Source organism: Quadrisphaera granulorum, from assembly GCF_003149145.1.
Lineage (GTDB): Bacteria > Actinomycetota > Actinomycetes > Actinomycetales > Quadrisphaeraceae > Quadrisphaera > Quadrisphaera granulorum.
The window spans coordinates 1-115,343 of record NZ_QGDQ01000010.1 but is presented as its reverse complement, the minus strand read 5'-3'; the positions used below and the strand labels follow the sequence as shown (position 1 = coordinate 115,343).

The following is a 115,343-nucleotide window of genomic DNA, read 5'->3' as shown; positions in this document are numbered from 1 at the left end:
GTGCTTGCCGACGCCCGCCCGGAGGACGTCACCGTCGTCGATGCTTCCGGGCGCGTGATCGCGGGCACGCTGGTCCCGAGTTCGGAGCTGCAGCTGCACCTCGGTGCCTACGACGACGAGGCGGTCGGCGCCGTCGTCCACACCCACGCCAGCGCGTCGGTGGCGCTCTCGCTCGTGACCGACCGCCTGCCCTGCCTGCACTACCAGCAGCTGTCGCTGGGCGGGGAGGTGCCGGTGGTGCCGTTCGCCGTCTTCGGCTCCGCCGAGCTCGCGGCCTCCGTGACCGAAGCCCTGGCCGACAAGAACGCCGTGATCCTCGCCCACCACGGGGCAGTGACCACCGGCGCCGACCTCGCCTCCGCGGTGCTCAACACCGAGCTGCTCGAGTGGGCTGCCGACATCTTCCTCCGCGCCCGCGCGGTGGCGCCGCCGCGCGAGCTGTCCGAGGAGGAGCAGCTCGCCGTCGTCGTCGCCGCAGCCAGCACCGGCTACGGCACCACGCGCACCGTCGACGGTTCCTGACCTCCCGACCGGTACGCACGAGCGCGGCCCCACCTTCGCGACGTCGCTCCTACCCCTTCGCGACGATCAAGGAAGTCGTGCACGCTGACACGTCACGCTCCCTGGTCCGGCGTGCAGAACTTCCTTGATCGTCACGGGGGAGGGGGTGGGGTCAGGGGACGGACCTGACGCGGTAGACCGCGAACCCGCCGAGCAGGCCCAGTAGGCCGCTGGCGATGAACAGCCCTGCGAAACCCCCGAAGAGGACGACGGCGCCGGCTCCCACGAGCGGGCCCAGCGCCTGCGGCACGGCGAAGGCGATGTTCATGATGCCGACGTCCTTGCCGCGCGAGAGCGCCGACGGCAGCACGTCGGTGACCAGCGCCTGGTCGACCGCGAAGAAGCAGCCCTGCCCCAGGCCCAGCAGCACCGCACCCACCCACGCCGTGGTGGTCGACGGCCAGAACACGAGGATCACCGCCGACAGGCCCTGCGCCACCCCGGCCCAGCACACGAACAGGCGCCGGCGGCCGATGACGTCGCTGAGCTTGCCGAAGGCGATGGACGCGGTGAACGTCAGCACCATGTAGAGCAGCGTGGTGGCTACGAGGAAGCCGGCCGGGTCAGCCAGGTGCAGCTGGTAGGTGAAGAAGTAGATGAGCATCGTCGTGGCGCAGGCGTTGCCGAGGTTGACGAGCACCCGGCTGGTGATGGTCCACGCGAAGTCGGGATGGCGGCGCGGATTGACCCACAGCGACTCCAGCAGCACCCGCCCGCGCAGCCGCGGCAGCTGCGCGGCCTCGGCCGCGCTCAGTGGCCGTTCGCGCATCATGAGCAGGAACGGCACCGTCAGCACCACCGCGGCCACGCCCATGGCGGTGTAGCCCGAGGGGATGGTCGTGAACACGGTGGTGGCCAGCACCAGCCCGAGCAGCAGGCCGACGGCGTTGGGTGCGGAGATCCACCCCGAGACGAGGCCGCGCTGGTGCTCGGGCACCCGGTCTCCGAGGACGGCGGACAGCGCTGCCGACGCCGTGCAGAACCCGACCACGGCGAGCGTCCAGAAGACCGTGGTGCCGACCACGTGGTGGGCCTGCCCGAGGCCGACGAGGCCCACCCCTGACAGCACCGCACCGGCGAGCACCCACGGCCGCCGCCGCCCGAACCGTGACGTCGTGCGGTCGCTGAGAGCCCCGACCACGGGATAGGCGACGACGGCGAACGCGCCGGCCACCGCGGTCACCGCGCCGAACGCCACCAGCGAGCGGATCCAGTCGTCCTGGCGGTTCTGCGTGGCGATCTGCAGCGGAAGCAGCAGCTGCAGCGGAACCATCTGGCCCATCCAGGCGCCCAGCCACGCGGTGGCGAACGCCGCGATCCACCCCGCACGGACGCGGGGGAGCGCAGCAGCCGTTGCGGCCGCCGCCGTCGTCGTCGTCCCGATCTCCACCCCTGCTGCCGCGCTCATCGGGAGGCCAGCGGGGCGGTGGGCGAGGTCAGCGCGGCGAGCAGGTGGTCTGCGGCGTCGTGGACGGCGGCCAGTCCCTCGCGGGTGACGCCGCACGCATTGACGAAGCCGTGGATCTGGTGGCGGTGCTCGACCAGCGCCACCGGCACTCCGGCCTCCCGCAGGCGTGAGGCGTAGGCGACGCCCTCGTCGCGCAGCGGGTCGAACCCGGCGACAGCCACGTACGCCGGCGCCGCGTCGGAGAGGTCGTCGGTGAGCAGCGGGGAGATGCGCGGGTCGGCCAGGGAGTCGCCGCCGCTGGTGTAGTGCTCGGCGTACCAGTCCATCTGCGCCTCGGTGAGGAAGAAACCGTCGGAGAACAGCTCGTAGGAACGGGACTTGCGCGAAAGGTCGGTCACCGGGAAGAACAGCAGCTGGAAGGCGGGGCCGCTGCCGCTGCCGCCGTCGTCGCGGGTGTCGAGGGCGACGACGGCAGCGGTGTTCCCGCCGGCGCTCTCCCCGCCCACGGCCACCCGGTCGGGCGTGGAGCCGAAGGTGGCGGCGTGGTCGCGGACCCACCGGAACGCGTCGAGGCAGTCGTTGACACCCGCGGGGAAGGGATGCTCGGGGGCGAGGCGGTAGTCGACCGAGACGACGGTGACGCGCGCCCGTGCGGCGAGGGTGCGGCAGACGGAGTCACCGCTGGCCAGGGAGCCCAGCACCCAGCCGCCGCCGTGGAAGTAGACGAGCACGCCGTTCGGGCGGTCCTGCCCGGCGCCGGGGTAGACCCTGGCCCGCACGCTGCCCCCGCGGGTCGGGATGTCGATCTCTTCGATGCCCGGAAGCTGTAGTGAGCTCGCGAACGTCCAGGCCTCCTCCTCGATGACCGCGCGGGCCTCGGCCACGGGCATCGTCTCGAAGTGCGCTCCCGGGGAGGAGTTCATGACCTTGAGGGACACCTGGACCGTGGGGTCCAGCGGCACGCCCTCCACGGACACGGCCGGGCCGGCGAGGCGTCGCACCGCGGGTTCAGGGAGCCGCCCGAGGAGGCGCGCGGCGGTGCGCAGGGCGTGGTCTGTCAGGGACGGGCGCTCCAGCACAGGGGCCTCCGAACGTGGTCGTGCTCGACTGGTCCGGCATTTATGGCACAGATGTGCAGATTCTGGAAGGCAGTCGGGGGGATTCCCTCGGCGGATTCAACTTTGTGGGACAAGCGTGCAAGTATCTGCCTGTGGGGACCTCACGATCGATCAGTGCGCGCCTGCCCGTCGGCGGCGTTCAACGCCACGTAGCCGACCAGCAGGGCGCGCAGCCCGCGCGCCAGCGCCGCGAAGTCTTGCTGGCCCGCCCCGGCAATGCCGTGCAGGGCCATCCCGTCGATCATCGCCACGGCCGCGGTCGAGGCCGACGGGTCCTGCACCCCGCCCAGCTCCCACATCTCCCGGGCCAGCGACCGGGTCGCCTCCAGGATCCGCGTCACGTGCTTCTGCAGTGCCGGGTGGCGCGAGGCGAACAGGTACATCTCGAACTGCGCCACCGTGTGCTGCTCCTCGGCGACGCGCACCAGCTCCACGAACTGGTCGATGGCGGAGGCCCCCGACTGGTGCTCCTCGTGCAGCCGCCGTCGCAGGTCTTCCAGCCGTCCCAACTCACCCTCCATGGCGTGGGCCACGGCCTCGCCGATGAGGTCGTCGAGAGACTCGAAGAAGTACGTCGTCGACGACGCCGGCACGCCCGCCTCGGCCGCGACCGCCCGGTGGGTCACCCCGCCGACGCCCTTCGCGCTCACCACGCGCACGGCCGCCTCGAGCAGCAGCGTGCGCCGCGCCAGGCCGCGGGCGCGGAGGTTCCTCTGCGCAGGCTCCACGCCGCACCCCTCTCCCCGGTCTTTCCGAACCGCATCTGCACCGCTGACCACCACGTCATCGTCAGTTCCGGCATCGTCCCTGAGGAGCACACCGCATGAGCACACCGCCCCTTGTTGACGTCGTCGTCGTCGGTGCCGGCCTGTCAGGTCTGACGGCCGCCCGCCGCGCCACTCAACTGGGCCTGACCACCCGGGTCTACGAGGCCGCCGACCGCGTCGGCGGACGCGTCTGGTCCACCACCGTGGCCGGTGTCCACGTCGACCTCGGTGGCACCTTCGTCGGACCGGGCCAGGACCGCATCGTGGCCCTCGCCGCCGAGGTGGGCGTGAGCCTCTACGACACCTACGACACCGGCGCCAACGTCGTGCGCTGGCGCAGCCAGGTGAAGCGGTACCGGGGCACCGTCCCGCCGCTGGGCGCGGCCCTGCTGGACGTCGCCAGGATCCAAGCGACGATCGAGCGGGCCGCCCGGCAGGTGCCGTGCGGCAGGCCGCAGGACGCCCCCGGCGCCGCGGCCCTCGACGCCCAGACCCTCGGCGGCTGGCTGCGCCAACAGCACGCCTCCCGCACCGCACGCGACCTGTTCGACCTGGTCAGCCGCACCACGTGGGGCTGCGACGCCGACCATGTCTCGCTGCTCCACGTGCTCCACTACATCCACCTGTGCGGTGGCCTCTCCTCCATGCTCGACACCGCCGGGGGCGCGCAGGAGTCGCACTTCGTGCAGGGTTCCCACGAGGTGGCGGTGCGCGTCGCCGAGCAGCTCGGTGACGCGGTGCGCACCGACGAGCCGGTGACCCGCATCGATTGGGACGACGACGGCGCGCTCGTCCACACCGACCGGGGCAGCTGCCGCGCACGCCGCGTCGTGCTGGCCGTCGCCCCGACGATGCGCCGCAAGATCCGTTTCAACCCCGAGCTGCCCGCCGCGCACGAGCAGATGGCGCAGCGCTGGCCCGGTGGCGTGCTGTCCAAGGCGTACGCCGTGTACGAGACGCCGTTCTGGCGCGAGCAGGGTCTGTCCGGCCAGGGGCTGTCCGACCGCGGCCCCGTGTTCATCACCTTCGACGCCAGCCCTCACCAGAGTCGCGAGGGCGTGCTGCTCGGCTTTGTCGGCGGCCCCCAGGGCCGCGCCTGGGACGAGCTGCCTGAGGCCGAGCGGCGCGTGCGAGCCCTCGCCTCCTTCGCCGACCTCTACGGACCGAAGGCCCTGGAGCCCATCGGCTACATCGACCAGAAGTGGGGCGCCGACCCGTGGACCGGCGGTGGCCCTTGCGCGGCGCCGTCCGCGGGCGCCGTCGTCCCCTACTACTCCCACCTCGCCACGCCCGTGGGGCCCCTCCACTGGGCCGGCACCGAGACCGCTGACCGCTGGAGCGGCTTCATGGACGGCGCCGTGCGTGCCGGGGAGCGCGCCGCCGTCGAGGTGCTGCGCTCGATCTCCACCCAGGCCGACTCCACCCAGGCCGACCCCACCACCGAAGGAGCCCCCGCATGACCTGGCGCCGCGAGCACACCGAACTGACCACCGCCTCCCGCGACGCCGTGTGGCGACGCTGGACCACGGCCTCGGCGTGGGTGGAGGACGACCCGTCCCTCGCCGCAGCTGAGCTCCCGAGCGACCTGCGCGTCGGCTCCCGCGGCACGGTGAAGAACCACGGCACGCCCCGGCAGACGATCACCTTCACGCGCCTCGTGCCCGGGAGGGCGATGGAGTTCGTCATCAACCTCCCGCTGGCGCGGCTGTCGTTCCCGCACTCCATGACCGAGACCGAGCACGGGCTGCAGGTCACGCACGCCGTGGAGCTGCGCGGTCTGCTGGCGCCGCTGTTCGGCGTGCTCGTGGGCAACGGCATCGCCCGTGGGCTGCCCGAGGTGGTGCGTCTGGTCGTCACGAACGCGCTCGCGGAGCGGGCCGGCTCCGCTCCCGCCACCGCCGAGCAGGGCGACCGTGCCGGCTCCTGACGTCACCGACGTCACCGGGGTCACCGGGGTGGCGTCAGGCAGCGCGGCGGCCACGGTCGCCGCGCTGCGCGGCACCTTCGCCTCCGGAATCACGCGTCCCGTTGGGTGGCGCCTGGCACAGCTCGACGCCCTCTCGAGGATGCTCGTGGAGCACCGGGACGTCCTCGAGGAGGCCGTCCGCCGCGACCTCGGCAAGGCACCCCTCGAGACGCGGACCACCGAGGTGGCGCTCCTCCAGATGGAGGTCAAGCACACGAGGCGGCACCTGCGGCGCTGGCTGCGTCCCGTGCGCTCCGGCGTGCCGCTGGCCCTCCAGCCGGCCTCGGCGAGCACGGTGCTGGAACCGCTGGGGGTAGCGCTGATCATCGGCGCGTGGAACTACCCGCTGCTCCTGACGCTCTCGCCCCTGGTGGGGGCGCTTGCAGCCGGCGATTGCGCCGTGCTCAAGCCCAGCGAGCTGGCTCCGGCGACCTCCCGCCTGCTCGCCGAGCTGCTGCCGGAGGCGCTCGACCGGCGTGCCGTCGTCGTCGTCGAAGGTGGGGTGCCGGAGACGACGGACGTGCTGCGGGAGCGGTTCGACGTCATCTTCTACACCGGCAGTGGCCGGGTGGGTCGCGTGGTCATGGCCGCGGCCGCTGAGCACCTCACGCCCGTGGTCCTGGAGCTGGGCGGCAAGTGCCCGGTGTACGTGGACGCCTCGGCGGACCTCGACGTCGCCGCGGACCGCATCGCGTGGGGCAAGTTCACCAACGCCGGGCAGACGTGCGTCGCGCCGGACTACCTGCTCGCCACGCCCGCCGTCCTCGAGCAGCTTCTGCCCAAGATCGAGGCGGCAGCACGCAGGATGTACGGACCCGCGCCGATCCGGTCGCAGGACTACTGCCGCATCGTCAGCGAGCGGCACTTCGACAGGCTCACGTCCCTGCTCGCGGGGCACGCCCCCGCCTTCGGGGGCACCGCCGACCGCGGCGAGCGGCGGATCGCCCCGACAGCGGTGGTCGTGCGTGACGACACCGACCCGCTGCTGCAGGAGGAGGTCTTCGGGCCCGTCCTGCCGGTCGTCGAGGTCAGTGGCGAGGAGGAGGCCATTGCCCGGGTGGCCGCGGGTGACAAGCCGCTGGCGCTCTACGTCTTCACCGCGTCCGCCGCGTCGCGGCGCACGTGGTCGGAGCAGACGAGCTCGGGAGCGATCTGCTTCGACGGGCCGCTGCTGCACCTCGCCGTGCCGGGCATCCCCTTCGGGGGTGTCGGCGCGTCGGGGATGGGCAGCTACCACGGCCGTCGGTCGGTGGTCGCGTTCAGCCACGAGAAGGCCGTCTTCTCCAAGCCGACCCGCCCCGACACGACGCGACTGCTCAGTCCGCCGTTCGGGCCCCTCGGGCGGGCCGTGGTCGAGATGCTGGCTCGATGAGCGTCAGCAGATCCACCTGGAGCCGTCCCTCACTGCTGCGGTGGGTCGCGCACGTGGTGCTGCGGCGGCGCGGGGTCAAGCGGACCCTGATGAGCGTCGAGGCCACTCAGGCGGACCGACTCGTCAACGTGGCGGCCGGTGAGGCGCCGCCGCCGAGGCGCGTGCTGAGGTCCGTGGTGACCACGCGGTCGTCGCACGAGGAGCGCGACGTCGTCGCCGTTGTCCCGAGGAAGGGACCGAGGACGACGACGATCGTCTACTTCCACGGCGGGGCCTACATCAACCCCATGGTGACCGAGCAGTGGGACCTCGTGGCTGCCCTCGCCCTCCAGAACCACGCCCGGGTGCTCGTGCCCGCCTACCGACTGGCCCCGCAGACCACCGCGGAGACCGAGGTGGACTGGGCGGTCCGGTTCGTCCGCGACGCCGCGCAGGAGGCGGGCGGTGCGGTGGTGGTGGCCGGAGACTCCGCCGGTGGTGGGCTCGCCGCGGCGGTGGCGCTCCAGCTGGCCGGGCAGGGGATCGTCGCGCACGCGGTGCTCTTCTCGCCGTGGCTCGACGTGAGCACGGACAACCCGGGGATCCCCGCGGTGGACAGGGTCGACCCGAGCCTGGCGGTCCCCGGTCTGCAGTGGGCGGGCCGGGCCTGGGCGGGGAACCTGCCGCTCGACGACCCCCGGGTCAGCCCACTGCACGGTGACCTCGCAGCCCTGCCGCCCACCACCGTGCTCATCGGCACGCACGACCTGTTCCTCGCCGACTGCCGCGACTTCGCCGACCGGGCCGAGGCCGCGGGAGCGGACCTGCGGCACGCGGAGTTCACCGGCGCGTTCCACGTCTTCGCCGCCGTGCCCTTCCTGCCGGAGTCGAAGGCCGCGCTGCGGATCGTCCGGGAACGCCTCGCCTAGCAGCACCGCGCTGGCTGTCCGGCGCTGGCTGTCCGGCACTGGCTGTCCGGCACTGGGCTGTCTCGCACCGGCTGGATGAGGTGGAGTGGTGTCCGTGCTGCCGATCTCGGAGGTCCTGCCCGACTCCCTGCCCGAGTGGGCGGTGTGGCTCGTCGTGGCCGTCGGCGTGCTCGTCGGGCTGGTGGTCGCGGCCGTCATCGCCAACGACCGTCGGCCCTCGGCCGCGCTCGGCTGGGTGCTCGCCGTCGTCCTCATCCCCTACCTGGGGCTGCTGGCGTTCCTGCTCATCGGCAGCCCCAAGCTGCCGCGCGCTCGGCGCGAGAAGCAGCGCCGCTTCGACGAGCTGGTGCTGGAACGCACCACCGCCCAGCGGCCCGTGCACCTCACGCCGGAGCACGAGCAGCTGCCGGTACTGCGCACCATCCACGCCATGAACCGGCGTCTCGGCGCCATGCCGGTGCTGTCCGGGAACACCGCCGACCTGCTGGAGGACTACGTCGGCTCGCTGTGGGCGATGACCGCCGAGGTGGAGGCCGCGCAGCACTCCGTGCACGCCGAGTTCTACATCCTGGCCCTCGACGAGACCACCGAGCCGTTCTTCGCGGCGCTGGAGCGGGCGGCGGCCCGCGGCGTCGTGGTGAGGGTGCTGTTCGACCACCTGGCGAGCCTGCGGGTCAAGGGGTATCGGGCGATGGTGCGCCGGTTGCAGAGCTCCGGGGTGCTGTGGCGGCGGATGCTGCCGGTGTTCCCCACCACACCCGAGCCCCTGCGCATCGACCTGCGCAACCACCGCAAGCTGCTCGTGGTGGACGGTGCCGTCGCGTTCACCGGTAGTCAGAACGTCGTCGACGCCGCCTACGGCAAGCGCAGCAACCGCCGCAAGGGGCGCCGCTGGGTGGACGTCATGGCCCGGTTCGAGGGGCCTGTCGTCACCGCGCTCGACGCCGTCTTCGTCGCGGACTGGTTCTCCGAGACGGGGGAGCTGCTCGACGACAGGCTGCGCACCGACGTGCCGCCCGCCCCGGACGCGCGCCGTGCGCTGCAGGCGCAGGTGGTGCCCAGCGGCCCCGGGTACGAGCAGGAGAACAACCTGCGCCTGTTCGTGTCGCTGCTGCACGCGGCGCAGGAGCGGGCGGTGGTGGTCAGCCCGTACTTCGTGCCCGACGAGTCTCTGCTGCTGGCCATGCGCAGCGCCGCCGAGCGCGGCCTGGACGTGCAGCTGTTCGTCTCCGAGCGCGGCGACCAAGCCCTCGTGCACCACGCCCAGCGCAGCTACTACGACGCGCTGCTGCGCTCCGGCGTGCGGATCTTCATGTACCCGCCGCCGTTCGTGCTGCACGCCAAGACCCTGTCCGTGGACGACGAGATCGGCGTCATCGGCTCCTCCAACCTCGACATGCGCTCCTTCGAGCTCAACCTCGAGGTGACCGTGCTCGTGCGGGGCGCCGACTTCTCCCGGCAGCTTCGGTCCGTGGAGGACCTCTACCGCTCCCGCAGTCGCGAACTCACCTCCGCCGAGTGGGGACGGCGCGACCTCGTCGCCCGCACCGCCGACGGGCTCGCCCGCCTGGCCAGCGCGCTGGTCTGAATCAGCGCTGGTCGGATCGGGCGCTGGTCTGATCGAGCGGGGCAGGGTCAGGAGACCGTCAAGACCGTGCGCGAGGGGCCCGAGGAGGAGTTGACTGGCAGATCGTGACCACCTCCGCGTCGGCCGCTGCGGTCCCCGCCCCCTCGGGCACGGACCGCGCCGCCACCCACGGCCTGTCCGGGGAGCGCCTGCACGGCCCCGGCCGCAGCGCTCTCGTGCTCGGCGCCCTGGGGGTGGTGTTCGGCGACATCGGCACCAGCCCCATCTACACGATCCAGACGCTCTTCAGCCCCGACGACCCCCATCCGGTGCCGCTGAGCGCCGACAACGTGCTCGGGCTCGTCTCGATGGTGTTCTGGTCGGTGACCCTGGTGGTGACCGTGCTCTACGTGGGCGTGGTGCTGCGCGCCGACAACCACGGCGAGGGCGGCCTCATGTCGCTGATCACGCTGCTCGGCCGGCGCGGCCGCGACGGCAGCAGGCTCTCCCCGCGCCTCGTGGCGGGCCTCACGGCGGCCGGCATCGCCGGGGCGTCGCTGTTCCTCGCCGACAGCATGATCACTCCTGCGGTGTCCGTGCTCTCGGCCGTCGAGGGCATGGAGGTGGTCAACCCGGGCCTCAAGGCCTTCGTCGTCCCGGTCACCATGGTGATCATCGTGGTGCTGTTCGCGGTGCAGCGGTTCGGTACCGCCAAGGTCGGCGCGGCGTTCGGACCCGTCATGGCCCTGTGGTTCACGGTGATCGGCGTCGCCGGTCTGGCCCAGGTGGTCGGCAACCCCGGCGTGCTGCGGGCCCTCTCGCCCACGTACGCGGTCGGGTTCTTCCTGGCCGAGCCGGGCATCGCGTTCTTCGCGCTCGCGACCGTCGTGCTGTCGGTGACCGGCGCCGAAGCCCTCTACGCCGACCTCGGCCACTTCGGCCGCCCCGCCATCTCGCGGGCGTGGCTGTTCCTCGTCTACCCGGCCCTGCTGCTCTCCTACGCCGGCCAGGGTGCGCTGCTCCTGGGCGACCTGTCTGCCGACGGTCCGGTGACAGCCCCGTTCTTCAGGTCGATGCCCTCCTGGGCGCTGCTGCCCGTCGTCGTGCTCGCCACGGCGGCCACCGTCATCGCCTCCCAGGCCGTCATCACCGGCGCGTTCTCGGCCGTGCGGCAGGCGGTGCGGCTGGGCTACCTGCCGCGGCTGCGGATCACCCACACGTCCGCGCACACCATCGGCCAGATCTACGTGCCGTGGGTGAACTGGGCGCTCATGGTGGCCGTGGTGCTGCTCGTCGCGGCCTTCGAGTCGTCGGCGGCGCTGGCCTTCGCGTACGGGATGTCGGTGACCGGCACCATCCTCATCACCACCTCGATCATCACGGTGGTGGCGGCGCACCAGTGGTCCTGGCCGCGGCCGGTGGTCTACCTCGGCGGCGGTGCGATGGCGCTGCTCATGCTCCTGTTCCTCGCCGCGGGCCTGAGCAAGCTCGCCCACGGTGCCTGGGTGCCGCTGGTCATCGGCGCGGCGCTGTTCACCGTCATGAGCACGTGGGCGCGTGGCCGCGTGGTGGTCACCCGCCTGCGCACCCACCACGAGGGGCCGCTCTCGGCTCTGCTCACCCAGGTGCACGAGGCGGGCGTGGCCCGGGTGCCCGGCACTGCCATCTACCTCAACCGCGCCTCCGACGACGGCACCAGCACCGCCCCGCTGGCCATGCGCGCCACCGTGGAGCACCTCCACGTGCTGCACGAGCAGGTGGTGCTCGTGGCGGTGGAGACCGCGCAGTCTCCCTACGTGCCCCTGGACGAGGTCGCCCGAGTGCTCCCTCCGCCTCACGACGACGCCGGCCACGAAGAGGCCCCCGGCCGACCCGGCCGCCCCGGCGACCCCCTGCAGGTGGTGCTCCGCTTCGGCTACATGCAGCGCACCGACGTGCCCGACGCGCTCGCGGTGCTGCGGGAGCGTGAGGGCCTCGACCTCGACCTCGAGGGCGCCTCGTGGTTCCTGTCCACCATCGAACTGCGCAGGGCCTCCGGGGACGACGACGGCGACGGCCACGGAGTGCCCCAGGTGCACCTGCCGCGCTGGCAGCGGGGCCTGTTCACCGCTACCGCGCGGCTCACCACCGACGCGGCCCGCTCCTTCGACCTGCCCGCGGCCCGCACCGTGGTGATGGGCTCGCGCATCGAGGTCTGACACCGCCTCGGCGGGGTTCTCGCTGGGCCGGGGCTCACGGTTCACTCGTCGGGTCCGTGCCGGCCGGGTCTGCGTCGGTCTCGTCGGTGCCGGCGTCGTCGGTGCTGATGTCGACGACCTCACGCCGGCGGGGCGTCGTGACGGTGGCGGTGCCCGGCACGGACCTCACCCCGACGCGGACCCGCTCGTACGGGACCACCTCCAGGTGCACCACCGGCCGCTCCTCGGACAGCACGAGCTCCACCGACGGGGCCGGCGGCGCCCCACCGACCCCGACGGTGGAGTCCTCTACCGGCTCCCGCTCGACGCGGAGCACCTCCCGGCGCACCTCCACCCGCAGGAGCACCTCCTCGGTGACGACCTCCCGCCGCACCCGCACGCGCTCACGGGGCACGCGCCGCACCGCGAGGTGGATGCCCTCGGCCGACAGCACGACCTCGGCTGAGTCATCGAAGTCACCGGAGTCGCCTGGATCGTGGGGGGCTGTCACGGGGAGCCGCCGGCGAGACGCGTTCTCGGTCTCGTGGTCAGCGGGGCTCAGCGGCGGTCGCGACGGGTGTCCGCGCGGCCGGCTTCGGCGCGGGGAGCGTCGGCGTCGAGGTCGATCTCCTCCTTGCGGACGTCAGCGGAGACAGGGCGCTCCTCGCGCACCTCCTCGGTGCCCACGCGGACCCTCTCGACGGGCTCCACGGTGGTGGAGACCACCGGCACCTCCTCGTGGAGCACCACCTCGTGCTCCTCCTCGCTGAGCTCCGGCCCGGACGTCGCCGACTCGCGGTTGCCAGCGGTGATCGGCTCGCGCTCGAGCGTGACCTCCTCGTGGCTGGTGGGCACCTGCCGGGTCTGCGTCTCGGTGACGACGTGCTTGCGCAGACGGGCGCGGCCGGATTCCCGGCGCTCGGTGGCGACGTGCATCCGCTCCTCGGAGCGGGTCATCGCGTCGTCGGTGCTCGGGCCGGAGGTGTCGTGACCCCGCGCTGACCTGGGGCCGGTCGTGCCTATGCCCGCGCCTGTGTCTCTGGCCGTCCCCGTGCCGGTGCCCGCGGTGCCCTGGGCGGCCCCGAGCTCGTCGAGGCCCTCGTACTCGCCGCGGTGCTGGCCCGACCCGTCCGCGTAGCCAGCGCCCTCACCTCGCAGGTGCTCGGCGCCCGTGGTCCCCGCCGTGGTCTCAGCCGTGGTCTCAGCCGTCGTCCTCGCCGTCGTGTCGTCGGCCATCCCGTAGTGGCGGTACAGCCGCTGCTCCTCCTCGGGGGTCAGCTCGCCGTCGGCGTCCGTGCGCGGGGCGTCCTTGACGACGTCCTTGGTGTGCGGCACCCGCAGGTCGTCACCCTCCGACGTCGCGCCGGCGAGCGGCACGAACGTCTCGGAGGTGCCGAACAGACCGGTGCGTACGGTGACCCACTCGGGCTTGTCGGTGGCGTCGTCGAGGTAGACCTCGCCGACCCTGCCGATCTTGGAGCTGTCTGAGGCGACGACGGTGGCCCGTCGCAGGGTGTCGACGTCGAAGCTGCTTCCGCTGGCCATGGATCCTCCTCGGAGCCACCGGCCGGCGAATGGCGCCACAGGGCGTCGGGGCGAACGCCGACCGGGTGGAGACGGCGACATTCACCGTTCCCGCGTCGGGACCACCAGGGTTCTGCGGCGCCACCCGACGTGGCTCCACGGTTGCAGCGCGTGCCCCTCACCGCGAACCGATCACGCATGAGCCGCGCGGGGACGCACTGGACCCGGCCCGGACGTGCTGAGGGCGCCCACCCCGTTCGGAGTGGGCGCCCTCAGCGGCCTGAGATGTCAGCGCGTGAACGCGTCCTTGACGTGCTCGCCGCGCTGCTTCAGGTCACCGGCGACCTGGTCGCGCTGGCCCTCGGCCTGCAGGTCTCGGTTGCCGGACTTCTCACCGACCGCCTCCTTGACCTTGCCGGCGGCCTCCTGAGCGGCATTCTTGACCTTGTCGATGGCGGACATGCGCCCTCCTTCCGTGGGGTGCTCCGATCCTCAGCTCACGAGGCGTCCTTCGCACGTCGATCGGTGTCTGCCAGAAGGGTGCCGGCGATGCCGGCGAGGAAGACGTCCTTCGCGATGGCCTGGCCCTGCTCGGTCCAGCGCAGGCTGCCCGGCTCGCGCATGCCCGGCACCCGCAGGTAGAGCCCCAGCAGGCCACCGCTGAACGCCGCCAGACCGGCGGCGGCCAGACGCGTGGGCACGAACGGCACCAGCAGCGCCGCGCCGAGTGCGATCTCCGCGGTGGAGAGCGCCTTGACGAACTTCTGGGCCTCCACCTGCTGCAGGAACGGGTAGGCAGTGGTCGCGAAGCCGTGCAGACCAGCCGCCGTCTCCGGTGAGGCGTTCCGCTTGGACAGGCCCGAGTTGAGAATGTAAGCGCCGCTGGCGATGCGGGCCGGCAGGTGGGACATGCGCACGTGTGACTCCTCCGGGAGGGGCGGGCTCGGTGGGCCGCGCGGGCGCTCGCACCCGCTGCAGAGCGCCACGCTAGTCAGGGCGACACTCCGCCGCGACCGGCGCCGATCCGGTGAACTTCCGCTGGGGTGCGCATCTGCTGACTACCGTGGGTGCGCAGCGCGGCGACCGCCCGCGCGGTGGCGACGCGGAGGAGCACGGTGGGTCGACGGGCGAAACGAGGCTCCGGCCTCCGCCTTGCGCACCCCGCCGAGGGCATCGCCCTGGGGGTGGCGGGCTTGCTCGTCGCGGCCACGCTGACCATCTCGCTGGGCGGAGTGCCCGACGCTCTCGTCCCGGGCGGTGGCTCGAACTCCGGCGGCGGATCGGTCGCCGCAGGGTCCGCCGTGCAGGGCTCCGACGGCGCGCAGGCCGCCGGCGCGGGAGCTCAGCCGGGCGCCGCGGAAGCGTCCCGCGCGGTGCGGAATCGTTTCAGCTCCATCCAGGCGGCGCGCCTGGCGACCGTCGTGGAGGTCCAGGCTCCCCTGACCGCCGTCGACCCCGAGGGGCCGATCCTGCCCGGCGCCGGCGTCGTGCTCGACCCGAAGGGGCTGCGCGTCGAGGCCACCGACCCTGCCGCCGTCCTCGATGACGGCAGCTACGACGACGGCGCGCTGGACGTCAGCTCCGGCCGCACCCTGGGCGGCTCGTCCGGTGACGGCTCCGGGAGCGCTGGCACTTCCGGGAGTACTGGCCCCTCCGGCAGTGCCGGTGCCTCCGACGGCTCGCTGGTGGGTCCGGGTGAGGGCCAGAGCAGCAGTGCCACCGCCACGCCGTCTCCCGACGGCCAGCCCTCCACCGGCTCTGGCGGGCCGGACGGCAGCTCCACCGGGCCGGGTGCGGGGGCCTCGGACCCTGCGTCCTCGACGGCCCCGTCGAGTGCAGCGCCGAGCGAGTCCTCGACGGGGCCGTCCGCAGCGACTGGCTCGACGAGCGGTGCGGTGAACGGCTCGTCGTCGCGGTCGGGGACCTCGACGCTCTCGGCGCCGGCCCCCACCGACACCTCGTCCGTCGGAGACGGCGCGGCGGCGCCGTCGTCCCCGTCGTCGTCCTCAGTACCGCAGGCACTGACCGGCTCGGCGCCGCAGGCGAGCGCGGACGCCAGCGCCTCTCGCTAGATCGGTCACTCCGGGATCGCCGACGCGGGGCCTCAGCGGCCGTCGCAGTGTTGGGAGAGCGCCTGATGGGAGCTGCGTTCTGTTGGCCCCTTCAGCGTGAGCGACTGCTCACGCTGAAGGGGCCAACGCTGCACAGCTCCCGGCACGGAGCCGCCCCGCCGGCGAGGGTGTCGGGCTAGCTGCCCGACGAGCGCTGCTGCTCGCTGGCCAGCGCCGCGGCGCCGACGATGCCCGCGGAGTTCAGCAGCTGCGCCGGCACGATCGGCGTGCGCAGGCTCAGCTCGGGCAGGAACTTCTCCGACTTCTTGGAGACCCCACCACCGACGACGATGAGATCGGGCCACAGCAGCGCCTCGAGGCTGGAGAAGTACCTGTTGAGGCGCTTGGCCCAGTGCGACCAGGAAAGGTCGTCGCGCTCGCGGGCGGCGTCGGAGGCGCGGGTCTCGGCGTCGTGCCCGTCCACCTCGAGGTGACCCAGCTCGGTGTTGGGCAGCAACACGCCGTCGACCATCACCGCGGTGCCGATGCCCGTGCCCAGGGTGGCGAGGACGACGACGCCCTTGACGCCCTTCGCGGCGCCGTAGCGGGCCTCGGCGATGCCGGCGGCGTCGGCGTCGTTGACGACATGCACCGGGTGGCCGGTGACCGCCGTCATGAGGGTGGCGACGTCGAAGTCGATCCAGCTCTTGTCGACGTTGGCGGCGGTGCGGGCCACGCCGTGCTGGATGACGGCGGGGAACGTGATGCCCACGGGGATCCCGGCGCCGCCCTCGGGCAGCTGCGCGCTGATCTGGTCGACGATGTCCTTGACCACCCGGGAGACGGCGTCCGGCGTGGACGGCTGCGGGGTGGGGATGCGGATCCGCTCACCGGAGAACTCACCGGTCGCGAGGTCCACGGGAGCGCCCTTGATGCCGGACCCTCCGATGTCGATGCCGATCCCGGTGCCGGTCAGCGCGCCTGCGGCGCTGCCGGGCGCGGAGCCCGCGTCGGTGGTGGGCTGCGTCGTCGGCTCGGTGGAGGTCTCGGGTGCCACGGTGCCGCAGGCTAGCCGGACCTCCGACTCACGGCAGCGTCAGGACCTCAGCTCCGGTCTCGGTGACCAGCACCGTGTGCTCGAACTGGGCCACGCGGCCGCGGTCGCGGGTGACCACGGTCCAGCCGTCGTCCCAGACCTCCACCGCGGCGCTGCCCTCGGTGATCATGGGTTCGACGGTGAAGGTCATGCCGGTCTCGATGACGTCTGCGTGGGCGGGAGCGGCGTCGTGATGGGGGATGACCAAGCCGGAGTGGAACGCCGTGCCGATGCCGTGACCGGTGTACTCCTTCACCGAGCCGTAGCCGTGCCGGCGTGCGAACGTCTCGACCACCCTGCCGATGACGTTGACCTCCCGGCCTGGGCGCACCGCCGCTATGCCGCGGTCGGTGGCGGCGCGGGCGCGTTCCATGAGCAGCGCGCTGGCGTCGTCGAGCTCGCCGGCGCCGAACGTCACGCACGTGTCGCCGTGCACCCCGATGCCATCGAGGACGACGTACGCGGTGACGTCGATGCTGCACACATCGCCCTCGGCGAGCGGCCTGTCGTCGGGGATGCCGTGGCAGACCACCTCGTTGACGCTCGTGCAGCACGACTTGGGGAAGCCGCGATAGCCGAGCGTGGACGGGTAGGCGCCGTGGTCGAGGAGGAACTCGTGGACGACGGCGTCGATCGCGTCCGTCGTGGTGCCGGGCTGCACGTGCCGGCCGCCCGCCTGTGCCGCCTGGGCCGCGATCCGGCAGGCCGTTCGCATGCGCTCGACCACCTCCGCGGGCTGCACGTGGGAACCGCGATACGGCGCTGGACGCGGCTTGTCGACGTACTCGGGGCGATCGATGCCCGCGGGCACCGGCCGGCGGGGACTGACACGACCGGCCGTGAGGAAGGGGGCGCGCTGCGGCACGGCGGGGGAGTCTAGGTCGCGCGCTGCAGGCACCCGGAGGACGATCACGCGCATGAGCGACGGGCAGCAGTACTGGTTCAACACCAAGACCGGGCAGGTCGACGTCGGCCACCTCAAGCCCGGCGCCACCCTCATGGGCCCCTACGCCACCCGCGAGCAGGCGGAGCGGGCGCTGCAGACGGCCCGCGAGAAGTCCGAGGCGTGGGACCGCGCCGAGGAGGACTGACCCGGGGAGGCTTGTGCGGCGGCGCGTGTCGGGGGCGGCGTCTAGCGTCGTCGTCATGAGCGACGAGGAAGGCGCTTCCACGGCGCCGAGGGCCGTGCCGGGCGTGCAGGTGGTCATCGACTGCGCTGATCCCCACGCGCAGGCGGAGTTCTGGGCCGCGGCCCTGGGCTACGAGGTGGAAGACGTCGAGCCGCTGGCCCGGCGCATGCTGGAGGCCGGCTACGCCACCGACGCTGACGTCCTGGAGCGCGGGGGCGTGCTGGTCTGGCGCGACGCCGCGGCGGCCCGTGACCCCGGCGGGATGCGGCCGCGGCTGTATCTGCAGCGGGTTCCCGAGCCGAAGTCGGTGAAGAACCGGGTGCATCTCGACCTGCACGTGGGGCCGGAGCGCGTGGACGCCGAGGTGTCCCGCCTGGAGGCACTGGGGGCTGCCCGCGCGGGCGAGGGCCGGCAGGGCCCGCAGCGCTGGGTGGTCATGACCGACCCCGAGGGCAACGAGCTCTGCGTCAGCTGACACCGCCCGCCGCCCCCGGGGGGCGTGCACAGCTTCCTTGATCGTCGCGGGAGGGGACCTACTCGGGGAAGGTGTGCTCCGGGCCGGGGAAGGCGCGCGAGCGGACCTCCGCCGCGTACTCCTGCGCCGCCTCGCGCAGCGCCGTGCGCAGGTCCGCGTAGGCCTTGGCCAGCTTCGGTGAGCGCGCCGACAGGCCCGCCATGTCCAGCCACACGAGCACCTGCCCGTCGCAGCCCGCACCGGCCCCGATCCCGATGGTGGGGATGTCCAGCGCCGCGGTGACCCGCTCGGCCACCGGTCCCGGCACCACCTCCAGGACGACGGCGAACGCGCCGGCCTCCTGGAGCGCGAGCGCGTCGGCGAGCAGCGCGTCGGCGGCGGCTCCGCGGCCCTGCACGCGCGGGCCGCCCATGGCATTGACCGACTGCGGCGTGAAGCCGAGGTGCCCCATGACGGGGATGCCCGCCTCGACCAGCGCCTTGACGGATGCCGCCACCCGTCGGCCGCCCTCCAGCTTCACGCCGTGGGCGAGGCCCTCCTTGAGCATCCGCACGCCCGTCCGCAGCGCCTGTGCCGGCCCTTCCTCGTACGAGCCGAACGGCAGGTCGGCGACGACGAACGGCCGCCCACCCCGCGACGCGACTGCCCGCACGTGGGGGAGCAGGTCCTCCACGGTGACCGGGAGCGTGGTGGCGTGGCCGTGGAGGTTGTCACCGACGGAGTCGCCCACGAGCAGCACGTCGACGCCGGCCTCGGCGAAGATGTCGGCCGTTACCGCGTCGTAGGCGGTGAGCATCGTGATGGGCTGCCCGGCCGCCTTCATCTCTCGCAGGTGGTGGACCCGCACGCGCTTCGGTGCGATCAGCTCGCTCATCGGGACTGCTGCTCGCGCCAATGGGTGGTGATGGGCAGGCGCCGGTCGCGCCCGAACGCCACCGAGCTGATCTTCACGCCGGGGGCGAACTGCCGCCGCTTCCACTCCGCGCGGTCGACGAGCCCGACGACCTCGTCGACGACCTCGGCCTCGAAGCCCGCCGCGAGCAGCTCGCTGCGGCCCTGCGCGCCCACCACGTAGTGCTCCAGCATGTCGTCGAGCACCTCGTAGGGGGGCAGGGAGTCCTGGTCGGTCTGACCGGGCCGCAGCTCCGCCGAGGGCACCTTCGAGATGGAGTTCTCCGGGATCGGCGGCACCTCACCGCGGGCCTCGGCCTGCGCGTTGCGCCACCGGGCCAGCTCCCAGACGAGCATCTTCGGCACGTCCTTGAGCGGCGCGTAGCCGCCCACGGAGTCTCCGTAGAGCGTGGAGTAGCCCACGCTCAGCTCGGACTTGTTCGACGTCGCCAGCACGAGGTGGCCCTCGGAGTTGCTCAGCGCCATGAGCGTGGTGCCGCGCACGCGCGCCTGCAGGTTCTCCTCGGCCACCGGCGAGAGCTTCATCGCGTCGCTCAGGCCAGCGGTGAACGCGTCGACCATCGGTGCGATGGGGATCGTCCGGTAGTCCAGCCCGGTGCGCTCGGCGAGGTCGTCGGCGTCGGTGCGGGAGTGCTCGGAGGAGTACGACGACGGCAGCGAGATGCCCGTGACGGCCTCCGGCCCCAGCGCGTCGACGGCGATGGCCGCCACGAGCGCGGAGTCGATGCCGCCGGACAGCCCCAGCGCGACCTTCCGGAAGCCGTTCTTACGGACGTAGTCGCCCAGGCCCAGCTGGAGTGCCGCCCACACCTCGCCCACCGGGTCGAGGCGCTCGCGCTCCACCACGGCGACGGCGGGACGCTTGCTGCCCGGCGACGCCGGCCGGTCCCTGACGACGACGTGCTGCACGCCCGCGGGGAGCGCCTGCGGGTCGAGCCCGTTCTGCGGGAGGTCGAGGTCCAGCACCAGCAGGTCCTCCGCGAACTGCGCCCCGCGGGCCAGCAGCTCGCCGTCGGCGGCCACCACGAGGGAGTCGCCGTCGAAGACCAGGTCGTCCTGGCCACCGACGAGGTTGAGGAACGCCAGCGGGCACCCGGCCTCGGCGGCGCGGCGCTGCGCGAGGGCCAGGCGCGTGTCGTCCTTGTCGCGCTCCCACGGCGAGCCGTTGAGCACCAGCAGCAGCTCCGCGCCGGCCTCCCGGGCACGCTCGACGGGGCCGCCGTCCTGCCAGAGGTCCTCGCAGATGACCACCGCCACGTCCACGCCGCCGATGCGCGCGACCAGCAGGTCACGCCCCGGCACGAAGAAGCGGAACTCGTCGAAGACGCCGTAGTTCGGCAGGTGGTGCTTGGCGTACCGCGCCACGACCTGACCGCGGTGCAGCACCGCCGCGCAGTTCTGCGGCAGCCCCTTCGGCATGCCCACCACGCCCCGCTCGTCACGGCCGGACCCGGCGCGGGCCGCCGCTTCGGCGTCGAGCTGGGTTTCGGGGTCGGTGACCCGGTCGAGGTAGCCGACGACGACGGGCAGCTCACCCAGCCCGTCCGCCGCGAGATCGCGCGCAAGCTGCTGCACCGCGGTGCGCGACGCCTCGACGAACGACGTCCTCAGCGACAGGTCTTCCACCGGGTAGCCGGTCAGCACCATCTCGGGGAAGGCCACCAGGTCGGCGCCGGCGGCCGCGGCGCTCGCGGCGTGCTCCCGGACCAGGGCCGCGTTGGCGGTGAGGTCTCCGACCGTGGCGTTGACCTGGGCCAGCGCGAGGCGCAGCTGCGTCATGCGGCGAGCCTAACCAGCGTGTCTCCTCCCCTCGCGGCGCATTCGCCCGGGCGGCGGGTGTGGGTGCCGTCGCGCGGAGCTGTGCAGCGTTGGCCCCTTGGGAGTGACGGATCCGTCACTCCCAAGGGGCCAACGCTGCACAGCTCTCCGACGACGACCCCGGCCGCCCGACCGCTGAGCACCTCAGTCGGTGGACCCGCCGCCCGCGCCGCTGCGGCGCCCGACCGCTGAGCACCTCAGTCGGTGGACCCGCCGCCCGCGCCGCTGCGGCGCACGTCCACGAGGGCCACCACGAGCGCGGCCAGCATCAGCAGCACGCTCATGCCCAGGGCAGCGGAGAGGCCGTCGCGCGGGTCGCCGGCGTCGCTCACCGCGAGGAACACCGCGCTCACCACTGCCAGCCCGATCCCCGAGCCCACCCGCTGGAAGGTCTGGAACACGCCCGAGGCGCTGCCGGCGTCGCGGCCGTCGATGTTGGCCAGCGAGAGGTTGACGTTGGGCCCGATGACGATGCCGCTGCCGAACCCGGCCACGAGGAACGGCACCAGGAGCAGCAGCCCGGTCCATTCGACGCCCACGGCGGGCGCCACCAGTTCCACGACCGCGATCACCGCGAGCAGGCCGACGACGACGGCGACCAGCCCGCGCACCACCAGGTGCCGCCCCTGCGCCGCCACCCGGCGGCCGGCCCAGGGCGCGGCCACCGCGGAGGCCAGAGCGAAGGGCGTCTGCGTGAGGCCCGCCTCGAGGGCGGAGTAGCGCAGCGCGTCCTGCAGGTACAGCGTGACCGTGAAGAAGATCGCGATGAACCCGCCGAAGTACAGCGAGCCCAGCAGCACGCCGGGCCCGAAGCCCGGCGCCTTGAGCAGCCCCGGGCGCGCCAATGGCAGGTGACCGGCGGCGGCGTACCGGCGCTCCCACTGCACGAACGCCCAGCCGCTGGCCGCGGCCACGCCGAGCGCCACCACCACGAGTAGCGGGCCGAGCACCTCCCGCTCCTGCACCGCGCCCAGCACCAGGCCGACGGCGACGGCAAGCAGCACCGTGCCCACCCAGTCGAGCCGGGCGCGCTCGGCGCTGGCCCGGTCGGAGATGAGCTTCAGGCCCAGCACGAAGGCCACCGCCGCCACCGGCAGGTTGACGAGGAAGACCAGCCGCCAGGACTCCTCCCACGGCACCAGCGTGATGATCACGCCACCGAGCAGCGGGCCGACCGCCGTCGACAGTCCCACCGTCGCCCCGAACCTGCCGAAGGCGCGACCGCGTTCGGCGCCGCGGAACTCCGAGTTGATGATCGCCGTGATCTGGGGGTTGAGCACGCCCGCGCCGAGGCCCTGCGCGATGCGAGCGGCGATGAGCGCCTCGGGGTTCGGCGCGAGGCCGCAGGCGAGGGAGCCGAGGGCGAACAGCACCAGGCCCACGAGGAAGATCTTCTTGCGGCCGAAGGAGTCACCCAGGCGCCCGGCGGGCACCAGCGCCAGTCCGAAGACGACGGCGTAGCCGGTGACCACCCACTGCAGCTGGCTGCCGGAGGCGCCGAGACCGGAGCTGATCGACGGCAGCGCGACGTTGACGATGCTGACGTCGAGCAAGGTCATGAAGCCGGTGACCAGGCACACCCAGAGCACGCGCCAGCGGTTCGGGTCGACCCCGGCGTCGCCGCTGTGGTGCGAAGGTGAGACGGCGTGGGAGTCGGTAGCCACGACGCACCATCCTGAGCGCGCGGAGCGTTGCGCGCGCGTTCGGCATGATGCGTCCATGGACAGGCAACAGGAGTTCGTGCTCCGCTCGGTGGAGGAGCGCGACATCCGGTTCATCCGGCTCTGGTTCACCGACGTCAACGGCGCGCTCAAGTCGGTGGCCGTGGCGCCCGCGGAGCTGGAGGGTGCCTTCGCGGAGGGCATCGGCTTCGACGGGAGCGCCATCGAGGGCCTCACCCGGGTGTCCGAGGCAGACATGCTCATGCGGCCCGACCCGGCCACGTACCAGGTGCTGCCGTGGCGCACCGACTCCGTCTCGGGCCAGGGCACCGCGAGGATGTTCTGCGACATCCTCACCCCGGAGGGCACGCCCGCTGCCTCCGACTCCCGTCAGGTGCTCAAGCGGGTGCTGGCGAAGGCCGCCGACGCCGGATTCACCTTCTACACGCACCCCGAGATCGAGTTCTACCTGCTGCAGGACGATGCCCGCCACACCGGCGTCCCGGTGCCGATCGACTCCGGCGGCTTCTTCGACCACGTGGCCCGCGGCGAGGGGCAGGACTTCCGCCGCCAGGCGATCTCCATGCTGGAGGCGATGGGCATCTCCGTGGAGTTCAGCCACCACGAGGCCGGCCCCGGGCAGAACGAGATCGACCTGCGCTACGCCGACGCCCTCTCGACGGCCGACAACATCATGACCTTCCGCACGGTGATCAAGGAGGTCGCGATCCAGCAGGGCGTCTACGCGACCTTCATGCCCAAGCCCATCGCCGGTCAGCCCGGCTCGGGCATGCACACGCACATGTCGCTGTTCGAGGGTGACCGCAACGCCTTCCACGACCCGGGCGGCCAGTACGGGCTCTCCAAGACCGGGCGCGCGTTCATCGCGGGTCTGCTGCGCCACGCGCACGAGGTCACCGCCGTCACCAACCAGTACGTCAACTCCTACAAGCGCCTGTGGGGCGGTGACGAGGCGCCGTCGTACGTCTGCTGGGGCCACAACAACCGCTCCGCCCTGGTGCGCGTGCCGATGTACAAGCCGCGCAAGGCGGGTGCCGCGCGCGTGGAGTACCGGGCGCTGGACTCGGCCGCCAACCCCTACCTGTCGTTCGCGCTGCTGCTGGCGGCCGGCCTCAAGGGCGTCGAGGAGGGCTACGAGCTGCCCGAGCCCACCGACGAGGACGTGACGAAGATGACCGACGCCGAGCGCCGCGTCATGGGCATCACGCCCCTGCCCTCCAGCCTCGACCGGGCGCTGACGGTGCTGGAGAACTCCGAGCTCGTGGCGGACACCCTCGGCGAGCACGTCGTCGACTACCTCCTGCGCGACAAGCGTGACGAGTGGAGCCAGTACCGCGCGCAGGTCACGCCGTACGAGCTGCGACGGCACCTGCCCGTCCTGTGAGCAACGCCGTGGGGGTCGGCGCTCGTGAGGAGACCGCGGTGGAGATCGAACGGGAGACGGTCGTGCTCGTCGTCGAGCACGAGGTGGGGTGCCCGCTGGGGCGGCTGGAGCCACTTCTGGCGGAGGCCAGGCTCGACATCCGCCGTCCCTGGGCGGGCGATCCGCTGCCCAGCGGGCGCGACGCGCTGGACGGCGTCGACGCGCTCGTCGTCCTCGGCGGTGAGATGGCCGCCTGGGACGACGACGTCGCGCCGTGGCTGCCGGCCACCCGTGCGCTGCTCGCGCGCGCGGCGTCCGGCGGGGTGCCGGCGCTGGGGCTGTGCCTGGGGGCCCAGCTGCTCGCGCTGGCCACCGGCGGGCGCGTCGAGCGTGGCGCGGTCGGGCCCGAAGCGGGGCTGCTGCCGGTGCGCGCCAGCGCCGCAGGCCGCTCCGACGCGCTGGTGGGCGCCGTCGTCGCCTCCCTCGGGCAGGAGTGGACGGCGGCGCAGTCGCACGGTGACGCCATCACCGCGCTGCCCGCCGACGCCGAGCTGCTGGCCTCCAGCGACCTCTACCCGGTGCAGGCCCTGCGCGTGGGGGAGCGGGCCTGGGGCGTGCAGTACCACCCGGAGGTGGTCCCGGCCGACCTGCTGCGGTGGCTGCGGGACGGGCACACCGAGCAGCTCGCCGCCCGCGGCAGCACCCTGGAGGCCGAGAGGGTGGCCGTGGCGGACGCCGAGCCCTCGTTGGCGGAGCTGGCGTCGGTGCACGCGCGGGTGCTGCTGGAGCAGACCCGCCGCCAGACGACTATCGGGGGAGGGCGGCGGCGATGAGCCCGACCACCGGCTCGGGCAACACCCGCAGCGCCACCGCCACGCAAGACCCGGGCGCCCGCCTCGACAGCGCCGCGGCGCAGCTCCTGCGCACCGGTTTCACCGGCGGGCGCAGCGCGGTCAAGCTCCTGTCCGACCGTGCCCTCGCACCGCTGGCCCGGCGCGCCGGCGACCTGGACGAGATCATCACGGCGCTCGGTGCCACGGCCGACCCCGACCGTGCCCTGCTGGCCCTCGTGCGGCTGCTGGAGCGCACGCAGGACCGTGAGCTGCTCGCCGTCCTCGCCGAGCCCTCGCCCGTGCGCGCCCGGCTGCTCGCCGTGCTCGGTGGCTCGGTGGTGCTCGGAGAGCACCTCGTGCGTCACCCCGAACACTGGCGCGCGGTGCGCACCGACCCGCTGGTGCCCCCGGTCGACGACGACGTCGACGGCATCGGGGACGACGACGACGCCGACCGCGCCGGCGACCGGGCCGCCGTCCGCGCGCTGCTGCTGCGGGCCGTGGGCGCCGACCCGGCCGCCGCCGTCCCCGTCGCGACCGTGTCCGGTGACGTCGGCCGCGACGCGCTGCGCGTCGCCTACCGGCAGCGGCTGCTCGCGATCGCCGCAGCCGACCTCGCGAGCAGCGCGCCGCTGCTCGCCGTCGACGCGGTCACCCGGTCCCTGTCGGACCTCGCCGACGCGGCGCTGGAGACGGCGCTCGCGCTGGCCCGCGCCGTCGTCGACGGGTCGCTGGGGTGCCGGTTCGCCGTCATCGCCATGGGCAAGTGCGGGGCGCGGGAGCTGAACTACGTCAGCGACGTCGACGTCGTGTACGTGGTGGCCCCCAACCTCGACGTGCCGGGCGCCGACGAGGCCACCGCCATCGCCGTCGGCACCAAGCTCGCCAGCGAGCTGGCGCTGGCGTGCTCGGCCACCACCGCCGAGGGCGTGCTGTGGCCGGTGGACCCGAACCTGCGCCCGGAGGGGCGCGACGGTCCGCTCGTGCGCACCCTGGAGAGCCACCTGCAGTACTACCGCCGGTGGGCGAAGACGTGGGAGTTCCAGGCGCTGCTCAAGGCCCGCCCGGCCGCCGGAGACCACGGCCTGGGGATCGCGTACGCCGCGGCCACGGCCGACCTCGTGTGGCGCGCCGCCGACCGCCCCGACCTCGTGCCGGGTGCCCAGGCGATGCGCCGGCGGGTGGAGGAGCACGTGCCCGCGCGCGAGCGCGACCGCCAGCTCAAGCTCGGCCGCGGTGGTCTGCGCGACGTCGAGTTCAGCGTGCAGCTGCTGCAGCTCGTGCACGGACGCACCGACCCGGCGCTGCGAACCTCCAACACGCTCGACGCGCTGCAGCGACTGGCCGCGTACGGGTACGTCGGGCGCCACGACGCTGCCGAGCTCGACCACGACTACCGCTTCCTGCGGGTCCTCGAGCACCGGCTGCAGCTCAAGGCCGTGCAGCGCACGCACCTGCTGCCCACCGCCGAGGCCGACCTGCGCCGCCTCGGCCGCGCCGCGGGCATCCCCGGCGGGGTGGAGGGGCTGCAGCGGGAGCTCGCGGTGGTGCGCCGCCGCGTGCGACGGCTGCACGAGGCGCTGTTCTACCGGCCGCTGCTCGCCGCCGTCGCCGCGCTCAAGCCCGACGAGGTGCGCCTCTCGCCCGCGGCGGCACAGGCGCGGCTGGGTGCGCTCGGTTACCGCGACCCGGCGGGCGCGCTGCGCCACATCGCCGCGCTGAGCTCGGGCGTGAGCCGCCGCGCGGCGATCCAGCGGCAGCTCCTGCCCGTGATGCTGGGGTGGTTCGCCGAAGGCGCCGGACCCGACGAGGGGCTGCTGAGCTTCCGGCGGATCAGCGAGAAGCTCGGCGGCTCGCACTGGTACCTCAAGATGCTGCGCGACGAAGGCGCGGCGGCGCAGCGGGTGGCCGTGGCGACGTCGTCGTCACGGCTCGTGGCCGACGGGCTGGAACGCGACGGCGAAGCCGTGCGCTGGCTCGGGGACGACACCGAGCTCGCCCCGCGCTCGCGGTCCGCGCTGCGCGCGGAGGTCACACGTGCCACCGCCCGCCAGGACGACCTCGCCGACGCCGCCGCCCTCGTGCGCCGCCTGCGCGGCCGGGAGATGCTGCGGACCGCGCTGGCCGACGTGCTGGGGCTTGTCGACGCGCCCACCGTGCGGGAGGCGCTGAGCACCTCCACGGGTGCCGTGCTCGACGCGGCGCTGGAGGTGGCCTGGCGGGCGCCGACGGTGATGGCAGCCGGAGGCGGGGAGCGGCTGACGCGGTTCGCCGTCGTCGGCATGGGCCGCCTCGGTGGGGCGGAGATGGGGTACGGGTCGGACGCCGACGTCGTCTTCGTCCACGACCCGCTGCCCGGCGTGCGCGGCGCCGACGCGCAGGACCAGGCCCTGGCGCTGGCGTCGGAGCTGACGCGCATCCTCACGGCGCCCGGCCCGGAGCCGGCGCTGGAGGTCGACGCGCGGTTGCGGCCCGAGGGCCGCAACGGGCCGCTGGCCCGTTCGCTGGGCTCCTGCCGGGAGTACTACCGACGCTGGTCGGAGCCGTGGGAGGCGCAGGCGCTGCTGCGGGCCGTGCCGACCGCCGGTGACCTGGCCGTGGGGCGCGCGTTCTGCTCCCTGGTCGACCCGCTGCGCCACCCCGACGGCGGTGCCGACGAGGCGGTGCTGCGTGAGGTGCGTCGCGTCAAGGCGCGCGTGGAGGGCGAGCGGCTGCCGCGCGGCATCGACCCACGCCGCCACCTCAAGCTCGGACCGGGCGGGCTGGCCGACGTCGAATGGACCGCGCAGCTGCTGCAGCTGCGGCACTCCGGAGAGCTGCCCTCGCTGCGGACGCCTTCGACGACCGGTGCGCTGCGCGCCGCGGCGGAGGCCGGGCTGGTGGACGCCGGCGACGTCGACGTGCTCGTGGGGGCGTGGGAGTTCGCCTCGCGACTGCGCGACGCGCTGGTGCTGCACAGCGGACGGCCGACCGACGTGCTGCCGCGCGAGGCGCGCGACCTCGACGCCGCGGCGCGGCTCATGGGGTACCCGGTGGGGTCGGCCACCGCCGTCGAGGACGACCTGCGCCGCTGGGGCCGCCGTGCCCGCACGGTGGTGGAGCGCGTCTTCTACGGCTGACTTCCTGCCCCTGCCCCACCCTTTCCGCACTTTCCGCGGCAAGTGCGGAACCCGCGCCGCCGTTGGCGCACTTTCCGCGGCAAGTGCGGAATACGGGGAGGGAGGGTGGGCGTCGGAGTGCGGCCATCCGGTCGCCGGGGCAGGCTCGGGCGCGTGGACCTGCAGAACGCTCGGGTGCTGGTGACGGGTGCGACGGGAGGGCTCGGACGGCCGACCGTCGCCCGCCTCGCGGCGGCGGGCGCGCGCCTGGCGCTCACAGCCCGTGACGAGGCTCGCCTGGCGGAGCTGGCCGGTTCTCTGGGGAATGAACCGCCGCTCGTCGTCCCCGCCGATCTCACCCTCCCCGACCAGCCGCAGGCCGTGGTGGACGCGGCGGTGGAACACCTCGGCGCGCTCGATGTCGTCGTCCACCTGGCGGGCGCGTCGGGCTTCGCCTCCGTGGGAACCGAGGACGACGACGCCCTCGACGAGCTCCTCCTCATCGACTACCTGGCCCCGGTGCGCCTGCTGCGCGCGGCCCTACCGGCGCTGCGCGAGACCAAGGGAACCGCGCTGGTGGTGACCGCGGTGCTCGCTGAGGGGCCGGTGGCAGGCATGGCCGCGTACGGCGCGGCGAAGGCGGCGCTTTCCAGCTACGTCGGCGCGGCCGCCAAGGAGCTGCGGCGCTCCGGCGTACGCGTGGTCGACGCCCGCCCGCCGCACACCGAGACGGGCCTCGCCGACAGGCCGCTGACCGGCACCGCGCCGAAGCTCCCGCACGGGAAGCACCCGGACGACGTCGCCGCGCGTCTCGTGCAGGCCCTCGTCGACGACGAGCGCGAGGTCCCCTCGACCGCCTTCTGACCCGCCCCTCCGCGACGATCAAGGAAGTTCTGCACGCCCGGTGGACGAAGTCCGCTGCGCGGGCTGGAGGACGACGACGGCCATCACGTCCCCGACGCAGACGGAGGACGTCCGTCACGTCGGCCGAACGCAGCGAGGGCTTCGACATCGCTCGCGGGTGCCCGGACTGCATCGTCGAGCCAAGCCCGCGCGCCGGGGAAGGTGCTCGACGCGGCCGTGCGCTCGACGAGCTCCGTCGCGTCGATGAGGGTCCGGTGCAGTGCTACGGCGCCACGGTCGAGCGTGGCCCAGTGAGCGCCGGGGCGGCCGTAGGGCAGGCCCACGCTGCCGGGGTTTACCACCAGCCGACCGTTGACGAGCCGAACGAAAGGCATGTGCGTGTGACCGCAGACGACGGTCTGGACGGTGTCGGGCAGACCGCCGTAGACCTCTGCCCAACGCTCCGCCCGGCTGTCGACGAGGACCACTTCCTCGTCGCTGCGGGGCGTGGCGTGGGAGAAGAAGACCTCGCCAAAGCCGTCGACCTCAAGGGTCACACTGTCCGGCATCGCCTCGATGAGTGCCTGGTGAGCGGGCGTGAGCTGGGCCGCTCCCCACACCGAGAGCCAGGCGACGGCGGCGTGCAGACCTTCCTTGATCGTCGCGGAGGGGGGGGTCAGCAGCCGCAGTTCTTCAGCGTCGGGTCGAGCGGGGCGTGCTCGGCGATGACGCGGCCTTCGCCGTCGTACCAGGTGAACAGCTCCACGCCGTCGACGACGCCCTCGCTGACCAGCCGCACCTCGTCGCTCGTGCTCATCGGTCCATCCTCGGTCGGAAAGTGCTTTGGAGGTCCATGATCACGGAGGGGAGGTGGGATTACTGGCCCAGGGAGCGGGCCAGGGCCTCCAGCGGCGGCGGCACCACACGACGCGCCCGCAGGGCGCGCGGGGCGTCGCGTAGCGCCGGCAGCAGTGCCGCCCGCTCCGGCCCGCCCGCCCGCCACGCCCGCGAGACGCGCGCAGCCACCACCGGCCACGGCCGCCGCATGAGGGCCGTGAGCAGCGCCGAGCGCGTGATGCGGGTGCGGCGGCGCTCGTAGGTGTCGCGCGAGGCCGAGACCTTCGGGTGGTGGTGCACCGTCAACTCCGGCACGTAGGCGCTGCCCCACCCGTCCCGCGCGAGGTCCAACGCGACCCGCTCTTCCTCACCGGGGAACACGACGACGTCGTCGAACCCACCCACCGCGAGGAACGCCGACCGCCGCACCACCGCGGCGCACGCGATGAAGCCCAACGTCGACGGCCCGGGCAGGTCCGGCTCGACGCCCAGCGGCGCGGCGGCCAGGACGTCGTTGAAGGGGTCGGGTCGTTCTGCCTCACCCACGAGGATCCGCGCGGTGAGCAGCGCCGCCCGCGGGTGCGCGTCGAGCAGCTCCACGGCGCGCTGCAGCGAGCCGGGTGCCCACCAGGAGTCGTCGTCGGCGAAGGCCACATACCGCGTGGACGCGCGCTCCACCCCGAGGGTGCGCGCCGCCGCCCCGCGGTTGGCCGGCAGCGGCACCACCTCGACCTCCGGCAGCGCCTCCCGCACGGCCGCCACCGTGCCGTCGCGGCTGCCGTTGTCCACCAGCAGCACGCGCACGCCCTGCTCGAGGTGGCGCGGCAGGGATGCCAGCAGCTCTTCCCGGCGGTCCATGCTCGCGACGACGACGGTCACGGCCTCCTGCCAGGCAGTCGGCGTCGTCTGAGTCGGGGCACTCATCCGACGTACCTCCGCGCCGTCGAGCGGGTCTGGGCGTCTTCCAGGGCCAGGAAGCGCGCCTCGGCGTGCGGCGGCAGCGGCCGGCGCTCGCGCAGCACCCACGGCAGGCCGCGCAGCGCGTCACCCACGGCCAGCGCCGTCGTCCGGTCCTTGGGGACCTGCCGCGCCAGCACCCACAGCCGCCGCAGCGCCGCAGGCCAGGGGCGGCGCAGCAGGGTGAACCAGACGGTGTTGCGGATGCCGTGGCGGCGGCGCAGGGAGGAGTCCCGCAGCGTCGAGGCGTGGTGGTGCACCACCAGGTCGGGCAGGTAGCACAGCTCCCAGCCGGCGGCGGCGAGGTCGGCCGCGCACAGCTCCTCCTCCCCGCCGAGCCACAGCCGCGCGGAGAAGCCCCCGACCTGCTGGAACGCGGAGACTCTCACCACCGACGCCCCCGCGAGGAAGCTCCCCAGCGCCGGGCCCGGCAGCCCCAGCCGCGCACCGACCACGGGCGAGTCACGCAGCTCCGCGACGATCGGGTCTTCCACGCCGCGCGGCTCCACGACGATCCGCGCCGTCAGCACGGCGACGTCGGGATGCGCGTCCAGCACGTCCGCGGCGCGGGCGAGGCTGCCGGGCTCCCACCAGGTGTCGTCGTCGCAGAACGCCGCGTACCGCAGGCCCAGCTCCGCCAGGCGCGCCACCCCGACGTTGCGCCCCACCGCGCCCGCATTGTGAGCCAGCGCCACCACCTCCAGCCGCCCGGAGGTCACAGCGGCGGGGTGGGCCCGGCGCAGCGCGCCGGCCGTGCCGTCCGTGGAGCCGTTGTCGACGACGACGACGCGGGGCCGCTCCGGCAGCGCCAGCAGCCGCGCGACCGCGGCCAGCGCCTCCTCGCGGCGCTGCCACGTGATGACCACGACGCCGGTGCGCGGGTCGAGGCGCGCGTCGTCGTCGTCCTGATCGGTGGGGGAGGGGTGCGTCTCTGCCCGGGAGGGGGCGGTGCTGGACATCCCCGCCGATCCTGCCCTCGCCGGGCTCGGTTCGCGCGCTCAGCGGGAGTGGGGTCAACTGGCGTGCGGTGGCGCCGTCCCGGTCGAGCACAGCGGCTGCGGGGTGCCGTGATCGGGGAGCCACACCGTGACCCAGCCCAGCAGCCAGCTCAACAGCCAGCTCAGTGCCACCCCCTCGACCGTGCTGCCCCAGCGCGGCTTCCGTCGTGCGGTGGTGACCGGCGGCGCGGGGTTCCTCGGCAGCCACCTGTGCGAGGAGCTGCTGGCCCGCGGCACCCAGGTGGTGTGCCTGGACTCCTTCCTCACCGGCGGGCCGGGCAACGTGGCGCACCTGGCGGAGCGGTATCCGTCGTCGCAGTTCCGGGTGGTGCGCTGCGACATCACCGACTTCGTGCACGTCCCGGGCGACGTCGACCTCGTCCTGCACTTCGCCTCGCCGGCCTCGCCGATCGACTACCTGCAGCTGCCCATCGAGACCCTCAAGGTCGGCGCGATCGGCACACTGCACGCGCTCGGGCTGGCTAAGGAGAAGGGCGCGCGGTTCCTGCTGGCGTCCACCAGCGAGGTCTACGGAGACCCGCAGGTGCACCCGCAGCCGGAGGACTACTGGGGCCACGTCAACCCGGTCGGCCCGCGCGGGGTGTATGACGAAGCCAAGCGGTACGGCGAAGCGATGACGACGGCGTACCGCACCACCCACGACGTCGACACCGCCATCGTCCGGATCTTCAACACCTACGGGCCGCGGATGCGCCCGCACGACGGCCGCGCCATCCCCACGTTCATCCGCCAGGCGCTCGCGGGGGAGCCGATCACGGTGGCCGGGGACGGGCTGCAGACGCGGTCGGTCTGCTACGTCGACGACCTGGTCCGCGGCATCCTCGCGCTGGCCGGCAGCGGCCACCCCGGCCCCGTCAACGTGGGCAACCCGCACGAGATGACCGTGAAGCAGATCGCCGAGGACGTCGTCGCCGCCACCGGCTCGCGCTCGCGGGTGGAGTTCGTGGAGCGTCCCGTCGACGACCCGCAGGTCCGCCGCCCCGACACCACGCTGGCGCGCACCGTGCTCGGCTGGGAGCCTCGGGTCCCGTGGCAGCAGGGGCTGGCGAGCACCGTCGACTTCTTCGCGGGGCTGCGGCAGGCCGCGTGAGCGCCGAGCTCGCCCAGGCTGTTGGGGACGACGAGCGCCCGCTGGTGGTGACCCTGGCTCTCGACGACGTCAGCCAGCAGCGCCTCGACGGGCTGCGCCGGGCGCACTTCCCCGCTGACCGCAACCACCTGCCCGCGCACGTGACGCTGTTCCACGCCCTGCCGGGGCGGCGCGTCCGCAGCGTGCGTCACCTGCTGGCGGACGCCGCGCAGGAGGTGGGGTCGTTCGACGTGCGTGTCGGCGAGGTCATGAGGCTGGGACGCGGCACCGCGCTGCGGCTCGCGTCCGGTGAGCTGGAGGCCCTGCACGCGCGGCTGCTGTCACGGCTGCGCACCGAACTCGGCGACGACGCACTCACCGCTCAGGACCGGCACCGGCTGCGCCCCCACGTCACCGTGCAGAACAAGGTCGACCCGGCGCGGGCGAGGGCGCTCGCTGAGCGGCTCGAGGTGGAGGTGAGCCCGTGGACGGCGCGCGCTGCCGCCCTGGAACTGTGGCGCTACGACGGTGGCCCGTGGTCGCCGGTGGAGACCCTCCACCTCCCCTCTCCGTGATCATGGAGAGGGGAGCGTGTTGATGGCGTGCGGCAGCACGCCCCACAGGTGCTGCACCGCGTAGGAGCGCCACGGCGCCCACGCCGCCGCCGCACGGTCCAGCGGCCGCGCGTCACCGGGCAGTCCGAGTACCCGCGCCGCCGCGAGCACGCCGAGGTCGCTCGCGAGGAACGCGTCGGTGTCACCGAGGGCGCGCATCGTCACCGTCTGCGCCGTCCACGGACCGATGCCCGGCAGCGCCAGCAGCTGGGCACGAGCCCGCGCCGGGTCGCCGCCGTCGTCGACGTGGCGCAGGTCGAGCGTGCCTCCTGCCAGCACCCGCGCGAGGTTCCGCAGCGTCTCGCGGCGCCGGACGGGCAGGGCGAGCAGGCGCGTCGCGTCGTCGTCGTCGAGAGCGGCCACGGATTCCGCGCTGGGGAACAGGCGCAGTCCGCTGGACCCGGCGCGTTCACCGAGGGCCGCCACGAGCCGCGCAGCGTGCGTGCGCGCCGCCGCCGTCGACACCTGCTGCCCGAGCACGGCGCGCAGCGCGATCTCCTCCGCGCTGGGGGCTCCGGGGCTGCGGCGCCCGGGGACGGCGCCGACCAGCGGCGCGAGCACGGGGTCGTGCGCCAGCGCCGCGTCGGGGAGGGCCGGGTCGAGGTCCAGGTCGAGCAGCCTCCGGCACAGCACGGCGGCCAGCGGCTCGTCGGCGGGGTCGGTGGTGGTGATCTCGGCGCGCACCGACGTCGCCTCCGGAGCTGGGACGTGGACGACGACGACGCCGGGCCCGCCCGGCAGGCGCAGGCTGCGCCGCAGCGCGCCGCCCCCCGTTGCCGGGCCGGCCGGCAGCCACTCCTCGACGCCGGGCACGGCCGTTGCCGCGAGGTGGCCGAAGAGCTGATCGGCGTGAAGCGGCGGCGTGAAGGGAAGGTCCACCGCTGAGAGCCTGCCAGCCGGGTGCGCGCTCGGCGAGGGTGGCGGAAGTCCATGATCACCGCTGGAGGGGTCGTGATCACGGGGAGGGGGTGGAGGCCGCGTAATCTGGGGGTATGGCCAGCACGTCCACGGCAGAGCACCCCGTCAGATCCGCCGCGGAGCTGGAGACCATGCGGGAGGCGGGCCGCGTCGTCGCCCTCGCCCTGCAGGCCGTCAAGGCTGCCGCGGTGCCCGGCGTGAAGCTGCGCGACCTCGACGACATCGCCAGGACGGCCCTGCACGAGGCCGGCGCCGAGAGCAGCTTCTTCGGCTACGCCCCGGCATGGGCGCCGACGCCGTACAAGGGCGTGCTGTGCCTGTCACCCAACGAGGTGGTGGTGCACGGCCCGCCGACGGGCCGCAAGGTGGCCGACGGTGACGTGCTGAGCATCGACTTCGGTGCCGCCGTCGACGGGTGGCACGGTGACGCGGCGATCACCGTCATCGCCGGGACCTCCACCGAGGAAGACCGTCGCCTCGTCGCGGCCACCGAGGAGGCGCTCGCGGCGGGCATCGCCGCTGCGGTGCCGGGCGCGACGCTGCTCGACGTCGCCACCGCCATCGACGCGGTGGCCAAGAAGCACGGCTTCGCGCACCTGCCCGACCATGGTGGCCACGGCATCGGCCGGGCCATGCACGAGGCGCCTTTTGTGCCCAACCAGCCGCTGGCGTGGTCGCAGGACGTGCGCCTGGAGGCCGGGCACACGATCGCCATCGAGCCGATGCTCCTGGCCGGCTCGCCGGAGTACCGCACGGCGCGCGACGGCTGGTCGGTGGTCACGCGTGACCGCCGCCGTGCGGCGCACGTGGAGCACACGGTGGCGGTCACGGACGACGGCCCCGTCGTCCTCACCGCCCCCTGATTCCCGCCCCCCTACCGCGACCAGGCGCTCGGCTGCGGTTCCCGGGCCGGTGAGGGGCAGGGGTCAGACGGCGGCGGCGCGCTCCAGCTGGTCGACAAGGCCCGACAGCTGCGCGACCACCTCGCGGGCCTGCGTCGGCGTCAGCCCCGTGGCCTGGCACACCTGGAACGGCACCACCTCGAGCTGCTCACCGAGCTCGCGCCCCTCGGCGGTCAGCGAGACCTCGACGCGGCGCTCGTCGTCCGTGGAGCGCGTGCGCGTCACCAGACCGCGCTCCGCCAGACGCGACAGCAGCGGCGAGAGCGTGCTCGACTCCAGGCCGAGCTCGTCCCCGACACCGCCGACCGTGAGGGTTCCCTCCTGGTGCAGCAGCGCGATGACGAGGTACTGCGGGTACGTGATGCCGTGAGCCGCGAGCAGCGGCCGGTACTGGGCCGTCATCGCCCGCGAGGCGCGATGCAGGGCTAGGCACAGCATCTCGCGGAGGGGGATCACGTGTGCCTCAGCGGTCTGCGTGGCAGCCTCGTCGGTCTGGTGCATCGGATCACGGTACCTGCGCGAGCGACGCTCGCGGTCTAGTCGGCCGCCGCCGCGGGGACGGCACCACGGGCGAGGATGGACGTGGTGGAGCGTCCGTCGAGGTACGGCAGCAGCACCACGCGGCCACCCCAGCTGCGCACGAGCGGCGCCTCGGGCAGCTCGGCGCCGCCGTAGTCACCGCCCTTGGCCCACACGTCCGGGCGCAGCTCGGCCAGTGCCGCGCGGGGGTCGTCCTCGGAGAAGACGACGACGGCGTCCACGCAGTCGAGCGCCGCGAGCACGCGGGCCCGGTCCACCTCGTCGTTGACGGGCCGGGTGGGGCCCTTGAGCCGGCGCACGGAGGAGTCGGCGTTGAGCAGGACGACGAGGGCGTCGCCCAGTCGGCGCGCTGCCTCCAGCGTGGCGACGTGCCCGGCGTGCAGCACGTCGAAGCAGCCGCCCGTGGCGACCACCGTGCCGCCGGTGGCGCGGACCCGGGCGACGACGTCGGCCGCGGTGCGCGGCGCTGCGATTCCGCCGTCGCCGGCCGCGGCGGCAGCATCGTCCAGGGAGGCGGCTTCTCGCTGCGCTGCGCGCCAGCCGGACGCCCCGCCCGCCGCGACCCACGCGGACGCGTCGGCGACGGCCGCCACGACGGCCTCGGACGGCACCCGGCCGCTGGCCAGCGACACCGCGGCGGACGCAGCGAACCTGTCGCCCGCGCCGCACGGGTCGCCGCCGGCCACCACAGCGGCCGGCGCGAACATCGCTTCGGTGCCGGGGGAGGCCAGCCACGCACCCTGCGCGCCGGTGGTCACCACCACACCGCGCACGCCCCATGTGGAGGCGAGGTGCTCGGCGAGGATGTCGGGCGAGGCACCGGCCACCGCGGGCGACGCCGCAGCGCGCGCCTCGGCGAGGTTCGGGGTGACCAGTGCGCAGCCGGGCACCGGAACGCCACCGCGGGGGTGTGGGTCCCACACGACGGGCACCCGGCGGGCGACATCGGTCAGCGCGGCGCGCACCACCGGGTCGCGGGTGGTGCCCGCCCCGTAGTCGCTGACCAGCACGACGTCGGCCTGAGCCAGCACCGCGGTGAGCTGGGCGGCGTCGACGTCGGTGGGGGTGCCGGGGCCGCCCTCGTCGAGGCGGACCAGCGACTGGCCGGCCACCCTGACGCGGGTCTTGGTGCGGGTGCCACCGGCGTGACCGAGATGAAGCACCTCCACCCCGCCGTCGGCTCCGGCGAAGCCGGTCAGGGCGTCGCGCAGGCGGCGGCCCGCGTCGTCGTCGGCGACCGGGGCGACCAGCGTGGTCTGGGCGAGACCCGCCACCAGCAGCGCGGTGAGCCCGGCGCCGCCGGGGCTCTCGTCGACGCCGTGCAGGTCGACGACAGGCACGGGCGCGTCGGGTGCCACCCGGTCGCTGCGCCCGAGGAGGTCCCTGTCGAGCACGGCGTCACCGACGACGACGACGCGCGGCCGCGGCCGGCGCGCTCCCGCGGCGCGAGGGCGGCGGTCGGCGGGAGTGCGGAGGTCGAGCGGTTCCGAGGTCACCGCCGGTGCTGCAACAGCGGTAGCCGGGGCGGGCGTCTCCGCGATCTTCGCCGTCGCAGTGGTGCCCAGCAGGTGCGCATCGACGGCGGCGCACAGCGCGTGCACGGCCACGAGGTGGCCCTCCTGCACCGCCGACGTCGACGCACCGGGCGCGCCGACGCGCAGCACGTCGTCACTGGCCTCGCCGAGCGGGCTGACGCCGGGGCCGGTGAGCGCCCACACCCGCAGCCCGGCGCGGCGACCGGCCTGAGCGGCGCGCACGACGTTCTCGCTGCGTCCCGACGTCGAGAGCAGCAGCAGCACGTCACCGGGGCGGCCGTGGGCCTGCACCTGGCGCGCGAAGACCTCGGCGGCGCCGTAGTCGTTGCCGATGGCGGTCGTGGAGGACGTCTCGGCGTGCAGGGCGATGGCCGACAGCGGCCGGCGCTCGGCGACGAACCTGCCGACCAGCTCGGCCGTGAGGTGCTGCGCCTCGGCGGCGCTGCCGCCATTGCCGGCCGCGAGCAGGCGACCGCCACCGCCGAGGACGGCGGCGAGGTGGCGGCCCCACGCGTTGAGCTGCTCCGCCGCACCGAGCAGCCCGCCGAGGGTCGCCTCGACCTCACCGCGGTGGGCGGTGAGCCAGTCAGCCGCGGGGGTGGGGTCCATGCCGTGGTCGGGAGCGTCCGTGGTGCTCACACCGCCTCCTGCTCGTCGAAGTGCAGCGCCGAGGCACCCATCACCGACGGCACCCGGCGGGTGGGAGTGGTCGAGGGCATTGGCGCAGATCGCCGGGCAGAGCCCCGCTGCGCTCGACCGTAAGCGTCCTCGGTCGATGCCGCCACGCGGTCCCAGCCGTAGTGCGCGACGGCCCGTCGTCGTCCTGCTCGTCCCCAGCGGCGGCGACGGGCCGGGTCGTCGAGGAGGTCACGGATGACGGCGGCGAGCGCGGCGGTGTCACGCGGTTCCACGAGCGCGCCGGTGGCGCCCTCGGTGACGGTGTCGAGAAGGCCGCCCACCGCCGTACCGACCACCGGGAGGCCGCACGCCATGGCCTCCAGGGGGGCGATGCCGAACGGCTCGTACCAGGGCACGTTGACGGACACATCGGCCGAGCGCAGCAGCCGGGGCACGTCGGGCTGCTCCACCTGACCCACGAGCAGCAGCCGGTCGGCCACGCCCAGCGAGCGCGCAACACTGCGCAAACGCACGGCCTCGGGGTCGAGGTGCAGCTCGTGCGGCGGGGGACCGCCGGCCACCACGAGCTCGACGTCGGGCAGCACGGCGAGGGCCCGGACGGCGGTCTCGACGCCCTTGCGCTCCACGAGCCGGCCGACACTCACCATGCGGAACCGGGGGCTGCCGGCGGCGCGCGGCTCGGCGAGCCCGTCGGGGGTGAAGTGCTGGACGTCCACCCCGCACGGCACCACCGCGGGGCGGCGCCGCGGCGTGGCCAGGGCGTCCAGTTCGGCCACCTCGTCGCGGCAGGTCGCCACCACCAGGTCGACGTCGCGGACCAGCGACGCCTCCAGTGCGACGCGCTGCGGCGGGGAAGTGTCGTGGTCGCCCTGGTGGCGACGCTTCACCGACCCGAGCGCGTGGAAGGTCTGCACCACGGGCACACCGAGCGCGCGGCCCGCCTCCAGCGACGCCAGGCCGGACATCCAGAAGTGGCCGTGCACGACATCGGGCCGTCTGCCGCCGAGCCCTCTGCCGCCCCGGGGAGACCAGGCGCGCTGCAGCCACGCGGCGAACGCCGGCATCCACGGCAGCAGGTCGTCCTTGGGTACCGGCCGGGCGGGTCCGGCGTCGACGTGGACCACCTCCACGCCCGGTCCCATGGCCACGCGCGGTGGCAGGTCCGGCGCGTCGCGGCGCGTGTACACCTCCACCTCGTGTCCACGGGCGGCCAGCGCCTGCGCCAGTGCGGCGACGTGCACGTTCTGGCCGCCGGCGTCGACCCCTCCGAGGACGGCCAGCGGGCTGGCGTGCTCGGAGACCATCGCGATCCTCATGCGGTGTCTCCTGGGTAGAGCCAGGAGGGGCCGTGGGTTCGACCCCGGGGGCCTACTGCTGGACCCCGGCGCCTCCCGTGATGTCGTCGAGGACGTCGTCCCAGTCGGCAAGGAAGCGCGCCAGCCCGAAGCGGCGCAGAGCGTGCTCGCGGGCGGCCAGCCCACGCTCTCGCGCTTCGGCGGGGTCGGCCAGCCAGCGCTGCGCCGTCCGCTCCAGCGCGGCGGGATCCGTGCTCAGGAACCCCGCCTCCGGCGGCACCGACTCCGGCGCCGCCGTGGTCGCCAGGGCCAGCACGGGCAGCCCCATCGTCATGGCCTCCACGAGCGCCAGCCCGAGGCTCGTCCACCGATAGGGGTGGAAGTACGCGCGGTGGCGGGCCACCTCGGCGTGCATCCGTGCCTGCGGCAGGTCCTCGTGGAGGTGTCCGGCGAGGTGGGGCGCCGCCTGCTGCAGCGCATCCATCCCCATGCCGTACACGTCCAGCGGCACCCGCCGGGCGAGGTCCACCACGAGGTCGGTGCCGGCCACGCGCCAGCGGCGCACCGGCTCGTTGACCACCACGGCGAGCGAGGCGCGCTCCCCGGTGGCGAGGTGCCCGGGGTCGACGACGCCGTGCTCGACCACCCGGGTCGGGGCGTCGCCGCAGTCCCACATGAGTGCGTTGAAGTGCGTGACGTGCACCACGGGGACGGGCACCGGCCGCCCACCGCTGCCGTCGTCGTCGTGCACCAGACCCCCGGCGAGGGGGTGGCGGGAGCGGACGGCGTGCTCGCGGGGGGAGTCGTGCTCGACGTAGACGGCGGCCACGTCGACCCCGGCCCGCAGCCCCGTCCACTCCCGGAGCAGCGCCGCCTCGTGGGGGCGTTGGAGGACAACGACGTCGGGGCGCACGTCGCCACCCCCCGTCGCCGACGCCCCGAGCTGCTCGGGCGTGACCTCGCGCACGGAAGCCGGCCAGTCCCAGGTGCGGGCGCGGCCGCGTCCGTCGGGGCCGCGGTCGGGGAGCACGGGCACGAGGTAGGTGTGGCGACCCTGCACGAAAGCCGTCGTCCACGAGCCGTGGACGTGCCAGATCAGCACCCTCAGGGGTCGCGCGCCGCCCCTCACAGCGCCTGACCTGCCTCGACGCGGATCGGTCGCGCGGGAGCAGGCACGGGCACGCGTCCGGAGGCGAGGTCCGCCACGGCCGCCACGACGGCCTGCGGGGAGACGTCGAGACACGGGTGGGCCGTGCCGTCACCGACCGGACAGCGCTGGGCGCGCGTGAGGCGGCAGGGGGCGTCGAGGTCACCGAGGATGACGACCGGCACCCCGAACGGCGCCCACCGCTCCACGGGCATCACCGCGGAGAACAGGCTGGCCACCGGGGTGCCGACCGCCGCGGCGAGGTGCGCGGGACCGGTGTTGCCGACGACGACGACGTCCGCGGCGTCCAGCAGCGCGGCCAGCTCTGCGAGGGATGTGCGACCGCCGGAGTCGACGGCGCCCGGTGCCGCCGCCGCGACGCGGCCCGTGAGCTCCACCTCGCCCGGGCCGCCGGTCACCACCACGTGGTGCCCGGCCTCGACGAGGGCGCGGGTGGCGCGGGCGACGACGTCGGGCCGGGCCGCGCGCGCCGGCACCGAGGCGCCCGGGTGAACGACCACCAGCGCACCCTGCTGACCGGCGCCCTGACCAGTGGCGGCCGACGGGCCGCGCTCCAGGAGCCAGGCCGGAACCTCCGGCAGCGGGCGGCGCAGGGCCATCCGCGGGTCGTCCGGGATGGCACGGCCACTGGCGGCGACCAGCCCGAGGCTCGCGATCACCTCGTGCTCGCCGCCGGTGCCGTCAGGGTTGCCGGGGCGCTTGTGTCGCAGGTCGAGCAGGGAGCCGGGGTAGTCGTCGCTGGCGGCGATGACGCGGGGCACCCCCGCCAGCCGGGCGATGAGCGCCATCGGCAGCGGGCTCTGGTGGAAGGACGTGAAGACGACCACCTCGTCGTAGGAGCGCTGGCGCAGCTGCTCGACGAGGGCGGTGAGCGCCTCGGCGTCCGGGGCCGGAGGCTGGTAGCCCGACCACGGGACGTCGGCGACGAGCACCTCGTCGATGCCGGGCAGCAGGCGCGCGGCGCCCGCGCCGCCGGGCGCGGCGAGCAGGTCGAGCTGCTCGACCTCGGTGCCGCGCGGGCCGCACCGCAGGGCGGCGATGGCGGGGCCTGTCATGAGGACGTCGCCGTCGCTGTCCAGGCGGACGGCGAGCACGCGCCTCGGGTCCTGCTGGGGGTCTTGCTGGGGGTCCTGCTGGGTGGCGCTCATGCGGTCCTTCCGGACGTCGAGGGGCGGGTCCGGGCGCCGAGCAGCAGGTCGACGGCGCTGGTCAGGTCGGTGGTCACCCCGAGCACGGGGCCGCCGCTGGCGGCCGCGGCGCGCGCCGCGGTGACTTCGGTGGAGCGTGTCACGGGCGTCGGGACGAGCACCCCTCGAGCGCCGGCGGCCACCGCGGCGCCCACGTCGGCGGCGATGTCCCCGACCACCGCGACGCGCGAGGTGGGCACCCCGAGCAGCCGGGCGGCCTCGAGCACCATCCCGGGGCCGGGTTTGCGGCACGCGCACGCCCCCTCGAGACGGTCGGGGCCGTGCGGACAGGTCATCACCACGTCGAGCCCGCCCACCTGGCGGACCACCTCGGCGGTGACGGCGTCGGCCGCATCGCGCGTGATGATCCCGCGGGCGATGCCGGACTGGTTGGTGACCAGGCCGGTCCGCAGCCCGGCTGCCCGCACGCGGTCGAGCGCCTCGACGGCGCCGTCGACGAGGCGCACCTGCGCGGGGTCGCCGTTGTAGGGGACGTCGTGCACGAGCGTGCCGTCCCGGTCGAAGAGGACGGCGGCCAGCGGCTCGTCGCGCTGCGCGGCCGGCCACGGCGCCGGTGGCCGGGCGCCCGGCCGGTGCCAGCGCCACAGCGCGGCCAGCCGGTGCCGGACGGCGGCCACCGGGATCGCGGCCGACGTCACCACCATCCGGCGCACCTCGGCGGCGTCGCGCGGACCGGGGGCGATGCGCCGCCACGCGAAGTCGGCGGTGAGCCCCACCCACGCCAGGGCGCCGAGCGCCGCGGTGCGGCGCCGCCCCGCCAGCGCACCGAGACCCGCGAGGGCCAGCGCCGCCGTCGTCGCGACGTGCCAGCGCAGCCGCCCGGGCGGGGCCTGCGCATCGCGACGCCACGTCGGGCCGTGCAGGGCCGCCATGAGCACGTCGTCGGCGTTGCCGCGCTGCACGCGCAGGCTCACGAGGTCGTCCGCGGGGCGCACGGGGTGCACCGCAGTGCGCTCACCGCGCACCAGCGACCAGCCGGCGCGCTCGACGCGCAGGGCGAGGTCGGCGTCCTCCCGGTAGGCCCGGGGGAACCGCTCGTCGAACCCGCCCACGGCCACGAGCGCGTCGAGGCGGTAGGCCATGTCCGCGGTCGCCCACGCCGCGTGCTGCAGGCCGGCGGTGCCGCGCTCCCAGTCCGTCGGCCGCCGACCGGCGGGCAGCGGCACGAGCAGGCGCCCCTGCGACCCGCCGACAGGCCGACCGCCCGCGCCGCCGTCCCCGTCCGCGGCAGCGAGGTCAGCGCGCAGCTCGCGCGACCACGCCGGCGGCAGCTCGACGTCGTCGTCGACGAAAGCCACCCACATCAGGCCGTCGACGCGGGCGGCGGCGGTGCGCCACCCGAGGTTGCGGGCGGCCGCCGGGCCGCGGCCGCCCGAGCGCACCATCACCAGCTCGACGCCATCGAGCGCCAGGGACGGCCGCAGCGCTGTCGGTCCGGAGCCGCCGTCGGTGAGCTGTCGGTCGTCGACGACGACGACGAGCGCCGGGCGGCAGCCGCTGTCGCCGTCGCCGTCGCCGTCCTGATGAGCGAGAGAGTCGAGCAGCACCTGCAGGCTGGGGCGGCCGACCGACGGGACGACCACCGCCCAGCGCGGGCCGCCACCACCGGGTGTCACGAGGCGAACAGCGACTGCCGGCGCACGAGGTGCGGACCGAGGACCAGCACGTCGACGGGGGCGGACCCGAACAGCTCGAGCGCGTCGCGGGGGTCGTCGACCATGGGACGGCCGGCGGTGTTGAGACTGGTGTTGACGACGACGGGCAGGCCGGTGCGCTTCTCGAAAGCGGTGATGAGCGCGTGGACGCCGGGGTTCGCGCTCTCGTCCTCACCGACGGTGCCGTTGCTGACGGTCTGGATGCGGGCCGTGCCGTCGACGTGCGTCACGGCAGGGATCCTCTCGCGCCACTCGGCCTTCACGTCGTGGACGAAGAGCATGTACGGGCTGGGGAACGGCCCGTTCTCGAAGACGTCGGTGGCGCGCTCGGCCAGCACCATCGGGGCGATGGGGCGGAACTGCTCGCGGCCCTTGACGTCGTTCATCCGCTCGACGTTGTGCGCGTGGCCGGGGTGGGCGATGAGGGAGCGGCGGCCCAGGGCACGCGGTCCGAACTCGCTGCGCCCGTCGAACCACGCCACCACGCCGTCGGCGGCGAGCACGTCGGCGACCTGTTCGGCCAGCGCCTCGCGGCTGCCGGGCGTGGTGTACGGCACCTTGGCGGCGCCCAGCCAGTCGGCGAGCTGCTCGTCGCTCCACTCGCGGCCCAGCGCGGCGGTGCCCATGGGGCGGATCGCGTCGCCGTGCTCGGCGGCCACCTGCAGCGCGGCGCCCAGGGCCGTGCCGGAGTCTCCGGCGGCCGGCTGCACCCAGACCCGCTCGAACGGGGTGCGCTGCCAGATCTTCGTGTTGGCCAAGCAGTTCAGCGCGGTGCCCCCGGCCATGGTGAGCAGGGTGTCGCCGGTCTGTGCGTGCAGCCAGACCGCGAGGTCGACGAGGACCTCCTCGGTGAGCGCCTGGACGGAGGCCGCGAGGTCGGCGTGCTCCTGCGGCAGCTCTGCGCCGGCGGCCTCGGCGGGCGTGCGCCGGGGTGCGAAGCGTGTCCAGTCGGGCTCGGTGGCCACGAACCGGCCGTCGCCGGTGGCGTGCACGTGCTCGCGCAGCGCCTCGAGGTGGCGCGGCGTGCCGTAGGACGCCATCGCCATGACCTTGAACTCGTCGGAGGATCGCAGGAAGCCCAGGTGGTCGGTGAGCGACTCATAGACGAGCCCCAGGGAGTGCGGCAGCTCCGTGGTGGCGAGCACCTCGAGCTTGCCGTCGACGTAGCGGCCCGCCAGGTGGCTGCCGCGCTCGCCGCGCCCGTCCAGCACGAGCACGCTGCCCGTGGTCGACGGACCCGCCAGGCCTGAGCTCGCCGCGTGCGCGACGTGGTGAGGGACGAACACGACCTTGCCCCGATCCACTCCCGGCAGCGCCGTCGCGAGAAACCCGGCGGCGCGCTGGGCGTACGTGGTGCGCAGGTGGTCCCACGGGTCGCGCAGGCCGCGCTCGTGCCCCTCCTCCTCGGACAGCGCCATCGACGGGTCGTAGCCGTAGGCGACGGCGTCGAGGTCGCCGGGCGTCAGGCCCGCGTGCTCCAGACACCAGCGCATGGCCAGCTCGGGCAGCTCCCACGCGGAGAACGGCACCGGACGCTTGCCGTGCTTGCGGCGGGAGAAGCGCTCCTCCTCCGCGGCGGCCACCACGACGCCGTCCACCACGAGCGCGGCGGAGGAGTCGTGGAAGATCGCGTTGACGCCCAACACCTTCATGGTGACAAGACCTTCATGGTGAGCTGTCTAGGGCAGGCCGGAGCACCTCGAAAGTCGATCACGCGTGCGACGCGCTCGCAGCGCGCGCACGCCCACCGGCCGGTAGACAGGTCCGGTGAGCACCAGCACCACCTCCCTCCTGGCCACCGGATGCTGGCTGGACGGTGAGCCCGTCGAGGCCGCAGGCAGGTCCCTGCCGCTGGTCGACCCCGCCACGGGCGAGCCGTCCGGAGAGGTCCGCTGCGCCACTCCGGACCAGGTGGAGGCGGCGCTCGCCGGCGCCCGCGCCGCCCGCCGCGGCTGGAGGACGACGACGCCGGGCGCCCGCGCCGCCGCGCTGCGGGCCGCCGCCGCGTCCGTCCGTGAGAACGCTGACGCCCTCGGTGACCTTCTCGTCGCCACCACCGGCCGGCTCGTCGGACAGGCTCGCGGGTCCGCCGTCGTCGCTGCCGAACTGCTCGAGGAGGCCGCCACCACCGCCGTGCTCGACGCCGGCCGCTCCCTGGCGGGGTCGTCGGGCGCCATCGACGTGGTGCGGCGCGAGCCGCGCGGCACCGTCGCCGTCATCACGCCGTGGAACGACCCGTTCCCCGCGGCCGCCGGGCTGCTCGCCGCGGCGCTCGTGGCCGGCAACACCGTGGTGCACAAGCCGTCGGAGCGCTCCAGCGCCCCGGGCGCCGCGATGGCCGCGCTCATCGCCGCGGCCCTGCCGCCGGGGGTGCTCCAGGTGGTCACCGGCGACGGCGAGGTGGGCGAAGCCCTGGTCGCCGACGACCGCGTCGACGTCGTCGCCCAGGTCGGCTCCACCGCCACCGGGCGGCGGATCGGCGCCGTCACCGGCGCTCGCGGCGCGATCGCGCTGCTGGAGAACGGCGGCAAGGACCCGTTACTGGTCGATGCTGGCGTCGACCCCGCCTGGGCCGCCGCGCAGATCGCCGCGGGCGCCTTCACCAACACCGGCCAGCTGTGCACGTCCGTGGAGCGCGTCTACCTGCACGCCGACGTCGCCGACGCTGTCCTCGACGAGCTCGTGGAGCTGGCCCGCGGCGTCGTCGTCGCCGACCCCACCGACACGACCAGCGAGCTGGGACCGCTCGTCGACGAGCGGCAGCTCGCCCTGGTCTCCTCGCACGTCGAGGGCGCGCTCGCGGCCGGGGCGAAGGCCCTCGCCGGTGGGGAGCGGCTGGACCGGCCCGGGTCCTGGTACCCGCCGACGGTGCTCGTCGGCTGCACCGACGACATGGACGTCATGACCGAGGAGACCTTCGGACCCGTGGCCGCCGTGCGGGTGGTGGAGTCGTGGGAGGAGGGCCTGTGCCTGGCCGGCTCGGGCGCCTACGGCCTCGCGGCGACCGTGCTCACACCCGACACGGCCCACGCGCTGCAGGCCGCGGACGAGCTGGAGGTCGGCACGGTCAAGGTCAACGCCGTGTGGGGCGGGGCGCCCGGCGGATCGGCGGACCCGCGCCGCTCCTCCGGGCGCGGCCGCGGCTACGGACCCGACCTGATCGGGGAGCTCACGGCGCTGAAGGCGGTGCATCTGGAGCCGGCACCAGCGGTCCGGGGCCGAGCGTGACGCCCTCCAGCTCCAGCAGGCGGCGCTTGACGTCCACCCCACCCGCGTAGCCGGTGATCTTGCCGCCGGAGCCGACCACCCGGTGGCACGGGACGACGAGCGAGTGCGGGTTGCGCCCCACGGCCTGCCCGACGGCGCGTACCGCGGTCGGCTTGCCGATGGCCGCGGCCACCTCGCCGTAGGTCCGGGTCTCGCCCCGCGGGATGGCGGCGATCTGCGCCCACACGGCGCGCTGGAGGTCGGTGGCGGCTGGGACCGCGGCCGAGCTCAGCGGTACCTCGAGGACGTCGGTCTCGCCGCGCAGGTAGCCGAGGACGGCCGAGGTGACGGTGGCGATCTGCGGGTCGTCGGGGTCGGCGCAGCTGCCGAGTGCGGCCGGTCGCGGGGCGGGGGTGTGCCCGTCGGCGTAGTAGAGGCCGGCGAGGGCGCCGTCGTCGTCGACGACCACCACCAGCGGGCCGAGAGGTGAGTCCGTGCGGGCGTGCCGCAGCCCGTTCATCGAGGTCTGAGCCATGCGCCCACCCTGCCCGCCCGGCGCCCTCGCCCGCTGGCGCCCACCCCCGCCCTGTGGACAACCCCACCCTCCTGCCGCCGGGAGTTCCGCACTTTCCGCGGCAAGTGCGCCACCGCGGCGACGTATGGCGCACTTGCCGCGGAAAGTGCGCTCACGGGCGGATGCGGGAACGAGCAGTGGCAGCATGCGGGCCGTGCCGTTGCAGACCACCTCGCCGCTGTCCCTCGACGGGCGGCGCTTCGTCATGGCGTCCTCGACGGCGAGCGCCGTCGATCCGCACGCCCCGACGCGCTTCGCCTACCACGAGACCGCCGGAGCGGTCTGGGGCGAGTACGAGGGCGACACCGTGGTGCTGGGGCGGTTCATCGGCACCCGCGAGGGTGCGGCGCTGAACGTCTCCTTCGTGCACGTCCTCAAGGAGGGCGGCGCCGTCGTCACCGGGACCAGCACGAGCACGGTCGAGCCGGGGCCGCGTGGCCTCCTGCTGCGTGAGTCGTTCGCGATCGACGGTGTCGATCACGAGAGCGTCTGCGTCGAGCTGCTCTGAACTCCGCTGACTGGCGCTGACGCGCGCTGTTCAGGGGCGCGGCGGCATCGAGTCCCGGCCTGACGCGGCGGGCGTCCACCGCGTCATGCCGAGGCGCGCCTGCGCGGACGAACGGTCGGGGATGTCTCCCGGTAGCAGGTACGGCACCCGCGCCACCTCATCGAGGACGACGACGCTGACGACGGTGCGCACCTGCGGCAGCACCGAGACGACCCCCGTGACGAAGTCGTGGACGGCGCTCACGTCCGTGCTCCTGACCAGCATCATCGCGTCGTGCTCGCCGGTCGTGATGGCGCAGTACTCGACGTCGGGCAGCTGGAGCACGGACTGCCGGAACGAGGGCCACGTCTGCGGGTGCACCGTGACGAACACGAGAGCTGCGATGGCCAGCCCTGCTCTGGCGGGGTCGATGCGGGCACTGAAGCCGGTGATGACGCCGGCCGCCACGAGGGCCTCGACCCTGGCGTAGGCGTTGGCGCGTGAGATCCCGACCCGGGCGGCCAGCGCCGCCATGGAGATGCGGCCGTCGGTGCGCAGCACCGCGAGGATCCCGTAGTCGACGTCGTCGAGGGTGCGTGCACTTCGTCCAGGTGAGCCGCCGGTGCTGCTCCGGATCTGAGACATTTCGCGCCTCCTGGCGGCTAGGGCAGACGTTCTGTCCGGGTGCAGGCGAACTGCCTAGACGCATCATCGAGCATCGTGGGAATCTCACCATCGCGTCCAGAGGGGTCCGTCACACGGTCCACGGGTCGCCCTGCTCCTTCCCGCTTCCGAACCCTGGAGTCACCTGTGCGCTCTCCCCGACTGCTGGCCCTCGCCCTGGGCGCGGCGCTGGCCCTGTCTGCCTGCTCGGGAGGGAACTCGGCGCAACCTCAGGGCGGTGAGGGGACCGCCACCAGCGGGGGCTCGCTCGTCGTCGACACGGCCTTCTCCCTCGAGACCGCCGATCCGGGCAACACCTATGACCCGACCGGCAACACCATCGCCAAGGCCCTCTACGAGACGCTGGTTGACTTCAAGGGCTCCGACGTCTCCACGCCCGTGCCCGGCCTGGCCTCCTGGACGCAGAACGCCGACGCCACCCAGTTCACCTTCACCCTCGAGGGCGGCCACACCTTCTCCGACGGCAGCCCCGTCGAGGCCAGCGACGTGGTGTTCACCATGCAGCGCGTCCAGGGCATGAAGGAGGCCAAGCCCAACTTCCTGCTCAACGGCATCACCGTCGAGCAGGTCGACGACACGACGGTCCGCTTCACCTCCGCCACCCCGTCCCTGCAGCTGCCGGCCATCCTCGCCAACCCCGCGCTCGGCATCGTCAATGCCGACGTCGTCAAGGAGCACGGCGGCACCACCGACGGCAGCGACACGGCCAAGGCCTACCTCGACACGGCGTCTGCCGGGTCCGGCCCCTTCGTGCTCGACGCCTTCGACGTCACCTCGCAGGTCGTCCTGAAGCGCAACCCGAAGTACGAGGGCGACGAAGCCCCCGGCTACGACCGCGTCGTCGTCCGGAACACCAGCGAGAGCGCCACCCAGCTCATCAACCTCCAGGGCGGTGACTCCCAGGTGGCCCTCGACCTCAACGGCGACCAGGTCACCCAGCTCAAGGACGGCTTCACCGTCGCTTCCGTCCCGTCGGCATCGACGATCTTCCTGCTGGTCAACCAGGACCCGGCCGTCGGGGGAATCACCGCCAACGCGCAGTTCGCCGCGGCGGTGCGCTCCGCGCTCGACTACAGCTCACTGCTCGAGCTGGCCGGGGCGGGTGCCGTCCAGGCCACCGGCGTCATCCCGCCCGGCTTCACCGGGGCACTACCCACCGGTGCCACGCAGGACCTCGCCGCCTCCAAGGCAGCGCTCGCGGCGTCCGGGTACGACGGCTCCACCATCCGCCTGCAGTACCCCAACGACTACCCCGTGGGCGGTGTCGAGTTCACCCCGCTCGCGGAGCGCGTCCAGTCCCAGCTCAAGGCCGCCGGCATCAACGTCGAGCTGGCCCCGGCACCGATCGCCACCGAGCTCGACGCCTACGTGGCGGGCAAGGAGGGCTTCAGCATGTGGTTCTGGGGTCCCGACTACGCCGACTCCGCCAACTTCCTGCCGTTCGGCCCCGGCCTGAAGGTCGGCCTGCGGGCCGGGTGGACCGTCGAGGCGGCTCCGCAGATCGCCCAGCTGGCCACCACCGCCGGCTCCGCGACCGACCCGGCGGCTCGCGAGGGCGACTTCGCGGCGTTCGCACAGGCGCTGCAGGAGCAGGGCCCGTTCGTGCCGCTCATCGTCCCGGGCTCGAACATCGCCACCGCGAACACCGTGACGGGTGCTGCCTACAACTCGGTGTGGACGGTCGACCTCGCCGAGCTGAAGCCCACCGCCTGACGTGACAGCTCCTGCCTCACCGGCCCCCCAGCGCGCCCCGTCGCCTCCGCGACGGGGCGCGCTGGGGGGCCGGTCACCGCTGGCACGGTTCGTTTTGCGCCGGACCGCCACCTCGGTGCTGCTGCTCCTCGGGGTCACGCTCGTGACGTTCACCCTCACCAACCTCGTGCCGGGCGATCCGATCGCCGCGGCCCTGGGTGAGGGTGCCGCAGCCAACCCGGCGACCGTCCAGGCCTACGTCGAGCGGTACGGCCTGGACGATCCGCTGCCCGTCCAGTACCTCACCTACCTGGGCAACCTCGCCCACGGAGACCTGGGCCGCTCTCTGGCCACCGGGCGCCCCGTGGCGAGCGACCTGGCCACCGCCGTCCCCGCCACGATCGAGATCGCCGTCTGCGCGGTGGTGGTCAGCCTGCTCGTCGCGACCGCACTCGGCACGGTGGCCGCCCACCGCCGCAACCTCGTCACCGACCAGGTGGTGCGGGTGGTCTCACTGATCGGACTCTCGCTGCCGACGTTCTGGCTCGCGCTCGTCGCCTACGACCTCTTCTTCCGGCGCCTCGGCATCGCGCCCGGGTCCGGCAGGCTCTCCCCGTCGCTCACACCACCGCCCACCATCACCGGGCTGTACACCGTCGACTTCATGCTCGACGGCGACAGCGTCGGCTTCGTCGACGCCGCCGCGCACCTGGCGCTGCCGGTCGGGGTGCTCAGCCTGTTCACCATCGGCCTGCTCACGCGCTTCATCCGCACGTCGGTGCTGGAAGTGCTGGACAGCGAGTACGTGCGCGCGGCCCGCGCCAAGGGGCTCGGCCCCGGACGCGTCGTCGTCGGCTACGTGCTGCGCGGAGCGTCCCTGCCGATCCTCACCGTCGTCGGCATCGCCTTCGGATCGCTGCTGTCCGGGACGGTGCTGGTCGAGTCGGTGTTCGCCTGGCCCGGCCTGGGCACCTACGCCTACCAGGCGGCCAGCAACCTCGACCTCCCGGGCATCATGGGCGTCGGGCTCGTCGTCGGAGTGATCTACCTCGTCCTCAACCTCATCGTCGACGTGCTCTACGGCGTGCTCGATCCCCGCGTGAGGCTCGCGTGAGCCTCGACGGCGCCCTGACGCGCCGACCCCGCGGAGCGTGGCTGCGGTTGCCACGGGTCTGGCGCTCGCCGCTGGCGGTGGTCGGTGCTGCCATCGCCGTCGCCTGGCTCGTCGTTGCCGTGTCCGCACCGGCGTGGGTGCCCTACCCGCCCGATGCCCAGCAGCTCCCACGGCTGTCGCCGCCCGGGGAGGGGACGTTGCTCGGCACCGACGCGCTCGGCCGTGACGTGTTCTCCCGGCTGATGACCGGCGCCAGCACCACCATCCCGCTCGCGCTCGGACTCGTCGTGGCGTCCGCGGTGATCGGGGTCGTCGTGGGGGCGGTGGCCGGGTGGTTCGGAGGCTGGGTCGACGAGGCGCTCATGCGACTCACCGACCTCGTCATGGCCTTCCCCACGGTGATCCTGGCGATGGTCGTGGCGGCCTCGCTCGGGCCGTCGCTCTACAACGCCGTCATCGCGGCGGTCGTCGTGTCGTGGCCGCAGTACGCCCGCGTCACCCGCAGCCTCGTGCTGGGGCTGAGGACGCTCAACTACGTCGTAGCGGGGCGCCTGCTGGGCCGCTCGCCGGTGACGTCCCTCGTCGTCGACGTCGCCCCCAACGTCGTCGGGCCCGTCGTCGTGCTGGCCACGCTCGACGTGGGTGCCGCGGTGCTGCTGCTGTCCGGCTTGTCCTTCCTCGGGCTCGGGGCCCAGCCGCCCACCGCGGAGTGGGGGTCGATGATTTCCGGCGCGCTGGCGAACTTCGATGCGTGGTGGATCGGCACCTTTCCCGGTCTCGCCATCCTCACCGTCGTCATGGCGTTCAACTTCCTCGGCGACGCGCTGCGCGACGCCGTCGACCCGACGTCGCGCACCGAACGCACCGCCGTCGGTGTGGCCTCGGCCCCACAGTCTGTCGAGCTGCCCGTCGAGGAGGACCGACCGTGAGCCGTCCTGCCGGCGGTTCGCCGGTGCTGACCATTCGCGACCTCGGCATCACTATCGGCCGGCCCCTCGTGCACGGGGTCGACCTGGAGCTGCGCGCGGGACGCATCCAGGGCCTCGCGGGGGAGTCCGGCTCCGGCAAGACGCTCACCTCGATGGCCGTGCTCGGACTGCTGCCCCGCACGGCCACCACGACGGGCTCCATCAGCCTCGCAGGCACGGAGCTGCTGGGCCTGACCGAGCGGCAGCTGCGCGACGTGCGCGGTCGGCGGATCGCGATGGTGTTCCAGGACCCCTCGGCGAGCCTGCACCCGCAGATCACCGTCGGCCAGCAGCTCACGGACCACGTGCGCCGCCACCTGCGGCTCGGGCGTGCGCAGGCGCGGGCCCGCGCCGTCGAGCTGCTCGAGCGGGTCCAGGTCCCCGCACCCGCTAGCGCCCTGGGCCGCTACCCGCACCAGTTCTCCGGCGGACAGCGCCAGCGCATCGCGATCGCCATGGCGTTGGCCTGCGACCCGGAGGTGCTCCTCGCCGACGAGCCCACCACCGCACTGGACGTCACCGTGCAGGCGGGGATCCTCCACCTCCTGCGCGAGGTCGCCACCGAGCGTGGCCTGGCCGTCCTGCTCGTGACGCACGACCTCGGCGTGATGAGCGCGGTGGCCGACGACGTCGCCGTCATGCAGCAGGGTCGCGTGGTCGAGCGCGCATCCCGAGCGGAGCTGTTCGCCGCACCGCAGCACCCGTACACGCGCCAGCTGCTGGCGGCGCTGCCCGGCTCGTCCCTGGAGGAAGCACCCCGTGGCCTCTGACGACCCCGCACCCACAGCCGCAGCCGAAACCGCACCTGTCCTTGTCGTCGACGGTCTGGTCGTGCGCTACCCGGGTCCGCCGCCCGTGGTCGCTGTCGACGGCGTATCCCTGCGCATCGGCGCGGGCGAGGTGGTGGCCCTCGTCGGCGAGAGCGGCTGCGGCAAATCCAGCCTCGCCCGTGCCGTCATGGGGGTGGAGCGCCGCGCCTCCGGCACCGTCGAGGTGGACGGCGCCCCCGTCGCACCCCTCGGACTGCGCCGCAGGCCGCTGGCGCAGACGGGAGTGCAGATGGTCTTCCAGGACCCGAGCACCTCCCTGAACCCGCGGCGCTCCCTGGGCGCACAGATCGACGACGGCGCCGCGGTCGCCCGGGCCCGCGGTTCCGCCACGGCGGAGCCCGCGGTCTGGTTGGAGCGCGTCGGACTCGACCCGGCATGGACCTCCCGGCACCCGCACCAGCTCTCCGGAGGGCAGAAGCAGCGGGTCGCCATCGCTCGGGCCCTCGCGGCTGCTCCTCGCCTGCTCGTGGCCGACGAGCCCATCTCGGCCCTGGACGCCTCCACGCAGACCGCCGTCGCCGCGCTCATGAGGTCGCTGACCACCGCCGTGGGCGCGGCGCTCCTCTTCATCTCCCACGACCTCTCCGTCGTGCGACGCATCGCCGATAGCACGCTCGTGATGCACGCCGGCCGAATCGTCGAGTCGGGGCCCACCGAGCTGCTCTGGGACGACCCGCAGCACCCCTACACCAGGTCACTGCTGGGTGCCGTCCCGGTGCCCGACGGCGCGGGACGCATCCCCGCGGCCCCGACGGAGGCGGAGCGGGCCACGTGGGGTGATCCCGCGGTGCCCGAGCGGGCGTGATCAGCCGTTCCCCGTCGTCGTCGTCCTAGAGCCCCGCAGTGCCTGAGCGGTGCCGGAACCCTGCCGCCAAACGTCGGAACCCCGGCACGAAGTGTCGGAACCAGACCCCGGTTCCGACACGTCGTGCCGAGGTTCCGACATGTCGTGGCAGCCCTAGGACGCGGCCGGGCCTGATGTCAGGCCGGTGACATCAGGCCGGTGACGTCAGTCGGGGGCGTGGCCCAGCTCGCGGGGGAGCAGCTCGCGCAGCTCGTCGGGGAGCAGCGGCAGGTCGAGCAGGCTGAGCTTCACGCGGGAGCGCCGGTCGTGGCGGGCCCTGTCCAGGCGCACCACGTACCCGGCGTCGCGTTCCTCCACCACCTCGATGCGCGCGCCGGGCGCCAGCGGCGCGAGCACCCGCCCATCGACCTCGAGCGCCAGCACGCCGCTGTCGGGCAGCAGCTCCAGGGCGAGGTGGTCCTCGGGGGAGAGCACCACCGGCCGGGAGATGCCCGACCACGGCGATGCCGGCGCCACCACCATGGCCGACAGCGTCGGTGAGACCACCGGGCCACCCGCGGCGTAGCTGTAGGCGGTCGAGCCCATCGGCGTCGCCACGATGACCGCGTCACAGCGGTACACGCCGTACCCCTGGCCGTCGATGCTCAGGGCCGCCGACGCGATCCCGTCACCCGGGCAGCGCGACAGGGCGACGTCGTTGAACGCCACGGCAGAGGTGGCGCCGTCCTCGAACTCCACGCCGGTGACGCGCAGCGCCGGGCGGGCCTCCACGGAGTAGCGCCCCTCGAGGATCCGCTGCAGCGCGGGCGCGACCTCCGCGGGTTCGACCTCGACGAGCACGCCCACCCGTCCGAGGTTCACCCCGAGCACCGGCACACCCGTCCCCGCGGAGGTGCGGAGCGCGCCGAGCATGGTGCCGTCTCCGCCGAGGGAGACCAGCGCGTGGCAGGCCGCGGCCAGCTCGTCCGGCGGCACCTCGGTGACCGGCCCGGCCACCCGGCCCGCCTCGCCGGCGGCCACGAGCACCTGCGCGCCCTGCTCGGTGGCCCAGCTGACCACCTGCTCGGAGACGGAGAAGACATCACGGGTGGGGTGGAGCACCAGCCCGATCCGCGGCGGCCCCCCGGCAGTCGTCACAGCCCCACTCTGCCCCACCTGCCGAGCGACCAGTGGACGGGCACATCAGGACGACGACGTCAGCCGGCGAGCTCTGCGGAGCGCTTCGCCGCGGCCATGACCGCCGACACCAGCGCCGCGCGCATCCCCTGCGCGTCGAGCTCGCGCAGCCCCGCGGCGGTCGTCCCGGCGGGGGAGGTGACCTGCTCGCGCAGGAGCGCCGGGTGGGTTCCGGTCTCGACCATGAGACGCCCGGCACCGAGCACGGTCGCCGCGGCCAGCTGCAGTGCCACGGCGCGCGGCAGGCCGGCGCCCACCCCGCCCTCGGCGAGCGCGTCGGCGACGGCGAACACGAACGCCGGCCCCGAGCCCGACACCCCGGTCGCCGCGTCGAGTTGACCCTCCGGCAGCCGCAGCACGGTGCCGGTGGCGGCGAGCAGCTCCTCGGTGCGAGCCAGCTCGGCCTCGCCGGCGCCCGCGCCCGCCGCCAGCACCGTGACGCCCGCACCGACCACTGCCGGCGTGTTCACCACCGTGCGCACCACCTTCGCGCCGGGGAACGCCGCAGCCAGCCGCGCTGTCGTGACCCCGGCCAGCAGCGACACCAGCAGCGCCCCCTCACGCACGGCCCCTGCCACTTCGGCCGCCACGGCGTCGAGCTGCTGCGGCTTCACCCCGAGGACGACGACGTCGGCCGCGGCGGCCTCACGCACGGTCACCACGCGGACGCCGTGGCGCTCGGTGAGCTCGGCGGCCCGCTGCGGGCGGCGCGCCGTGGCGAGCGTCCGTTCGGCGGGCTGACCACCGGCCAGCACCGCGGCGAGCACCGCCTCGCCCATCGTCCCCGTTCCCAGGACCGCCACGGTCACCGCCGACTGCTCCGTATCCGCCACGGGGCGAGCCTAGAGCGGCGCTCTCCTGGCGGAGGCGTGAGCGCCGTGGCGCCAGGTGACGGGGGTAGCGGGGGTGTAGGCGCACCAGGTGCCTGTCGTCACCGAGGAGCGCAGGTGCTCTGCGAGACGGGGACAATCGCGCCCGATCCGCTCGATGGCGTCGCGCACGGTGCGCGTCACGTTGATCCGCGCCTTTTCGGCCTCCGACCGGTCCGGGCGCAGCCGCCCGCCCAGACCGGTGCCGCGGGCGAGCTCGGCGACCAGCGACTCCTGCTCCTCATGGATCCGCGCCGACCACGCGGGGTCCGCGCGGCGGTCCGCCTCGTCGGCCTCGTCGGCCTCGTCGCGGAGCGCGGCGAGGCGGGCGCGGTAGGCCACCACGGCCTGCTGGTCCAGCACCGGGCCCGCGTCACCGGCCGGAGGAACGTGTCCGTCGGCAACCCCCGCGAGGACGATCGCTGCGACCGGCTGTCCGGGTGCGCTGACCAGGGTCCGCAGGTGGCGCAGCCCCTTGCTGTCGGCCAGCGCCGTCGATTCCTCGTCCAGCCCCACCACCCAGCCGGTGCCCTGCCTGCGCAGGAACGCGACCGACGGCCTGACGGCCAGGAGCTCCAGCTCTTCGGCGCAGGCGGTGGCGGTGGCGTCGTCCTGCATGCGGGTCGCTGCGGCGCGTCCCTCCTCGGCGCAGCGGCGGGCCCGCTCGACGTCCCCGAGGCCGCGCGAGACTCGGCTCAGCGCCAGCAGGGAGAGCGGCAGGGACCCGTGGACGTAGCCCAGCCGCAGCGAGCCCAGATCGTGGCGCAGCTCCAGCGCCCGCGCGTAGTGCTCACGAGCTGAGGGGAGATCACCGCGGTGCTCGGCGAGCTCCGCGAGGCTGTTGTGGGCGATCATCAGCTCCAGCCGGCTGCCGTGCCCGGTCTGGAGGTCGAGCATCGCGCGGTAGCAGACCTCGGCGGCCACCAGATCCCCACCGCGCTGGTGGGCGAAGCCCACGTTCCACTCGGCGAAGGCGGAGCCCCACGGGTCGTCGTGCTGTGCGAGCACGTCGCGTCCGCGCCGTGTCAGGGCCAGCGCCGGCTCCACCTCACCGGCGACGGCGTGCGATTGTCCCAGCAGGCACAGCACGTACCCGAGCACCGCCGTGCGCTCCGGCGCCGCTCCCGACGGCTCCAGCAGGGCGAGGGCTTCGCGCAGCAGGGTGGCAGCGGTCTGCCAGTCGTCGCCGTCGTGCGCCCAGAGGAAAGCCACGCCGAAGAGCGCAGCGGCCCGCAGCTCCGCCGGGGCGGCGTCGCCCGTGGCGTCCAGCGCCCGGCGGAGCCAGCCGACCCCTTCGCGGTGCTGACCGCGGACCCACCAGTGCAGCGGCAGGGCGGCCGCAGCGGCCAGGGCCTGCAGCAGGAGCGGGCCCTGCGCGTCGAGGGCGTGAGCGAGCGCCGCTCGCACGTTCGCCTCCTCGACGGACAGCGTCTCCAGCCACGCGCTCTCGGGACCACTGGTCAGGCCCCGGCCAGCGCGGACGGCCGAGGAGAGGTAGTGCTCGGCGTGGCGCCGCTGGGCGCGCCGGCGTGCGTCGTCGTCGTCCCAGCGGTTCCCGGCCACCTGCCGCACCGTCTCCAGCAGCCGGTACCGGTCGCGGCGGTGGTCGCGCTGCACCAGGGAGGTCTCCACCAGTGCGGCGAGCGCACCGTCGAGCGGGGTAGCGCTGGCCTCGCCGACCACAGCGTCGACGGCGGCGATGTCGAAGCTGCCGGTGAAGACCGACAGCGCGCGCAGCAGCTCACGTTCGGCAGAGGAGAGGAGCTGCTCGCTGGAGTCGTACACGGCCTCGACGCTGCGTGCCGCGCCCGCCGCGTCGACCCCGCCGGTGCGCTGCTGCCCGAGGAGGGCGAGGTCGGTCTCCAGCCGGGCCAGGAGCCGCGGCACACCGAGAGCGCCGGCACGGGCGCCGGCCAGCTCCAACGCCAGCGGGAGCCCGTCGAGCCTGCGGCACAGCTCGCCGACGGCGGGCCAGTGCTCGTCCGGCACCACGAAGGCCCGGTCCCGGCCGCGGGCGCGCTGCAGGAACAGCGCGACGCTCGGAGCCGCCGCCACACGCTCCGGTGGCTCGTCCGGGGCGGGCAGGCCCAGCGGAGCGACGGTGAGCACCTGCTCGGTGACCAGCCCGAGGGGGCGCCGGCTGGTGGTGAGCAGGTGCAGCCGCCGTTCACCGATGTCTGGTGCGTCGTCCACCAGCGCATGCATGATCGGCAGGAGCTCGTCCAGGACGTGCTCGCAGTTGTCGACCAGCAGCAGCACCCGCTGCGGACGCAACCACCGGGCGAGGGCGCGCAGACGGTCGCCACCCCCGGTACGGGGAAGCTCGACGGTCGAGGAGATCGCGTCCAGGACACCGCCCACCCGCACCTCGGCGAGGCGCACCACCACGATCCCGTCGGGGAAGGACGGTGCGACGCCGCCCGCGACGGCGGCGGCCAGCGCGGACTTGCCCACTCCGCCGGGCCCCGCGACCGTGACCAGGGGGCACGCCGTGACCACGTCGGCGAGTTCGGCGAGCTCGCCGGCCCGTCCGACGAGCAGGTCCGGCCGGATGCCCGGAGCGTCCGGACCACTCGGAGCGGACCTGGTCTGCTGGGGCATCTGCTGGGCGCTCCGCTCCTCCTGAGCCGTCTCGCGGGGGTCGCGATGAGCACCAGGGTGCCGCAGCCCGTGGCGGGGGAGGCAGCCGGTCAGCAGCAGCCGGTCAGCGCAGCAGGGTCGTGCTGCCTTCCGCGTCGACGAGGAAGGCGTCACCGCTGGTGGCGGGCAAGCGACCGTCGAGCAGGTCCAACGCTGTCCGGGCCACGTCATCGGGGGTGGTGAGCTTCCCGCTGGGTGCGAACCCGGCGGCGAAGCCGGCCTTGTCGTCCGGTGCGCCGCCGGTGAGCCGGTCCACCATGGGCGTGTCGACGATCCACGGGCAGAGCGTGTAGACGTCGATGCCGGACTCGGCGAGCAGGAGGGCGGCGCTGCGACCAGCGGCGACCACCCCCGCCTTGGCCGCCGCGTAGGGGACGGCGATGGGCACCGGGAGGGCAGCGCCGACAAAGGACGCCGTGTTGACCAGGGTGCCCCCTCGGGACATGTGCTCCGAGCCGTGGCGCAGCCCCGAGAGCACGCCCTTGAGGTTGACGTCCAGGACCTCGCGCAGCGCAGCGTCGTCCCACCCCGACATCGGCCCGATCGGTCCCTCGGTGCCGGCGTTGGAGAACCAGTGGTCGAGGCCCGTCGGCGCTAGCGGTCTTCGCCAGAGCCGCGACCTCGGCGTCGACCGCCACGTCGACGCGCACGAAGCGCCCCTCGCCGCCGAGCGCGGTGACCTCGCGCGCCACCGCCAGTCCTCGCTGCTCGTCACGGCCCGCGACGTGCACCCGGGCCCCTTCCGCTCCCAGCAGGAGGGCGATCGAGCGACCGATGCCGCTGGTGCCGCCCGTCACCGCAGCTGTGCTCCCTGAGAAACGACCCACGACGACCTCCGACGTCTCACGACCAGCCTGGTGCCGGTCCTGCCCATGAGGCGTTCGGTGGTTGTTCGACGACGACGAACAGGTCCTTCGTGGAGGTCGCCTGCAGCGCCGGCGCGCACCCCGCAGACTGCGGGGGTGATCCCGTGGGACCGCGAGGCGGAGGTACTGGCCCGGCTGTCGCAGGAACGTCGGGACCTGTTGGCCCCTGGCCAGGTCATCGGCGGGCGCCTCGTGCTGGGGCTGCTGGGCCGCGGTGGCACCGCGCAGGTGTACCGGGTGCTGCGCGGCGCCGGTCACGGCGCCCGCGAGGAAGCGCTCAAGGTGCTCGAGCCGACCGCGGCGGCCTCCGAGACCGGGCGCCAGCGCTTCCACCGCGAGTGCGAGGTCGCCGCGCAGGTGCGCCACCCCGGCGTCGTCGCCGTCCTCGGCCACGGAGAGGAGCTACCCCGCGGCAGCGACCTGGACGCGCCGCTGCTCTGGGCGGCGATGGAGCTGCTGGACGGCGGCACGTCGGCCGTGTTGCGGCCGCGCGGGCGCGAGCGACCCGACGTCCCCCGCATCCTCGATGTGCTCGCGCAGGCGGCAGCCGGGCTCGACGCGGTGCACGCCGTCGACGTCGTCCACGGAGACGTCAAACCCACCAACGTGCTGCTCGCGGCGCCACCCGACCGCCGCGCCGCGGTCACCGACTTCGGGTTGGCGCGCAGCCTCGACGAGTCCCGGCCGCTGGCCCGGCACGGCCGGGTGGCCGGGTCGCTGCCGTACGCCGCGCCGGAGCTGCTGCAGGCGTTGCGCGTCACGTCCGCCACCGACGTGTACTCCCTGGCCTGCACCGCGGTGGAGTTGCTGTCGGGAGAGCCGCCCTACCCGTACGCCACGAGGTTCGCCGTGACGCGCGCGCACCTGGCGGGGCGCGCGCCGAAGCTCAGCCGCCGGCGCCGCTGGTTGCCGACCGCTCTGGACCGGGCGGTGGCCCATGGACTTGCCGTGGACCCGGCCGAGCGTCCGCCGTCCTGCTCCGCCCTGGTCGAGGAGCTGGCCGCCGCACTGACATGACGGCTGGGACAACGGGCTGGGACAACGGGGCTGGCCTGAGGGGTGTGTCACGCCGACGACACGCCCCCGTCGCGCATCAGTGCGCGTAGGCACCTAGTCTCGCCCCCGCCCGAACACGAGGAAGGGAGAGCCCATGAGCTCCCAGACGCGAAGCCAGGCGGACCTGACCGCCGAGGACGAGGGTTACCACAAGGGCCTCAAGCCGAGGCAGATCCAGATGATCGCCATCGGGGGTGCGATCGGCACCGGGCTGTTCCTGGGCGCCGGCGGGCGCCTGGCCAACGCCGGTCCGGGGCTGTTCCTCGTCTACGCCATCTGCGGCGTCTTCGTCTTCTTCATCTTGCGAGCGCTCGGCGAGTTGGTCCTTCACCGCCCGTCCTCGGGTTCGTTCGTGTCCTACGCCCGGGAGTTCTACGGCGAGCGCTTCGCCTTCGTCGCCGGGTGGATGTACTTCCTCAACTGGGCGATGACGTCCATCGTCGACGTCACGGCCATCGCGCTGTACGTGCACTACTGGGGGGCCACCAAGGTGGTGCCGCAGTGGGTGATCGCGTTGGTGGCCCTCGTCGTCGTCCTGACGATGAACATGATTTCGGTGAAGCTCTTCGGTGAGCTGGAGTTCTGGGCGGCGCTGCTCAAGGTGGTGGCGCTGAGCGCGTTCCTCGTCATCGGCCTGGTGTTCCTGCTGGGCCGCTTCACGGTGGACGGCGAGACGACCGGCCCGTCGGTCATCTCCGACAACGGCGGCTTGTTTCCCACGGGGCTCGTGCCGTTGGTGCTCGTCGTGTCCGGTGTGGTGTTCGCCTACGCGGCGGTGGAGCTGGTCGGCACGACCGCGGGGGAGACCGAGAACCCCGAGAAGATCATGCCCAAGGCCATCAACGCCGTGATCTTCCGGATTGCGCTGTTCTACGTGGGCTCGCTCGTGCTGCTCGCGCTCCTTCTGCCGTACACCGCGTTCGACAAGGACACGAGCCCGTTCGTGACGTTCTTCTCCCGCATCGGTGTGCCCGCCGCGGGCGACATCATGAACGTCATCGTGCTTACCGCCGCACTGAGCAGCCTCAACGCCGGGCTCTACTCCACCGGGCGCATCCTGCGATCGATGTCGGTGGCGGGCTCCGCCCCGAAGTTCACCGGCAAGATGTCCCGCAACGGCGTGCCCTTCGGCGGCATCGCGCTGACCGGCGTCATCACCCTGCTCGGCGTCGGCCTCAACGCCGTCGTGCCCGGCGAGGCCTTCGAGATCGTCCTCAACATGTCGGCGCTGGGCATCGTCGCTGCCTGGGGAACCATCGTGCTCTGCCAGCTCAAGCTCTTCAGCCTCTCGAGGCGGGGCGTGGTGGAGCGGCCCCACTTCCGGATGATGGGCGCGCCGTACACCGGTTACGCCACGCTGGTCTTCCTCGCCGCGGTGCTCGTGCTGATCGGCTTCGACTACCCGACCGGCACCTGGACCCTCGCCACCTTGGTAATCATCGTGCCGGGTCTCATCGTCGGCTGGTTCGCGGTGCGCCGGCGCGTGCTGGCGGTGGCCGCCGAACGTGAGGGCTACACCGGCGAGTACCCCGTGGTGGCCGAGCGCCCGGGCACCGACTTGAGATGATCTTGTTACGCGCCTGACATGAGATTGCTACCTAGCGCCTCCGCAGGCCCCTACGTTCCCCTCCGCCGATCATGTCGACACGAGGAGGCGGAGCCTTCATGAGCTCCCAAACGCGCAGTCAGACACCCGCCCCGGCCGGACTGGGGGCCGAGGACGAGGGCTACCACAAGGGCCTCAAAGCACGTCAGGTTCAAATGATCGCGATCGGGGGTGCGATCGGCACCGGCCTGTTCCTGGGCGCCGGCGGGCGCCTGGCCAACGCCGGTCCAGGGCTGTTCCTCGTCTACGCGATCTGCGGTGTCTTCGTCTTCTTCATCTTGCGGGCCCTGGGTGAACTGGTGCTGCACCGCCCGTCCTCGGGTTCGTTCGTCTCCTACGCCCGGGAGTTCTACGGCGAGCGAGCGGCCTTCGTGGCCGGCTGGCTGTACTTCCACAGCTGGGCGATGACCGCCATCGTCGACGTCACGGCCATCGCCGTGTACGTCCACTACTGGGGCCCGACCGAGGCGGTGCCGCAGTGGGTGATCGCGCTCGCCGCGCTCGTCGTCGTCCTGGCGATGAACCTCATCTCGGTGAAGCTCTTCGGTGAGCTGGAGTTCTGGGCGGCGCTACTCAAGGTCGTCGCGCTCTCCGCCTTCCTCATCATCGGCCTGGTGTTCCTCCTGGGCCGCTTCACCGTGGCCGGGCAGCCCACGGGACCGTCGATCATCGCCGACAACGGTGGGCTGTTCCCCTCAGGGTTGCTGCCCCTCGCGATCGTCACCTCGGGTGTGGTGTTCGCCTACGCCGCGGTGGAGCTGGTCGGCACGACCGCCGGTGAGACCGAGAACCCCGAGAAGATCATGCCCAAGGCCATCAACGCCGTGATCTTCCGCATTGCGCTGTTCTACGTGGGCTCGCTGGTGCTGCTCGCCCTCCTGCTCCCCTACACGGCCTTCAAGGACGGCGAGAGCCCGTTCGTGACGTTCTTCTCGCTCATCGGTGTCCCCGGTGCCGGCGACGCCATGAACGTCATCGTGCTGACGGCGGCCCTGAGCAGCCTCAACGCGGGTCTGTACTCCACCGGTCGCATCCTGCGCTCGATGGCGGTGGCCGGTTCCGCGCCGAAGTTCACCGGCAAGATGTCGCGCAACGGCGTGCCCTTCGGTGGCATCGCGCTGACCGGTGTCATCACGTTGTTCGGTGTCGGTCTGAACGCGTTCGTCCCCGAGCAGGCCTTCGAGATCGTGCTCAACATGTCGGCGATCGGCATCGTCGCCGCGTGGGGAACGATCGTCCTGTGCCAGCTGAAGCTGTACAAGCTCTCCCAGGAGGGCCTCGTGGAGCGACCGGCCTTCAGGCTGTTCGGCGCCCCGTACACCAGCTACGCGTCGCTGGCGTTCCTCGTCGCGGTGCTCGTGCTCATGGGCCTCGACTACCCGGACGGCACCTGGACGCTCGCTTCAGTCCTGATCATCGTGCCGTCGCTCATCATCGGCTGGTACGCCGTGCGCAAGCGGGTCATGGAGGTGGCCGCCGAGCGCGAGGGCTACACCGGTGAGTACCCGGTGGTGGCCGAGCGCCCCGGCGATGGTCGCGGCGGGCACGGCTGACGGGCGGCCGCTGAGGTTCGAGTGGGTGCGGAGGCGGTCAAGCCCCCACAATGGTGGCTCGTGACTGCCTCCGCTCCGCCCGTTCCGCCATCCACCCTTGTCCGGGAAGTATCAGCCCGGCTGGAGCTCCAGCTGTCCTCAGCGACCGACCTGTCGCTCCTGATGGCAGCCGCGAAGCTGCCTGGCTCGACCGTCGAGGACCAGCTCGTCGTCACCCACGACGATGGCCCGCTCCCCGCCGCCTCCCGCCCCGTCGAGGTCCCGGTGGGACCTGCCGAGCGTGGCGAGCGCATGCACGTGCTCCGCGGGGTGCCCGCAGGGCGTGTGGTGGTGGAGTACTCCGGGCGCCTCACCCCCGGGACATCGGGGACGACGACGGCGAGCGCGGTCGACACGGACGAGGCTGCCGCTCTCGCGGAGCGGTTCGAGCTGTGCCGGCCGAGCCGCTACTGCCCCTCCGACGAGCTGACCGCCTTCGCCGCCTCCGAGTTCGGCACCCGCGCCGACCGCGGCGACGCGGAACTCGCCGAGGCCATCACCGCCTGGGTGACCGACCGGCTCGTGTACACCTCGGGCTCCTCGACCCCGTTCGACGGTGCCATCCAGACGATGCTGCGCGGGCAGGGCGTCTGCCGCGACTACGCCCACCTCGTGGTGACGCTCGCGCGGGCCCTGGAGCTCCCGGCGCGCCTCGCCGCCGTGTACGCGCCGGGCCTGTCGCCGATGGACTTCCACGCCGTCGCCGAGATCCGCGTCGAAGACGGCGACGGCTCAGACGGCCGCTGGCAGGTCCACGACGCCACGGGCCTCGCGCCGCGCAGCTCGCTGTGGCGGATCAGCACGGGCCGCGACGCCGCCGACACCGCCTTCCTCACGTCGCTGAGCGGCGGGGTGACGCTGCAGCAGATGGAGGTGCTCGCCGTCGTGACCGGTGGTGAGCTACCCCACGACCCCGCCGGGCCCGTGCTGCTCGCCTGACAAGCGCACGGCGAGCAGGGCGATGTCGTCGTCGACCCGACCGCCCACGAGGTCCAGCAGCCCGTCGCACACCTCGTCGGGGCTTGCGCCCTCGAGGTCGGCGGCGGCCTTCGTCAGCCACGCGAGACCCAGTGACAGGTCGACCCCTCGCCGTTCGACCAGCCCGTCGGTGTACAGCAGCACCGTTGCACCGGCGGGCAACCGGGTCCGATGATCGGTGCGGCGGGTGGCGGCCTGCAGCCCCAGCAGCAGCTCCGACGGTTCCTCGAGCAGCCGCGGCGCGGACCCGGGCTCGAGCAGCAGCGGAGGCAGGTGGCCGGCGCTGCTCCACACGAGCTCCCGCGAGCCGTCCGCCTCCGGCGCCGACAGTGACCCGAGCACGGCGGTGGCCAGTGACGTGACACCCAGGTGGGGCAGCGCAGCGTCGAGCTCGGCGAGCACCTGGGCGGGGGAGCGCTGCCCGCTGTGCGCGATGCCACGCAGCAGGTTGCGCAGCTGCCCCATGGCCGCTGCGGCCCGCTGGTCGTGACCGGTGACGTCGCCGATGACCAGCTGCAGGGCGCCGGTGGCGGTGGTGAAGGCGTCGTACCAGTCACCGCCGACCTGCGCGTGCTCCGCGGCCGGCACGTAGCGCACCGCCAGGTCGAGGCCCCTGACCCGGGGAGGCTCGGTGAGGAGGCTGCGCTGCAGCTCCTCGGCGATGGCGCGGACGGCCTCCGTCGCGCGCCGCTCCGCCTCACGGGCCGCGGCCCTGTCGAGTGCCTGTGCGGTGGAGCTGGCCAGCACCGACAGCACCGCCTGCTCCTCCTCGGTGACCTTGGTCTGCCGCTGGCCCTCGCCCCACACCAGCTGCAGCTCACCGAGGTGGCGATCACCCACGTCGAGGTGCACGGCTCCGCGCCCTTCCGCCACCCCCGCGGACGCCGCGCCCTGAATGCTCCCGGCGGTCTGCGCTGTCGCAGCGTCCTCGGCGCGGGGCGCGCCCAAGGACACCTGGGCCCCGCGGGCGCCGAGGAGCCGGGCAGCGCCGCGCGCGACGACGCGCTCCAGCTGCTCGACGTCGGTGGCCTCGGGCAGCTCCTGAAGCACCCGCACCAGCCCCACCAGCCGCCGGACCTGGGCGCCCTGCAGGTCGGCCCGGGCGTGCGCGGCTTCGGCAGCGCTCGCGACAGCGTGCGCGTTGCCGAGCGCCGCGGCCACCTGCCACAGGAAGCCGAGGTAGTGCTCGTCCTCGGCGAGGCCTGTCGACAGGCCCACCACGAGCAGCGGCCGCTCGGCGGGGACGGCGACACCGGGCACCCGCAGCCAGGCCGTGCGCCCGGCGGGGGAGGTGCCCAGGACGACGGCGTCCTCCACGGGCCGTGGCGGCGGCACCGCGAGGCGCGGGTCGACGCGGCGCGCTGCCTCACCGGGCACGAGCAGCTCGACCAGGGGCAGGTCGGCGGGGTCGGTACGCAGCACCGGCAGCGCCACGCGGGCCAGGTCGTGGGTGCTGCGCAGCACCGCGGGGAGGTCGGCCAGGCGCCGCAGCAGCGCGGTGCGCCGCCGCTCCAGCACCTGCTGGGTGGTGTCGACGGCGATGTCGAGCACGCCCTCGATCGTGCCGTCGTCGCCGGTGACGGGGGAGTAGCAGTAGTCGAAGTAGCCCTCTTCGGAGAAGCCGCGGCGGTCGATGTAGAGCTCCTGGTCGACCATCCGCACCGCCCCGCGACCGTCGAGGACACCCTGCATCAGCGGCTGGATCTGGTCCCAGATCTCGCCGAAGACCTCCGCGCACGGACGCCCGAGACCCCAGGGGTGCTTGCCGGGCAACATCCGCGCGTACGCGCCGTTGTAGAGCAGCACGAAGCGGGGACCCCACAGCAGCGTGACCGGGAACGTCGTCGCGAAGGCCAGCGACAGGGCGGTGCGCAGCGCCGTCGACCACGTCTCCGGTGAGCCCACGGGGGAGGAGGCCCAGTCGACGGCGTCGTAGGCGCCGCGCAGCTCGCCCGCTGCGGCGAAGGGCCCCCCGGAGCCCGTCAAGGGGACGTCATGCGGTCAGGTGCAGGGTGCGCGCGGTTTCTTCACGCACCTGATGCGCTAGGGAGGGGTCGTCCGAAAGGTTCCGGCCGTAGGAGGGGATGACGTCGGTGAGCAGCGGGCGCCACGCGTCGAGCTTCTGCGGGAAGCACCGCTCCAGCAGCGTGAGCATCGCCGAGGCGGCGGTGGACGCGCCCGGGGAGGCACCCAGCAGGCCGGCGATGGTGCCGTCGGCGCCGGTCACCAGCTCGGTGCCGAACTGCAGCACGCCACGGCCGCGCTGGTCCTTCTTGATCACCTGGACGCGCTGCCCGGCGGTGATGAGCTCCCAGTCGTCCTCGCCGGCTTCCGGGAAGAAGGTCCGCAGGGCCTCGAGCCGCTGCCCGCGGGTCTGGAGCACCTGCTGCACGAGGTACTTGGTCAGCGCCATCTCCGAGCGGGCCACGCCCAGCATCGAGGAGAGGTTGTTGACCTTGACCGAGCGCGGCAGATCGAAGATCGAGCCGGCCTTGAGGAACTTGGGGGAGAAGCCGGCGTACGGCCCGAACAGCAGCGACTGCTCGCCGTCGACCGAGCGCAGGTCGAGGTGGGGCACCGACATCGGCGGCGCGCCGACCTCGGCCTGCCCGTAGACCTTGGCGTGGTGCTGGGAGACCAGGTCCTTGCGGCGGGTGCGCAGGAACTGTCCGGACACGGGGAACCCACCGAACCCGCGGATCTCCTTGATGCCGGCGTGCTGCAGCAGCGGCAGGGCGCCACCGCCCGCGCCGACGAAGACGAACGGTGTCACCAGGGCGCTGCGGTGACCGGTGGCGACGTCCTGCACGAGCACCTGCCAGCGGCCGCTGGAGGTGCGCTTCAGCCCGGTGACGCGCGTGCCGGTGGCCACCTGGACGCCGCGCCGCTGCGCGGAGGCCAGCAGCAGGGAGGTCAGGGCACCGAAGTTGACGTCCGTCCCGGCGAGCGAGCGGGTGGCGGCCACCTTCTGCGACGGGTCACGACCGGCCATGACCAGCGGCACCCACTCGGCGAGCTCCGCCGGGTCAGCCGTGTGCTCCAGCTCGGAGAACAGCAGCTGTGACTTCAGCGCCTCGTAGCGGGCACGCATGTACCGCTGCCCCTGCTCGCCGGTGACGAAGCTGACGTGCGGCACCGAGGTGATGAAGGACTTCGGATCGTCCGTGAGGCCGGCGCGCACCAGGGAGGACCACAGCTGCCGCGAGACCTGGAACTGCTCGTTGATGCCGACGGCCTTGGCCGGGTCCACCCGGCCGTCGGGGCCCGCCGGCGTGTAGTTCAGCTCGCACAGTGCTGCGTGACCGGTGCCGGCGTTGTTCCACGGGTCGGAGCTCTCCAGGCCCACCGACGGCCCCGACTCGAGGACGACGACGGACCAGTCCGGCTGCACCAGGCCCAGCAGGGCCGCGAGGGTGGCACTCATGATGCCGCCGCCGACCATGACGACGTCGGGTGCGGCGCCAGCGGCACGCGCGTTCGGGACCGTGGACTCCTGGGCGCTCAGCGCAGCCTCCTCGGTGAGGACGTCAGGCGACGTCGGTGGTGCGTGCCAGCCCCGCGCAGGGCGCCGGGCGAAATCTCCGGCTCCTATCCTCCCGCGTCCAGCGACGCGTGTCGCACGCGGGCTGCTCAGACGGTGAGCAACGTCGCAGACCCACCCCGAAAGCCGGTCCCGGATTTAGGTGCCGGGGCTGGGTGGGGTGTCCTGGCTGGGTCTCAGCAGGAACCACACCTCCTTGCCGCGGTCGGTCGGTTCGGCGCCCCAGGCGGCAGAGAGCAGGTCGACCAGGGCCATGCCTCGCCCGTCGACGTCCGCCACCCGAGCCGTGCGGGGCCGGGGCTGGCGGGCGCTGCCGTCCGTGACGCGCACGCGCATCCCGCTGGTGGTGTCGCACTCCACCGCCAGGGTCACCGGCGGCGCTCCGTGGAGCACCGCGTTGGTCACGAGCTCGGACGTCAGCAGCTCGGCGTCGTCGAGGACAGTGGCGTGGTGGGCCGGGCACCGGGCGCTGCGCAGGAACACCCTCGCCAGCCGGGCGGCCCGGGGGTCGGAGGGCAGCGTGGTGCTCGTCGACTCCGTCACATCGCACACCGCCGCCCCCTTGGTGGTCCGGTCGCTGCCGGCGATCGCCGGCGCCCCAAGTCTGGCCTGCTCCGGCGCGACCCGCCGCGTGAGTCGAACCGGCTCGCCGGAACCGCCCTCGCGCTGTCTCCCGGTGGGGCATCCTTACGGGGTGGGGGCGAGCAGGGGGACCTCGTCCGCGGTGGTGCCGCCGCGCGGTCCCTCCGCAGGTGAGCAGGCCGATGTCCTCGGGGTGCCCGAGGGCACCCTCGTGCTGCCCGACACCCCCCTGGTCGACCGAGTGGAGGTGCTGACCACGTCCGCGCCAGCCCTCCTGCCTGCTGCCCTCCCGTCGACGCTCTCCGTCGTCCTGCCCCCCGCGCAGGCGGCCGCTCAGCAGCACGAGCAGGTCCTCCCCCCGGAGGAGGCCACCGAGCGTCCCGTTGCCGCATCGGGCCTGGTCACCTCTCATCCCGGCGGAGCCGGCGCGCGTGACGGCGCCCTCGACCGGCACGCCCGCCTGGTCTGTTCGGTGCTCGGCGTGCCCGCCGCCGTCGTCAGCCTGGTCTCACGGCGCCTGCAGCTGTTCCCCGGCGCCGTGGGACTGCCCGAGCCGTGGCAGTCGACCCGCCTGGCCGACCTGTCCCGCTCCTCCTGCCAGCAGGTGGTCGCCAGCGGCCGGCCGCTGGCCGTGCGTGACGCCCGCGAAGACCCCGCGCTGCGGGAAGACGCCGTGGTCACCGATCTCGGCGCCGTCGGCTACCTCGGGGCTCCCCTGCGCGGCCCGAAGGGCGAGGCGATCGGCGCGCTCGCCGCGCTCTCCCCGGAGCCCCGCGACTGGACCCGTCGCGAGGTGGCCCTCCTGGCCGACCTGGCCGCCGCCTGCTCCGCCGAGCTGCAGCTGCGCCGCGCGCTGTCCGACGCCGCGGAGGTCCGCGCCGCTGCCGAGAGCGCCCGCGACGAGGCGACCACCGCGCAGATGCGCGCCGTCGGCGAGCGCCGCGACGCCGAGATCGCCGCGGCGCGCAGCCGCCTGCTGCTCGACCTCAGCCAGGCGGTCTCCCGGGCTCGCGAGGCGGAGGAGGTCGCGGCGAGCGTGGTCGCCGCGGTGCGCACCGGGCTCGGCGCGCAGCTGGCGGCTGTCGCCCTCCACGAGCGTGGCTCCGGCGCCCTGCGCTACGTCGCCAGTGAACGGTCCCGCCCGGGCGTTCACCCTGGAGCGGCAGCGCCCGCTGGGCCAGCGGCTGGTCAGGTCGCCCCAGCGATGGAGACGACGCCGCCCGTCGACGAGCTCGCCGAGAGGTTCGGAGACCCGATCGACGTGCCGCAGGGCGCGCTCGTCGCAGCCCGCGAGGCCCGTTTGGTGTTCAGCCCCGACGCCGCCACCGCCGCCGCGACCGCCACGTCCGCCGTACCGGTGCTCGTGGGGGTCGAGGCCACCGTGCACGCCCCGCTGCTCGTCGAGGGTCAGTGCCTGGGGGTGCTCACCGTCGGTTGGAGTGCCCCGCGCACGCTGCTGACCGCCGAGCGCGACCTCGTCACCGCCCTCGCCGACGCCGCCGCGCACGCCGTGCAGCGGTGCCTGTCGCTGCGGGCCGAGCGCGAGGCCGCGCGCACGCTGCAGCGGGCCATGCTCACCGACCTGCCCGCACTGCCCCACCTGGAGCTCGCCGCGCGGTACGCGCCGGCCGCCGCCGGCCACCAGGTCGGCGGTGACTGGTACGACGCGCTGCGCCACCCCGACGGCTCCACCCTGCTCGTCATCGGCGACGTCACCGGTCACGACATCGGCGCCGCCGCAGCCATGGGCCAGGTCCGCAGCGCTCTGCGCACGCTGGCCGTGGCCACGGAAGACTCCCCGGCCCAGCTGCTGGCCCGCCTCGACGGCACCCTCGACGTGCTCGGCGCTGACCTGCTCGCCACCGTGCTGGCCATCCGCCTCACCGACGACGGGCACGGCCAGGGCGACCTGCGCCTGCGCTGGAGCAGCGCAGGGCACCTGCCGGCGCTGATGGCCGTGCCGGGCGCGGGTGTCGTGGCCCTCGACGGCCACGAGGCGGACCTCCTCCTGGGGCTCGCGCCCGGCAGCCCGCGCAGCGAGGCCGAGGTCGAACTCCCCGCTGGATCGACGCTGCTCCTCTACACCGACGGTCTGGTCGAGCGCCGCGACAGCGACCTCGGCGAGGGCGTCGAGCGGCTGGCGGATGCGCTCGCCGGGGTCGCGCACCTGCCGTTGCCGGACATGCTGGACGCGCTCCTCGTCGAGCTCGTGGGTGTCGGCGGCTCGGACGACGTCGCGATGCTCGCCGCCCGCACCCGCTGACCCCTGCTCCCCTCTATCCCGCACTTGCCGCGGAAAGTGCTCAACAGGGGGCGGGTCAGGTGGGCGCGCTCGCCAGCGCGAGCAGCCCGGTGCCGGCGCGCCACCCGCCGTCGTCGTCGCCCACCGCCCGCACCCTCCAGGAGCCCTCGGGCGGCACGGCAGCGGCCGGACGGTCCTTCGTCACGCGGTGGAGCAGCCCGGTAACGCGAGGTTCCAGCCCGGCGGCGACGCCGGAGACGAGGTTCCACGCCCGGTTGGCCGTGCCCTGGACGAGCGCGCCGAGCGGCGTGAGGGCGAAGGTCGGCCCGTCCACGCGCAGCACCGTCACCGGCCACCCTCCGGTGCCCGCCTCCACCGCGCGCGCCAGGCGCGCGGCGTCCAGCGGGCCGACGTGCGGGGCGTAGCCCGACCAGCCGCGGGGGTAGCCGGACTCGTCCGGCGTCGAGAGCACGAGCGCCCCGCCCGGCAGCACCGCGCCGGCGAGCGACGCGACGAAGCCCACCTGGTCGGCCGGCTCGAGGTGCTCGATGACCTCCATGGCGGTGACGACGGCGCCGCGCGGAGCAGCAGCGAGATCCGTGTGCGTCGTCGCAGTCGGGAACGCCGCCGCGGCCAGGGCCATGTGGCGGGGGTCGGTGTCGACGAGGTGCAGCTCGCGGCCCAGTCGCTCGGCCAGCAGCGGGGAGAACGCCCCCGTCCCGGCGCCGACGTCGAGCACCGGCCCCGCCACCGCCTCCCGCGACGCCAGCGCCTGCGCGGCGCGCACCGCCACGAGGTAGTTCACCGCGTGGCGCACCACCGTGCTGCGGTTGCGGTGCAGCCCCGGGTCGCCACCGTGGGTGTTGGCGGCGCCCCCGGCGACCTGCGCCCGCACCGCGTCGAGGCGGTCCATCGCCGCTTCCGAGGCCACCACGGCGTCCGCCACACGCTGCGGCTCCCATCGGTTCTCCACCCGCCCAGGGTCACAGACGTCCCGCTGGCCCGTGCACACCCCCCGTGCAGGCTCCCGCAGGGTGCGCGGGCGTGGCACGGTGACCGGCGTGGAGATCCCCGCGCCCTCGCCGTCGACAGAGCCGTCGACAGAGCCGTCCAGCTGGACCGGGCACGTCGTCGTGGCGGGGCTGCACGCCGAGGGCCTGCGGGCGGTGCAGCAGCTCCGGGCCGCGGGCGTGCGCGCGGTGGTGGTCGAACCCCGACCCGACCCTGCGCTCCTGCGGGCCCTGGAGGCCACCGGCGCGGTCCTGGTGCGGGGCGAGCCGAGCCGGCCGGAGGTCCTCGCGGAGGCGGGACTGGCCGGCGCGTCCGCGCTGCTGTGCGTCGAGGACGACGACCTCGCCACCCTCGCCACCGCGCTGCACGCCCGCGCGGCCCGTGCGGACCTGCGCGTGGTTGCGCAGCTCGGCAACGCGCCCGTGGGCCGCGCGCTGGCGGGTACCGGGGTGGCGGTGCTCGACGTCGCCGCCCTGTCCGCGCCGGCCGTGGTGCAGGCATGCCTGGCCACCCCGGTGCGAAGCCTGGAGGTGGGGGGCCGTGAGCTGCGCGTGCTGGAGGTGGAGGCGCACCGCGAGGGCGCGCTGCGGGAGCTCTTCGGCGACCTCGCCCCCCTGGCGGTGGTCGACGGACGCGACGGCACCACGGCACTCTCACCCGGGCGCGACCGGGTCGTGGCCGAAGGTGACCTCGTGGTGCTCGTCGGGACGGAGGACGACGTCCGCGCCGCCCGTGCGTCCCTGCCCGGGTTGCGGCAGACGCCGGAGCACCGGTCAGGGCAGATGCCGGATCAGGTGCCGGCGTTCGTGGGCGCCCGGGCTCCCCGGGCGGCCCGGCACCGGCCGTCGTCGCTGCTGCGCACCCTCGCCGGCGCCCTCGACGCCCGGCTACGCCTGGCGCTGACAGCGCTGGGCGGGCTCGGCGTGCTGTCCGTCGTCGTCCTCCTCTCCGGCTACCGGGAGGCCGACGGCACCCGGATGAGCCTGCTCGACGCCGTCTACTTCACCGTCGAGACGGTGGCCACGGTCGGCTTCGGCGACTTCTACTTCCGCGACCAGGCGTGGTGGCTGCGGCTGTGGGCCGTGGCACTCATGCTCGTCGGGGCCACGCTGGCCACGGTCTTCTTCGCGCTCCTCACGAACGCGCTCGTCACCCGACGCCTCGAGGAGGGCCTGGGCCGGCGGCGGGTCACCGCGTTGGACGCCCACGTCATCGTCGTCGGGCTGGGCTCGGTGGGGATCGCGGTGGTGCGTCACCTGCGCGGTCAGGACGTGCCGGTGCTCGTGGTGGACCCCGACCCGGCCAACCGGTACGCCGCGGCCGCGCGGGAAGTCGGCGCGCAGGTGCTCACCGGTGACGCGACGCAGCCGGAGGTCCTCTCCGCGGCCGGGCTGGAGCGCGCCCGCGCCGTGGCGGTGCTCACCAGCGACGACCTCGTCAACGTCGAGGCCGGCCTGGCCCTCAAGGACCTCCTCGGCGAGCGGTGGTGGACCGTGCCGGTGGTGCTGCGTGTGGCCGACCCCGGCCTCGCGACGGCGCTGGGCGGGGCGCTGGGGTTCCGCCACGTGCGGTCCACCGCGGCGCTGTCGGCTCCGTGGTTCGTGGGCGCGGCGCTCGGGCTGGAGGTGCTCGGCACCTTCTACGCCGGGGCGGCGCCGCTGCTCGTGGCGCGGCTGAGCGTCAGCGCCGGGGGCGGGCTCGACGGTGCGGCCCTGGCCGACCTCCCGCAGGGCACCCGCGTGCTCGGGCTGCTGCGCGCGGGCGGAGGCGCCGGCGGCGCTGTGGAGCTGTCACCCCGCAGCAGCGCACGCTTGGCCGCCGGAGACCGCGTCCACCTGGTCGGACCTTCCGACGAGCTCGTGGCCCTGCTGCGCTCAGACGGGGTCCGCCGTACCGCTCCAGCGCCGTGACTGCAGCCACGCGGCGGTGACGGCGGTGTCGGCGCGCTGCCCGGCCACCAGCCCCATCTCGCGCAGCAGAGCGGCGCGCACGTCCTGCAGGGGAGTCCACGCACCGACGAACGTCACCTCGTAGCGGTCCTCCACCCGGTGCTCGGAGATCGCCTGGCGCAGCAGCAGCCGCACCCTGGCCACATGGCCGTCGGAGGTGACCACAGCGACTCGCCGCACCGCAGGGTCGGTGCTCGTGAGCAGCGGCAGCGCGTAGGCGAGGTTGTCGGCGGTGGTGAGCGCGCGCTCCTCGAGCAGCAGCCGGCGCGGCTCGACCCCGAGAGCGATCAGTCGATCCCCGAGCGCACGGGCCTCCGAGACGGGCTGCCCGTCGGCCGGGGTCGGGCCGGTGACACCGCCGCTGGTGACCACCCACGGGTCGCCGCCGTCGTGACGGGCCTGCGCGACGAGGTCCGCCGCCCGACGCGCGCGGCTCTCCAGCAGCGGGGTCACCTGGCCGGCGTCGAGACTGGAGCCGAGGACGACGACGGCGTCGAGGTGGTTGGCGTCCACGCGACGGTGCGACCAGGCGGTGTTGACGGCGATGTCGACGACGGGCCACAGGAGCACCATCACCGCGACGCTGGCGCTGGCCAGCTGCAGGCGGCGAGACCAGCTGCGCCCGGCGAGCCAGCCGGTGGCCCGGGCGGGGTCACGACGCAGCACGGGAACCCCTGCTGCTGCGGCGGTGGGCGGCCATGACGCGCTCGGCCTCGCGGGCGTCCTGGCGCTCGCGCAAGGTCTGACGCTTGTCGTGCTCGGCCTTGCCGCGGGCGATGGCCACCTCGACCTTCACCCACGACCCGAGGAAGTACAGGCTGGTCGGGACGACGGTCCAGCCGCCCTCGCGGGAGCTCTCCGCCAGGCGCCGCAGCTGCGCGGCGTGCAGCAGCAGCTTGCGCGGGCGACGCGCGGAGTGGTTGGTCCAGCTGCCCTGGGAGTACTCCGGGATGTGCGCGCCGTACAGCCACGCCTCCCCGGCGTCGTCGATCTCCACCCAGCTCTCCGACAGCGAGGCGCGGCCCTGGCGCAGAGCCTTCACCTCGGTGCCGACGAGGACGACGCCGGCCTCGTAGCGGTGGGTCAGTTCGTAGTCGTGCGCGGCACGCTTGTTGCGAGCCACCAGGCGCAGCCCCTCCTCGCGGGGACGGGAGGGCTTGCTCTGGCGCGCCCACGCGCCGGCACCGCGGCGGGCTACGGCGCCACCGCTTCGGTCGTGGTGGGTAGTGCCGGAGCGGAGGGAGCGGCGTAGCGCTGGGCGGCGCGGGCGCGGGCCTGCGCGGCGAGCACCTCGCGGTCGCGTGGGGGAGCGGTGGTGGTGAGCGCCTCCAACAAGTGCTCGGTGGCGTGGGCGATCTCGGCGACCGCGCGGTCGAAGGCGTCCTGGTTGGCACGGGAGGGCTTCGTCGTGCCCGCTACTTTGCGGACGTACTGCAGCGCAGCCGCGTGGACCTCGTCATTCGTCGTCGCCGGCGCGAGGTTGTGCAGCGTGCGGATGTTCCGGCACATGTCACGGAACGATAACGGCGATGCGGCGCCGCGGGGCGAGCAGGGCTGGATTCGCCCAAACCGAGCAGCCTGACGTACCTGCCCGCACCTCGCACCCCGAGCCCACTCGGTGCGGTGATCATGGGCATCCGCCACCCCCGGGTACCCCCGGCGTGACGACGGACGTGCAGAAGTGCTCCGATGGGCCTCCCGGGGCGTCCTCGGGGGACTTCTGCACGTCGGCCGTCACGCACCCTCTGCGACGACGACGGCCCGCCGCCCCCGGGAGGTGGGGACGACGGGCCGCCGTCAGCGTCAGCAGGAGGTCACTCCCAGGAGAGGCCGCCACCGGTCTGGTACTCGATGACGCGGGTCTCGAAGAAGTTCTTCTCCTTCTTGAGGTCCATCGTCTCGCTCATCCACGGGAAGGGGTTCTCCGCGGGCGGGAACACCTCGGCCAGGCCCAGCTGGACGCAGCGGCGGTTGGTGATGAAGCGCATGTACTCGGAGGTGAGGTCGGCGTTGAGGCCGAGGATGCCGCGGGGCATCGTCTCCTTGCCGTACTCGATCTCCAGCTCGCACGCCTCCTTGAGCATGCCCCGGACCTCGGCCTGGAACTCCGCGGACCACAGGTGCGGGTTCTCGGCCTTGATCTGGTTGATGACGTCGATACCGAAGTTCAGGTGGATCGACTCGTCACGGAGGATGTACTGGTACTGCTCGGCGATGCCGACCATCTTGTTGCGCCGGCCCAGGCTGAGGATCTGCGCGAAGCCGGTGTAGAACCACATGCCCTCGAACACCACGTAGAAGGCGATGAGGTCGCGCAGGAAGTCCTGGTCGGCCTCGGGCGTGCCGGTGGAGAACTCACCCGACTCGAGGTTGCGGGTGTGCTTGAGCGCCCACGCGTCCTTCGCGGTGATGGACGGCACCTCGCGGTACATGTTGAACAGCTCGCCCTCGTCGAGGCCGAGGCTGGTGCAGATGTACTGGAAGGTGTGCGTGTGCACGGCCTCCTCGAAGGCCTGGCGCAGCAGGTACTGGCGGCACTCCGGGTTGGTGAGCTGGCGGTACACCGCGAGCACGATGTTGTTGGCCACCAGCGACTCGGCGGTGGCGAAGAAGCCGAGGTTGCGCTTGAGCATGAGGCGCTCGTCCTCGGTGAGCCCGTCACGGCTCTTCCAGAGGGCGATGTCGGCCTGCATGGACACCTCGGTGGGCATCCAGTGGTTGTTGCAGCCGGCGAGGTACTTCTCCCACGCCCAGCCGTACTTCAGCGGCAGCAGCTGGTTGACGTCGGCACGGGCGTTGATCATCGCCTTGTCGCTGACGTCGACGCGGGCGGCGCCGGACTGGATGGCGCCGAGACCCGTCACGTTGTCGACAGTGCCTTCGACAGCGCCGTCGACAGCCGGGCGGGCGCTGTCGGTGGTGGTGGTCACGGTGATCTCCTCGGAAGAGCTGGTGGATGCGGTGCGTGCTGCGGGGACGGTGCCGGCGGCGGCCGAGCTGCTCGTGGGAGCGGTCACTGGCAGGCCTCGCAGTCTTCGCCGTTCTCGATGGAGCACGCGGCGGCGTACTCCTCGGTGAACTGGGTGGCACGCTCGGCGGCGGCGGTGTTCGGCAGCGACACCACCGGCGACGGGCTCGCGGAGACGGCCGCGGCCGGGCTGGCGGCGACCGCGGCGACGAAGCCACCCGCGGCGGCGGGCGTGCCGCCCTGGGCGGGAACGCTTGCAGCCACCGCCGCCGGAGCGGCGGCCGGAGTGCCCGCCGAGACGGCGTTCAGCTTGCCGTCGGTGCCGCGCAGCGTCGACTTCTCCACGTGCGTGGCCGAGGAGGAGCGCAGGTAGTACGTCGTCTTCAGGCCGAGCTGCCACGCGGTGCGGTACAGGTTGTCGAGCTTGCGGCCGTTGGGGCTGGACACGTACAGGTTCAGCGACTGCGCCTGGTCGATCCACTTCTGACGGCGGGCGGCGGAGCGCAGCAGCCAGGACGGGTCGACCTCGAACGCGGTGGCGTAGAGCGCCTGCAGGTCGTCCGGGACACGGTCGATGGCGCCGAGGGAGCCGTCGAAGTACTTGAGGTCGGAGACCATGACCTCGTCCCATAGGCCCCGCTCGGCGAGGTCGCGCACCAGCGAGGCGTTCACCACGGTGAAGTCACCCGACATGTTCGACTTCACGAACAGGTTGCGGTACATCGGCTCGATCGACTGCGCGACGCCCACGATGTTGGAGATCGTCGCGGTGGGCGCGATCGCCATGACGTTGGAGTTGCGCATGCCCTGGCGCTGCACCTTCTCGCGCAGCGGCGCCCAGTCGAGCGTGGTGGAGGTGTCGAGCTCGACGTCGCCGCCGCGGGCCTCGCGCAGCAGCTCCAGGGAGTCGATCGGGAGGATCCCGCGGCTCCACAGCGACCCGTCGAAGCTGCGGTAGGAGCCGCGCTCGGCGGCGAGGTCGGAGCTGGCTTCGATGGCCGCGTAGGAGATCTGCTCCATGGAGGTGTCCGCGAACTGCACGGCCTCCTCCGAGGAGTACGGCAGCCGCAGCGTGAACAGTGCGTCCTGGAAGCCCATGAGGCCCAGGCCCACCGGGCGGTGCTGCTGGTTGGCGTTCTCGGCCTGGGGGATCGTGTAGAGGTTCAGGTCGATGACGTTGTCGAGCATCCGCACGGCGGTGCGGACCGTGCGGCGCAGCCGCTCGACGTCCAGACCGTCGGCGGTGGTGTGCGCGGCGAGGTTGATCGAGCCGAGGTTGCAGACCGCGACCTCGTCGGCGTTGGTGTTCAGCGTGATCTCGGTGCACAGGTTGGAGGAGTGCACCACGCCCACGTGCTGCTGCGGGGAGCGCAGGTTGCACGGGTCCTTGAAGGTGATCCACGGGTGCCCGGTCTCGAACAGGGCGGTGAGCATCTTGCGCCACAGGTCGACGGCGTTGACCGTGCGGTGCACGCGCAGCTCGCCGCGCTCGGCCATGCGCTCGTACTCCGCGTACCGCTCGGCGAACGCCGGGCCGTACAGGTCGTGCAGGTCCGGGGTCTCGTCGGGGGAGAACAGCGTCCACGAGCCGCCCGCGGCGACACGCTGCATGAACAGGTCCGGCACCCAGTTGGCCGTGTTCATGTCGTGCGTACGACGGCGCTCGTCACCGGTGTTCTTGCGGAGCTCGAGGAACTCCTCGACGTCGATGTGCCAGGTCTCCAGGTAGGCGCACACGGCGCCCTTGCGCTTGCCGCCCTGGTTCACCGCGACCGCGGTGTCGTTGGCGATCTTCAGGAAGGGGACGACGCCCTGGCTCTGCCCGTTGGTGCCCTTGATGTGGGCGCCGATGCCGCGCACCGGGGTCCAGTCGTTGCCGAGGCCACCGGAGTACTTGGCCAGCATCGCGTTGTCCTTGATGGACTGGAAAATGCCGGACAGGTCGTCCGAGACGGTGGTGAGGAAGCAGCTGGACAGCTGCGGCCGGGTGGTGCCCGCGTTGAACAGCGTGGGCGTGGAGCACATGAAGTCGAAGCTGGAGATCAGGCGGTAGAACTCGATGGCCCGCTCTTCCTTGTGCTCCTCGTTGAGGGCCAGGCCCATCGCCACGCGGAGGAAGAACGCCTGCGGCAGCTCGTAGCGCACGCCGTGCTCGTGCAGGAAGTAGCGGTCGTACAGGGTCTGCAGGCCGAGGAACGTGAACTGGCCGTCGCGGCCGGCCTCGATGGCCTGGCCCAGCTTGTCGAGGTCGAACTCGGCCAGGCGCGGGTCGAGCATCCCCAGGGCGATGCCCTTGGCCACGTACCCCTTGAGGTAGCGCGGGTACAGCTGCGCCATCTGCGGCGCGGTGGCCAGCGTGCGCTCGCCCAGCACGTGGGAGAGGGCCTCGGTGCGCAGCATGTCCATGAGCAGGCGCGCCGAGACGTAGGTGTAGTCAGGGTCGGCCTCGACCTTGGTGCGGGCAGCCAGCACCAGGGCCTGGGCCAGCTCCACCTCGCCGACGCCGTCGTACAGGGTCCGCATGGCCTCGGTGACCACGGCGTCCGGGTCGACCGTGGGCAGGCCGGCGCAGGCCTCGGCGACGACGGCGGCCACGCGGTCACGGTCGAGCGGGACCAGGGTGCCCTCGGTGGTGCGCACCGACAGCTGGCGCACCTTCTCCACGCTCGGCGTGGCGGCCTCGCGCTCGCGGCGGGCGCGGGCGTGCTCCTCGCGGTAGAGGATGTAGGAGCGGGCCACGGCGTGCTCACCGGAGCGCATGAGCACCAGCTCGACCTGGTCCTGCACCTCCTCGACGGCCACCGGGCGGCCGGAGGAGCCCGAACCCGCCAGGGAGCGGCGCACGAGGGTGTCGACGACGGTCCGCGTCATCTCGTCCACCAGCTCGCGCACGCGGGCGGAGCTGCCGGCGGCCTGACCCTCGGTGGCAAGGAACGCCTTCTGCAGGGCCACGGAGATGCGGCTCGCGTCGAAGGGCACGACCTCGCCGCGGCGGTTGATGACGGCGGTGGGCGCCGCGGAGGAGCCCTCGTGGCCGGTGCCGCTCGTGGTGACCTCCAGGACCTCGTCTGCCACCTGGGTCATGTGCGTCTCCTCGGCTCGTCAGCGTGCGTTCAGCGTGGTGAAACCCGAACGCTGCGTCATCGCCGCAGGTCCAGGGGGAGTGAGTGGCCGGTTCGCTCGTCGGGGGCGTCACCCGGCACACCAGACGCTACATCTAGTGGGCCGAGGATTCCAGCGAACTACTGGTAGTGGTCAGCGAGTCATCGGTCATGCCTGTTCGCACGGCGTGTCGAGACGTTCCGGTCACGCTGGGCACCCTGCCAGAGGGGTCTGACAGTCCGGTCCAGGCCCTGGTCCGGCTGATGGTCCGGCCCCTGTGCGAGCACAGTCGGGGCTGCTGTCGGAGGTGCCCTCTAGCCTGCTGGACGTGCCAGATGACGACGCCGTCTTCCGCTGGGCCGTCCTCGGTCCGGGGTCCATCGCCCGCCGCTTCGTGCGGGAGCTGCCGGCCAGCCGGACGGGCGTGCTGGTCGCCGTCGCCAGCTCTGACCCCGCCCGCGCCCGAGCGCTGGCCGAGGAGGTGGAGGCTGCCGGCCGAGACGGTGCTGCCCGCGGGGGACGCATGACCTCCGGGACCTACGAGCAGGTGCTCGCCAACCCGGAGGTCGACGGCGTGTACATCGCCGTCGTCCACCCCGGCCACGCCGAGCTCGCCGTCGCTGCGGCCCGCGCCGGCAAGCACCTGCTCGTGGAGAAGCCCCTCACGCCCGACCACGGCTCGGCGATGGGCGTCATCGACGCCGCCCGCGAGGCCGGCGTGGCGCTGCTGGAGGCCTTCGCCTACCGCTTCCACCCCGCCACCCGCCGCCTGCTGGAGCTCGTGCGTGAGGGCGCCGTCGGGGAGGTGCTCCACATCGACTCGAGCTTCTCCTTCGCCTCTTCCCCGAACCCTGACGGCGACCCGCGCGGCCCGGGCCGCCTGCACGACCCGGCCACGGCCGGCGGCGGCATCCTCGACGTCGGCTGCTACCCGGTCTCGTTCGCCCGCGCCGTCGCGGGCGCGGCCCGCCAGCACCACACGGGCAGGCCTTTCGCCGAGCCGCTCTCCGGCCCCGGGGGCGTCCGCGCCGCAGGGCACCTCGGTGCCACGGGCGTCGACGAGTGGGCGGTCGCCCACCTCGACTTCGGCGGCGGGCTGCTCGCCACCGTCAGGTGCGGCACCCGCCTGGAGGAGCCGCAGACCGCCGTCGTCCGCGGGTCCCTGGGAACCCTCGAACTCCACGACCCCTGGACCGTGCAGGCCGCCCCGAGGCTCGTGCTGCGCCGCGTCGGTGAGGAGCCGGTGGAGGAGACGTGGGACGGCGCCGCGCCCGCCCAGCAGGCGTTCGCGCTGGAGGCCGAGGCCCTCGCCGACGCCGCCCGCGCTCTGGCCGCCGGCACAGGGCCAGGGGAGGCACCCGAGCAGACCCACGAGGACTCCCTGGGCACCCTCGCCGTGCTCGACAGGTGGCGCGCCGCCCTCGGCCTGCGCTACCCGTTCGAGGCCGAGACCGCCGCCATCCCCACCGTGTCGCGCCAGCCGCTGCGAGTCCCGGCCCCGGGTACCGGAATGATCCCGGTGAGTAGCATCGCGGGCCTGGCCAGCCCGGTCTCCCGGCTCGTCATGGGCTGCGACAACCAGCCGACCCTCTCCCACGCGAGCGCCCTCTTCGACGCTTTCGTCGAGGCCGGCGGCACCACGTTCGACACGGCCTGGATCTACGGCGACGACGGCGACTACGAGCGCCGCTTCGGCCGGTGGCTCGCCCATCGCGGCATCCGCGACGAGGTCACCGTGATCGTCAAGGGCGCGCACACGCCCCACTGCGACCCCGACTCCCTGAGCCGCCAGCTGCGGGAGAGCTTCGAGCGGCAGGGCCTGGAGCGCGCCGACCTCTACCTCATGCACCGCGACAACCCGTCCGTGCCGGTGGGGGAGTTCGTCGACGTGCTCGACGAGCACGCCCGCGCCGGCCACATCGGCGTCTACGGCGGCTCCAACTGGACCCCGGAGCGCTTCGACGCCGCCAACGCCTACGCACGCGCCCACGGTCGGGCCGGCTTCGGGGTGCTCTCGAACCACTTCGGCCTGGCCCGCGCGCTTGACGTGCCGTGGGCGGGCTGCGTGCACGCCACCGACCCGGCCTCCCGCGCCTGGCTGGAGGAGCGCGGCGTGCCCCTGCTGCCGTGGAGCTCGCAGGCGCGCGGGTTCTTCGCCCGTGACGACGCCGAGATGCGCGGCGACGCCGAGCTCGTCCGCTGCTACCTCTCCGACGGCAACCTCGAGCGCAAGCGCCGCGCCGCCCAGCTCGGAGAGCAGCTCGGCGTCCCGACGACGGCGGTGGCGCTGGCGTACGTGCTGGCGCAGCCCTTCCCCACGTTCGCGCTCATCGGCCCCCGCACCCTCGCCGAGCTGCGCTCCTCGATGACCGCCCTGGACGTCGAGCTCACCGCCGAGCAGGTCGCCTGGCTCGACCTGCGGGAGGCCTGACACCCCACGGGTAGGGGCCTGACACAGTTCTCCCCGTGTCGTCAGCCAACCAGCGCCTGTACGTGACAGCGGACCGCGCGGGCGCCGGGAAGACGGTCGTCGCGCTCGGCCTGCTCGACCTCCTGGCCAGCTCCGTCCGCCGCCCGGTGGTCTTCCGTCCGGTGGTCTCCAGCCGCGACGAGCCCGACCCCCTGGTGGAGCTGCTGCGCCACCGCTACGACCTGGACATCGACGACGACGACGCCGTCGGCCTCACCTGGAGCGAGGCCGCGGCCCTGGTGGACACCACCGACGCCGGGCCGGACCCCCGCCGCCTCGTCGCCACCATCGTCGAGCGGGTCGAACGTCTGGCGGAGCGGTCCGACTTCGTGCTCGTCGTGGGCACGGACTTCACCGGTCCCTCGCCGGCCACGGAGCTGGACCTCAACGCGCTGCTGGCGGTGAACCTCGGCGCGCCCGTCGTCGTCGTGGTCTCCGCAGCGGGGGCTGATGGTCCGGCGGAGCCGTCGCAGGTGGCTGCGGCTGCGCGCGAGGCCGGCTCGGCGCTGGCGGCCCGCGGCTGCACCAAGCTCGCCACGGTGGTCAACCGTGTGGACCCGGCCCACCGGGAGGCGGTGCTCGAGGCGGTCCGCCTGGAGAGCGGCCACACCGGCGGCGCCACCCGGCACCCCGTCTACGCCGTCGACGAGGTGCCGCTGCTGAGCGCCCTCACCGTGGGCGAGGTGGCTTCGGTGCTGGACGGCACGGTGCTCATCGGCTCGGACTCGGCGCTCGAGCGCGAGGTCGGCGGGTACCTGGCCGGTTCTGCGCATGCCGACGTCGTCCTGAGGCTCCTGCGGGAGGGCACGCTGCTGGTCACCTCCGGTGACCGGCTCGACCTCATGCTCGTCTCGGCCGGAGCGGCCATCCACCGCCAGCTGCCGACGCCCGGCGGACTCGTGCTGACCAACGGCACCCGCCCTGACGACCTCCAGCTGACGCTGCTGCGCCCGAGCGGCCTGCCGATGATCAGCGTTCCCACCGACACGTACACGACCATCCACCGCCTCGAGGGCGCGACCGGCGCGATCCGCCCGACGAGCCAGCGCAAGGTCACCGCTGCGCTCGGCGCTTTCAGCGCCGGGGTGGACGCCGAGGAGCTGTCCGAGCAGATCCGGCTGGTGCGCACCGAGGCCGTCACCCCGGCGATGTTCAACGCCCGGCTGCTGGCCGCGGCGCGCGCTGATCGCCGCACCATCGTGCTGCCCGAGAGCGAGGACAGCCGCGTGCTGCGCGCGGCGGAGGAGCTGGGCCATCTCGACGTCGCCGACCTGGTGCTGCTGGGCCGTGAGGAGGAGGTCCGCGCCAGCGCGGACCGGCTCGGGGTGGACCTGGGCTCCGCGCGCATCATCGACCCGGCCACCTCCCCGCTGCGCGATCAGATGGCGGCGGTGTACGCCGAGCGGCGCAAGCACAAGGGCGTGACGCTGGAGGCGGCGGCCGAGCAGCTGCTCGATCCGACGTACTTCGGCACGCTCATGGTAGAGACCGGCCACGCCGACGGCATGGTCTCCGGCGCCACTCACACCACCGCGGCGACCATCCGCCCTGCGCTGGAGGTCATCAAGACGATGCCGGGCGCCAGCCGCGTCTCGGGTGCCTTCCTCATGTGCCTGCCCGACCGGGTGCTCGTCTTCGCCGACTGCGCCGTCAACCTCGACCCCACGGCCGAGGAGCTCGCGGGTATCGCGCTGTCCAGCGCTGAAACGGCGCGGGCGTTCGGGGTGGAGCCTCGGGTGGCGATGGTCAGCTACTCCACCGGCAGCTCGGGCGCGGGTGTCGACGTCGACAAGGTCCGCGAGGCCACCCGCCTCGTGGCCGAGCGGGCGCCGGACCTGCCGCTGGCCGGTCCGATCCAGTACGACGCCGCCGTCGACCCCGCCACGGGCGCCGCCAAGCTGCCGGGCAACCCCGTGGCCGGACGGGCGACGGTGCTGGTCTTCCCCGACCTCAACACCGGCAACACCACGTACAAGGCGGTGCAGCGCACCGGCGACGCGGTGGCGGTGGGCCCGGTGCTGCAGGGTCTGCGCCGGCCCGTCAACGACCTGTCGCGCGGCTGCACGGTGGCCGACATCGTGTCGACCGTCGCGATCACCGCGGTGCAGTCCCAGACCAGCACTGTGCACACCCAGACCAGCACTGTGCAGTCCCAGACCAGCCAGCAGACCCAGAGCAAGGAGCAGGCGCCCGCATGAGCAGGGTCCTCGTTGTCAACGCGGGCTCCTCGAGCCTGAAGTACCAGCTGCGCGAGCACGGCGCCGGGGCGGCCGAGGTGCTGGCCAAGGGCACCGTCGAGCGCATCGGGTCAGCCGAGGTCCCCGACCACGCTGCGGCGTTGTCGCAGGTCATGGGGGCCCTGTCCGCCGAGGGCGGCGGGCCGGGGCTGGAGGGGCTGGCGGGGGTGGGCCACCGCGTGGTCCAGGGTGGCACGCGGTACACCGACCCCACCGTCGTCGACGACGACGTCGAGCGCGGCATCGACGAGCTCTCCGCGCTCGCGCCGCTGCACAACCCGCCGCAGCTGGCGGCGATCCGCGCGCTGCGCAAGGCGCTGCCCGACGTGCCGCAGGTGGCGGTGTTCGACACGGCCTTCCACGCGACCATCCCTGCGCGTGCCGCGACGTACGCCGTCGACGTCGAGGTGGCCCGGCGGTACGGGCTGCGCAAGTACGGCTTCCACGGCACGAGCGTGCAGGTGGTCACCAAGCGTGCGGCGGCGTTCCTCGGGGTGCCGCTGGACGAGGCCGACCTCGTCGTCGCCCACGTCGGCAACGGCGTCTCGGTGACGGCCGTGCAGGGGGGACGCAGCGTCGACACGACGATGGGGCTGACGCCGCTGGCCGGTGCCGCGATGGGCACCCGCAGCGGCGACGTCGACCCGGCCATCGTCATGACGCTCGTGCGCGAGGCTGGGATGACGGCCGCCGACGTCGACGACCTGCTGAACAAGCGCAGCGGCCTCAAGGGGCTGACGGGGGAGTCGGACGTTCGCGCCGTCCAGGCCCGCGCTGACGCCGGCGACGCGGCGGCCCGCGCCGCCCTGGAGGTCTACTGCTACCGGTTGAGCGCGGCGGTCGGCTCGTTCCTGGCGCTCGTGCCGCGGGTGAAGGCGGTGGTGTTCACCGCGGGGGTCGGTGAGAACGCCGCCGCGGTGCGTGCCGCGGTGTGCGCGCCGCTGGAGCACCTGGGCTTCGGGGTGGACGCGGCCCTCAATGAGGCCGCTCGCGGCCCGGCGGAGCCGGTGCGGATCGGCGCGAGGGTCGTCGTCGTCCCCACCGACGAGGAAGCCGAGATCGCCGACCAGGTGCTCGCCGTCGTCACCCCCTGACAACCGTGATCATGGGCCTCCGCCACCTTCCGGGGTGGCGGACGCCCATGATCACGGACGGGGGTCAGGGCTCTTGAGCGTGGCGGTGCTCCGCCACGAGGCGCTCGGCGCGGGCGAGGTCTTCCTCGAAGTCGACCTCGACCGCCACGTGCGCGGAGATGTCGATCGGCAGCACCTTCATGCCCTGGGCGATGGACAGCTCGATGCCCCGCTCGAAGTAGTCCTGGTCACCGCATGCGCGCAGGTTCTCGATGAGCAGCGCCTTGTCGGCGGCGCCCACGAGGTTGATGCCCACGGCCTCCCCGAGGCCGCCGACCACGGTCTTGGACAGCTCCTTGATGTAGCCGTCGGCGTCGACCGTGTACTTCACCTCTTCCTCGGCCACCGAGGCGGTGTTCACGCACACGGCGCTCTCCCCGCGGGTGAGCGGGCCGAGCAGCAGGTCGAGGAGTTCCGGCTCGAAGACGACGTCGCCGTTGAGCCAGACCACCGGACCGTCGGCGGACAGCTCGAGGGCCCGCAGGAGCGACTTGGACGTGTTGGTGTCTTCGTAGTCCTCGTTGTATGCGAACAGCAGGCGCGGCAGCGCCTCCATGATCAGCGGGGCCTTGTAGCCGACCACCGCGGTGATCGACAGCTGCTCGCCGAGCACGGCGCGCAGGTTGTCGACCTGCTGCGCGAGGATGCTGCGCCCGTCGGCCAGCTGCGTGAGCGGCTTGGGCAGTGGCCGTCCGAGCCGGGTGCCCTTGCCCGCGGCCAGCACGACAGCCTGCAGCCTCATCGGGTCACCGCCTCGGTGCCGCGCGGGCCGGGCAACCCCGACGGCGAGGCAGAGGAGGACGACGACGACGACCAGCCCGCCTCCGCCACCCGGCCGGGCAGCACGAGATCCAGCGCCCGCTCGGACGCCCCGCCGTCGTCGAGGGGGCAGTGCTCGGCGCGGAAGGCGTCGGCCTGAGCCACCCACGCCTCGGTGGAGGCCACCGGGTCGGCGAGGGCGTCGAGCAGGTCGTCGCTGGTGCGCAGCACCGGGCCGGGCGGAGCCCCGAACAGGTCGAAGTAGAAGCCGCGCACGTCGTCGCGGTAATGCTCCAGGTCGTAGGCGAACAGGAGCAGCGGCTTGCGGGTGGCCGCGAAGTCGAACAGCGTCGAGGAGTAGTCGGTGACCATGGTGTCGGCGGCCAGGTACAGCTCGGCGATGTCGGGGTGCCGTGACACGTCGATGACGCCCGGCGGCAGCGCGGTGTCGGCGAGCCGGTCCGAGAGCATGTAGTGCAGCCGCAGGAGCAGCACGTGCGTCGGGTTCTGCTGGGCGAAGCGGCGGCTGAACTCGGCCAGGTCGATCCGCAGGTCGACGTCGCGGCGACCGTCGGCGTCGAGCACGTCGTCGCGCCAGGTCGGTGCGTAGAGCACCGCGGTGGTGTCCTCGGCCACGCCCAGCTGGGCCCGCACGGCGGTGCGCAGTTCGTCACGCTGGGGGGAGAGCAGCACGTCGTTGCGGGGCCATCCGGTCTCGGCGATCGGCCCGGTCCAGCGGAACCCGCTGGTCAGCGCGCGGGTGGCGACAGGCCCGGAGGAGAGCAGCAGGTCCCACCTGTCGACGTCGCGCCAGCCGGGCACCGGGTCGTCAGCGGTGACGTGCGGCTCGTCGGCGGCGATCCGCTTGAGTGGCGTGCCGTGCCAGGTCTGCAGGTAGAGGCAGCCGGGGGCCTTCGCCCACTGCGGCCGCAGGTGGTAGTTGGAGATGACGACGTCGGCCGCTTCCAGGGCGGCGACGGCTTCCGCGCCGTCGGGTGCCACCAGGGTGGGCCCGTCGGGGAACGTTTCTCGGTGTGCCGGCGCCGCGAGCCAGGTGTGCTCCAGCGGGACGCCGCGACCGGTGCGCGTGAGGGCTTCGTACAGAGCCCTCGGGCTGTCGGAGTACCTGCCGTCGAAGCTGTTGTAGACGATCTTCACGCGACCACTCCCTCCTGGCGCCCCTCCTTCGCAGGTAGGGCGCGGTTCGACCTTCCATCATGGGGCCACAGTTCCGGTGATCGTGCGACCTCGTAGACCGACCGGATGGTCGGGAAGTCCTCGCGGGTGATTGAGTAGAGGCACGCCGTGCGACGGCACGCCGTTGAAATGCCGCCCCAACGACGAGGAGCAGCGTGACCACCACCCCCACCTTCGCAGGTGCGCGCAGGGCCAGCAATCAGGTCTCCGTCCAGCTGTACACCGTCCGAGAGGCGCTCGCGGACGATGTCGCGGGCACCGTCGCCCGGCTGGCTGAGCTGGGCTTCGCCTCGGTCGAGCCGTTCGGCGAGCTGGCGCTGTCCGACGAGCTGGCGGCGGCGTTGGCTGCGCACGGCATTGCCGCTCCGACGATGCACCAGAGCTTCGTGGGGAGCGACGACGACGCCCTCGACGCGCTGTTCGCCGCCGCGGCCGCGCGAGGTACCCGCACCGTCATCGACCCGTTCACCCCGCCGGAGCGGTGGCGGACCCGCGAGGACGTCGAGGCCGTGGCCGCCGAGCTGGCCGCCGCTGCCGCCGTCGCCGCGCGTCACGGGGTGCGGGTTGGCTACCACAACCACGCGCACGAGCTGCAGAGCGACCTGGACGGTACGACGGCGTTCGAGGTGCTCGCGCAGCGCCTCGCCGACGTCGCGCCCGAGGTGGTGCTCGAGGTCGACACGTACTGGGTGGCCGTCGGTGGCCACGACCCGGTGGCGCTGCTGCGGCGCCTGGGCGAGCAGGTGGTGGCCGTGCACCTCAAGGACGGCCCGGCCACCGCGGACGTGCTGGATCAGGTGGCCCTCGGCCAGGGGACGCTGCCGGTGGCCGACATCGTCGCGGCGGCTCCGCAGGCCCTGCGTGTCATCGAACTCGACGACTCCCGCGGTGACAGGTTCGCCGCCGTCGCCGATGGCCTGGCGTTTCTGCGGGAGAAGGGACTGGCATGACCGAGCCGTCGGCAGGGACTGGGACGGGGACAGGGATGGGGACGACGACGGCGAGCGCGGCCACCGGCGGCCCCCGCGGCAGCGGGCGCGTCGGTGTGGGCGTCATCGGCGCCGGAACGATCAGCACGCAGTACCTGACCAACCTCACGTCCTTCCCGGATCTCGACGTGTTGGTGGTGGCCGACCTCGCCGTCGACCGTGCCCGCGCGCAGGGCGAGGCATTCGGCGTGCCCCGCTGGGGCACGGTGGAGGACGTCCTGTCCGACCCCGAGGTCGAGGTGGTGGTCAACCTGACCATCCCCGCCGCGCACGTGGAGGTGGCCACCGCGGCCGTCGCCGCGGGCAAGGACGTGTGGACGGAGAAGCCGTTCGCGCTCGACAGGGCCAGCGGTACGTCGCTGCTCGAGGCGGCCGCGAAGGCCGACCGTCGCGTAGCCACCGCGCCCGACACGTTCCTCGGGGCGGGGTTGCAGAGCGCTCGCCGGCTGCTGGAGTCCGGGGCCATCGGTGACCCGCTGACCGCGCTGGTGCTGCTGCAGAGCCCGGGGCCGGAGAGCTGGCACCCGGACCCGGCGTTCCTCTTCGCCGAGGGAGCCGGTCCGCTGTTCGACATCGGCCCGTACTACCTCACGGCGCTCGTGCAGCTGCTCGGTCCGGTGGGCCGGGTCTCGGCGACAGCGTCGAAGGCCCGCCCGCAGCGCACGATCGGCTCGGGGCCGAAGGCCGGGCAGATGTTCGACGTCGTCGTCCCCACCCATGTCTCGGCGCTGTTCGAGTTCGAGGGCGGGGCGTCGGCCACGGCGGTGTTCAGCTTCGACTCGGCGGTGAACCGCACCCAGCTCGAGGTGGCGGGCGTCGGGGGCACGCTGGAGCTGCCCGACCCGAACATGTTCGACGGTGACACGGTCGTCCACGCCCTCGGAGGCGAGCCGCGCAGCGAGGCGGCCGTCGGCTCCACGGCGAGCCGCGGCACCGGGGTGCTGGAGCTGGCCCGCGCCATCCGCGCGGGGCGGCCGGAGCGTGCCAGCGGTGAGCAGGCCTTCCACGTGCTCGACGTCATGGTCTCCACCATCGAGGCGGCGCAGCGGCACAGCCCGGTGGACGTCGAGAGCACGACGACGGTGGCGCCCGCGCTTCCTGCCGACTGGGACCCGACGGCTCTGACCCTCTGACCGATCGGGCGCTCTGACCCGCCGGTCGGCAGTATGACGGCGGCCCCGCACTCCCGACGCTGGGAGTGCGGGGCCGCCGTCGTGAGCTGGCCCGTCAGAAGACTCGTCGTCGGGTGCCGCCGATCGGGACCAGGTTGAGCACGAGACCCACGATGATCAGCACGATGCCGATCGTGACGAGCAGGTTCTGCGTGAGGAAGATTCCCAGCAGCAGCAGGATGAGCCCCAGAACGATCATGGCTGCACCTCCAGTTGAACAACTTCTGGATCACTCCAGCTAGCCGCGACTGTCCTCCCTGGGAACTCCCTGTGCGAGTCGATCTCCACACGTTCGCGCGCGCCGCCGTCGGCCCCGTCTGGCGCCCCTGCCCGAGCCCGCCGGTGGCCGGATGCGGAGAAGTCGTGAGGATGGAGAGGTGAAGACCCAGCAGCTCGGCCGCACCGGCCTCGAGGTCAGCAGCGTCGTCCTCGGCCTCATGCGCATCGACTCCCTGGATGACGCGGCCATCGACGCCCTCGTCCGCACCGCCCTCGACGAAGGCGTCACCGTGCTCGACCACGCCGATGTCTACGGCGGTGACCACCTCTGCGAGCGCCGCTTCGCCGAGGCCGTGAAGCTCACGCCGTCCGAGCGGGAGCGGGTGGTCATCCAGTCCAAGCGCGGCATCCGCGACGGCTTCTTCGACTTCTCCACGAGCACATCGTCAGCTCGGTGGACGCCTCGCTGGCGGCGCTGCAGACCGACCACCTCGACGTGCTGCTTTTGCACCGCCTCGACGCGCTCGTGGAGCCCGAGGAGGTCGCCGCGGCGTTCGACGAGCTGGAGGCTGCGGGCAAGGTCCGGCACTTCGGCGTCTCCAACCACACGCCGTACCAGCAGGAGCTGCTCAAGACCGCGGTGCGCCAGCCGCTCGTGGCCAACCAGGTGCAGCTGAGCATCACGCACTCGTCGCTGATCTCCACCGGTGTGGCCTCGACCATGGAGGGGCTGGAGCAGTCGGTCCACCGCGACGGCGGCATGCTCGAGCATGCGCGCCTGAACGGCACCACGCTGCAGGCGTGGTCCCCGTTCCAGGGCGGCTTCTTCACGGGCGTCTTCCTCGGTGATCGGGACAAGTACCCCGAGCTCAACGATGTGCTTGACGAGCTGGCCGACACTCACGGCGTCACCCCGACCGGCATCGCGACGGCCTGGATCACCCGGCATCCGGCCGACATTCAGGTGGTGCCGGGGACGACGAAGCCGGAGCGCGTGCGCGAGGCGGTGGCCGGTTCCGACGTCCGTCTGTCCCGCCAGGAGTGGTACCGCCTGTTCACTGCGGCCGGCTCCCTCGTCCCCTGAACACGAGGAATCAGGATTGGCGGGCGTTGTAGACCAGCGCCCGTCCGCCGTCGGCCTCCGCGCGGTACTCCCGGTAGACGGCCAGCGCCTCCTCGCGCAGCACGTCGGTCACGACGGTGATGCCGCGCGCGGCGAACTGCTCCGCCCAGTCGGCGCCGAGCGGCCCCTCGTCGAAGCCGGTGATCTCCTCCAGCTCCCGCCCCTCGCCGGCCACCACGAGCCGCCGCACGCCTGACCACATCGCCGCGCCGTAGCACTGGATGCACGGCCGCCAGTTCACGACCAGCTCGTGCTCGGGCTGCCCGACGCCCCCGAGGTCCCACGTGCCGGTGGCGACCTGCGCCAGGCCGAGCGCCATGACCTCGGCGTGCCCCGAGGAGATGCCGCTCCCGAGCACCACGTTGACGCCTGCGCTCACCACCTCGCCGGTGTCGGTGCGCACGACGAGCGCGGCGAACGGCCCGCCCCCGCCCTCGCGGTGGTTGCGCGAGGCGAGCCGGTTGACCACGGCCATGCGGTCTTCGAGGGTCGGCAGCGCCGACGGCACGTCGGCGAGCTCCTCGGCCACCCACTCAGGTAGGGCGAGGGTGAAGCGGGTGGGCAGGGCGTGCACGGGGGCTCCTCGTCGTCGTCCTCAATCAGCCGAGCCCGCACCGTGCCATGGCCAGCGCCGTGATGGAGGCCCGGTCAGTCGACGCCGCTCATGAGCCGGTCGCCGCCACCCGGCCGTGATCATGGGACCTGTGCACACAATCCGCCGTGATCATGGGAGTTGTGCACAACGACCGCTGTGCACAACTCCCATGATCACGGCCGGAGGGTCAGCGGGTGATGAGTTCAGGGGTGGAGGTCGACGGCGGCACGTCGTCGCCACCGCCGTTGCCGCCACCGCCGTTGCCGCCACCGTCCCTGCCGCCATGGTGCGACGCCCGTGACAGCGCCCCCGGCCACCACGCCCGCCGGTCCAACAGTGTGAACAGCACCGGCACCAGCAGGGTGCGGACCAGCAGCGTGTCGAGCAGCACGCCGATCCCGACGATGATCCCCAGCTCCGTCAGTGTGATGAGCGGCAGGACCCCGAGCACCGTGAACACCGCCGCGAGCAGTACGCCCGCACTGGTGATGACCGCGCCGGTCACCGAGACGCCCACCACCACGGCCTCGCGGGTGCCGCGCGCCGGCACCTCCTCGCGCACCCTGGTGACGAGGAAGATGTTGTAGTCGACGCCCAGCGCCACAAGGAAGAGGAACGCCAGCAACGGCACGCCCGTGTCGAGACCGGGGTAGCCGAGCACGGACGTCGCCAGCCAGTTGCCGGCGCCGAGTGCGGCGAAGAAGCTCGCTACCACGGTCACCACCAGCACGATCGGCCCGACCACGGCCCGCAGCAGCACCACGAGCACCGCCAGCACGACCAGCAGCACGAGCGGAGCGACCACACGCAGGTCACGCTCCGTGGCGACCTTCACGTCGAGGCTGTCCGCGGAGCTGCCACCGACCAGCGCCTCGCCGGCCACTGAGTCGAGCTCTGTCCGGAGCCGCTCCACGGTCGTCTGAGCGGCCGCGCTGCTCGGGTCTCCGTCGAGCACAGCGGTCACCTCGGTGAGCCCGGAGCCCCCGTCCGCTCCAGCGGCCTGCCGGCCAGCAGTGGCCGAGGCCACGCCCTCGGTCGAGCTCACCGCATCCACCACAGCCCCCACCACCGCCGGGTCTGTGCTGCGCACGATGATCCGCGCCGGGTCCGCGGCCCCCGCCGGGAACGCCTTCGCCAGCGTCTCCACCCCGGCCACGGCCTCCGCCTTGACGCGGAACTGCTCCGTCTGGCTCAGCCCGAGCCGCGCCCCGGAGAGCCCCGCCGCCATGACCGCGAGGACGGCGACGGCGACCGCCACCACGCGCCACGGCCTCTTCACCACGCCGCGCCCGATCCGCGACCACGGGCCGCTCAGCGACGTCTCCGCAGACCCGAGGCGCGGCACGAACGGCCAGAACACCCCACGGCCGCACACCACCAGCGCCGCCGGCAGCACGAACAGCGCGAACAGTGCCGCCACCGCGATGCCCAGCGCCCCGTACTGCCCGACGCTCCGGTTGGACCCGAGGACGGCGAACGACAGCATCAGCAGCGACAGCACCACGGTGCCGGCGCTCGCGGCGATGGCCGGGGCGGCGCCCCGCCACGCCCGCCGCATGGCGACGCGGCGGTCGGCCTCGCGGCGCAGCTCCTCGCGGTACCGGGCGATGAGCAGCAGCGCGTAGTTGGTGCCGGCGCCGAAGACGAGCACGTCGGCGATGCCACCCGTGGACGGGTCGAGCACCAGCCCGAAGGTTCGCGACACGACCGCGAAGAGCGCCGTTGCCGCGGCTGCCGAGGCGCCGACCACCGCCAGCGGCACGAGCCACAGCACGGGGCTGCGGTAGGTGACGAGCAGCAGCGCAGCCACGACGAGCACCGTGGTGAGGAGCAGCGTGAAGTTTGCCCCCTCGAACTGCGCAGCGATGTCCGTCGTGAACGCCGCCCCGCCCGTGACCTGGGCGGTCAGACCCGACGGCAGGTCGGCCGTCGCGGCCCGCAGCTCGGTCCGGATCTCCTTGACGGTCGCGGTGAGCGCGTCCGTGCCACCGGCATTGCTCAGTGGGACGGCGACCAGCGCCGTCGTCCCGTCCTGGGACGTCACTGGCGGAGCGACCCGGCCGCCCTCGGCGAGCGCGGCGATCGACTGCGACGCCTCCTGGAGCGCGGCGGTGTCAGCAGGCAGCAGCCCGCCGTCGCGACGGACGACGACGAGCGCCGACGTCGCGTCGGCGCCCGGCAGCTGCTTCGCGAGCTCAGCCACCTGGACCGACTCGGTGCTGGATGGCAGACCGGCGCTCACGCCGGTGCCGCGGTGGGGGGCGGGTGCGAGGACCGTCAGGCCCACCGCCACCAGTAGGCCCAGCGCCACGGTCAGCCACGCGCTGAGCCGTCCGACGGGCGCGGTGAGGACGCGATTCATGAAAACCTCTCGATGGTCGAATCTTTCGATGAGTGAGATGATGGAGTCTGGCAAGGGCGGATGCAAGGCGGGGGGAGGATGGTCGGCGTGGCGGGTTCGGAGGGAGCGCAGGACGACGGCGAGCGCGGCCAGCTGCAGCGCGTCCTCATTGACGACGTCCGCACGCTCGCCTACCGCACGCAGCACCTGGCGCATGCCTTCGCCGAGCAGCAGGCGATGCACCCCACCGACCTCGAGGCGATGGTCCACGTCATGCAGGCCGAGACCGACGGTGACCCGCTCACCGCCGGTCGCCTCGCCGGGGCGCTGAACCTCAGCTCGGCTGCCACCACGAGCGTCGTCGACAGGCTCGAACGCGCCGGCCACGTGCAGCGCGAGCGTGACGACATCGACCGCCGCCGCGTCCACCTGCGCATCACGCGGGAGGCGATGGGCGTCGCCGGGGCGTTCTTCGGCCCGCTCGGCCAGCGCACCGACGCGGTGATGGCGCAGTTCAGCGAGGCCGAGCTGTCAGCGGTACATCGCTTCCTCGTGGGGTTCAGCCAGGCCATGGAGGACGCCGAGCGCGCCCATCGGTCAGCGGGCGAGCGTTCCTCGGAGGGCGCGCCCCAGGCGTGACAGACCCTCACGGGTGCGCTCGGGGGAGTGCGTCGTGAACGACAGTCGCAGCGTCGAGCGGTCCGGCGTTCCGGAGTAGAACGGGGTCCCGGGCACGAAGGCGACGTCGTGCTCCAGCGCCACCGGCAGCAATGCGGAGGCGTCGAGCCCGTCGGGCAGACGCGCCCACACGAACATGCCGCCGTCGGGGTCGGTCCACGTCGACCCCGGCGGCAGCACCGACGGCAGGGCGTCGAGCATGGCGTCACGGCGCGCGCCGTACGCGGTGCGCAGCCCGGCGACGTGCACGTCGAGGTCGGTCGCCGTCAGGTACGCCGCGGCGGCGGCCTGGTCGATGGTGGAGGTGTGCAGGTCGGAGGCCTGCTTGGCCACGGCCAGTCGCGCCCGGAGCTCCCGCGGCGCCCGCAACCACCCGAGCCGCATCCCGGGGGCGAACACCTTGGACAGGCTGCCCAGGTAGATCGCCTGCTCCTCCAGCCCCGGCTGCGACGCCAGCGGCGCCAGCGCCTCGCCGCGGTAGCGGAGCTCGCCGTACGGGTCGTCCTCCACCACCCACGTCGGCCGGCCGGCGAGCACCGCTGCGACCTCCGCCCTCCGCTGAACGCTCAACGTGCGACCTGTCGGGTTGGCGAAGGTCGTCACGAGGTACACCAGTGCGGGCGAGTGCTCGTCCAGCACGCGCTCCAGCGAGGCGGGCACCACGCCGTCGTCGTCGCTGTCCACCGGCACCACGCGGGCCCCGGCCAGCGCGAAGCTCTGCAGGGCAGCCAGGTACGTCGGGTCTTCCACGGCGACGACGGCGCCCGGGTCCAGCAGCGCCGTGCTGAGCAGGGCCAACGCCTGCTGCGAGCCGGTGGTGATGAGCACGTCATCCGCAGTCGTCGCGAGGCCCCGGCTGCTCGTGCGGGCGGCGAGCAGCGAGCGCAGATCGGCGTCGCCCTCCGTCGTCGAGTACTGCAGTGCGGTGCGCGCTCGCGGACCGGCGAGCACCGCGTCGAAGGCGGCGCGCACGCCGTCGACGTCGAACAGCTCGGGGGCGGGCAGGCCGCCGGCAAAGGAGATGACCTCGGGCCGGGCAGCGAGGGCCAGCAGGTCGCGCACGGGTGAGCTGCTCACGCCGCGCAGGCGCTGCGCGAGGGGGAGGGAGGTACTGATGGTCGGGCTGATGGCGCTGGGCATGACGGAGCTCCGCGAGTCAGGGGGACCGGCGCGTCGCAGCCCGCGCGGGTGAACAGGGGGGGGGGAGCGCCTGAGGGGAGTCCTGGTCGAGGACGGCGCCAGCCTACCGACTCCCCCCACCCCCACTCTCCGTGATCATGGACTTCCGGAACGTGCGTCTGTGCCGAGCTGGCTCCCCTGCGTCTTCTTGAGGTCACGGTGGCCGGCCCTCAAGAGTTTGATGTTCGAGACGTCCATGATCACGCCCTGAAAGTGCTCCGGAGGCCCATGATCACGGAGGGGGTGTGTCAGGTGCGCCAACGGCGGCGGCGCGGTGCCTCCGCAGACGCCGCTGGACCCTGCCCGAGAGCCTGGGCAGCTTCGGTGATGTCCTGCGCCCACAGCGTCATGACTTCGTCGCGCTCGAGGATGCCGACGTCGTCCTTCGCCGACCGTGACAGTCGCAGCGCCTGCCGGTTGAGCGCCTGCTCGAACAGGGTCCGTACGAAGCGCGCGTTGCCGGAGTCTTCGCCGGCCCGAGGTCCGGACCGCAGCCCGCCCAGCACCTGCCGCAGCGCCTCGGAGGCTCCTGGCGCCAGCGCGTACTCGTGCTCGGCCACCACCAGGGAGAAGATCTGCTCCAGCTCCGCCACGGAGTAGTCGGGAAACGTGATCTCCCGCGCGAAGCGCGAGCGCAACCCCGGGTTGGAACGCCTCCATGAGCGCCGGGTACCCGGCCACCACCACGACCAGCCGGTGGCGGTGGTCCTCCATGCGCTTGAGCAGCACCTCGATGGCCTCGGGGCCGAAGTCGATGCGGCCCTCGCCCTCAGGTGCCAGCGCGTACGCCTCATCGATGAAGAGCACGCCGTCGAGGGCGGAGCGGATGACCCGGTCGGTCTTGATCGCCGTCGCCCCGACGTACTGGCCGACCAGCCCGGCGCGGTCCACCTCCACGAGGTGGCCCCTGCTCAGCAGCCCGACCGCCCGGTACATCTCGGCGAGCAGCCGCGCGACGGTGGTCTTGCCGGTGCCGGGGTTACCGAGGAAGGCGAGGTGCTGCGAGGTGGCGACCTCGGGCAGGCCGTGCTCCTTGCGCCGTGCCTGCACCTGCAGGAACGCGAGCAGCGCCCGGACCTGCTCCTTGACGTCGTCCAGGCCGACGAGGGCGTCGAGATCGGCCAGCACCAGCGCGAGTGGCCGAGCCGGTGGCGCGAAGCCACCGAACAGCTCCTCGACGCCGCGTAGCGTCGGGACGGGCAACCTGTCGTGCAGGCGCTCACCCAGCTGCCCTGCCTTCTCGCGCAGGCCGTCGAGGGGGTTGCGCCGCGGGGCCATGTCGCGAGCGTAGGACGGCGATCAGCGCCCCCGCCTAGCGTGGGGTGGTGCCGCCGCTTGACGTTGCCAGCTCGCTGCTCCCGCCGCTCATGCGGCTGCTGCACTTCAACCGCACTTTCGTCACCGAGCAGGGCGCGCACGATCGCATCCGTGAGGCCACGCTGCGCCCTGCCGCGTACGGGCCGCCGCGTTCGCTACGGCGTGATGTGCGTGTCGACGTCGTCCACGACCGCGGCTGGCCGGTCTACACGCTGACCCCCACGTCGCAGCGGCCCGCCGGCGGTGTCGTGTACGCCCACGGCGGCGGGTGGGTCAACGAGATCGTCAGTCAGCAGTGGCGGCTTGCCGCTGCCGTCGCCGCGGGGGCCGGCGTCGTCGTCATCGTCCCGATCTACCCGCTGGTGCCGTATGGCACCGCCGGCCCCGTCCGTGACCGCGTGGCCGAGCTGGTCCGCGAGAGCACCGAGCGGTACGGCCCGACGGGTGTGCTGGGTGACTCGGCGGGAGGGCAGATCGTGCTGTCCGCGGCCCTCGCCCTCCGAGACCGGGGACTACGCCTGCCGATCACCGTGCTCGTCTCGCCGGCCCTCGACCTCACGTGGAGCAACCCGCTCATCCCGGTCGTGCAGCCGAGCGATCCGTGGTTGGCGACCCCGGGCGGGCGGGTGCTCGCCGACGCCTGGCGCGGCGACCTGCCGATCACCGATCCCGCCGTCAGTCCGCTCTTCGGAGACCTCGCCGGACTGGGGCCGCTGACCGTCTTCACCGGCATGCGCGACGTGCTGAACCCTGACGCCCGCCTGCTGGTCGAGAAGGCGCGTGCCGCCGGCGTCGAGGTGGAGCTGCACGAGGCCGCGGGCCAGCTCCACAACTACCCGGTACTGCCCACGGCCCCGGGACGCGCGGCGCAGAAGGTGCTGATCAGCCGTGTGGCTCGTGGGCTGGGCCCTCCGTGCGGTCCGTCAGACAGCTGACGACGACGAGCGCCGCCCGGCCCATCGCGTGGGAGCGGAGCGTGATGCTTCTGCACGACTCGGAGAATCGGCCCCTTCAGCGTGACCGGATGACTACTCCGAAGGGGCCGATTCTCCGAGGGGTCAGGGCGTCGTCAGGCGGCTGGCGCAGTGGGGGGCGGGCATGCCGATGGCCCCACCAGCACGCTGGTGAGGCCATCGGTTCACTCGCGAGGTTCAGCCACTCAGTCCAGCCACTCGGTCCAGCCACTCAGTCCAGCCGAGGGCCACACGCGCAGCGGCCGGGTAACCCGACCGCTGCGCGTGGGAGTCATCAGAGGATGAAGAGCATCTCCTGGTAGGTCGGCAGCGGCCACAGGTCGTCAGCCACCACGGTCTCCAGCTCGTCGGCGGCCGCACGGACCGCCGCCATCGCCGGCAGGAGGGTGTCACGGGCGTACAGCGCGTGGCCCGCCGAGCCGCCGTCCGGGTGCGCCGCCACGGCCGAGCGCAGCGCGGCGACGGACGTGCGCAGAGCGGCGAGCGGCGTGGAGACGGCCTCCAGCAGGGAGGTGTCGGCCTCGACGCCGGCGGCCTTGAGCGCCGCGACGTTCTGCGCCAGCTCGGTCTGGTAGCGCACGGCGGCCGGCAGGATGATCGTTCCGCCGATCTCCAGGGCCAGCTTGGCCTCCACGCCGACGGACAGCGCGTACTGCTCCAGGGCCACCTCGAAGCGGCTGTGCGACTCCTGCTCGGAGAGCACGCCGTACTTCGAGAACAGCGCCAGCGACTCCGGCGTGATGAGCTCGGGCAGCGCGTCCAGCGTGGTCTTGAGGTTCTTCAGACCGCGCGCCGCCGCCTCGACCTGCCACTCGTCGGAGTAGCCGTCGCCGTTGAAAATTACGGCGCCGTGGTCGGTGACGATCTGCTCGAGGAGCTTCTGGACGGCGTGGTTGAACTCGTCGCCGGCGGCCAGCTTGGCCTCGAGCTCGTTGGCCACGTAGTCGAGGGACTCGGCGACGATCGTGTTGATGGTGATCATCGGCGGGGCGATCGACTGCAGCGAACCCGGGGCGCGGAACTCGAAGCGGTTGCCGGTGAAGGCGAAGGGGCTGGTGCGGTTGCGGTCGCCCGGGTCGGTCGGCAGCACCGGGAGGGTGTCGACGCCGATGGTCAGCGTGCCCTTCTCCTTCGACGACGTCGCGCCGCCCTTGGCGACCTGGTCGAACACGTCGGCCAGCTGGTCACCCAGGAAGATCGAGATGATCGCCGGGGGAGCCTCGTTGGCGCCGAGGCGGTGGTCGTTGGTGGACGACGCCACCGAGGCGCGCAGCAGACCGCCGTGCAGGTGCACCGCGCGGATGATGGCGGCGCAGAAGACGAGGAACTGCGCGTTCTCGTGGGGGGTGTCACCGGGCAGCAGCAGGTTGCCGACGTTGCCGCCGCCGTAGGAGAAGTTCACGTGCTTGCCGGAGCCGTTGACGCCGGCGAAGGGCTTCTCGTGGAAGAGCACCTCCATGCCGTGGCGCTGGGCCACCTTGCGCATGGTCACCATGAGCAGCTGCTGGTGGTCGGCGGCGAGGTTCGCCTGCTCGAACATCGGGGCGATCTCGAACTGGTTGGGCGCGACCTCGTTGTGACGGGTCTTGGCCGGAATGCCCAGCTTGAACAGCTCGCGCTCGGCGTCGAGCATGAAGGCCAGCACGCGGTCGGGGATGGCGCCGAAGTAGTGGTCGTCGAACTCCTGGCCCTTGGGCGGCTTGGCGCCGAACAGGGTGCGACCGCAGTTCAGCAGGTCGGGGCGGGAGAGCGAGAAGCTGCGGTCGACCAGGAAGTACTCCTGCTCGGGACCGGCGAAGCTCACGATGTTGCCGGGCTCGATGTGGCCGAACAGCGCCAGCACGCGCTTGGCCTGGTCGGCCATGGCCCGCTGGGAGCGCAGCAGCGGCGCCTTGAGGTCGAGCGCTTCACCCGTGAACGACACGAACACCGTGGGGATGCACAGGGTGTTGCCGTTGGCGTTCTCGAGGATGTACGCGGGGCTGGTGACATCCCAGGCGGTGTAGCCGCGGGCCTGGTAGGTCGAGCGCAGGCCACCGTTGGGGAAGCTGGACGCGTCGGGCTCGCCCTGCACCAGCGTCTTGCCGGCAAACTCCGCGATGGAGGAGCCCTCGCCGTCGGGCTCGAGGAAGCTGTCGTGCTTCTCGGCCGAGCGGTTGGTCAGGGGGTAGAAGACGTGGGCGTAGTGCGTGGCGCCCTTGTCCATCGCCCAGTCCTTCATGGCGGAGGCGACGGCGTCGGCGACGCTCGGGTCGAGCGGAGCGCCGCCCTCGATGGTGGCCATCACGGAGCGGAAGACGGCCTTCGGCAGACGGGCCTGCATGACGTCGCGGGAGAACACGTTCTGCCCGAAGATCTCGCCGGGGGCCTCGCTCGGGGCGAAAGACGGCGCCGGGGGCACAAAGGACTTGACGGCGTTGATGGCGTCCAGACGGGCGGCGCTGCCGCTCATGCGTTCTCCTCAGATCGGGGGCGCCCCGGGACCCGGGGCGGCTGCCAAGCGCGCCCGTGAACGTAGGCGTGCAGCCCGGTTTGCGTGTTTCCCTCATGTTCCAAAAGTGGGTCAATCTCGTAACTTCCGCGCGCCGCGCGCCCTCAGGGTGGGAAAGCGTGGAAGGCGACACCGGGTGACCTGGCGGCGGAGTCACGCTGCGCCACGGCCCGTGATCGAGGGCAACGATGCCGTCCAGGAGGCTCCCCGTCCCGCCGCTTCAGGAGCCGCGCCGCTGCCGAAGATGTCGGAACGGTGCTCCAGATGTCGGAATGGAGCCGCGATTCCGGCATCTGGAGCTCGGTAGCGACATCAGCGGCAGGTGCCTGATCGCTGAGCCTGCCCACGCCTTCAGTGCGGATGTGGCGCTCAGGTGCGTGATCGTCGCGCGGGGAGAGTCAGAGGGGGCAGCCGGCGCGGGCTAGCGCGAAGCTGGAGCGCACGGCCTGGAGTCGCGCCAGCGGCGGCACGCGGGGGTGCCGCCTCGCCCAGCGGACCACCGCGCGCGTGGTCGCGACGGCGATGCCCGCGGTGACGGAGGCGCGCAGCGCCAGCTGCTCGGCGCGCTCGTCGTCGTCCTGATCGTTCCCTGTGACGGCCTCGGCACCGCTTAGGCGGGCCACGAACAGGTCCGTGAGGCGCTCCTCCCAGATGACGAACGAGCGCGCCAGGCGCGCCGTGACGGGAGGGTCCGACACGTCGATCCCGCTGATGAGTGTGGTCATGCCCTGACCGCTCGCAGCCTGTCGGGCCATCACCGCGATGAGTGCGGCCTCGTAGGCGGTGAGCGGGTGCTCATCGCGAGGGCGCTCCGCGAGCGCCGCTTCGAGCTCGTCGAACAGCGCGGTGAGGTCGGGCAGCAGGAGGTCGTACTTCGACTCGAAGTAGCGGAAGAAGGTGCGCTGCGAGACGTCGGCGGCCTCGGTGATCTGCTCGATCGACGTCGCGGCGACGCCCTGCTCGGCGAAGAGGCGCCGCGCCGCGTCGCGCAGCGCGTCGCGCGTCTCGACCTTCTTGCGCTCGCGGCGCCCGCTCGGCGCCGTCACCTCTCCCACGTCGTCAGGTTACGGCGCCCCACCGGGAGGACTTGAGTGCTCGAGCAGCGATGTGGCACGAATGCCATATGGCAGTGTTGACAGAATCCAGTCGTGATCCCTAGCGTTCGCGGCGCCCGACACGCCCTCCGCCTGAGGAGCCCCTCCGTGCCGCACAGCACGCCGGCCACCGCACCGGCCCCGACACCGGCCCCGACACCGGCCCCGCCCCGCGGGCTCTTCCGCATCGGCGAGGCCTCCGCCCGCCACCCGTACCGCGTGCTCGCGATGTGGCTGCTGGCGGTGGTCGCAGCAGCCGTCGCCAACGTGCTCGCCGGCGGCACCTTCAACGACGACATCGACCTGTCCGGCACCCAGTCGCACACGGGCGCCGAACTGCTCACCGCGAGCGATCCCGCCGCGGGTGGCTCGGGCGGCAAGGTCGTCTTCCACGTGGAGAGCGGCTCCCTCCAGGCCGACGCCCCGCAGATCCAGGCAGCGGTCAGCGAGCTGGGCACGCTCCCGCACGTGCTCTCCGCGTCCGACCCGTTCTCGGCGACCGCGCCGACCGTCTCGCCCGACGGCCGGACCGCCTACACGACGGTCCAGTTCGACGTGCGGCCCAAGACCCTCGGTGAGGACTACGTCTCCGACCTCGACGACGCCGTGGCCGAGGTCCGCGACGCCGGCGTGCAGGTCGAGTACGGCGGCGCTCTCGACGAGCTGACCCGCCCCGGCGAGGGTCACGCCGGTGAGGTGGTCGGCCTGATCGTCGCCCTGATCGTGCTGCTCGTCGGCTTCGGGAGCCTGTTCGGCGCAGTGCTGCCGCTGGTCACCGCGATCGTCAGCACGGTGCTCGGCCTGAGCATCCTGGGTCTCGTCGCCGCGGTGGTCACCCTGGGGACGGCGTCCCCGACGCTCGCCCTCATGGTCGGCCTCGGCGTCGGCATCGACTATGCGCTGTTCCTCGCCACGAGGTACCGCCAGCTCCTCCTCGACGGTGAGGACCCGGTGCGCGCCGCCGGACGGGCCGTCGCGACCAAGGGCCACGCCGTCCTCGTGGCTGCCGGGACCGTCGCCGTCGCGCTGCTCGGCCTCTACGCCTCGGGGATCTCGTTCATCGGCGGGCTGGGCTTCGCCGCCGTCTTCACCGTCGCGACGGCGGCCGCGGGTGCGGTCACGCTGGTCCCCGCGGCGTTCGGTGTGCTCGGGCGTCGCATCGACAGGTGGTCCGTCCGCAAGCCCGTGGCCGAGGCGAGCGAGCCGCACGGCATGTGGCACCGCTACGCGGCCGCCGTGGTCCGCCGCCCGTGGCCGGCCTTCGTGGCGGGGATGCTCGTGCTCGCGGTCTTGACCGTGCCGATGTTCTCGATGCGCCTGGGTCACATCGACAACGGCGCCGACCCGTCGAGCTTCACCGACAAGCGCGCCTACGACCTCATCAGCGAGGGCTTCGGGCCCGGTGCGAACGGTCCGCTCACGGTGGTCGTCGATGTCACCGGGGCCATCACCCCACCCCAGCAGCTCGCCCAGACCCTGCAGGCCGACCTGACGGGCACCGCCGACGTGGCGCGTGTCAGCCCCATCAGGCCCTCGCAGGACGGCAAGCTCCTCATCGGCACGGTCATCCCGACCACCAGCCCGCAGGACGAGGCCACGAGCGACCTCTACGACACCCTCCTGAACACCACGCTGCCGACGGCGCTCGCCGACACCGGTGCCAAGGGCTACCTCACGGGGACGACGGCGAGCCAGTTCGACTTCCAAGAGGTGCTCGTCGACAGGTTGCCGATCATCATCGGCGTCGTCGTCCTCACCGCGTTCCTGCTGATTCTCGCGAGCTTCCGGAGCCTGTTGCTCGCCATCAAGGCCGCGGTGCTCAACCTCCTGTCGATCGCCGCGGCGTACGGCGTGCTCGTCGCGGTGTTCCAGTGGGGCTGGGGCAGCAGCCTGTTCGGCCTGGAGCAGACGGTGCCCATCGAGGCCTACGTGCCGATGATGATGTTCGCCATCGTCTTCGGGTTGTCGATGGACTACGAGGTGTTCCTCCTGTCCGCCGTCCACGAGCACTACGCGAAGACCGGAGACGACACCGCCTCCGTCCGCGAGGGCCTCGCCACGACCGGACGTGTCATCACCTCGGCCGCGCTCATCATGATCAGCGTGTTCCTGGCGTTCACGACGTCGCACGTCGTCGTCATCAAGATGCTCGCCGTGGGCCTGGCGGTGAGCGTGCTCATCGACGCGGGGATCGTCAGGATGTTGCTGGTGCCCGCGGCGATGGCCCTGTTCGGTCGCCGCACCTGGTGGATGCCCCGCTGGATGGACCGCGTGCTACCGAAGATCAGCGCCGAGGGTCACGACGTGCCCTCCGAAGCCCCGACCAACCCGGCACCGGCCCCGGCCGCGGCGGTCACCTCGGGCGGCGCGAACTGAGGATGTGACCGGTGCCCGTGGCCAGCTCCACGCTGACGAGGCTGGGATGCGTCAGCAGGGTCTCCCGCACCCTCGTCACCGCCGCGCGGTGCTCGGGCGCGGAGTAGCGGGCGAGGTCCATGTCGTCCACGAGCAGCACCCCGCCGGGCGCGAGGGCGGCGATGGTCAGGTCCAGGCCCGACCACTTGCCGCCCTCGGCGTCGGCGAAGACGAGGTCGAAGGTGCCCAGGCCTGGTAGCACGGCCTCGACGTCGCCGGTCAGCACGGTGACGGGGAGGTCGGGGTCCTTGGCGTTCCGGACGACGTCGGCCAGCGCGTCGTCGCGTTCGATGGTGACCACCTCGACGTCCTCGCGGCCCTCGAGCCCGGAGACGATCCACGCGGTGCCGACGCCGACGCCCGTCCCCAGCTCCAGGACGCGCCCGCCGGGCCTGACCGCCGCGGCGAGCGTCGCGAGCAGGGGCCCCGTCGGGGCAGCGCAGGAGCAGACGAAGGAGTGCTCAGCCGCACGGCGCTCCGCGGCGACGACGATGTCGGGGACGGTGGGGACGACGGGCGAGCTCACCGCGGCGACGCTAACCAGCAGCGTTCACGCGCGGCAAGCGCGTTCGCGTCAGGTCCGGCTGAGGTGTTCGAGCACGGCGGTGACCACGGCGTCGGGTTCGAGTTCGGGAACCCAGTGGCCGGTGTCCAGCGTCCGTCGCTGGAAGGGCCCGTCGACGTGGTCGGCCGTGGCCAGGACCGTGGCGGGGGAGTAGAAGGGGTCGCGCCAGCCGTGGAGGTAGGTGACGGGGACGGCGACCCGCCCCACGCCCCGACCCCGTCCCCCGGCTCGGCCCGCGAAGGGCACCGCGCGGTACCAGCCCAGCGCCGCCGTGAGGCGCCCGCCCGTGGCGGCTCGCTCGGCGTAGCCGCGGGCGAGGTCAATCGGCAGCCCCGTGTGGACCAGCAGCCGCTCGAGCGCCCCCGCACGCGTCAGCACCTGCTCGGGCAGGCCCGGCACCTGGAATGCGGCGATGTGCCACGAGCGCAGCGCCTGGGAGGACCGCAGCAGCGAGCCGGTCATGGCGTCGGGGTGGGCCTGCGACAGCGCCGTCAGCGACGCCACCCGGTCGGGGTGCCAGGCTGCCAGGGCCCACGCCACCACGCCGCCCCAGTCGTGCCCGACGACGGGCGCCCGCCGCGCACCGGCGGCATCGAGAAGGGCGACGGCGTCGGCCACCAGCTCAGGCAGCGCATACGCGCGGCGTCCGGGCGGACGTGCACCGGGGGAGTACCCGCGCTGGTCGGGCGCCAGCACGCGCACGCCGCGACCGGCCAGGCGGTGGGCGACGGCGTCGTAGGCGGAGCGATCCTGCGGGAAGCCGTGCAGGCACAGCACCGCCGGTGCGTCGGGCAGGTCGGGCCCGACGTCGGTGACGTCGAAGTGCAGGCCCGCACGCGTGAACGACTCCACGCGTCGAGGCTGGCACATGCAGGTGGTCAGGCCAACAGGGCCTTCGCGTAGTGGTCGCTGGAGTCACGCACCCCCGGCAGCGTGAGGAAGTAGCCGCCGCCGAAGGGCTGCACGTAGTCGACCAGGGGCTCGTCGACCAGGCGCAGCTGGACGGTCTCGAACTGCCGCACGACGTCCTGCTGATAGCAGGTGAAGACGTGCCCGACGTCGAGGTTGCCGTTGGCGTCCAGCCCACGGTCGTAGTTGTAGGAGCGGCGCAGCAGCCGCTGGTTTGCGGTGTCCGGGGTGCGCGGGTTGGCCAGGCGGATGTGGGAGTCGAGGGGGATGACGTCGCCGTGGGGGTCCTTGGCGTAGTCGGGGGTGTCGAACTCGGCGTTGCCGTCCAGGGGCGCGCCGCTGTCGCGACGCCGCCCGAACATCTGCTGCTGCTCGTCGAGGGAGACGCGGTCCCAGAACTCGGTGAGCATCCGGATCACCCGCACCACCTGGTAGCTGCCGCCCTGCGCCCACGCAGGCTCGGACGGGTCGTCGATCCAGATGAGACTGGCTGCCTCGTCGCCGGTGGGGTTCGCGGTGCCGTCCTTGAAGCCCAGGAGGTTGCGGCTGGTGCCGCTGGGCCGCGGCGGGGAGTCGAAGCCGTCCATACGCCAGCGCGGCTGCAGCCCGCCGCGCGTGTGCTTGGTGATGTCGCGCAGCGCGTGGTGAACGGTGTCGGGGTGGTGCGCGCACAGCTGCAGCATCACGTCGCCGCCGGTCCACGCGTCCTCCAGCGCGTCGTTGGGGAACACGCGCATCGGCGTGAGCTTGGCCGGCTTCGCCGAGGCCAGGCCGTACCTGTCGTCGAAGAGGCTGGCGCCCACCGAGACCGTCACGGTGAGGCCGTCGGCGGGGATGCTCGGGCCGAGCACGTCGCTGTCCGCGGGTGGCTGCCCGACGCCGAGGTCGGGTGCGGGCCCGCCGGCGGTGAGGGCGCGTGCCCTGTCGGTCAGCGTCTCGAACACGGCCTTGAGGTCCTCGCGGGCTGCCGCCGTGGCGTCCAGGGCCACGAAGGCTGCTGCCTTCTGCTTCTCGCTGGGCCCGGGCGTCAGCACCCCTGCCTGGTGGGCGCCGTGGAAGGGGTAGGTCGCCGGCTCCGAAGCCTGCCCGCCGGAGCCGTTTTCTGCGGCCGCTGCGGCGTCGGCGCGGGCACCGCCCACGGCCAGGGCGGCGGCGAGGGCCGTGCCGGCGCCACCGGCCAGCCCTCCTCGCAGGAAGTTGCGGCGGTTCAGATCCATGGCATGACGTCCTTGCTGTAGTCGGGTGAGGGCACGGGCGAGGTGACGCTCGGGGAGCGGGGCGAGCGGGTCAGGAGCCCGGGGAAACTTCGAGAAGGTCGGGGACGGCGGAGAGCGTCTCCAGCACCGCCCCGATCGAGGCGCGCACGGCCTGCTGCTGGGCGTGCGGCACGTCGGCGGGCGCCGTCCACGTGCCGTCGGCGGTGCGCGTGGCGGCCAACGCCGTGTCGAGCCGGTCGAGCTGTGCATCGGCCGTGGCCACGAGGTGCGGACGGCGGGCGTCCAGGAGCGGCGCGAGCTCGCTGAGCACGGTCCGCGTGACGTCGACGTCGGCCGCTGTCATGGCGTACCGGGCGCCAGCGCCGTTGTCGTCCAGACCGGTGAGGTGGTCACGCAGGGCGTCTTCGAGGATCTCGTGGGCGCGCACCGGCAGCTGAGTCGGGTCGCCGGCGAGGTCGTCGTCGCCGAGGTGCGCCTGCGCCGCCGCGACGTCCTTGGCGAGCTGGTCGGCCACCGGCAGCAGCTCCTCGGCGCTCTGGCCGTGCCACAGCCCGAACTCCAGGCGGCGCAACCCGGTGAAGCCGGGGTCGTCCACGCCCTGAGGCAGCCCGTCGGGAAGGGCGTCGACGGCGGCGCCGAGGTCACCGAAGCTGTCGTAGGAGGCACCGACTCGCTCCCACGTCAGCTGCGGCGGCAGCCAGTCGCGGCGCGCGGCGGCCAGGTCACCGCGGTGCAGGTCTGCCTGCAGCGTCGCGACCTGGGCTGCGAGCTGCGTCAGCTGCCCCGCGGCGTAGGTCTGGTACGCGGCGTCGGGGCCCTTGAGGTCGTCCAGGGACACCGGCTTCACCGCCAGCGCGGCCGTATCCACCGTGCTCCCGGCGCTGCCCGTCACCTGCACGGAGCCGGAGCTCAGGGCGTCGCTGCCCGCAGGCAGGCACTTCACGGTGTACGTCCCGCTGCCGAGCGTCGCGGACATCGGCGCGGTGGTGCCGGGCGCCAGTGTCTCGATCTCCCCGACGATGCCGCCGCTCGCGTCGTCGAGGTTCACCTCCACGATCCGCGAGGAGCTGTTGGTCACCTGGAACACCTGCGTGCCGGCGCTCGCGGTGCTGAACCCTGGCGCGCACTGCGTGTCCGTCACCGTCAGCGTGGTGGCCACCGCGCTGCTGCGAGGGAGCAGCTGCACCAGCGCCACCGCTGCCAGGGCTGGGACGGCGACGACGACGCCCGCCGTGCGCCACGGCCGCGAGGCCAGCCGGGCGGCGAGCGCGTCACCGCGCCGTCGTCGTCCTGCTCCTTCTGCGGTGCCGGGAGCGACGGCTGCGGAAGCCGGAGCAGGCTCGGGCTGCGGCGTGGGGGCGCGGCCCGCCACGGCGAGCGCGCGCAGGGTCAGCACGAGGTAGACCGCCCAGGCGGTGACCTGCAGCACCGTCATCCGCGGGGAGAGGTCGGTCAGGCCCGTGACCAGGGCGACCCACCAGGTGCTGGCGTCGACGCTGCTCGTGAGGTCGAACGCCGTCCAGGTGTGACCGGGGATCCAGCCGGCGTCCTGCAGGTCGCCGAGTCCGTAGGCGAGCACCCCCGCGGCGATCACGACGAGCAGCACCGCCGTGCGGTTGAGGAAGGGGCCGACCTTCCAGCGGATCGCCCGTCGGAACAGCAGGAAGCACAGCACCGCCGCGCCGGCGAGGCCGATGGCCGCGCCGACGAGCGGGCCGGTGCTGGACCCCGCGGCGCGCGCTGCCGTCCACAGGAACAGCGAGGTCTCCAGGCCCTCGCGGCCCACCGCGAGGAACGCTGCCGCGGCGAGCGCCGCCGGACCGGCCAGTGATGCCACCGCCACCTTGCCGCGTAGCTCGCCGGCCAGCGACGCCGAGGCACGGCGCATCCAGACGACCATCGCCGTGATGAGGCCGACGGCCAGCACGCTCAGCAGCCCGCCGAGGGCCTCCTGGCCGGTGCTGGACAGCACCGAGTCCGAGACCGAGAGCACCGCGGCGAACGCCCCGGCGCAGGCGAGCGCGGCCAGGGCACCGAGCCACACCGGCGCCGTGGGGCGGCGCGAGCCGTCCGGGGCTGACGTGCGGGCCGCGGCCAGGAGGATGGTGAGGACGAGCCCGGCCTCGAGCCCTTCGCGGAGCCCGATGACGAGGTTGGGGACAGCTGTGGACCAGTGCACGGCCCTTGATCATGGTGAGGCAAGCCTCGCCAAACAACCCTTGTGCCTCTGGCAACTGCCTGGGAGATTCCTCGGTCGTGGCTGGTCTCGCTCAGCGACTCGTTGAGAGCTACGCGCTGTGCCGCACCACCACGGTCGGCGGTGGGGGCAGTGCGTCGACGTCGGGCTGAGACCCGGCGATGGCGCTCAGCACCACGTGCGTGAGGTAGTTGGCGATGGGCAGCACGCCCGGGTCGATGGTGGTCAGGCTGGGAACCGCCACCGCCGACAGCGGGATGTTGTCCGAGCCGATCACGGCCAGGTCCTCAGGTGCTCGGAGGCCGAGCCGTGCCATGCCCGCGAGGACGGCGAAGGCGACGTCGTCGTTGTAGGCGCAGATCGCGCTCACGCCGGGGTGGTCGCGCAGGCTGCTGACGGCGGTCGCGGCCGCTTCGGGGTCCAGGGTGGTCTTGAGGTGCACCGGGGCCGGTGCGCCGGCCTCCTCGCAGGTGCGGCGCACCGCCGCGAGTCGGCGGCCCGCATAGGCGGCGGCCCGCTCCTCGGTGGGGGTGGCGTAGGCGAGCGCTGTGTGCCCCTGGTCCAGCAGGTACCGAGCCTGCAGGGTGCCGAGCGCGTCGTCGAAGGTTCCCAGATTGGCGTCGAGGACGGGGATCCCCGCGGTCTCCAGGTCCGCGACGTCTGCGGCGGTGAGCTCCAGACCCACGACGAACGCCGGCGAGAGCTGCCGCCACACCTCGTGGGCGGGTCGGTCGGGGCGCGCCCTGCGCATGATGAAGTGGAAGCCCTCGTCCGACAGCTGGTCCGACACCTCGTTGAGCACTTCGAGTGCGAACGCGCCCAGCGCCACGGGGTGCGGGCCGGTGAAGACGACCAGGTCGCTGACGCCGCTGCGCAGGATGCGAGCGGCCCGGTCGGGGGTGTAGCCCAACTCCTGGGCGGCATCGAGCACCCGTTGGATGGTCGCTGGGCTGATGCCGCGCGCCTCGGCCCTGTCGTTGAAGACGAAGCTGACGGTGGTCCTCGACACTCCGGCGAGCCTGGCCACGTCGAGGGCGGTGGCGCGCTTCCTGCCGTCGGGCAACGAATCTGGCACTGGCTCGGCTCCTTGTCGGGGCACCGCGCTGCCGGGCCCACTGCTCCGGGGAGGTTACGCGCCGGGGGCGGTCGTTGACAGGTGAACCAGCACTCCGTAGCTTCAAGTCAACACGATTTAGTTAATCGTGTTCACAGGCGCGGCGGCGCCGCGGAGAGCCCCCCACTCCGCGGCGTCGTCGCTTTCCATGTCCCGGCATCGCCGGCGGCCCGGCGCGGCGTGATGACGAGAGTCTCGACGCTGGGATCAGGTAAGGCTAACCTCAGTCGCGTGGCTCACGATCACGTGTCCGTCCGGCCTGTGACGGACCCCTCGCACCCCGAACCCGTCGACGATCCGGCCGGCGAGGCGCGCGCCGCCGTCACTCTCGGCCTGTACACCTCGGCGGCACGATGCCTGGTGCAGTACGTCCTCGCGCCGGCCCTGGGAACCCTCGGTGTGCTGCTCGGGCCGCTGGGTCTCGTGCTGCAGGTGCTGGGGGCGGTGGTGGCCGTCAGCGGAGCCCGCCGCCTGCACCGCCTGCGGCATGCTGCGTGGCCCGCGTACGTGGTGGTCGCCGCGCTCGTCGTGGGGGTCACGGTGTGGTCGCTGCTCGACGCGGTGGGAGCGCTGCGATGACCGGCGCCACGACCGGCGCCGGACTGGCAGCGCCGCCGCGCCCTGCGCGGCCCGCTCGGAAGCGACGCTCGCCCGTGCGCCACGCCCTGGTGGTCACCCACCGCTGGACCTCCCTGGTGCTGGGCGTCCTGCTGGTGCTCATCACGACGTCGGGGGTCGTGGTGCTCTACCAGCCGGAGCTGCACCGCGCGTTCAACGCTTCAGCGTTCACGACCAGCACCTCCGCGGACGCCGCCCACCACGCACGGGTGCCGCTCTCTGCGGCCATCGACACCGTCCAGCGGTCGCATCCCAACTTCGCCACCGCGGCGGTCTACGACAACGGCGACGTCTACACCGTCTACGACGAGAGCTACACCGACGCGTGGACCGTCGACCCCGCCACCGGCGCTGTCCTGGGACATGTCAACCCTGACCCAGCCTGGCTGGACTTCGCCGTCAACCTCCACGAGTGCCTCCTCACCTGCGAAGGGCACGCCGGCTACATCGCGGCGCTGACGACACCGCTGCCGCACACCAACCTCGGAGGGTGGCTGGGGCACGACCGCGACCTCACCATCGGGAACCTCCTGCTCGGCGCCATGGGTCTGCTGCTGCTGTTCCTGTGCGTCTCCGGGGTCTGGCTGTGGTTCCCCCGCCCGAAGCGCTGGAAGCAGGGGTTCACCATCCGCTGGGACCGCGGTCGTTTCGCCCGCGACACCGACCTGCACAAGGTCATCGGGGTGCTGGCGCTGGCACCGCTGCTCGTCTGGGGCCTGACCGGCTCCGGGTACGAGCTGGGCTTCGTGGAGAAGGCGTGGTTTGCGCTGACGCCCGGTAGCGAGGTGGAGGGGCCCGAGCCCGTGCATCTGGCCGCCACGGTCACACCGCCCGCCCTCCCCGTCTCGGAAGAGGCCGCCGTGGCGCTCGCCCTCGCGGCCCACCCCGGCACACGGGTCGCGGCGCTGGTGCCGCCGACCCAGGAGACGCCCACCACCACGGTGTGGCTGTCCACCCCGCACGACCCGTACGCCCGCCTCCCGTACCCGGGCGACGTCGGCGTCGAGATCGACCCGTCCACCGGCACAGCCCAGACCACCTACGGCTTCGCCGGTCAGCCCCTGACCCCGACCTGGCAGGCGTGGAACTTCCCCGTCCACACCGGGTACGTGGTCAACGGCTGGTGGCGTCTCCTGTGGGTGGCCTTCGGGCTCACGCCGCTGGCGCTCGCCATCACCGGCACCTCGACGTGGCTGGTGCGCCGCAAGACGGCGAAGAACCGCCGTGCGGCCCAGCGGGCGCGGGTCCCCCTGGGGTCGTAGACGGGGGCAGCGTCAGTTCAGACCTCAGCGGGGTGTGTGCGGCCGCCGACGTGCGGCAGTTTCGGCGTCAGGAGAAATGAGCCTCTCCTGGACTGTGCCCGGCGGGACGCGGAGACGGCGCGTCCCGCCGAGCACCGTTCACCTCCGGGGCGCTGACCGAGCTAGCGTCAGACGGTGAAGATCGTGCTCCCCGGAGGCACCGGCCAGGTCGGCGGCCTGCTCCGCCGGGCGCTCGCGGCTCGCGGTGACGACGCCGTCGTCCTCAGCAGGCGCCCTGACGTGCTCGAACCGGGCATCAGGCATGTCCTCTGGGACGGGCGGACCCTGGGTGATTGGGCCGCGGAGCTGGACGGCGCCGACGCCGTCGTCAACCTCGCCGGGCGCACGGTGAGCTGCCGCTACACCGACGCGAATCTGCGGCAGATGATGGACTCGCGGGTCGACTCGACCCGCGCGGTCGGGCAGGCGATCGCCGCCGCGGCGAACCCACCGCGGGTGTGGCTGCAGATGAGCACCGCCACCATCTACGCCGACGCCCGCACCCGCCCCCACGGGCCCGCGCACGACGAGGCCACCGGCGAGATCGGCGGCGAGGAGCCGGACGTGCCGCTGTACTGGGAGTACAGCGTGCGGATCGCCCGCCGGTGGGAGGCCACGCAGGCCGAGGCGACCACCCCGAGCACGCGGAAGGTCCAGCTGCGCACCGCGATGGTCATGACGCCGGACCGCGGCGGCATCTTCGACTACCTCTCCTGGATGGCCCGGATCGGCCTCGGCGGACCCGTGGACGGCGGCGGGCAGTACGTCTCGTGGATCCACGGTGACGACTTCGTCCGCGCGCTGCAGCTGCTCCTGGACGACGACGACGTCGAGGGGCCGGTCAACCTCGCAGCGCCCGAGCCGCTCCCGCAGCGGCAGTTCATGCGCGTGCTGCGTCGGGCGTGGGGGCAGCCGATCGGCCTGCCCGCCACCAGGCTCATGGCCGAGGTGGGCGCGCTGGTGCTGCGCACGGACACCGAGCTGCTGCTCAAGAGCCGCCGCGTGGTGCCCGGCCGGCTGCTGGAGCGCGGGTTCGCGTTCGAGCACGCGACGTGGCAGACGGCCGCCCGCGACCTCGTCGCGAAGCGCCGCTCTTCACTGCCCGGCTGAGGGCGCGGCGGCGCGCGTGCCTCGTCCTTGTCCTGGTGATCTGTCGTGGAGTTCGGGGAGCTGTGAACAGTTGGCCCCATGGGAGTAATCGCCTCGTGACGCTGATGGGGCGCACGCTCCACAGCGACGCGACAGCGCCCCAGCAACGCCACTTAGGTGGTGGCTCGACGCGCCGACAGCGTCAGCGCGGCGAGCGCGGCGTAGATGCCTGCCGAGACCCGGTCCAGGACGACCAGCCGGACCCGCCGGAGCACCCCGGACATGCCGGCGCCGGCGAGGGCCCAGCAGCAGTCGAAGACCGTGGCCGCCGCCACGAAGAGCAGCCCGAGCGCGGCCAGCTGCGCCCAGGCCGGACCTCCCGCCGGATCGACGAACTGGGGGAGGAACGCGACGAAGAAGATCGCCGTCTTGGGGTTGAGCACGCCCACGAGCAGCCCCCGGCGGGCCGAGTGGTGCAGCGGTCCGCTGGAGGCCTGCGGGTCGGCGGAGGATTTCAGGTCCGCGAGCGTCCCGGAGGACCTCGACCGGAGCGCCGTGAGCGCCAACCACAGCAGCCACATAGCGCCGACCACCTTGACGACGGTGAAGGCGGTCGCTGAGGCCGCGACCAGCGCCGACAGCCCGACGGTGGCGGCCAGCACGTGCACCGCGTTGCCTGCCTCGACGCCGGCCGTGGCGGCCAGCCCGTGGGCGCGACCGTGCCGCAGGGAGACGGCCAGGATGACGGCGACCGCAGGACCGGGGAAGGCCGCCAGCGGAAGCGCTGCGGCCAGGAAGAGCAACACCGTGGACGACGTCAGCACCGGAGCAGTGTGGCGTCGAGATCCTCTGGGTGGCGATGGTCGGGACCGCGTTGGTGCCAGCGGCGGGCACCTACTGGCGTGCCGTGAAGATCATCGTGAGCTGTCCGATCTCTGCGGTGTTCTTCGTCAGTTCGACGTTGACCCAGGCCAGCAGGTCCGCCACCGAGCGGTCGGCCTCCCGTGGCCAGGGGAAGGTCACAGGCGCATCGAGGTCGGCCTCTTTCAGAGCGTCGAGCTGTGCGACCCACGCGTCGTGCAGCGCGCGTAGCCACGTCACGGTGGCTGCGGCGTCGCCCGGCCAGGTGATGTCCTCGCGGCCAGGCGGCGCCTGCCCGGTCAGCTGGGCGAGTGCTTCGGTCCACCACCACCCGAGGTGCCAGCTGACCCATGCCGCCGTCGGCGGCGGTGTCGGGTCAGGTTCGGGAACCATCCAATCCGGTCGCCACGTCCCCTCGCTATCGCGGTGGACGGTCCAGCAACTGGTGGATGGCTCCCACAACAGGCTCTCGGTAGTGACGCGTTGCAGGTGGTACTCGGCCAGTGACCAGGCCACCCTGAGCTGGCGTCGTAGCAGCTCACGTCGATCGATCACGGTGTGATCCTCCCGTCCGTCAGAGCCCGCCGGCGACGCGCAGCACCGCGCCGTTCGTGTAACTCGACTCGGGCCCCAGCAGCCAGGCGATGGCGCGGGCGATCTCCTCGGGCTGCCCGACCCGGCCGGAGGGGATGCGTGGCACCACGCGTCGCAGCCGGTCCGGGTCACCGGCTGCCGCGTGGATGTCGGTGTCCACCAGTCCCGGCGCGACGGCGTTCACCCGCACCCCCTCCGCGGCGAGCTCCTTGGCCAGGCCGACGGTGAGCGCTTCCACGCCCGCCTTGGCTGCGGCGTAGTGCACGTACTCGTGCGGTGAGCCGAGCGTTGCGGCAGCCGAGGAGACATTGACCACGGACCCACCGGCACCACCGCGCGCCGTCGACATCTCCTGGGCGGCGCGGCGGGCGCACCAGATGGTGCCGAGGAGGTTGGCCTCGACCACGTGCGCGATGACCTCGACGGGCGTGTCGGCGAGGTCTCCGATGTGTGCGGTCAGGCCGGCGTTGTTCACGAGCCCCGTGACCGGGCCAAGGCTTGTCGCGGCGTCGAAGAGCCGATCGGCGACGGCGGGGTCCCTCACGTCACCGGCGACGGAGACGACGTCGGCTCCGGCGGCCCGCGCGTGAGCAGCCACCTCGGCGACAGCGGCGTGGTCGCTGAGGTAGCCGAGGACGAGGTCGTGGCCCAGCTCGGCGAGGTGTCTGGCGGTAGCAGCGCCGATCCCGCGGCCAGCCCCCGTGATGACGGTCACCGGGCGGCGGGTCGAGAGCGCTGTCATGGATCGAGCGTGGAACACACCGACTGCACGATCAGCAGGCGCGGGCGAGCCTGGCGATGACGTCGATGGTGTGCCAGTGCTTGGGACCGCTGAACCTCGATCCACCGCGTCGGTGCGGGTGAGGGGCTGATCACGTAGGAGCGGGTGTCGATCTACCTGGAACGATGGGACTTGCGAAGGAACCCATCA

General features: G+C 73.3%; 96 protein-coding genes and 3 pseudogenes (1 of these 99 running past the window's edge). 42 read left to right on the top strand and 57 right to left on the bottom strand.

The window, feature by feature from the left end:
* A protein-coding gene (locus tag BXY45_RS09770) for a class II aldolase/adducin family protein (RefSeq protein ID WP_109774131.1) crosses the window boundary here: on the top strand, positions 1 to 522 show its 3' portion. 141 nt of this gene lie to the left of the window's left edge; only the last 522 of its 663 coding nucleotides appear in the window; the start codon falls outside the window, past its left edge; the stop codon is at positions 520 to 522.
* Positions 523 to 673: 151 nt separating this feature from the next.
* Here BXY45_RS09770 and BXY45_RS09765 read toward each other — a convergent pair whose 3' ends face one another.
* The 3 genes from BXY45_RS09765 to BXY45_RS09755 form a co-directional block, all read right to left on the bottom strand.
* Positions 674 to 1,969: an MFS transporter gene (locus tag BXY45_RS09765; RefSeq protein ID WP_109774130.1), complete on the bottom strand. Its 1,296-nt coding sequence runs from the start codon at positions 1,967 to 1,969 to the stop codon at positions 674 to 676.
* Positions 1,966 to 3,048 carry an alpha/beta hydrolase gene (locus BXY45_RS09760; protein ID WP_211319416.1) on the bottom strand — a complete coding sequence of 361 codons (1,083 nt, stop codon included), beginning with the start codon at positions 3,046 to 3,048 and terminating at the stop codon, positions 1,966 to 1,968. The genes BXY45_RS09765 and BXY45_RS09760 overlap by 4 nt, the downstream gene beginning before the upstream one ends.
* 140 nt (positions 3,049 to 3,188) lie before the next feature.
* Positions 3,189 to 3,815 carry a TetR/AcrR family transcriptional regulator gene (locus BXY45_RS09755; RefSeq protein ID WP_170131423.1) on the bottom strand — a complete coding sequence of 209 codons (627 nt, stop codon included), beginning with the start codon at positions 3,813 to 3,815 and terminating at the stop codon, positions 3,189 to 3,191.
* Positions 3,816 to 3,910: 95 nt separating this feature from the next.
* Between BXY45_RS09755 and BXY45_RS09750 the strand changes: the two genes are divergently transcribed.
* From BXY45_RS09750 to BXY45_RS09725, 6 genes are all read left to right on the top strand, one after another.
* Positions 3,911 to 5,314: a flavin monoamine oxidase family protein gene (locus BXY45_RS09750; RefSeq protein WP_109774129.1), complete on the top strand. Its 1,404-nt coding sequence runs from the start codon at positions 3,911 to 3,913 to the stop codon at positions 5,312 to 5,314.
* Positions 5,311 to 5,781, top strand: coding sequence for an SRPBCC family protein (locus BXY45_RS09745; protein ID WP_109774128.1), 471 nt, complete (start codon positions 5,311 to 5,313; stop codon positions 5,779 to 5,781). The genes BXY45_RS09750 and BXY45_RS09745 overlap by 4 nt, the downstream gene beginning before the upstream one ends.
* A complete protein-coding gene (locus BXY45_RS09740; protein ID WP_211319415.1) occupies positions 5,768 to 7,192 on the top strand; it encodes an aldehyde dehydrogenase family protein in 1,425 nt (474 codons plus the stop codon). Before BXY45_RS09745 ends, BXY45_RS09740 begins: the two co-directional genes overlap by 14 nt.
* The gene (locus BXY45_RS09735) at positions 7,189 to 8,100 is read left to right on the top strand and encodes an alpha/beta hydrolase fold domain-containing protein (protein WP_109774127.1); all 912 of its coding nucleotides are present in this window, start codon (positions 7,189 to 7,191) and stop codon (positions 8,098 to 8,100) included. Before BXY45_RS09740 ends, BXY45_RS09735 begins: the two co-directional genes overlap by 4 nt.
* Positions 8,101 to 8,188: 88 nt before the next feature.
* Entirely contained in the window at positions 8,189 to 9,688 is a 1,500-nt protein-coding gene (cls, locus tag BXY45_RS09730; protein WP_211319414.1) for a cardiolipin synthase, read from the top strand.
* A gap of 104 nt (positions 9,689 to 9,792) precedes the next feature.
* On the top strand, positions 9,793 to 11,865 hold the full coding sequence (locus BXY45_RS09725) for a potassium transporter Kup (protein WP_218566917.1): 2,073 nt from the start codon (positions 9,793 to 9,795) through the stop codon (positions 11,863 to 11,865).
* 34 nt (positions 11,866 to 11,899) lie between these two features.
* Here the strand turns inward: BXY45_RS09725 and BXY45_RS09720 are convergent, their stop codons facing one another.
* The 4 genes from BXY45_RS09720 to BXY45_RS09705 form a co-directional block, all read right to left on the bottom strand.
* Positions 11,900 to 12,355: a DUF2382 domain-containing protein gene (locus BXY45_RS09720; RefSeq protein WP_170131422.1), complete on the bottom strand. Its 456-nt coding sequence runs from the start codon at positions 12,353 to 12,355 to the stop codon at positions 11,900 to 11,902.
* A 47-nt stretch (positions 12,356 to 12,402) separates the two neighbouring features.
* Positions 12,403 to 13,389, bottom strand: coding sequence for a DUF2382 domain-containing protein (locus BXY45_RS09715; RefSeq protein WP_109774125.1), 987 nt, complete (start codon positions 13,387 to 13,389; stop codon positions 12,403 to 12,405).
* A 267-nt stretch (positions 13,390 to 13,656) separates the two neighbouring features.
* Positions 13,657 to 13,830: a CsbD family protein gene (locus BXY45_RS09710; RefSeq protein ID WP_109774124.1), complete on the bottom strand. Its 174-nt coding sequence runs from the start codon at positions 13,828 to 13,830 to the stop codon at positions 13,657 to 13,659.
* Between the two features lie 35 nt (positions 13,831 to 13,865).
* Positions 13,866 to 14,279, bottom strand: coding sequence for a hypothetical protein (locus tag BXY45_RS09705; RefSeq protein ID WP_109774185.1), 414 nt, complete (start codon positions 14,277 to 14,279; stop codon positions 13,866 to 13,868).
* Positions 14,280 to 14,483: 204 nt separating this feature from the next.
* On the opposite strand from BXY45_RS09705, the gene BXY45_RS09700 reads away from it, so the two are divergent.
* The gene (locus BXY45_RS09700; protein WP_109774123.1) at positions 14,484 to 15,440 is read left to right on the top strand and encodes a hypothetical protein; all 957 of its coding nucleotides are present in this window, start codon (positions 14,484 to 14,486) and stop codon (positions 15,438 to 15,440) included.
* Positions 15,441 to 15,615: 175 nt separating this feature from the next.
* Here BXY45_RS09700 and ppgK read toward each other — a convergent pair whose 3' ends face one another.
* Positions 15,616 to 16,395 carry a polyphosphate--glucose phosphotransferase gene (ppgK, locus tag BXY45_RS09695; protein WP_109774183.1) on the bottom strand — a complete coding sequence of 260 codons (780 nt, stop codon included), beginning with the start codon at positions 16,393 to 16,395 and terminating at the stop codon, positions 15,616 to 15,618.
* A gap of 109 nt (positions 16,396 to 16,504) precedes the next feature.
* Positions 16,505 to 17,413, bottom strand: coding sequence for a type I methionyl aminopeptidase (gene map / locus BXY45_RS09690; protein WP_245961728.1), 909 nt, complete (start codon positions 17,411 to 17,413; stop codon positions 16,505 to 16,507).
* Between the two features lie 19 nt (positions 17,414 to 17,432).
* On the opposite strand from map (BXY45_RS09690), the gene BXY45_RS22880 reads away from it, so the two are divergent.
* Positions 17,433 to 17,606 (top strand): SPOR domain-containing protein, encoded by a 174-nt coding sequence (locus BXY45_RS22880; protein ID WP_119700374.1) that lies wholly within the window; start codon positions 17,433 to 17,435, stop codon positions 17,604 to 17,606.
* Positions 17,607 to 17,661: 55 nt separating this feature from the next.
* Complete coding sequence (locus tag BXY45_RS09685) at positions 17,662 to 18,120, top strand: VOC family protein (protein WP_109774181.1); 459 nt, start codon at positions 17,662 to 17,664, stop codon at positions 18,118 to 18,120.
* 58 nt (positions 18,121 to 18,178) lie between these two features.
* Here the strand turns inward: BXY45_RS09685 and panB are convergent, their stop codons facing one another.
* From panB to BXY45_RS09670, 3 genes are all read right to left on the bottom strand, one after another.
* On the bottom strand, positions 18,179 to 18,994 hold the full coding sequence (panB, locus tag BXY45_RS09680) for a 3-methyl-2-oxobutanoate hydroxymethyltransferase (RefSeq protein ID WP_109774121.1): 816 nt from the start codon (positions 18,992 to 18,994) through the stop codon (positions 18,179 to 18,181).
* Positions 18,991 to 20,811 carry an NAD+ synthase gene (locus BXY45_RS09675; RefSeq protein WP_109774120.1) on the bottom strand — a complete coding sequence of 607 codons (1,821 nt, stop codon included), beginning with the start codon at positions 20,809 to 20,811 and terminating at the stop codon, positions 18,991 to 18,993. The genes panB and BXY45_RS09675 overlap by 4 nt, the downstream gene beginning before the upstream one ends.
* 236 nt (positions 20,812 to 21,047) lie before the next feature.
* Entirely contained in the window at positions 21,048 to 22,514 is a 1,467-nt protein-coding gene (locus tag BXY45_RS09670) for an MFS transporter (protein WP_211319412.1), read from the bottom strand.
* A 55-nt stretch (positions 22,515 to 22,569) separates the two neighbouring features.
* On the opposite strand from BXY45_RS09670, the gene glnA reads away from it, so the two are divergent.
* The 4 genes from glnA (at position 22,570) to BXY45_RS09650 (ending at position 28,690) form a co-directional block, all read left to right on the top strand.
* Positions 22,570 to 23,916, top strand: a complete 1,347-nt coding sequence (glnA, locus tag BXY45_RS09665) for a type I glutamate--ammonia ligase (RefSeq protein WP_109774118.1) — start codon at positions 22,570 to 22,572, stop codon at positions 23,914 to 23,916.
* 38 nt (positions 23,917 to 23,954) lie between these two features.
* Complete coding sequence (locus BXY45_RS23805) at positions 23,955 to 24,728, top strand: type 1 glutamine amidotransferase (RefSeq protein WP_211319411.1); 774 nt, start codon at positions 23,955 to 23,957, stop codon at positions 24,726 to 24,728.
* On the top strand, positions 24,725 to 27,847 hold the full coding sequence (locus BXY45_RS09655) for a bifunctional [glutamine synthetase] adenylyltransferase/[glutamine synthetase]-adenylyl-L-tyrosine phosphorylase (RefSeq protein WP_109774117.1): 3,123 nt from the start codon (positions 24,725 to 24,727) through the stop codon (positions 27,845 to 27,847). The genes BXY45_RS23805 and BXY45_RS09655 overlap by 4 nt, the downstream gene beginning before the upstream one ends.
* A 153-nt stretch (positions 27,848 to 28,000) precedes the next feature.
* Positions 28,001 to 28,690 carry an SDR family NAD(P)-dependent oxidoreductase gene (locus tag BXY45_RS09650; protein WP_245961727.1) on the top strand — a complete coding sequence of 230 codons (690 nt, stop codon included), beginning with the start codon at positions 28,001 to 28,003 and terminating at the stop codon, positions 28,688 to 28,690.
* Positions 28,691 to 28,773: 83 nt separating this feature from the next.
* Here the strand turns inward: BXY45_RS09650 and BXY45_RS09645 are convergent, their stop codons facing one another.
* Genes BXY45_RS09645 through BXY45_RS09635 form a run of 4 tightly spaced genes read right to left on the bottom strand, consistent with a single transcriptional unit; the run spans position 28,774 to position 31,422 of the window.
* A complete protein-coding gene (locus tag BXY45_RS09645) occupies positions 28,774 to 29,289 on the bottom strand; it encodes a metallophosphoesterase family protein (protein WP_281270574.1) in 516 nt (171 codons plus the stop codon).
* 56 nt (positions 29,290 to 29,345) lie between these two features.
* A complete protein-coding gene (locus BXY45_RS23205; RefSeq protein WP_170131421.1) occupies positions 29,346 to 29,486 on the bottom strand; it encodes a hypothetical protein in 141 nt (46 codons plus the stop codon).
* Positions 29,487 to 29,545: 59 nt separating this feature from the next.
* Positions 29,546 to 30,430 carry a glycosyltransferase family 2 protein gene (locus BXY45_RS09640; RefSeq protein WP_109774116.1) on the bottom strand — a complete coding sequence of 295 codons (885 nt, stop codon included), beginning with the start codon at positions 30,428 to 30,430 and terminating at the stop codon, positions 29,546 to 29,548.
* The gene (locus BXY45_RS09635; RefSeq protein WP_109774115.1) at positions 30,427 to 31,422 is read right to left on the bottom strand and encodes a glycosyltransferase family 2 protein; all 996 of its coding nucleotides are present in this window, start codon (positions 31,420 to 31,422) and stop codon (positions 30,427 to 30,429) included. The genes BXY45_RS09640 and BXY45_RS09635 overlap by 4 nt, the downstream gene beginning before the upstream one ends.
* Before the next feature lie 181 nt (positions 31,423 to 31,603).
* On the opposite strand from BXY45_RS09635, the gene BXY45_RS09630 reads away from it, so the two are divergent.
* Both BXY45_RS09630 and BXY45_RS09625 read left to right on the top strand, forming a co-directional pair.
* Positions 31,604 to 32,572, top strand: coding sequence for an NAD-dependent epimerase/dehydratase family protein (locus BXY45_RS09630; RefSeq protein ID WP_109774174.1), 969 nt, complete (start codon positions 31,604 to 31,606; stop codon positions 32,570 to 32,572).
* Positions 32,569 to 33,126, top strand: coding sequence for a 2'-5' RNA ligase family protein (locus BXY45_RS09625; RefSeq protein ID WP_109774114.1), 558 nt, complete (start codon positions 32,569 to 32,571; stop codon positions 33,124 to 33,126). The genes BXY45_RS09630 and BXY45_RS09625 overlap by 4 nt, the downstream gene beginning before the upstream one ends.
* Here BXY45_RS09625 and BXY45_RS09620 read toward each other — a convergent pair whose 3' ends face one another.
* Positions 33,127 to 34,044 (bottom strand): DNA-3-methyladenine glycosylase 2, encoded by a 918-nt coding sequence (locus BXY45_RS09620; protein WP_211319410.1) that lies wholly within the window; start codon positions 34,042 to 34,044, stop codon positions 33,127 to 33,129. It abuts the gene before it with no gap.
* Between the two features lie 113 nt (positions 34,045 to 34,157).
* Between BXY45_RS09620 and map (BXY45_RS09615) the strand changes: the two genes are divergently transcribed.
* Entirely contained in the window at positions 34,158 to 34,946 is a 789-nt protein-coding gene (gene map, locus BXY45_RS09615; protein WP_109774112.1) for a type I methionyl aminopeptidase, read from the top strand.
* A gap of 63 nt (positions 34,947 to 35,009) precedes the next feature.
* Here map (BXY45_RS09615) and BXY45_RS09610 read toward each other — a convergent pair whose 3' ends face one another.
* Genes BXY45_RS09610 through BXY45_RS09575 form a run of 7 tightly spaced genes read right to left on the bottom strand, consistent with a single transcriptional unit; the run spans position 35,010 to position 44,677 of the window.
* Positions 35,010 to 35,486, bottom strand: a complete 477-nt coding sequence (locus BXY45_RS09610; protein WP_109774111.1) for a MarR family winged helix-turn-helix transcriptional regulator — start codon at positions 35,484 to 35,486, stop codon at positions 35,010 to 35,012.
* Between the two features lie 35 nt (positions 35,487 to 35,521).
* On the bottom strand, positions 35,522 to 37,699 hold the full coding sequence (locus tag BXY45_RS09605; RefSeq protein ID WP_211319409.1) for a PfkB family carbohydrate kinase: 2,178 nt from the start codon (positions 37,697 to 37,699) through the stop codon (positions 35,522 to 35,524).
* On the bottom strand, positions 37,696 to 39,015 hold the full coding sequence (locus tag BXY45_RS09595; RefSeq protein WP_109774110.1) for a glycosyltransferase: 1,320 nt from the start codon (positions 39,013 to 39,015) through the stop codon (positions 37,696 to 37,698). Before BXY45_RS09595 ends, BXY45_RS09605 begins: the two co-directional genes overlap by 4 nt.
* A 52-nt stretch (positions 39,016 to 39,067) precedes the next feature.
* Positions 39,068 to 40,102: a glycosyltransferase gene (locus BXY45_RS09590; protein ID WP_109774170.1), complete on the bottom strand. Its 1,035-nt coding sequence runs from the start codon at positions 40,100 to 40,102 to the stop codon at positions 39,068 to 39,070.
* A 17-nt stretch (positions 40,103 to 40,119) separates the two neighbouring features.
* Positions 40,120 to 41,310: a glycosyltransferase family 9 protein gene (locus tag BXY45_RS09585; RefSeq protein WP_109774109.1), complete on the bottom strand. Its 1,191-nt coding sequence runs from the start codon at positions 41,308 to 41,310 to the stop codon at positions 40,120 to 40,122.
* Complete coding sequence (locus BXY45_RS09580; RefSeq protein ID WP_109774108.1) at positions 41,307 to 42,986, bottom strand: HAD-IIIA family hydrolase; 1,680 nt, start codon at positions 42,984 to 42,986, stop codon at positions 41,307 to 41,309. The genes BXY45_RS09585 and BXY45_RS09580 overlap by 4 nt, the downstream gene beginning before the upstream one ends.
* Positions 42,983 to 44,677: a carbamoyltransferase family protein gene (locus BXY45_RS09575; RefSeq protein WP_109774107.1), complete on the bottom strand. Its 1,695-nt coding sequence runs from the start codon at positions 44,675 to 44,677 to the stop codon at positions 42,983 to 42,985. Before BXY45_RS09575 ends, BXY45_RS09580 begins: the two co-directional genes overlap by 4 nt.
* 115 nt (positions 44,678 to 44,792) lie before the next feature.
* On the opposite strand from BXY45_RS09575, the gene BXY45_RS09570 reads away from it, so the two are divergent.
* Positions 44,793 to 46,253 carry an aldehyde dehydrogenase family protein gene (locus BXY45_RS09570; protein WP_218566913.1) on the top strand — a complete coding sequence of 487 codons (1,461 nt, stop codon included), beginning with the start codon at positions 44,793 to 44,795 and terminating at the stop codon, positions 46,251 to 46,253.
* On the opposite strand, the gene BXY45_RS09565 is transcribed toward BXY45_RS09570, so the two are convergent.
* Positions 46,195 to 46,767 carry a methylated-DNA--[protein]-cysteine S-methyltransferase gene (locus BXY45_RS09565; protein WP_211319408.1) on the bottom strand — a complete coding sequence of 191 codons (573 nt, stop codon included), beginning with the start codon at positions 46,765 to 46,767 and terminating at the stop codon, positions 46,195 to 46,197. The two genes, BXY45_RS09570 and BXY45_RS09565, sit on opposite strands and share 59 nt — an antisense overlap.
* 193 nt (positions 46,768 to 46,960) lie before the next feature.
* Between BXY45_RS09565 and BXY45_RS09560 the strand changes: the two genes are divergently transcribed.
* A complete protein-coding gene (locus tag BXY45_RS09560; protein ID WP_211319407.1) occupies positions 46,961 to 47,314 on the top strand; it encodes an avidin-fold protein in 354 nt (117 codons plus the stop codon).
* Between the two features lie 30 nt (positions 47,315 to 47,344).
* Here the strand turns inward: BXY45_RS09560 and BXY45_RS09555 are convergent, their stop codons facing one another.
* On the bottom strand, positions 47,345 to 47,938 hold the full coding sequence (locus tag BXY45_RS09555) for an Lrp/AsnC family transcriptional regulator (RefSeq protein WP_109774106.1): 594 nt from the start codon (positions 47,936 to 47,938) through the stop codon (positions 47,345 to 47,347).
* A gap of 165 nt (positions 47,939 to 48,103) precedes the next feature.
* On the opposite strand from BXY45_RS09555, the gene BXY45_RS09550 reads away from it, so the two are divergent.
* From BXY45_RS09550 to BXY45_RS09530, 5 genes are all read left to right on the top strand, one after another.
* Complete coding sequence (locus BXY45_RS09550) at positions 48,104 to 49,690, top strand: ABC transporter substrate-binding protein (protein ID WP_109774105.1); 1,587 nt, start codon at positions 48,104 to 48,106, stop codon at positions 49,688 to 49,690.
* Between the two features lie 94 nt (positions 49,691 to 49,784).
* The gene (locus tag BXY45_RS09545; RefSeq protein ID WP_211319406.1) at positions 49,785 to 50,783 is read left to right on the top strand and encodes an ABC transporter permease; all 999 of its coding nucleotides are present in this window, start codon (positions 49,785 to 49,787) and stop codon (positions 50,781 to 50,783) included.
* On the top strand, positions 50,780 to 51,712 hold the full coding sequence (locus BXY45_RS09540) for an ABC transporter permease (RefSeq protein ID WP_211319405.1): 933 nt from the start codon (positions 50,780 to 50,782) through the stop codon (positions 51,710 to 51,712). Before BXY45_RS09545 ends, BXY45_RS09540 begins: the two co-directional genes overlap by 4 nt.
* On the top strand, positions 51,709 to 52,521 hold the full coding sequence (locus tag BXY45_RS09535; protein WP_109774104.1) for an ABC transporter ATP-binding protein: 813 nt from the start codon (positions 51,709 to 51,711) through the stop codon (positions 52,519 to 52,521). Before BXY45_RS09540 ends, BXY45_RS09535 begins: the two co-directional genes overlap by 4 nt.
* Complete coding sequence (locus BXY45_RS09530; RefSeq protein WP_109774103.1) at positions 52,511 to 53,386, top strand: ABC transporter ATP-binding protein; 876 nt, start codon at positions 52,511 to 52,513, stop codon at positions 53,384 to 53,386. The genes BXY45_RS09535 and BXY45_RS09530 overlap by 11 nt, the downstream gene beginning before the upstream one ends.
* A gap of 204 nt (positions 53,387 to 53,590) precedes the next feature.
* On the opposite strand, the gene BXY45_RS09525 is transcribed toward BXY45_RS09530, so the two are convergent.
* From BXY45_RS09525 to BXY45_RS24835, 5 genes and pseudogenes are all read right to left on the bottom strand, one after another.
* Positions 53,591 to 54,523, bottom strand: a complete 933-nt coding sequence (locus tag BXY45_RS09525) for an NAD(+)/NADH kinase (protein ID WP_109774102.1) — start codon at positions 54,521 to 54,523, stop codon at positions 53,591 to 53,593.
* A gap of 59 nt (positions 54,524 to 54,582) precedes the next feature.
* Positions 54,583 to 55,395, bottom strand: a complete 813-nt coding sequence (proC, locus tag BXY45_RS09520; RefSeq protein ID WP_245961726.1) for a pyrroline-5-carboxylate reductase — start codon at positions 55,393 to 55,395, stop codon at positions 54,583 to 54,585.
* Between the two features lie 9 nt (positions 55,396 to 55,404).
* On the bottom strand, positions 55,405 to 58,032 hold the full coding sequence (locus tag BXY45_RS09515; protein WP_109774100.1) for an ATP-binding protein: 2,628 nt from the start codon (positions 58,030 to 58,032) through the stop codon (positions 55,405 to 55,407).
* 103 nt (positions 58,033 to 58,135) lie between these two features.
* Positions 58,136 to 58,606 (bottom strand): SDR family oxidoreductase, encoded by a 471-nt coding sequence (locus tag BXY45_RS24530; RefSeq protein WP_281270573.1) that lies wholly within the window; start codon positions 58,604 to 58,606, stop codon positions 58,136 to 58,138.
* Positions 58,607 to 58,712: 106 nt separating this feature from the next.
* Positions 58,713 to 58,868, bottom strand: a pseudogene (locus tag BXY45_RS24835) (SDR family NAD(P)-dependent oxidoreductase); the annotation flags it as partial.
* Between the two features lie 165 nt (positions 58,869 to 59,033).
* Here BXY45_RS24835 and BXY45_RS09505 point away from each other — a divergent pair.
* The 4 genes from BXY45_RS09505 to BXY45_RS09490 all read left to right on the top strand — a co-directional run bounded on the left by BXY45_RS09505 (position 59,034) and on the right by BXY45_RS09490 (position 64,130).
* Entirely contained in the window at positions 59,034 to 59,954 is a 921-nt protein-coding gene (locus BXY45_RS09505) for a serine/threonine-protein kinase (protein ID WP_170131420.1), read from the top strand.
* Positions 59,955 to 60,087: 133 nt separating this feature from the next.
* Positions 60,088 to 61,560 (top strand): amino acid permease, encoded by a 1,473-nt coding sequence (locus BXY45_RS09500; RefSeq protein ID WP_109774098.1) that lies wholly within the window; start codon positions 60,088 to 60,090, stop codon positions 61,558 to 61,560.
* A 98-nt stretch (positions 61,561 to 61,658) separates the two neighbouring features.
* The gene (locus BXY45_RS09495) at positions 61,659 to 63,152 is read left to right on the top strand and encodes an amino acid permease (RefSeq protein ID WP_109774097.1); all 1,494 of its coding nucleotides are present in this window, start codon (positions 61,659 to 61,661) and stop codon (positions 63,150 to 63,152) included.
* 60 nt (positions 63,153 to 63,212) lie between these two features.
* Positions 63,213 to 64,130, top strand: coding sequence for a transglutaminase-like domain-containing protein (locus BXY45_RS09490; RefSeq protein WP_218566912.1), 918 nt, complete (start codon positions 63,213 to 63,215; stop codon positions 64,128 to 64,130).
* Here BXY45_RS09490 and BXY45_RS09485 read toward each other — a convergent pair.
* The 3 genes from BXY45_RS09485 to BXY45_RS09475 all read right to left on the bottom strand — a co-directional run bounded on the left by BXY45_RS09485 (position 64,092) and on the right by BXY45_RS09475 (position 68,262).
* Positions 64,092 to 66,155, bottom strand: coding sequence for a PP2C family protein-serine/threonine phosphatase (locus tag BXY45_RS09485; protein WP_109774095.1), 2,064 nt, complete (start codon positions 66,153 to 66,155; stop codon positions 64,092 to 64,094). The genes BXY45_RS09490 and BXY45_RS09485 overlap by 39 nt on opposite strands.
* A gap of 7 nt (positions 66,156 to 66,162) precedes the next feature.
* Positions 66,163 to 67,674: a malate:quinone oxidoreductase gene (locus BXY45_RS09480; protein ID WP_109774094.1), complete on the bottom strand. Its 1,512-nt coding sequence runs from the start codon at positions 67,672 to 67,674 to the stop codon at positions 66,163 to 66,165.
* Positions 67,675 to 67,848: 174 nt separating this feature from the next.
* Positions 67,849 to 68,262 carry an ATP-binding protein gene (locus BXY45_RS09475; protein WP_109774162.1) on the bottom strand — a complete coding sequence of 138 codons (414 nt, stop codon included), beginning with the start codon at positions 68,260 to 68,262 and terminating at the stop codon, positions 67,849 to 67,851.
* 142 nt (positions 68,263 to 68,404) lie between these two features.
* Between BXY45_RS09475 and BXY45_RS09470 the strand changes: the two genes are divergently transcribed.
* Positions 68,405 to 70,555: a GAF domain-containing SpoIIE family protein phosphatase gene (locus BXY45_RS09470; protein WP_170131419.1), complete on the top strand. Its 2,151-nt coding sequence runs from the start codon at positions 68,405 to 68,407 to the stop codon at positions 70,553 to 70,555.
* A 55-nt stretch (positions 70,556 to 70,610) separates the two neighbouring features.
* Here the strand turns inward: BXY45_RS09470 and BXY45_RS22875 are convergent, their stop codons facing one another.
* Complete coding sequence (locus BXY45_RS22875) at positions 70,611 to 71,507, bottom strand: class I SAM-dependent methyltransferase (protein WP_170131418.1); 897 nt, start codon at positions 71,505 to 71,507, stop codon at positions 70,611 to 70,613.
* Between the two features lie 88 nt (positions 71,508 to 71,595).
* Here BXY45_RS22875 and BXY45_RS09460 point away from each other — a divergent pair, with 88 nt between their 5' ends.
* Positions 71,596 to 73,455: an NAD-binding protein gene (locus tag BXY45_RS09460; protein WP_170131417.1), complete on the top strand. Its 1,860-nt coding sequence runs from the start codon at positions 71,596 to 71,598 to the stop codon at positions 73,453 to 73,455.
* Here BXY45_RS09460 and BXY45_RS09455 read toward each other — a convergent pair.
* The 5 genes from BXY45_RS09455 to BXY45_RS09435 form a co-directional block, all read right to left on the bottom strand.
* Positions 73,420 to 74,160, bottom strand: a complete 741-nt coding sequence (locus tag BXY45_RS09455; RefSeq protein WP_109774091.1) for a YdcF family protein — start codon at positions 74,158 to 74,160, stop codon at positions 73,420 to 73,422. The genes BXY45_RS09460 and BXY45_RS09455 overlap by 36 nt on opposite strands.
* Positions 74,147 to 74,626 (bottom strand): SsrA-binding protein SmpB, encoded by a 480-nt coding sequence (gene smpB / locus BXY45_RS09450; protein ID WP_109774090.1) that lies wholly within the window; start codon positions 74,624 to 74,626, stop codon positions 74,147 to 74,149. The genes BXY45_RS09455 and smpB overlap by 14 nt, the downstream gene beginning before the upstream one ends.
* A 62-nt stretch (positions 74,627 to 74,688) precedes the next feature.
* On the bottom strand, positions 74,689 to 75,003 hold the full coding sequence (locus tag BXY45_RS09445) for a DUF2277 domain-containing protein (RefSeq protein ID WP_109774089.1): 315 nt from the start codon (positions 75,001 to 75,003) through the stop codon (positions 74,689 to 74,691).
* Positions 75,004 to 75,308: 305 nt separating this feature from the next.
* Positions 75,309 to 76,424 (bottom strand): ribonucleotide-diphosphate reductase subunit beta, encoded by a 1,116-nt coding sequence (locus BXY45_RS09440; RefSeq protein WP_109774161.1) that lies wholly within the window; start codon positions 76,422 to 76,424, stop codon positions 75,309 to 75,311.
* Between the two features lie 83 nt (positions 76,425 to 76,507).
* Positions 76,508 to 79,546, bottom strand: a complete 3,039-nt coding sequence (locus BXY45_RS09435) for a ribonucleoside-diphosphate reductase subunit alpha (protein ID WP_109774088.1) — start codon at positions 79,544 to 79,546, stop codon at positions 76,508 to 76,510.
* A 346-nt stretch (positions 79,547 to 79,892) separates the two neighbouring features.
* Between BXY45_RS09435 and BXY45_RS09430 the strand changes: the two genes are divergently transcribed.
* From BXY45_RS09430 to BXY45_RS09420, 3 genes are read left to right on the top strand one after another with little or no spacing between them, the layout of a single operon-like run.
* Positions 79,893 to 81,995, top strand: a complete 2,103-nt coding sequence (locus BXY45_RS09430) for an aldo/keto reductase (RefSeq protein WP_109774160.1) — start codon at positions 79,893 to 79,895, stop codon at positions 81,993 to 81,995.
* A 35-nt stretch (positions 81,996 to 82,030) separates the two neighbouring features.
* Complete coding sequence (gene pta / locus BXY45_RS09425; RefSeq protein ID WP_211319403.1) at positions 82,031 to 84,232, top strand: phosphate acetyltransferase; 2,202 nt, start codon at positions 82,031 to 82,033, stop codon at positions 84,230 to 84,232.
* Positions 84,229 to 85,365 (top strand): acetate/propionate family kinase, encoded by a 1,137-nt coding sequence (locus BXY45_RS09420; RefSeq protein WP_109774087.1) that lies wholly within the window; start codon positions 84,229 to 84,231, stop codon positions 85,363 to 85,365. Before pta ends, BXY45_RS09420 begins: the two co-directional genes overlap by 4 nt.
* Before the next feature lie 64 nt (positions 85,366 to 85,429).
* Here BXY45_RS09420 and BXY45_RS09415 read toward each other — a convergent pair whose 3' ends face one another.
* Together BXY45_RS09415 and BXY45_RS09410 are read right to left on the bottom strand one after the other, a co-directional pair.
* Complete coding sequence (locus BXY45_RS09415) at positions 85,430 to 86,146, bottom strand: phosphocholine cytidylyltransferase family protein (protein ID WP_109774086.1); 717 nt, start codon at positions 86,144 to 86,146, stop codon at positions 85,430 to 85,432.
* Positions 86,143 to 87,321 (bottom strand): CDP-glycerol glycerophosphotransferase family protein, encoded by a 1,179-nt coding sequence (locus BXY45_RS09410; protein WP_109774085.1) that lies wholly within the window; start codon positions 87,319 to 87,321, stop codon positions 86,143 to 86,145. The genes BXY45_RS09415 and BXY45_RS09410 overlap by 4 nt, the downstream gene beginning before the upstream one ends.
* A 194-nt stretch (positions 87,322 to 87,515) precedes the next feature.
* Here BXY45_RS09410 and BXY45_RS09405 point away from each other — a divergent pair, with 194 nt between their 5' ends.
* The gene (locus BXY45_RS09405) at positions 87,516 to 88,310 is read left to right on the top strand and encodes a sugar phosphate isomerase/epimerase family protein (protein ID WP_109774084.1); all 795 of its coding nucleotides are present in this window, start codon (positions 87,516 to 87,518) and stop codon (positions 88,308 to 88,310) included.
* A 35-nt stretch (positions 88,311 to 88,345) separates the two neighbouring features.
* Positions 88,346 to 89,482: a Gfo/Idh/MocA family protein gene (locus BXY45_RS09400; protein ID WP_109774083.1), complete on the top strand. Its 1,137-nt coding sequence runs from the start codon at positions 88,346 to 88,348 to the stop codon at positions 89,480 to 89,482.
* Between the two features lie 94 nt (positions 89,483 to 89,576).
* Here the strand turns inward: BXY45_RS09400 and BXY45_RS23200 are convergent, their stop codons facing one another.
* The gene (locus tag BXY45_RS23200) at positions 89,577 to 89,720 is read right to left on the bottom strand and encodes a hypothetical protein (protein ID WP_170131416.1); all 144 of its coding nucleotides are present in this window, start codon (positions 89,718 to 89,720) and stop codon (positions 89,577 to 89,579) included.
* 178 nt (positions 89,721 to 89,898) lie between these two features.
* On the opposite strand from BXY45_RS23200, the pseudogene BXY45_RS09395 reads away from it, so the two are divergent.
* Positions 89,899 to 90,824, top strand: a pseudogene (locus tag BXY45_RS09395) (aldo/keto reductase).
* A 10-nt stretch (positions 90,825 to 90,834) separates the two neighbouring features.
* Here BXY45_RS09395 and BXY45_RS09390 read toward each other — a convergent pair.
* Both BXY45_RS09390 and BXY45_RS09385 read right to left on the bottom strand, forming a co-directional pair.
* Positions 90,835 to 91,437, bottom strand: a complete 603-nt coding sequence (locus tag BXY45_RS09390) for a nucleoside deaminase (protein WP_245961722.1) — start codon at positions 91,435 to 91,437, stop codon at positions 90,835 to 90,837.
* Between the two features lie 208 nt (positions 91,438 to 91,645).
* Positions 91,646 to 93,820 carry an MMPL family transporter gene (locus BXY45_RS09385; protein WP_109774082.1) on the bottom strand — a complete coding sequence of 725 codons (2,175 nt, stop codon included), beginning with the start codon at positions 93,818 to 93,820 and terminating at the stop codon, positions 91,646 to 91,648.
* 87 nt (positions 93,821 to 93,907) lie between these two features.
* Here BXY45_RS09385 and BXY45_RS09380 point away from each other — a divergent pair, with 87 nt between their 5' ends.
* A complete protein-coding gene (locus tag BXY45_RS09380) occupies positions 93,908 to 94,438 on the top strand; it encodes a MarR family winged helix-turn-helix transcriptional regulator (protein ID WP_245961721.1) in 531 nt (176 codons plus the stop codon).
* Here BXY45_RS09380 and BXY45_RS09375 read toward each other — a convergent pair.
* Together BXY45_RS09375 and BXY45_RS24695 are read right to left on the bottom strand one after the other, a co-directional pair.
* Positions 94,397 to 95,617 carry an aminotransferase-like domain-containing protein gene (locus tag BXY45_RS09375; protein ID WP_109774080.1) on the bottom strand — a complete coding sequence of 407 codons (1,221 nt, stop codon included), beginning with the start codon at positions 95,615 to 95,617 and terminating at the stop codon, positions 94,397 to 94,399. The two genes, BXY45_RS09380 and BXY45_RS09375, sit on opposite strands and share 42 nt — an antisense overlap.
* A gap of 287 nt (positions 95,618 to 95,904) precedes the next feature.
* Positions 95,905 to 96,934, bottom strand: a pseudogene (locus BXY45_RS24695) (AAA family ATPase).
* 47 nt (positions 96,935 to 96,981) lie between these two features.
* Here BXY45_RS24695 and BXY45_RS09365 point away from each other — a divergent pair.
* Entirely contained in the window at positions 96,982 to 97,908 is a 927-nt protein-coding gene (locus BXY45_RS09365; protein WP_245961718.1) for an alpha/beta hydrolase fold domain-containing protein, read from the top strand.
* A gap of 313 nt (positions 97,909 to 98,221) precedes the next feature.
* Here the strand turns inward: BXY45_RS09365 and BXY45_RS09360 are convergent, their stop codons facing one another.
* Positions 98,222 to 100,399, bottom strand: coding sequence for a glutamine synthetase III family protein (locus tag BXY45_RS09360; protein WP_109774079.1), 2,178 nt, complete (start codon positions 100,397 to 100,399; stop codon positions 98,222 to 98,224).
* Positions 100,400 to 100,836: 437 nt separating this feature from the next.
* A complete protein-coding gene (locus BXY45_RS09355) occupies positions 100,837 to 101,493 on the bottom strand; it encodes a TetR/AcrR family transcriptional regulator (protein ID WP_172601935.1) in 657 nt (218 codons plus the stop codon).
* A gap of 147 nt (positions 101,494 to 101,640) precedes the next feature.
* Between BXY45_RS09355 and BXY45_RS09350 the strand changes: the two genes are divergently transcribed.
* Positions 101,641 to 103,908 carry an MMPL family transporter gene (locus tag BXY45_RS09350; RefSeq protein WP_211319400.1) on the top strand — a complete coding sequence of 756 codons (2,268 nt, stop codon included), beginning with the start codon at positions 101,641 to 101,643 and terminating at the stop codon, positions 103,906 to 103,908.
* On the opposite strand, the gene BXY45_RS09345 is transcribed toward BXY45_RS09350, so the two are convergent.
* The 5 genes from BXY45_RS09345 to BXY45_RS09325 all read right to left on the bottom strand — a co-directional run bounded on the left by BXY45_RS09345 (position 103,886) and on the right by BXY45_RS09325 (position 109,910).
* Positions 103,886 to 104,473: an O-methyltransferase gene (locus tag BXY45_RS09345; protein ID WP_170131415.1), complete on the bottom strand. Its 588-nt coding sequence runs from the start codon at positions 104,471 to 104,473 to the stop codon at positions 103,886 to 103,888. The two genes, BXY45_RS09350 and BXY45_RS09345, sit on opposite strands and share 23 nt — an antisense overlap.
* A gap of 48 nt (positions 104,474 to 104,521) precedes the next feature.
* Positions 104,522 to 105,364 (bottom strand): alpha/beta fold hydrolase, encoded by an 843-nt coding sequence (locus BXY45_RS09340; protein ID WP_109774077.1) that lies wholly within the window; start codon positions 105,362 to 105,364, stop codon positions 104,522 to 104,524.
* A gap of 26 nt (positions 105,365 to 105,390) precedes the next feature.
* Positions 105,391 to 106,638 carry an iron uptake transporter deferrochelatase/peroxidase subunit gene (gene efeB, locus BXY45_RS09335; RefSeq protein WP_109774076.1) on the bottom strand — a complete coding sequence of 416 codons (1,248 nt, stop codon included), beginning with the start codon at positions 106,636 to 106,638 and terminating at the stop codon, positions 105,391 to 105,393.
* Positions 106,639 to 106,708: 70 nt separating this feature from the next.
* Positions 106,709 to 108,817: an FTR1 family protein gene (locus BXY45_RS09330; RefSeq protein ID WP_109774075.1), complete on the bottom strand. Its 2,109-nt coding sequence runs from the start codon at positions 108,815 to 108,817 to the stop codon at positions 106,709 to 106,711.
* A 109-nt stretch (positions 108,818 to 108,926) separates the two neighbouring features.
* Positions 108,927 to 109,910, bottom strand: a complete 984-nt coding sequence (locus BXY45_RS09325) for a LacI family DNA-binding transcriptional regulator (protein ID WP_170131414.1) — start codon at positions 109,908 to 109,910, stop codon at positions 108,927 to 108,929.
* Between the two features lie 270 nt (positions 109,911 to 110,180).
* Between BXY45_RS09325 and BXY45_RS23195 the strand changes: the two genes are divergently transcribed.
* The 3 genes from BXY45_RS23195 (at position 110,181) to BXY45_RS09315 (ending at position 112,978) form a co-directional block, all read left to right on the top strand.
* Positions 110,181 to 110,528 carry a hypothetical protein gene (locus BXY45_RS23195; protein ID WP_170131413.1) on the top strand — a complete coding sequence of 116 codons (348 nt, stop codon included), beginning with the start codon at positions 110,181 to 110,183 and terminating at the stop codon, positions 110,526 to 110,528.
* Entirely contained in the window at positions 110,525 to 111,829 is a 1,305-nt protein-coding gene (locus tag BXY45_RS09320; protein WP_170131412.1) for a PepSY-associated TM helix domain-containing protein, read from the top strand. Before BXY45_RS23195 ends, BXY45_RS09320 begins: the two co-directional genes overlap by 4 nt.
* Before the next feature lie 174 nt (positions 111,830 to 112,003).
* On the top strand, positions 112,004 to 112,978 hold the full coding sequence (locus BXY45_RS09315; protein ID WP_109774072.1) for an epimerase: 975 nt from the start codon (positions 112,004 to 112,006) through the stop codon (positions 112,976 to 112,978).
* A 152-nt stretch (positions 112,979 to 113,130) separates the two neighbouring features.
* On the opposite strand, the gene BXY45_RS09310 is transcribed toward BXY45_RS09315, so the two are convergent.
* The 3 genes from BXY45_RS09310 to BXY45_RS09300 all read right to left on the bottom strand — a co-directional run bounded on the left by BXY45_RS09310 (position 113,131) and on the right by BXY45_RS09300 (position 115,154).
* The gene (locus BXY45_RS09310) at positions 113,131 to 113,781 is read right to left on the bottom strand and encodes a LysE family translocator (RefSeq protein WP_170131411.1); all 651 of its coding nucleotides are present in this window, start codon (positions 113,779 to 113,781) and stop codon (positions 113,131 to 113,133) included.
* A gap of 70 nt (positions 113,782 to 113,851) precedes the next feature.
* The gene (locus BXY45_RS09305) at positions 113,852 to 114,334 is read right to left on the bottom strand and encodes a DinB family protein (RefSeq protein WP_245961729.1); all 483 of its coding nucleotides are present in this window, start codon (positions 114,332 to 114,334) and stop codon (positions 113,852 to 113,854) included.
* Positions 114,335 to 114,392: 58 nt separating this feature from the next.
* Positions 114,393 to 115,154, bottom strand: a complete 762-nt coding sequence (locus BXY45_RS09300) for an SDR family oxidoreductase (protein WP_109774154.1) — start codon at positions 115,152 to 115,154, stop codon at positions 114,393 to 114,395.
* Positions 115,155 to 115,343 lie beyond the last annotated feature (189 nt).

What these genes read in the sequence shown, in the direction of transcription:
- BXY45_RS09445 (WP_109774089.1), bottom strand. Translation starts at nt 75,003, where the DNA reads ATGTGCCGGAACATCCGCACGCTGCACAACCTCGCGCCGGCGACGACG.
- BXY45_RS09420 (WP_109774087.1), top strand. Translation starts at nt 84,229, where the DNA reads ATGAGCAGGGTCCTCGTTGTCAACGCGGGCTCCTCGAGCCTGAAGTAC.
- BXY45_RS09585 (WP_109774109.1), bottom strand. Translation starts at nt 41,310, where the DNA reads ATGAGCGCCACCCAGCAGGACCCCCAGCAAGACCCCCAGCAGGACCCG.
- BXY45_RS09495 (WP_109774097.1), top strand. Translation starts at nt 61,659, where the DNA reads ATGAGCTCCCAAACGCGCAGTCAGACACCCGCCCCGGCCGGACTGGGG.
- BXY45_RS09320 (WP_170131412.1), top strand. Translation starts at nt 110,525, where the DNA reads ATGACCGGCGCCACGACCGGCGCCGGACTGGCAGCGCCGCCGCGCCCT.
- BXY45_RS09300 (WP_109774154.1), bottom strand. Translation starts at nt 115,154, where the DNA reads ATGACAGCGCTCTCGACCCGCCGCCCGGTGACCGTCATCACGGGGGCT.
- BXY45_RS09400 (WP_109774083.1), top strand. Translation starts at nt 88,346, where the DNA reads ATGGGGACGACGACGGCGAGCGCGGCCACCGGCGGCCCCCGCGGCAGC.
- BXY45_RS09500 (WP_109774098.1), top strand. Translation starts at nt 60,088, where the DNA reads ATGAGCTCCCAGACGCGAAGCCAGGCGGACCTGACCGCCGAGGACGAG.
- BXY45_RS09555 (WP_109774106.1), bottom strand. Translation starts at nt 47,938, where the DNA reads ATGTCTCAGATCCGGAGCAGCACCGGCGGCTCACCTGGACGAAGTGCA.
- BXY45_RS09675 (WP_109774120.1), bottom strand. Translation starts at nt 20,811, where the DNA reads ATGACGCAGCTGCGCCTCGCGCTGGCCCAGGTCAACGCCACGGTCGGA.
- BXY45_RS09750 (WP_109774129.1), top strand. Translation starts at nt 3,911, where the DNA reads ATGAGCACACCGCCCCTTGTTGACGTCGTCGTCGTCGGTGCCGGCCTG.
- BXY45_RS09655 (WP_109774117.1), top strand. Translation starts at nt 24,725, where the DNA reads ATGAGCCCGACCACCGGCTCGGGCAACACCCGCAGCGCCACCGCCACG.
- efeB (WP_109774076.1), bottom strand. Translation starts at nt 106,638, where the DNA reads ATGGATCTGAACCGCCGCAACTTCCTGCGAGGAGGGCTGGCCGGTGGC.
- BXY45_RS09515 (WP_109774100.1), bottom strand. Translation starts at nt 58,032, where the DNA reads ATGCCCCAGCAGACCAGGTCCGCTCCGAGTGGTCCGGACGCTCCGGGC.
- BXY45_RS09705 (WP_109774185.1), bottom strand. Translation starts at nt 14,279, where the DNA reads ATGTCCCACCTGCCGGCCCGCATCGCCAGCGGCGCTTACATTCTCAAC.
- BXY45_RS09360 (WP_109774079.1), bottom strand. Translation starts at nt 100,399, where the DNA reads ATGAGCGGCAGCGCCGCCCGTCTGGACGCCATCAACGCCGTCAAGTCC.
- BXY45_RS09715 (WP_109774125.1), bottom strand. Translation starts at nt 13,389, where the DNA reads ATGGCCAGCGGAAGCAGCTTCGACGTCGACACCCTGCGACGGGCCACC.
- panB (WP_109774121.1), bottom strand. Translation starts at nt 18,994, where the DNA reads ATGAGCGAGCTGATCGCACCGAAGCGCGTGCGGGTCCACCACCTGCGA.
- BXY45_RS09565 (WP_211319408.1), bottom strand. Translation starts at nt 46,767, where the DNA reads ATGGCTCAGACCTCGATGAACGGGCTGCGGCACGCCCGCACGGACTCA.
- BXY45_RS23200 (WP_170131416.1), bottom strand. Translation starts at nt 89,720, where the DNA reads ATGATCGTTCTGGGGCTCATCCTGCTGCTGCTGGGAATCTTCCTCACG.
- glnA (WP_109774118.1), top strand. Translation starts at nt 22,570, where the DNA reads ATGGACAGGCAACAGGAGTTCGTGCTCCGCTCGGTGGAGGAGCGCGAC.
- BXY45_RS09435 (WP_109774088.1), bottom strand. Translation starts at nt 79,546, where the DNA reads ATGACCCAGGTGGCAGACGAGGTCCTGGAGGTCACCACGAGCGGCACC.
- BXY45_RS22880 (WP_119700374.1), top strand. Translation starts at nt 17,433, where the DNA reads ATGAGCGACGGGCAGCAGTACTGGTTCAACACCAAGACCGGGCAGGTC.
- BXY45_RS09610 (WP_109774111.1), bottom strand. Translation starts at nt 35,486, where the DNA reads ATGCACCAGACCGACGAGGCTGCCACGCAGACCGCTGAGGCACACGTG.
- BXY45_RS09635 (WP_109774115.1), bottom strand. Translation starts at nt 31,422, where the DNA reads ATGTCCAGCACCGCCCCCTCCCGGGCAGAGACGCACCCCTCCCCCACC.
- BXY45_RS09375 (WP_109774080.1), bottom strand. Translation starts at nt 95,617, where the DNA reads ATGCCCAGCGCCATCAGCCCGACCATCAGTACCTCCCTCCCCCTCGCG.
- BXY45_RS09735 (WP_109774127.1), top strand. Translation starts at nt 7,189, where the DNA reads ATGAGCGTCAGCAGATCCACCTGGAGCCGTCCCTCACTGCTGCGGTGG.
- BXY45_RS09415 (WP_109774086.1), bottom strand. Translation starts at nt 86,146, where the DNA reads ATGAGGCTGCAGGCTGTCGTGCTGGCCGCGGGCAAGGGCACCCGGCTC.
- BXY45_RS09765 (WP_109774130.1), bottom strand. Translation starts at nt 1,969, where the DNA reads ATGAGCGCGGCAGCAGGGGTGGAGATCGGGACGACGACGACGGCGGCG.
- BXY45_RS24530 (WP_281270573.1), bottom strand. Translation starts at nt 58,606, where the DNA reads ATGTCGGGGTGGGACGACGCTGCGCTGCGCGAGGTCCTGGACGTCAAC.
- BXY45_RS09685 (WP_109774181.1), top strand. Translation starts at nt 17,662, where the DNA reads ATGAGCGACGAGGAAGGCGCTTCCACGGCGCCGAGGGCCGTGCCGGGC.
- map (WP_109774112.1), top strand. Translation starts at nt 34,158, where the DNA reads ATGGCCAGCACGTCCACGGCAGAGCACCCCGTCAGATCCGCCGCGGAG.
- BXY45_RS09595 (WP_109774110.1), bottom strand. Translation starts at nt 39,015, where the DNA reads ATGAGGATCGCGATGGTCTCCGAGCACGCCAGCCCGCTGGCCGTCCTC.
- BXY45_RS09745 (WP_109774128.1), top strand. Translation starts at nt 5,311, where the DNA reads ATGACCTGGCGCCGCGAGCACACCGAACTGACCACCGCCTCCCGCGAC.
- BXY45_RS09575 (WP_109774107.1), bottom strand. Translation starts at nt 44,677, where the DNA reads ATGAAGGTGTTGGGCGTCAACGCGATCTTCCACGACTCCTCCGCCGCG.
- BXY45_RS23205 (WP_170131421.1), bottom strand. Translation starts at nt 29,486, where the DNA reads ATGAGCACGAGCGACGAGGTGCGGCTGGTCAGCGAGGGCGTCGTCGAC.
- BXY45_RS09710 (WP_109774124.1), bottom strand. Translation starts at nt 13,830, where the DNA reads ATGTCCGCCATCGACAAGGTCAAGAATGCCGCTCAGGAGGCCGCCGGC.
- BXY45_RS09640 (WP_109774116.1), bottom strand. Translation starts at nt 30,430, where the DNA reads ATGAGTGCCCCGACTCAGACGACGCCGACTGCCTGGCAGGAGGCCGTG.
- BXY45_RS09385 (WP_109774082.1), bottom strand. Translation starts at nt 93,820, where the DNA reads ATGAATCGCGTCCTCACCGCGCCCGTCGGACGGCTCAGCGCGTGGCTG.